The organism is Saccharopolyspora shandongensis (assembly GCF_900106995.1).
GTDB lineage: Bacteria > Actinomycetota > Actinomycetes > Mycobacteriales > Pseudonocardiaceae > Saccharopolyspora > Saccharopolyspora shandongensis.
This window is the reverse complement of sequence record NZ_FNOK01000008.1, coordinates 1-113,350: the sequence shown is the minus strand read 5'-3', so window position 1 is coordinate 113,350 and position 113,350 is coordinate 1. Positions and strand designations below refer to the sequence as shown.

Below are 113,350 nucleotides of genomic sequence, written 5' to 3'. Positions count from 1 at the left end.
TTTCCTCGCACGTGGTGCGGGTCGTGCCCGCGGTGCGCGGCACCATCGAGCCGCTCGCGCAGGTCGGCCAGTTCCGGGACTGGGCGGGCAGCATTGGCGCGCCGCAGCTGGACAGCCTGAACAAGCCGGTGCTGACGCTGGGCAGCGGGCAGTCCCGCTCGGTGCGGGTCGACCTCGTCAACCGCGGCGAGAACCCGGAAAGCGGCTCGGTACGGCTGAACCTGCCCGACGGCTTCCGCGCGGACGCCGCGGCGAAGGAGTACTCGGCCCTCGCACCAGGAGCCACCGGTTCGGTGACCTTCGAGGTGACCAACACCGACCCGGGCCTGCCCACGTCCAACCGGGCGCCCAACGACGGCGACTACCCGATCACCATCGACACCACGTCGACGCGCGGGACCGGAACCGAGGCCGCGGCGCTGGAACTGGTCCCGGTGACCACGATCCCGAAGGCGCAGTCCGCCCCGGCCGTCGACGGCGTCGAGGGCGACGGCGAGTACACCGGTCCGGAGCTGGACCTGTCCTCGCTGTGGGAAGGAACCCCGGCCCCGGCGGAGGACATCTCCGGGACCGCGAAGGTGACCTTCACCGACGACGCGCTGTACGTGCTGGTGCACGTGACCGACGACGTCCTCGGCACCGTCATCGAGCCGAACGACTGCAAGCGGCACCGCCGCACGGATTCGGTCGAGATCACCATCGACCCGGCGGGCAAGTCGGAGAACACGGCCACCGCGTTCAAGTCCGGGATCTTCCCGATCACCGCCGATCCCGAGCACGGCAACCCGCCGTGCTTCGAGCGGGACGCGGACAACCACCAGGGTCCGGGGCAGGAGACCGCGCCCGGCATGCAGGTGGCGTCGAAGGTCACCGAGCCCTATGGCGGCTACTCGGTGGAGGCGAAAATCCCGTTCTCGGTGCTGCCGGACGCCGTCGACCCGGCGCGCATGGGCCTGAACGTGCTGATCTACGACTCGGACACCCAGGACAAGACCACGCAGACCCGGGTCGGCTGGTCGACCTGGAAGGGCGTGCGCGGCGACCCGTACCGCTGGGGCCTGGCCGAGCTGCCCGGCTACCAGCCGCCGGCCGCCCGGCCGAAGGAGCCGGTGCTGCCGGACACCGCGGCGCGGAGCGTGGATTCGCCGCCGAGCATCCTGCAGTCCAGTGTGGACGGAGTGCCGCTGTCCGGGGCGCCGGGCCTGGCCGCGGACGCGGTGCAGATCCGCTCGGTGCGCCGGGTGGACGCGACGACCGTGGACGTCGAGCTCGCCGCGAACGTCGCGGGCGTGGTCCGGCTGTTCGGCTGGGACGGTGAGCAGGCCACCGGGCAGGTGAGCCGCGAGCTGCCGAAGGGCGCGACCACCGTGCGGCTGCCCGTCGGCTCGGCTGATCGCGTGCTGCTGTCCTACGAGTCGGGTGGCGCCACGCTCGCCCGCACCGCGCCCGTCGAGGGCTGACGCGGAGGCCCTGCCGGTTCAGGCCGGCAGGGCCGTGCGGCTCGCCAGGGTCGTGCGCGCTTTGTGCTGCCATGGCAACAGAAAGTGCGCACGGGCTCTGGCCTGTCGAAACGCCGGACCGGGCAGCGTTGCGATGACAAGAACCTGGTGGTGGTGCGGGCGTGTTGCTAGACTTTCATTTCGACAGAAAGAAAGTCGAGGCGGCCCGTGACCAGAACGCTCGCCGAGGATCGGCGGACCTCACCAGGCAAGACCCCGCGCGGGCGGCGGGACGGCCGCGCGGCGGTGCTCCGGCAGCTGCGCGAGCGCCCGCTGTCCCGCACCGACCTGGCCGAGCTGACCGGGATCAGCCAGCCGGTGATCACCAGGCTGGTCCGGGACCTGCTGGCGGACGAAGCGGTGCACGAGATCGGCGCGGCCGGCTCCACCGGCGGCCGCCGCCCGGTGCTGCTGGCGATCCGGCCGCGAAGCCGCTGGGTGCTGCTGGCCCGGCTCGCCCGTGGGCGAGCCGAACTGGCGCTGGCCGACCTCACCGGCACCGTGGTGGCGCACCGGCACGCTGCCTACGAAGGCGACCGGATGGAGCCGGAATGGCTGGTCGGCGAGCTGGTGGCGCTGTGCCGCGCGAACGGTCTGGCCGCCGCCGACGTGTGCGGCGTGGCGGTCGCGGTGCCGGGCGTGGTGGCGCCGGGCACCGGGGTCGTCGGCACCGCGCCGGACCTGGGCTGGACCGGCCCGGAGGCGCTGGGCGAGGTGCTCGCGGGCAGGTTCGGCGACTGCGTGCTGGTGGACAACGACGTCAACCTGATGCTCACCGGCGAACGGGTGCACGGCGCGGCCCGCGGCGCCGACGACGTGGTGCTGCTCTACATCGGACGGTTCATCGGGGCGGGCATCATGCTCGGCGGGCGGGTGCTGCCGGGCGCGCACGGCGCCAGCGGCGAGATCGGCCTCCTGCCGCTGCGCGAGCAGGCCGGGGATTCCACAGTGGAGCAGCGCTACGGGCTGGGCGGGCTGGCCGACGAGATCGGCACCGGAGAGCCGGTGCGGGCGCTCGCCGACCGGGGCAGGCTGGCCGAGGTGGTCGCGGCCTGGACCCACCTGGCGGTGGTGCTGTCCCTGGCCGTGGACCCGGCGTTGGTGCTGGTCGGCGGCGCGGCCACCGAGCTCGGCGAGCCCGGCCTGGTCGGCATCCGGTCCGAACTGGCCCGGCGCGTGCCGGTCTGCCCGGACGTCCGCTTCGCGGAACTCGGCGACCGCGCGGTCACCCAGGGAGCGCTGGAGCGAATCCGCGACCTGGTGATCGACACCGGCGCCCTCCGCGACTGACTCGCCGCGCACCGAAACCACCTGCGCACCATCGGAACGAACGGCCTGTTCGCCTCGTCCATCGAGGTGAACAGGCCGTTCGCACCAAGCCTCGGGGGTGGTGTCAGGACTTCGCGGCACCGTAGGTCAGGTGGACCACGCCGTTCTCGAACACTTCCTGGCCGGTCAGGCTCAGCGGGAGGCGCGGGGTGCCTTCCGGGAACAGCCGGTCCCCGGTGCCGAGGACGAGCGGGTAGACCAGCAGGTGCAGGCCGTCGACCAGGCCGTCGGCCAGCAGGGCGCGCACCAGCGTGCCGCTCCCGCTGATGTAGATGTTGCCGTCGACGTCGTCCTTCAGCTTCCGGATCGCCTGCGCGTCGTAGGCCCCGAACACCGTCGAGTTGTTCCAGATGTCGGCCGTGGTCAGGGTCGACGACACCACGTGCTTCGGGGTGTCGTTGAAGAACGGCGCGCCCGGGTCGTCCTCGACGGTGCGCCCGGACCAGGCCGGGGCGAACATCTCAAAGGTCTTGCGGCCCAACAGGATCGCGCTGCTGGCCTCGGTCAGGCCGCCGATCGCGCGGGCCATGCCCTCGGTGAAGCCGTACTCCGCGGTCCAGATCGGGCTCTCGAACACGCCGTCCAGGCTGACGAACTCGTGCACGTGGATCTCGCCCATGTCGGTCTCTTCCCGTCTCGGTGGTGGCATGCGGTCCGCGCCCGCGGACGTGCCGGTGGCCCAACCGTACAGACTCCACCCGCCAGAGAAACTCATCTCCGGACCGACACGTCAGGTATTCGCCGAGCACCTATTCGCTGGTCGGGCTCTGGCGGCGCCAGTCGAGCGGTTCGTCGGTCACCTGGTCGGTTGTCCCGTGGGCCGGGGTGATCTGGTGGATGTGCACGACGGCGTCGAAGGCTTGTTTGGGGTCGACGTCGATCAGCTGGGTCTGTCCGGACATCGCTGTCGCACTGGCAAGGAGTTCCGGTGGCGCGTGACGCAGATCCACGAGGTGGTGTGGGAGGCCGATGGCGTCCAGCAGTGCATCGAGGGAGTGGGAGGGTGCGCTGAATTCACCAGCCGGGGTGGCGTAGCGCCGGGCGGGGGTGGCGTCGAGATCGACGCCGGGCACGATCCCGGCGCCGCGGGTGGTGCCGACAACGACGAGTTCTTGGCCCAGGACGGGGGCTAACAGGCTTCCGATGGGTTCGGTGCCGTCGAAGGAGGGGGTGCGTTGCAGGTGGACGTTGTGGGCGCCGACGATCACCCGCTCCTCGCGGCCGAGGATCCAGTGGAGATTGTCGGCCATGACCTCGTTGCGCAGGTTGCGCCCCGGTTCCGGGTAGAGCCCGTGCTGGAGGAACTCGACCACGCGCTGGGCTCCGTAGGCGCACCGGAGTGCGATCTCGTCGTCTGCTGCGGCCGCTCGCGCCACGAGCTCGGTGATGCCACGAGAGAGCTCTGCCGGGACGTCGGGCGTGTCCGACCCGTCCGCGGAGGCCGCGCGCGTGGGGTCGCCGAGACCGGCGGCGGCCAGCAGCTCCCGGTCCCCGGGCTGTGGGGACAGCCGGTTCAGGCAGGCGGCCACCCCGGCTGCTGGATTGGCGCACCAGCCGGGCACGTCCATGCCGTAGAACCCCACTTGATGGCTGTGGGTGGCGTTCCAGCCGCGCATCCACTGCAGCTGGGCATGCATTTCCTCGCACCGGCCGAAGGCATAGGTGATCCCGCGGCGGGCGATCGTCGCGAGACTGCCTGGCCCGCCGCGCACCCACTCGTCAACGGCCAGGCCTTCCGGCAAGCCGGACTCCAGCACGAACGCGGAGAACCCGAGTTCGCGAACCAGGTACCGCACGATTCGGTCGCGTAGGAGGACGAATTCGGAGGCGAAGTGCGCACTCTCCCCGAGGCAGACCACACGGGCCTCACCGACGAGATCGCGCAAGATCTCGAGGTCGGAGTTGTCTCTCGTGTCCGGATCGAGGGTGAGCAGCGGGTTCACGATGTCGCGGATGGACTGTGCGGGCACGGTCGGTGACCTCCGGATGATCCGTGAGTTCTTCGACAACGATCGGAGCAGTGACCTCAGAGAGGATGACAGGGAATGCGGCGCCGGCAATCCCGTTTTGATGTGGTCGCCGGGTGCAGCGCCTCCATGCCACTCCGGCGGTCGGGCGGTCCGGATCGGACGGTCGCTCGAGCGATGAGTTCCGGTGGCCTCGGTCGTCTACCTGGTGGACCTCAACGCGGAAGGCGGATCATGACCGGCCTGCACGACATCTTGCGGAAGCACGTCGACGATGGATCGGTGCCGGGGGCGGTGGGCCTGGTGGCTCGCGGCGACCGGGTCGAGGTGGCCGCCGTCGGCTCCCTCGCCGTCGGGGGCGCACCGATGGCCCGGAACTCGATCTTCCGCATCGCCTCGGTCACCAAGACCGTCGTCGCCGCGGCGGTGCTGATGCTGGTCGAGGAGGGCCGGATCGCGCTGGACGACCCGGTCCGGGAGTGGCTGCCGGAACTGGCGGAGCCGTCCGTCGTCCGCACGCCCGGCAGCGAGGTGGACGACGTGGTGCCTGCGGCGCGGCCGATCACGGTGTTCGACCTGCTCAGCTCCACGGCGGGCTACGGCTTCGCATCCGACTTCGAGCTGCCTGCGGTCCAGCGCCTGTTCTCGGTGCAGCGGGATGGTCGCGAGCCGCAGAGCTTCCCGGCGACGGACGAGTGGATGGCCGAGCTGTCCCGGGTTCCGCTGCTGCACCAGCCGGGCGAGGCGTGGCTGTACGACACGTGCTCGGCCCTGCAGGGCGTGCTGATCGCTCGCGTCTCCGGCCGTTCACTGCCGGACTTCCTGGCGGAGCGGGTGTTCGCGCCGCTGGGCATGATCGACTCCGGGTTCGTGGTGCCCGCCGCGAAGCGGGCGCGGTTCACCAGCTACTACCGGAGCGGCGCCGCCGGGCTGGAGCTCGCCGACGGCCCCGACGGGCAGTGGAGCACCCCGCCCGCTTTCCCGCTGGGTTCCGGCGGGCTGGTCGGGACCGTCGACGACTGGCTCGCCTTCGGCCGGATGCTGCTGGCCGGCGGCACCACCGCCGACGGCCGTCGGCTGCTGTCGGCCGATTCGGTGCGCATGATGACCACCGACCACACCACGGCGGCACAGCGCGAGACCGGCGAGGCGTTCCTGGAGGGCCAGGGCTGGGGCTTCGGCGGCTCGGTCGACGTCGCCGCCATCGACCCGTGGAACGTGCCGGGGCGCTACGGCTGGGTCGGCGGGACCGGGACCTCGGCGCACATCATCCCGTCCACCGGCGCGGTGGCCGTCCTGTACGCCCAGGTCGGGATGGACGGCCCGGTCCCGCCCGAGTGGATGCGGGACTTCTGGCGGTACGCGTGCTGACGCCGCCGGACGGTCAGGGCTTCCGGCCGATGCCGCCGAGCGTGGACAGGTCGGCCGGGGAATCGACCGGTGGCTCGTCGGGCCGCCAGCGGGTGCAGGGCACCAGCCCCGGTTCGAGGAACTCCAGGCCGCTGAAGTACGCGGCGATCTGCTCGGGCCTCCGGCTGTGGTAGGGGATCGCTCCCGTGGCGGCCTGCTTGCGGCGGGCGGCCAGCAGCGCCGGATCGGTGTCCGGGCTGTCGAACAGCGCGAGGTAGCTGCCCGGCGGCAGCGCCTCCATCAGCCGGCGGACCAGGGACCACGGATCGTCCTCGTCCGGGACCAGGCCCAGGATGCCGAACAACACCAGCGCGACCGGTCGGTCCAGATCCAGCGTGTCGGTGGCGCGCGCCAGGATGGTCTCCGGGTCGCGGATGTCGGCGTGGATGTAGTCGGTGGCGCCTTCGCGGGTGCCGGTCAGCAGCGCCCGGGCGTGGGCCAGCACCAGCGGATCGTTGTCGACGTAGACGATCCGGCACTCGGGGGCGTGCCGCTGCGCGATCTCGTGGGTGTTGTCGGCGGTGGGCAGGCCGGTGCCGATGTCCAGGAACTGGCGCACCCCGGCCTCGACGACCAGGTGCCGCACGGCGCGCGCCAAGAACGCCCGCCCGGCGCGCGCCGCGAAGTCGATTCCGGGGAACAGGGCCCGGAAGTCGTCGCCGGCCGCGCGGTCGACGGCGTAGTTGTCCTTGCCGCCGAGCCAGTAGTTCCACATCCGCGCCGAGTGCGGCACGGACGTGTCGATCTCGACGAACTCGTGTGCCATTCCGCAGAACCCCCTGTTGCAGATCGCGGGGAAAATATCACGATCCCCTCGCGGGGAGGGCCCGTTCGGGCAGGCCGCCGCCTGGGAAACCGCAAGGAGCAGACATGACTGAGCAAACGACGATGCGAGTAGTGGCGGTCAACCGAGGCGCGGAGCACGCCGGCGGGCCGGGGCGGACGCGCGGCCCGCAGCACGACGCGCTCGGCGCCTGGGTGGGCAGGTGGATCAACGAAGGCCACGTGATCAACGATGACGGCACCGCCGGGCCGGCGATCACGACCTCCGACGTGTACGAGTGGGCTCCCGGCAGGTTCTCCCTCCTCCACACGGCATACGGGCGCATCGGCGAGACCGGCGTCGGCGGCACCGAGATCATCGGCTACGACGAGGCGAACGGGAACTACACGTCGCACTTCTTCGACAGCACGGGAAATGTGGTCGTAAGCAGTCTGGTCGCGCGCGGCGACACGTGGACCTACCAGGGCGAAACCACCCGTGCCACGGTGGAGTTCGGCGCCGACCACCGCGTCCAGACCGTCCTGCACGAGCGCACCGACGACGGAACGACCTACAAGCCCTCCATGCGGGTCACCCTCACCAAGATCGGATGAGGGCCGGGGTTCAGCCGACCGCGTCGCGGATCGTGTTGTAGAGGTCCAGGACCGCCGCCGCCGTGGGGATCAGCGCGATCAGCACCACGTATTCGAGGATGTCCAGCCAGCGGGCGCGGAGCGGGGACGGCAGGCTCGCCGGGTTCCGCGCGGCGTAGTGCAGGCAGCCCGCTCCCGCCACGACGGCGAACGCGGCGACCGCGAGCGTCCAGTAGTGGTCCAGTGTGGACAGCAGTCTCGCGCTCAGGCCGATCAGCAGGAGCAGGCCGATGACGATCACCGCCACTCGCTGAGCGGTGCCCGCGTAGGAGCGCGAGCGCAGCAGCCACGCGGTGGCCGCGAGCGCCACCAGCACCGCCGCCCACGGTGACGGGTCGCCGAGCAGCACGAGGCAGCCGCCGGCCGTCACCAGCCCGAGCGCCGTGACCAGGCCGGTGAGGATGTCGGTCGCGGTCGTCGTCGGGCCGAGCACCGACGAGTCGAGCGTGGGCTGTTCGTCGGCCCGGAACGAGTCCATGTCCGCGGGCACCCGGGGCATCGGCAGCCTGGCCAGGCGCAGCGCGATCATCGGTGCGGCGGCGGTGATCGCGGCCGTCAGCGCCACCGAGACCGCCGCGACCGAGGTGCCCGGCAGGTCGAACAGCGGCACGCTCGCGGTGATCAGCGCGCCGAGCGCCGAAGCCGCGACGATCGGCGCGAACACGGTGAACCGGTGCACCAGCATCGCCGCCGCCGTCGCGTACAGCGTCACCGCGCCCAGGCCCGCGGCGAACGATCCCACCTCGATAGGCCAGGGCTGGTGCGGCGGCAGGGCCGTGATCCCCGCCAGCAGCGCCGCGACCACGCCCGCGCCCGCGGTCGCGCTCCCGGAATCCAGGTCGCCCCGGGCCCGGGACAGGGCGCCGCCCACAACCGCCAGCGCCACGGCGATCACCGCGCAGCCGATCGGTGCCGCCAGGCCGCCGGCGAGCGCCGAGACCGCGAAAACGGTGGCACCGACGAACAACGCCACGGCGGCGAAGAGGCTCAGGTTCCGCCCGGCCCTCGGCCGCCACGGCCCGGAGCGGGTCTGCGCGGCACCGGCGATCGCGTCGACGGTGTCGTCGAAGACGAGCGGGATCTCCTGCCTGGGACGGGGGTTCAGGCAGAGGATCTCGCCGTCCTGCACCAAGGTCGCCGACACCGTGAGGCCGGGCGCCAGCGCCACGCCGCCGATGCGGGCGAGCACCCAGCCGGGGTGCTGCTCCGGGCGGCTCGGCACCCCGGTGAGCCTGACGAGCTGCGGGATCAGCTCCGCCACCGTGCACTCCAACGGCAGCGCGACATCGATCCTGGAGCCCGGGGCCACCACGGTCACCCGGCGCGGAGTGGACATCACGGCCACTCGCCGGCGGCGTCGAGCGCCGGCGCGAGCCGCTGCGCCGCGTGCTGCGCCAGCCGGTCCAGCGCGTCGTTGGCGGCTTCCACCACGATCGCGCCGATGTCGCGGGCGTCGTACCGGCGCAGCGCCTCGGGGTCGATCGAGACCTCGGTGAACCTGCCGGTTCCCCGCACGGTGACGGTCACCTCGTTGTCCCGGGAGCAGCCGGAGACGAGGGTGGCGTCGACGTCCTGCCGGACCCGGTCGATCTCCGCCTGCTGGTCCTGCAGCCGCCGCATCAGCTCGGCGAGCTCCGGCGGGCCGTCCTGGCCCTGGTGGGCGTGCAGCGCGTTCATCGGTGATGTCCCGTTCGAATCAGGCGGCCACCGCGGCGGGGGCGCCGCTGTCGGCGAACAAGGTGGACAGTGTCTGGCTGAGCTCGTTCCTGGTCTGCTCGGCGTCCGACTCGGCCTTGGACTTCGCCTGGAATGCCTGCACGACCGCGTTCATGATGGCCAGCGCGATGGCCGCCTCGCGCCACGGCGAGGACATCGAGTGCGCCGCCCTGATGGCGTCCATCATCCGCTGGACGATGTCCATCGCCGTCTCGAAGAAGCTCTTCTTCTGCTCCTGCGCGGTATTGCGCGCCTTCACCAGCGCGTCCGAGGCGGCGGTGAGCCGCTGGCTCTCCTTCTCCAGCGCCACCTTCAGGGCGTTGTTGAGCTGGTCGACGAAGTTGTCGGAAGTCTGCCGGCAGGCGTCGTAGCCCCGGCCGTTCCAGGTCTCGCCCAGCTGGGTCACGATCTGCCCGGTCGCGGACGCGGCGGCCCCGACCTGCTCGGCGCACTGCGCGCAGTCCCGCGCCTTGGACCGCAGCTCTCCCGGGTCGCCGGTGACGTCGCTGATCGTCTGGGCCAGCAACGACAGCCCCGCCCTGATGATCGCGGTGACCTGACTGGTGTCCATCCCGCACCTCCATTCTCCGCGAGCGTAGGTCCGCCGTGATCTGAGGTGGACGGCAAAAGTACCCACCTGCGCAGCGGCGGAGATGACCACACTCGGGACCGGCACGCGTTCCGAGCCCGGGGAGTAGATCGATGCGGACCCAACCAGCGCTGCGCCCGGGGCGCGCGCCGGAGCAGCACGTCGGCGAGATCGTGCTGCAGGCGCCGCCCAGCCTGGTCAAGGGCGGCCAGTCCTGGATGCAGCTGCTGTTCATGGTGCCGATGATGCTGGGCATGGGCGCCATGTCGTTCGTCTACATCGGACGTTCCGGCGGCCCGATGACCTACCTCTTCGGCGGGCTGTTCCTGGTCGTGATGATCGGCATGATCACGATGTCGCTGGCCGGCGGGCGGCAGTCCACCAAGGCGAAGATCAACGAGGAGCGCCGCGACTACCAGCGCTACCTCGCCGGGCTGCGCAAGCAGGTGCGCGAGACCGCCGAGGCGCAGCGCGCCGCGCTGATGTTCGCCCAGCCCGAACCGGAGGACCTGTGGACCCTCGTGCCGACCCCGCGGCGCTGGGAGCGGCGCAGGCGCGACCCGCACTTCGGGCAGGTGCGCATCGGCCGCGGACCCCAGCAGCTGGCCACCCCGCTGCGCGCCCCGCAGACCGCGCCGCTGGAGGACCTGGACCCGGTTTCCTCCACCGCGCTGCGGCATTTCATCCGCACCTACTCGACGGTGGCCGACCTGCCGGTGGCCATCGCGCTGCGCGGCTACGCCCGGATCGTCGTCAGCGGGCAGCGCGACGAGGCCATCGAGCTGGTGCGCGCGGTGCTCGCCCAGGCCGTCACCTTCCAGTCCCCGAACGACCTGCGGATCGGGCTGTGCCTGGGGCCGCGGCGGTGGGCCGACTGGGACTGGGTGAAGTGGCTGCCGCACGCCCAGGACGACGCCGATCCCGACGCGGCGGGGCCGGCCCGGCTGGCGGCCGGTGACATGGGCGCGCTCGCGGAGCTGCTCGGCGACGACTTCGGCGAGCGCGCGGCCTTCGGCAGGCAGGCCGACGCCGACCGGCCGCACGTCGTGGTGATCGCCGACGGCGGCCGGGTGCCGCCGGACGCCGAGCGGCAGGGCCTCACCGTGATCGAGCTGTCCGAGCTGCCGCCCGCCGAACCGCGGGCGAACGCCCTGTTCCTGCACGTCTCCGACGGTTTCATGGGCATGCTGGTCGGCCGCGACGACGAGGTCGGCTTCCGCTACATCGGCGAGCCGGACCGGTTGAGCACCACCGCCGCCGAGACGCTGGCCAGGTCGATGGCCCCGTGGCACTCCCCGGGCACCACCGGCGGCGAGACGCCGATGTCCACCACCTTCGGGCTCGCCGACCTGCTCGGCATCGGCGATCCGCGCGACACCGACCCGGCGGTGACCTGGCGCCCCCGCACCGCCCGCGAGCGGCTGCGCGTCCCGCTCGGGCTCGATCCCGACGGCCTGCCGGTCGAACTGGACCTCAAGGAGTCCGCCGAGAGCGGGATGGGCCCGCACGGGCTGGTGATCGGCGCGACCGGCTCCGGCAAGAGCGAGCTGCTGCGCACCCTGGTCACCGGGCTCGCCGTGACGCACTCGTCGGAGGCGGTGAACCTGGCGCTCATCGACTTCAAGGGCGGGGCGACGTTCGCCGGGATGAGCGAGCTGCCGCACACCTGCGCGGTGATCACCAACCTCTCCGACGACCTGGCCCTGGTCGACCGGATGGCCGACGCGATCAACGGGGAACTGGTGCGCCGCCAGGAGTTGCTGCGCGCCGCGGGCAACTACGCATCGGTGCGGGACTACGAGCAGGCCCGCGAATCGGGCGCCGACCTCGCGCCGCTGCCCGCGCTGCTGGTGATCATCGACGAGTTCAGCGAGCTGCTGTCCAGCAGGCCGGAGTTCATCGACCTGTTCGTGATGATCGGCAGGCTCGGCCGGAGCCTGTCGGTGCACCTGCTGCTGGCGTCGCAGCGGCTTGAAGAGGGCCGCTTGCGCGGGCTGGACGCGCACCTGTCCTACCGGATCGGGCTGCGCACCTTCTCGGCATCGGAGAGCCGGACCGTGCTCGGCGTGCCCGACGCCTACCACCTGCCGGCCGTGCCGGGCTCGGCCTACCTGAAGAGCGACACCGACACGCTGCGGCGGCTCAAGGCCGCCTACGTCTCCGGAGAACTCGCGCCCCGCGCCGCCGGTGCCGCACCGACGTTGGCTCCGGGGCGGCGGGTGATCCCTTTCGGGCTGAACAAGATCGTGGATCCGGAGCCGGTGCCCGAGCCGCCCGCGGCGCCGGAACAGGGGGAGAGCACCGGCGAGACGATCATGGGTGCGATGGTGTCCAGGCTCATAGGCAAGGGCCCGGCCGCGCACCCGATCTGGCTCCCGCCGCTGGACGAGCCGCCGACCCTCGACCAGCTCCTGCCGCCGCTGGAGCTCGACCCGGAGCGCGGCCTGCGCCCGCGGGGCTGGACCGCCGACCTGGCCGTCCCGGTGGCCACCGTGGACAAGCCCTTCGAGCAGCGCCGCGACGAGCTGTGGGTGGACTTCTCCGGCGCGGCGGGCAACCTCCTGCTCATCGGCGCGCCGCAGAGCGGCAAGAGCACCTTCCTGCGCGGCATGATCGCCTCGCTCGCGCTCACCCACACGCCGGCGCAGGTGCAGTTCTTCCTGCTGGACATGGGCGGCGGCGCGCTCGGCTCGATCGCCGGGCTGCCGCACGTCAGCGGCCACGCGCTGCGGCGGGACGAGGAGCGCTGCCGGCGCATCGTCGCGGAGGCCACGACCCTGCTGGACCAGCGGGAGGCGTTCTTCGCCGAGAACGGCATCGATTCCATCCAGACCTTCCGGCAGCGCCGCGCGGAGTTCACCGAAAGCACCGGCGGACAACGCGAGTTCGGCGACGTCTTCGTCGTCGTCGACGACTGGGCGACGGTGCGCCAGGAGTTCTCCTCCCTGGAGGACCCGCTGGTCAAGCTCGCCACCCGGGGGCTCGGCTTCGGCATCCACGTGATCATCTCCGCCACCTGGTGGCTGGGCATGCCGACGCCGCTGCGCGACAGCATGGGCACCCGCGTCGAACTGCGGCTCGGCGACCCGAGCGACTCGATGATCGATCGCCGCGCCGCGCAGAACGTGCCCGCCGGAGCGCCCGGCCGGGGCATCACGCCGGAACGGCTCCACATGCTGGGCGCACTGCCCAGAGTGGACGGTGATCAGCGCACCGAAACGCTGGGCACGGGCACCGCCGAGCTCGTCGCCCGGGTTTCCCGGGCCTGGCCGGGCCCGCCCGCACCGCGCGTGCGGCTGCTGCCGCGCGAGATCACCGTCGACCGGCTCGGCGCGCCGCCCGGCCGCGCGATCCCGCTGGGCGTGGCGGAATCCGACCTCCGGCCGGTGTTCCTCGACTTCGACAAGGAACCGCACTTCATCGCGTTCGCGGACGTGGAGAGCGGGAAAACCGCGCTGCTGCGCACCATCGCGCGCGGCATCGCCGGCCGTTACACGCCCGCCGAGGCGCGGATCATCGCGGTGGACTACCGGCGCGGGCTCCTCGGCGCGGTCGCCGAGGAGCACCTGCTCAGCTACGCCGGTTCCGAGCCGGTGCTCGACGACGTCGTCGCCCAGGTCGCCCAGGCCATGCGAGAACGCCTGCCGGGACCGGACATCACGCCCGAACAGCTCCGCCGCCGCGACTGGTGGCAGGGCCGCGAGCTGTTCCTGCTCATCGACGACTACGAGCTGGTCGCCTCGCCCGGCAAGGTCTCGCACCCGCTGCTACCGCTGCTGGACCTCCTGCCGCACGCCCGCGACATCGGCCTGCACCTGGTGCTCGCGCGCGGCAGCGGCGGCGCGGCGCGTGCCATGTTCGACCCGGTGATCCAGCGCATCAGGGAGCTCGGCTCGCCGGGCCTGGTGATGTCGGGCAGCCGGGACGAAGGCGCACTGCTCGGCGACGTCCGGCCGCGCAAGCAGCCGCCCGGGCGCGGGGTCCTGGTGCGCCGCCGCGCCGGGCACGAACTGGTCCAGGTGGCCTGGACTCCGTTCGATGCGGGCAAAAGTGCCGTCGGCGAAGACGTGAGTTCTGCCGTGGGCGACCGCGCTGAACGTCGTTAATGTCTGCAGACGAAAGGAGGTGGGATCTAGTGCATGTCTCTCGTTCACCCTTGACCGTGATTGGCCATAATGGTCAGTATGCCCGGCATTGGCGACTTCGCGCAGAAGGTAGCCCGTTCGGTCAGCACTGCGCGGCGATCGGAACGAGAGAGGCCCGCCACTGTCCAGTGTGGTCGACCCGGGCAGCGATACTTCACCTGGACGGCCTTGTGAAGGTGACCAGGATTGCGTACTCGCAGGGCCTCAATGCCGGAAAGTTCGAGCTGCTTGCGGAGCAGGCTCGCAGGTTGGGGCGCGTCCGTGGTGAGGTGTGGCAGCGCTACGGCTCGGTCAACGGCGCAGGACTGTCCGATCGACAGATTCGCGACACCTGGATGGCGGATGGTACGGCCGAGTTGTTCGGTGTGTTGGCGAATGCGTGGAAAGAGACGGTTCGGGACGCGGTTGCGGACATCGCCGCGAACCGGGCCTCCGCGAAAGCAGTCGTACGCAAGGCCATCCACCAGCGGACCTTGGATCAGGCAGAGCGGAAGCGGATGTACACCGCGCTCAAACGCGACGCGTGGACCGAGGATCCGTTTCTGTCGCGGCAGATGCGTAAGCAGTGGAAGCGTGGCCGCAACCGCACCCACAACCAGATCGTAGTTCGATCGGACCAGTACCGCACGTTCACTCTGGCCGAAAAAGGCGATGTCTGGCTTGCGGTGCCTGGTTTGCAGCGTCGCCAGCTGGTGCGGATTCCGCTGAACACGACGGTGGCACCGTCCGGGACGCTGCGGCTGATCCTGCGTGCTGGCCGGGTTGAGGTGCATTACCAGATCGATGCCTCTGTTATGAAGTCGTCGGCGCATCCGGCCGGTGATCGCGAGATCGGTGTGGACAAGGGCTACACCGAAGTCCTCACCGACTCCGACGGACAGCACCACGGCACCGGACTCGGTGTACTGCTGACCTGCGAGTCGGACTACCGGAAGACGAAGAACGCGAGGCGGGCGAAGATCCGGTCGGTAGCGGAGAAAGCACGCGAAGCCGGTGATCACGCCAAAGCCGACCGGATCGTCCGCAACAACCTCGGCACCATCAAGCGGGACCGGCGTTCGTCCCGCTGGCAGCAGACGGTGCGTGCCACCACGTTTCGTGCAGTGCATGCTGTCGTCGACAAAGCCGCGTTGATCGCGGCTGAGGACCTCACCAGAACGTTCACCGCGCGGAACAAGCGCGGTCGGAATGTCAACCGGCGCTTGGCGGCGTGGACCAAGGGAGTCACCGCCGAGGCGCTCGCGAGTGTGTCGGAGCGCAGAGGTTCTGCGCTCACGCTGGTCAACGCGGCCTACACCTCACAAGTCGCCCCCTGCTGCGGCGTCTTCGGGCGCCGTAGTGGGGAGCGGCTTCACTGCACACGGTGCGGGGTGGTGTGGCAGGCAGACCACGCGGCAGCGATCAACGTCCTGCACAGAGTGGGTGACCCCGACATCACCCCGCACACCCCGTACCAGCGGGTGAAAAGCATCGTGCAGCAACGGACCGATCGCCGACCGGATCAGACTGCCGATCCCGGACTCCAGCCAATAGACGGAGAGCGAAACATCCAACTAAAGATCAACTTAGATCAATGAGAAAGGAAGCAGGCGAGACACATGAGCACACCCCAGGGTGTCGTCGTCGACCGGGCGATCATGACCAAGGCGGCCGGCGACTTCGACGACACGGCTACGCGGATCCGCGAGATGATGGCCAAGCTCAACGCGGAGGTGGAGGGTCTGGTCGGCGCGACGCAGAACTTCAACGGCGCGGCCCGGCTGGCCTTCGACCAGAACAAGATGCTGCTCAACGACAAGATCCAGCGCGCGCAGCAGGCGTTGACGGTCATCGCGACGAAGTTCAACGAGGTCATGAACCAGCACGCGGGCTTCTCCGAGCAGCAGAGCACGCAGATCAACCAGACGACCGCGGCCGTGCACTCGGGCGGCATCATCGCCGGCCTCAACGGCTGACGCGCACGGACCAGTCCGGGAGGGAATAGACATGATCTACGCGGGTGGACCGTCGAGTGACACCGTCGCGATGAACTTCGGCGCGGTGGACAACGCGGGCGGCGCGCTGGTCCGGTACTCCGGCGCGATCGGCAACGCGCTCGGGGAGCTGGACACGGCGCTGGGCCCGGTGCGGGAGACGTGGTACCAGTCCGGCAGCCAGTCGGGTTCCGACGCGCGCATCGCCGAGGCCAACCTCCGCGGTGCGCTGGGCGAGATGACGCAGATCATCAACAACCTCGGCTCGCTGCTGAGTCGTTCGGCGATGGACGGCGCGGCCCTAGACTCGGCCCTGGCCGGCAAGTTCCAGCAGGGCGCATAGCGGGACGCTTCGAATGTGGTTTGCGTAGCGGTGCGAGTAGCGGAACCTCAGATGCCTTCTCGACTCCGGGATCCCCTCCAATACGCCACGCTGGGGCTGTCCTCGCGAGAAGGCATCTGAGAACCCGCGGCGGTGCGAGCTGAGTCCCGCACCGCAAGCGGCTACGCCGCTTGTAGAACAGCTTTCGGGCGGGCAGGGCCCCGCTCCGGGGTCGTGGGACAGGGGAGTGCGCGATCCCGGAGCGGGGCGACGTCGGCAGTGCGCGGTCGCATCGATGTGCGGAAAGGGATGTCCATGTCCAGCAACGAGTCGTTCGCGGTCCACCTGCAGTCGCTGGTGGAGTTCGCCGGTGAACTCGCCACCCAGCTGTCCGGGATGGACCGGCCGGCCGGGCAGCTCGACTCGCTCACCGAGCGCGAGCTGCGGCTCGGCGAGTTCGGCGAGGCGCATTCGCTGTGGGAGAACCACTTCCTGGCGATGGCGGAGATGCGCAGCCTGGTGAGCCGTGCCCGGGAGGCGATCGACTTCGCCGAGAAGATAACCGGAACCGTGCTCTCCGCGTACGAGCAGCACGACGACCAGGTCACCGCGTCGCTGTCCGCGCTCGGCGCGGCCGTGCAGTCGGTCGGCCTGCCCGGCGTGGGGAAGGCGTGAGCGAGATGCGGGAACCGACGAACTTCTCCGCCTACAGCCACGGGCAGCTCTACGCGATGCTGCAACGCGGCGACGACTCATCGGTGCGTCCGGCCGCGGATTCCTGGGACAGCGTCGGAGCCGCGCTGCACGAGCAGGCCGGAAACCTGGAGGCCAAGCTCGCGAAGTTCCAGGACCAGTGGCGGGGCGGCGCCTCCGAGCAGTACCGGGTGATGATCAACGACCTCTCCGGCGGGCTCCGCCGGATCGGCGACGCGGCGTTCGCCATCCGCGACCGGGTGCACGACTCGGCCGACGCGCTGGCCAAGGCCCGCGCCGAGATGCCGCCCGCGGTCGAGGTCGCGGACCTGCCCGCGGAGACCGCGCGGCTGGCCACCACTCCGCTGGAGGTCGATCAGTCGGCCTCGCCGGCGGCCGTGGCCCAGCTGCGCCAGCGGCAGGCCGATGCGGCGAAGGCGGTGCAGGAACACCAACAGGCGACGGCGGCCGCGGATGCCGCGCACGCCAAGGCGATCACCGTGATGACCGAGCTCGGCGGCAAGTACCGCGCGGCGGACCAGGGGATGCCGCTGGCGGATCAGACCGAGGTGCCGGACGCGCCGGTGCCCGGTGACGGCGCCGGGGAGGGCGGCGGCACCGGTAGCCACGACGGATCCGGCGGTGGGACAGGGGAACCCGAGCCGGGGCAGGAGCAGCCCGAGCCGGAGCCCGGCGCGGAGCCGCGCACGCCGCTGTTCGGCAACATGTTCACCGCCGGGCTGGCCGCGGCGTCGGCTGCCGGGATGGGACGGCTCGGCGGCTTCCGGCCGCCGAAGGTCCCGGAGTGGGGGAAGCCGAAAGACCCCGCGGACAAGGAGAAGGACGAAGCCAAGCCGGTCGGCATGCCGCGCGGCGGGATGCCCGGACTCGGCGGCGGGGCATCGCTCGGCGGCGGAGCGGCCGTGCCCGCCCCGACGGCGGCGGCCGGGCTGAGCGGCCTCGCTGCGGCGCCGAACGCGATGGGAGCCGCGGGGGTGCTGGGTGCCGCGGCGGGAGCGGTCAACGCGGCGGGTAGCGGCGCCGGCGGCATGCCGATGATGCCGATGATGCCGTTCGCGCCAGGAGGACAGGACATGTCCGGAGCGCGCCGCATCCCGCCGTGGCTGGTGGAGACCGAGGAGGTCTGGGGCGAGTCCTCGGTCATCACCCCCTCCGTTCTCGGCGCCGAACCACCCGACCAGCGCTCGTTCTGACGGAGGTTCTTCAAAAGGCTTGCGGCTGGCGGAATCTCAGACGCCGTCCGGACTGCGGGATTCCTGGTCGGTACGCGGCTTCGGGTTCTCAGCGGCCCCTGCGAACCCGAAGCCGAGCCCTCAGCGCATGCGGCTGCCGCCGCATCCCGGAAGGACCCGCAAGAGGAGAGGAATATGCCAACGCTCACCGACCAGCAGATCGCGGAGCACGCCGCGAACGCCGGCTTCACCGGCGAGGACCTGCGGATCGCGGTCGCCGTCGCGCTCGCGGAGTCGCGCGGGAACCCCGGGGCGATCGGCGACGTGTCCCTGCAGAACGAGGTGTACGGCCCGTCGGTCGGGCTCTGGCAGATCCGGTCGGTGAATCCCGGTCATGGCAACGCCTTCGACCAGCGGCACCGGAATGAGGCGGCGAACGCCGACCCGGCGACGAACGCGCGCAACGCCTACGCGATCCAGCAGGCGCACGGGTGGGACCAGTGGTCGACCTACACCGGCGGCCAGTACCGGGAGTTCCTCGGCCGGGCGCGGGACGCGGTCCGGCAGGGCCGCGCGCAGAACTCGGCGAGCAGCGGCGCGTCCGCCAGCAACCCGGGCGGTTTCCGCGCCGAGGTCCCGAAGTTCTTCGACGCGGTGGCGAAACTGGTCGAGGGGACCAGGAATCCGCTGCTGAACACCTCGCAGGCGCTGAGGCACGGCGCCGCGTCGCAGAACGCCTTCGGCCGGGTGCAGGCATCGGCCGCGGCGGCGGGCGCGCACCGGTCGAACATCACCAGCAGCTGCGAGGCCACCAGCAAGGCCCTGGACCGCGACCAGAAGTTCCGCGACGACCTCGATTGGGCGGCGCGGATGATCCGGCAGCACGACGAGCGCGCCACCCGCGCGCAGCAGGCGCAGCGCGCCCTGCTCGACGACATCACCCCGCCGACCCTCGCGACCTGAGCGGTCGTCCGGATTTCCCGTGAGGAGCCAGCAGAATGGACCGTTCCGAGCAGACCTCGGCGGCGCGGTTCGCGGTGAACCACGCCGCGCTCGACACCGCTGCGCAGGCGTTGCCCGACCAAGTGGCGGTGCTCGGTGAAGCCCGCCGCAACCTCACCGCGCGCACGCTGGTGACGTCCGCGTTCGCGAACGTGTCCGGCTCGCAGGCGGCCCAGACCGGCCATTCCGGCAACATCCAGCTGAACGAGCGCAGCCTGCAAGCGGCGTCCAGCAGGCTGACCGGGATCATCGACGGGATCGCGGCGTCGAACGTCGCGGTGCGCCGCTGGGACGCCGAGCAGGCCGCCAAGATCCGGCGGCTAAACCCGGACCTGGTCGTCCCGGTACTGGCCGACGGCCCGTCCGGTGGCTCGGTCGCCGACCTGAACGCCGCCAACCGGGCCCAGATCGAGGCCGCGCGGGCGGTGGCCGGCGCGGAGCTGAAGGAGCTGGAGGCCCAGCCGGGCCCGGGGGACCGAGAGCCGGAGCTCCGGCACCTCCGGGAGAAGATCGCGGCGTACGACGAGATCCTCAACAGCAACACGCAGATCATCCAGTTCGACCCGGCGGGTGACGGGCGGATCGTGGGGCTGATCGGCCGGCTCGACTCCGACACCCGGTCGGTGGCCGTCCTGGTGCCCGGCATGAACACCGGGCTGGAGGACTTCCCGCGCTACGCGGACCGGGTGGGCAGCTACGCCGGCGCCGACCCGACCGGCCGGACGGCGTCGGTGCTGTGGATGAACGGAGACTTCCCGCAGGGCCTGCCCGAGGCGAGCTCCGCGGGCCCGTCGCGGGAGATGGCGCCGCGGCTGGCGGAGTTCGTCAACGACGAACTGCGCCCCAGGCTGGGGGAGGGCGCCCAGGTCACCGTGATCGGGCACAGCTACGGCGGGGCGATCGTCGGCCTGGCCGACGCGGCGGGCATGCGCGCGGACAACGTGGTCCACGTGGCCTCGGCGGGGATGGGCGAGGGCGTGACGGAGCTGACCAACCCGTACCCGACGGCCCGGTACTCGGTCACGCTGGAGCACGATCCGATCCAGTGGGCGCAGGGCCACGTCCACGGGCCCGACCCGGACGACTTCCCCGGTGTGACGCCGCTGCCGTCCAGCCACGACTCGGACGGCTGGTTCGTCCCGGACGTGTCCTCGCACAGCAGCGTCCTGGACCCGGGCTCCCCGTCCTGGCGCGACATCAACGACGTCGTCCACGGCACCATCAGGGAACGGCAGTCCGCGCTGTGACCAACTGACCACTGTGGACGAACCCTGGATCCCGGCCGCTGAGCGTAAAACCCCCGTCGCTCAGCGGCCGTTCCACGTCCCGTCGCGCCCCGGTCGTGAGCGGCGGTGGTCGTTCGAGCGGCCACCGCCGCGCACGACCCCGCTACGCCTCCGCCCAGACGCCGAGTTCGTTCCCGCTCGGGTCGGTGAAGTGGAACCGGCGCCCGCCGGGGAACTCGTACGGCCCGTTCACCACCCGGCCGCCGGCCTCCTGCACGGCCGCCGCGGACCGGTCCAGGTCGGCCGAGTAGAGCAGCACCAGCGGCCCGCCCGTCCGGACCTCCTGGTCGGTGCGCAGGCCGCCGACCTCGGGTGCGGATTCGTCCTGCGAGGCCCGGATGCCGGCGTAAGCCGGGCCGTAGTCGTTGAACCGCCAGCCGAACGCTTCGGCGTAGAAGCGCTTGGCGGCTTCGAGATCGGTGACCGCGAGCTCCACGTAGTCGATGGCGTGGTGCCGGTGCGGGGATGACTGGGACATGCCCCGCATTGTGCCCCCGGGCAACGACATCGCCCCTCAAGCCCAGCCGTGGGTGAGTGAGAGGGCGGCGTGGGGAGCTCCTCGGCGGGTGGCTGCCTGCAGGGGCAGCGGCTCCGGGCCTGCCAGGCGAAGGACCCTACCGCGCGACCGTCGCAACGCATAACGTGAAGCCCGTACGAGCAGGGGAGCGGCGCGCTGTGAACGGGACAGTCATCCGCTGGAGGACTGGGCACGAACTTCTGATGCGGATCGAGCGGACGCCCAAGGACACCTGGCGGGTCACTTTCCGCGTGCAGGGGCGATCCGAGGTGACTGTTGCGTACGACTCGGAGAGGGAGCTGCGCCGCGACCTCGCAGCCTTGCTCGACGGGACCCTGGAACCGCCGTTTCACGGGTGGCCCATACCTCGCGAAGAGTCAGACCAAGACCAAGACCAAGACCAAGACCAAGACCAAGACCGGTGAGCAGGTGCTCGGTCGACGGCCGGCTCGATCGCGAACCCCTGGAGCGCTTGCGACCCTCGGAGCCGTAGGGCGACGAATGGCTCTTCGCCCACGCAACCCGGCCCTGTGAACAGCGAAAACACTGATCCGGTCGGTTCCAGGAGGTTCAGCTCAGGAGCTGCGGTCGCGGGATCGGGAGCCCGGGCGCCAGCCTCGGGCCTTGCCGAGCCGGACAGTCGTTCGAGCGACGACGGCGAGCGCGGCGGCCGCGACGCCCAGCAGCGCGAGCCAGCCCGGTAGCGGTGCGTGGTCGGGCAGCGGTGCCGGGCCCGCGGCCGGACGCACGGTCGCCACCGGAGGCGCCGGGGCGTCCGGGAGCCGAAGCGCGGAAGGATCGTCGGGCAGCTCCGCGGCCACGGCGGCCCCGACGTTCAGCACGCCCCACCCCAGCCGGGGGTCGTGCCCGTTCGGCGGGTGGCTGGCAGTGCGGGCGAGCCGCTCGGCGACCTGCTCGGCGCTCAGCTCCGGCCGGTAGGAGCGCACCAGCACCGCCGCGCCCGCGACGTACGCCGCCGAGAACGCCGGGCCATCCACGCCCCAGCGGTGCCCGAGGCCGCCGCGAGCACCGGCCGAGAGGCCGGTCAGGTCCGCGCCTGGGGCGGCGATCGAGAGGTGCGGACCCGATTCGTCCTGCACCGCCGCGCCGGACGGGTCGAGCGCGCCGACCGCCACGACGCCGGGCAGGCCGGTCGGGTAGGACCGCGTTCCGGGCTTGTCGCCCACCGCCGGCGACACGACCAGCGCGTTGCCGGTCAAGGCATCCCGCACCGCGTCCTCCAGCGCCGGGCTCGTGCGCGGCGCTGGCACGGCGACCAGGATCACCGTGGCGCCCGCGTCGGTGGCCCGCCGGATCGCGCCGGCCAGCGCGTCCGGATCGGGATCGCCGCCGCCGGAGCGGGTTTCGGTGTACCGGATCCCGAGCAGGCGGGCGCCCGGCGCCATGCCCGCGAAAGCCGTCGCCGGGTCGGGCCGCGCCCCGACGATGCCCGCGGCGAAGGTGCCGCGCCCGTCGCAGTCCCCGAGGTCGGAGCCCGGCACCACCTGCCCCGGCCCGAACTGGTCGTTGGCCGCGTCGATCCCGGTGCCGACGACCGCGAGCAGCTGCCCGGTTCCGTCGGCGACCGGCCAGGTCCCCGATGCGTCGGTGAGCCGCTGCGCCCACCCCATCGCCTCCCGGTACACGCCGGCGGGAGCGGCGCACTGCGCGGAGGCGGGAGGCACGCCGATGAGCAGGCCGGCCCCGAGCGCCGCGCAGGCCGCCGCGGCCAGCGGTGCCCGGCGCGTCATGACTGCGGAACCCACAGCGTGACCCGGGTTCCCCAGCCGGGGCGGGATTCGACGCGGGCGGAGCCGCCGACCTCCGCCATCCTGGCCGAAATCGACTCCCTGATGCCGAATCCGGCGTCCCTGCCCGCCATGTCGAAGCCGCTCCCGTGATCGCGGACGACCACCGCGATCCCGCGGTCGCGCTCCTCGACGCGCACGACGGCGCGATCGGTTCCGCTGTGCTTCTGCGTGTTCCGCAGCGCTTCCCGGACGGCGTCGCGCATCGCGGTGCGCCGATGGGCCGGGAGCGTGTCGTCCACGTCCTCCCGGATCAGTTCGGCGTGCAGCCGGTGGCGCGCCAGATCCGCCGCCAGCGCAACCAGATCGGGTTCGAGCCGCGCGCGCCCCGCCTCGGTGCGGGCCATCATGTCCCGCCGCACCAACGCCGCCTGCTCCTTGGCGGCCTGACGAAGCTCGGCGAGCCTGGCCGGCGCGGCGGCCGCATCCGACGGGGCGGCCAGCGCGATCGCTTCCAGCGTCGGCAGGACGGTGTCGTGCAGGTACCGGTTCACGACGACCCGCTCGCGCCTTCGCCCGCGCCGGTACCCGGCGTGGTGCGCGAGCCGGACGCTGACGGCCAGCATCGCCATCAAGCAGATCGTGGACGCGAGGATCATCACGCGCTTCTCCCGACGTCAGGCCTGTTTCCAGGCTCACCTTGCGTGGCGGCGCGGCCGCGCCGCTTCGAAGTTGCCGCGCCACCACGTTCCGAACGAGTTCTCAGGCCGGCATCCGGTCGGGCGCCGGGCAGGTGACGAAGCCGTTCTCGATCGCGTAGGCGGTGAGCGCGGGACGCCGCCGCAGTCCCGTCTTGTCCCTGATCCGGTCCAAGTAGGACCGGACCGTGCGGATGCTGATGCGCAGGCCCATCGCGATGTCCTGGTCCCGTTCGCCGGCGGCGAGCCTGCTCAGCACCTCGGCCTCGCGGTGCGAGAGCTCGATGCGCGCGCCGGCGTTGTGCTCCCGCGAGGTGTCCAGCACGACCGCCGCCAGCTTCGGGGCGACGTGGTTGCGCCCGGCCGCGATCTCCCGGATCGCCGCCAGGATCTCCTCGCCCTCGGCGTCCTTGCAGAGGAAGCCCCGGGCCCCGGCCAGCATCGCACCGACCACCTCGGTGCGGTCGGCCATCGCCGAGACGACCAGCACCGGGTGGCCGCGGCGCACGAGCTCCATCACGGCCGCCGCGCCCCGCACCCCGGGCAGCCCGAGGTCGAGCACGACGATGCTCCCGGCGCACCGGCTGCGGGCCGCGAACTGCGCGACCGATTCGGCGACCGCGTCCACTTCGACGTCCGGTGCGTCGGCGAGCATCCGGGCCACCGCCGCGCGGTACAGCGGGTGGTCCTCCACCACCCCGACTCGAATCCGCTTGGTCTCCACCGATTCCTCCCGATTCGATCTCCGCGGAGGACGTTAGCGAGGTCCGCTCGCGCGCGGTGGGGGCCGTTCGTACCCCATTTCCGGGCAGCCCGTCCGTCAGCGGTTCCTGGCTGCCGGGCGTCTGCGTGTCGGTCGCCCCGGATGGTCGTCGCGGTCGGCTCGTGCTCGTGGCAGGTCGTAGACGGTGACGGGGATGCCGTGGCCGGTGAGCTCGCCCGTGATGAGCGGTTCGATGCGGTCCCAGCGGGCTCCGGCCAGGCCGGTGCCGATGCGGGGCAGGTGGACGCTCGCGGCGAGGCGCGCGGCGTGCGCGGCGAGGTGTCGCAGGCATTGGCGCACCGCGTCGTAGCGGATGGGAGGGCCGGAGCTGCGGCTGGTGCTGATGCCGTGCTGGCCGACCATGTTGGCGATCCAGGTGTCGGGTGCGACCTGGACGAGTTGGGTCGCCCCGAGCTCGAAGTCGTTGGAAGCCCGGTCGTGGTGCCAGCGGCGGTAGGCGGCTTCGGGCTCCGGCCAGCGCCGGGAGATCGCCAGGACGAATCCCCTGCCCCATCCGCCGCGGTCGTTGCAGATGTGGGCGATGACCTTGGGGCCCTCGGCGCGGGGGTTGGTCGTGTCGCCGGTCAGGTAGTGGATGTCCGTCACGATCGGGGAAGGTATCCGGGCATGCCGACAGGAACGGCCCGCTGACGAGCGCCACGAGCGATCAGAGTTCGTCGGCGCGCACCAGGCCGTCCTGGATCGCGCGGGCGACCAGCGCGGCCTTGGTCGGGGCCTCCCGGCCGACGTTGGCGTACTTGATGCGCACCCGCTCCAGGCAGGAGTTGACCCGGTGCACCGTCAGGTTGAGCCGCCGCGCCACCATTTCCTTCGACTCGCAGTGGAACCACTCCAGCAGCACCTCGGTCTCCCGGGGCGACAGCCGGGGCCGGTTCGGCCGGTCGTCGGTGCCGAACGCGCCGGACAGCGACGGCGGCAGGTACGGCGTGTTGGTCGCCGCGGCCTGCACTGCGGCGACCAGGTGGTCCTCGCCCTCCGCCTTCGTCAGGTACGTGAAGGCGCCGATGTCCAGGCAGGTCAACACGGTTTCCCGGTCGGCCCGCATGCTGTAGATCACCACCGGGCGGCCGGCGTCCACCAGCCGCTTGAGGTCGCCGTAGGCGGGGCCGGTGATGTCCAGCTGCAGGTCGAAGATCACCACGTCGGCGGTGGCACCGGGATCCAGCCACGCGACCGACACCGCCGGGCCCGAATCGAGCACCTTGATCGGCGGGTCGGCCAACGAGCACCAGGCCCGCACACCGGCGACCACCGCAGGATGATCGTCTACCACCACGACCGTGATCAACTTCGACCTCCGCTGCGCAATGTCGTGTCGTTCTTGGGAATCCCGCCCCGGCGGGCGGGGGAGGACGTCATGTCGGGCGGCTCCACTTCGCCTCGACCCAGATCCGGCCGCCGTCCACCACGGTCGAGGTGACCACGTCGCCGTCGGACCGGGGTTCGGCGAGCACTGGCTCGACGGCGGCGGCCACCAGGCTGACCGTGACGGTGTCGCCGGAGCCGGCCACCGTCACCCGCACCGTGCCGGTGGCGGTGGCCAGTGCGGTGACCGCGGGCTCGGTGAGCCTGCGCCGCACCTCCCGGGGAATCGCCGGGCGCTTGCCGTACTCGGCGAAGCGCACCGAAACCCCTTGCCGCTCGGCCAGTTCTATGCAGGCCCGGAGCTCGTGCAGCAGCGGGTCCGGGGTGGAGGCGTCCTCGGCGAACAGGCGGCGCATCTTCGCCGCCTCCACCGAGCACCTCCGGCGGACCGACACGTCGCCGGGGTCGAGGGCGCCCGAGCCCAGGCCGTCGAGCAGCGGGACGGTCGTGCCTTCCAGGTCGGCGTAGCGGTTCTTGCGGTCCTGGTGCAGCTGCCGCGCCACTTCCTCGGCGGTCCGCAGCTGCTCCTCCTCCCTGGCAGCCCGGGCCGAGGACACCGCGAGCCCGCGCAGCACCGCGGCGATCAAACCGACCGCGGTCTGGTAGCTGAGGATCAGCACGGTCGCGTTCACCGCGTCGGAGAACGAGATCGCGGCGTTCCCGGCGAACCCGACCTGCGCGAAGGTCATCACGTAGTGGGCGATGAGCGTCAGGGCGAAGGTCGGGACGCGGCAGTCGAGCAGGAGCAGCGCCACCGTCCAACCGGCGTCCCCTTCGGACCAGTGCGCGAAGCCGAGCAGGTGCTCGGGCTGCACCGACGCGGTCCCGGCGGCGGACAACGCGAACACCAGCGCCAGCAACGGCCAGCGCCACCGGCCGATCGGCCGCTGCCGACGCAGGCTGACCAGCACGATCAGGGTCACCGCGAGGAACCCGGCGAAGGCGAGGAACTGGGTGGGCGTGGAGCGGTAGCCGTCCAGGTTCGCCAGCAGCTTCGGCAGGTCGAGCAGGCACAGGATGACGAGGTTCATCACCACCACGGCCCACTGCATGCCCTGCAGGAACTTCGTGGCGATGATCTCGGCGTCGCCCCCGGCGTCCTCCGCCGCCCCGAGCGGGCACGTCATCCGCACCCGGGTTCCGCCGCCGGGGCTGCTGATCACCTCCGCGCTCCCGCCCGTCCGCCGCATCCGCTCCACGAGCGAGCCGGTCACGCCGTAGCGGTGGCCGGAGATCCGGTCCGGGTCGAAGCCGCGCCCGGCGTCCACGACCTCCACGACGACGCTGTCGCCGTGCGGCGCGACGGCCACGTCGGCGCGGTCGACCCCGGCGTGCCGGACGACGTTGGTCAGCGCTTCCCGCGTGCCGTGGCAGAGGGCGACCGCTTCCACCGAGGGCACCACCAGCTCGTCGGGCGCGGTCAGCCGGACCCGCAGCGGCGTCCTGGTGATGGTTTCCCGCAGCATGCCGACGAGATCGGCCTCGCCGCCGGACACCTCGGACCGGCCGCGGATCACCTCCAGGTCCCGCTTCGCCTGCTCCGCGAGCCAGGTCTGTCGCTCGGCCACCACCCCGGCGCCGACCATCAGCAGCGTGGCCGACGCGGTGTCGTGCAGGGCCGCGAGGTGTTCGCGCTCGTCGGTGCGCCGCGCCTCGGCGACCGCCGCCCGCCGGCGCAGCCGCTCGCCGCGGGCGACGATCTGGTCGGCGGTCCGGGCGCCGCGGCGGACCAGCAGGTAGAGGCCCCAGGACAGGCCGGCTTCCATGAACATCCACAGGTGGATCGGCGCGGCCGTCATCCAGTGCTCGGGCAGCGAGAGCGCCGTCCCGGCCAGGTGCGCGGCGGTGATCGCGGCGGTCGCCGCGCCCAGCGCGCCCGCGCCGAGCTGCCAGGGATAGGCGACCACGGTGATCGCCGCGGCGACCCGGACCCAGCTGGTGCCCTCGGGGCTGGGCGCGGTGGGCGTCGTCCAGACCTGGGTGAGGCAGATCGCGCACATCACCAGCACGTCGACGGCGACCGGCCAGCGCGCGGCAGAGCGGGACATCCGGGCGGCGTACCACGCGTTCCACGCGTTGAGCGCCAGGACGATGAAGATGGCCCAGCCGGGTTTCCGCTCGTTCTCCAGCACCAGCGAGGCCCCGCTCGCCACGGCGATCACGACGAAGCGCAGCCACACGGCGTAGCGGAGTCCCAGCCGGACGAGCCCGCGTTCCGCCGATCCCATCAGCCCGGGAACACCTGCCCGGCCAATGCCGGATCGAGCACGGCGCCGGTCGGGAACAGCGCGAGCACCGACGCGGGCACGCCGCGCGTCGGCCGGCTTCCGTAACCGAGCGCGGAAATCGCCTCGTCGCCCGGGATCGGGTACTTCATGCCCGCATCGGTGATCAGGTACACCGCCCCGGCGGGCACGCCCGGGGCCGGTTCCTCGGCGACGACCGCGCCGGACCCGCCGGGCACGTACACCTCCGCGGCGGTGTCCGCGGTGGGCGCTGTCACCGGCACGACTTTTTCCCCGCCCCGCAAGGGAAGCGCCTGGCCGACCGTGACCCGCTCGCCGGTGGCGCACACCGTCGGCGCCCGGCCGGGCTTGACGGGCTCCGGCCGCCGGTCGGGGTAGCCGTCCTGGCGTTCCGGCGATCGCGGCACGCCGCCGATGTCGGCGGTGGCGACCTCCACCCGGTGCGGGCGCTCGCCGGGGTAGGCGGCGGTGTTCTCCGGCGCGCCGAGCAGCAGGTCCGCCTCGGTCTCGGTGATGACGGCCAGGCCGTCGCGCCGCACCAGGTAGTACTCGCCGACCTCGGACACCAGCACCTGCCCGACCGGGCGGGTCTCGGCGCCGACCCGGATGCCGGGCTTGCCCGCGTCCGGCACGGCGATGGTGGCCAGATCCCGGCCAGCCGGAAGGGTGTTCAGCCACGCGGGCGCCACCGGGACCTCCTCGGCCGCCGCGTAGCCGAGCGCGACGACGGCGCGCTCACCGCCCAGCCGGTACCGGTGCCCGCCGGTCACCAGGAAGCGCTCGCCGGAGGGCAGGCTGGCCAGCAACGCCTGCCCATCGCGGAGTTCCGCGCCCGCGCCGCTCGGTCCTAACAGGACGGTGGTGATCGGGGCCTCGCCGCTGGGCCGGTCGGGCGCGACGCGGGTGCACGCGGTCCAGGAGCCGGTCAGCAGGCGATCGCCGCCCGGCAACGAATCAGGCGCGCCCGCGATGCCGACCGCGCCGCCGCGGGGCGCGCCGGTCAGCGCTTTCGCGGACACCGTCACGGTTTTGCCGCCGTCGCCGCCCGCGAGCAGCCGCGCCGAGGCGTAGTTGAGCGCCGGGTGCAGCAGGCCGTCCTGCCCGAGGACGAACCGTGTTCCGGTCTCCTTCTCGATGATCACCTGGCCGCCCTGGCGCCACGCCTCCGCGCGCGTCGGGGCGAGCAGGCCGATGACGCCGAACACGGCACCCACCAGGAGCGCGACCGCCAGGCCGAGCGCCGTGCCGAGGACGACCCGCTTGGCGGGCGCGACCGGATGGTTGGCGTCGGCGGAGACGAGCGCGGATACCAGCCGTCGGCGGAGAAACCGGTATGCCTGGATCTGATCCCGCTGCGTCCACACCGTGCGACCCCCGCATGGAATTCCCGACGAGCCCAATTGGTCGAGGCGGATCTTACTCAGCGGTACGATCTTCTGTATACGAAATGGGTAACACTCGCCAAGTTCTGAGCGACATACCGAAAAGGCTTCTTCCCGGGAATGGCGGAGATCAGGCTCCGCGCGCCGCCGCGACCTGTTCGAAGATCCGGTCGAAGACCCGGCGCAGCAGGTCCGGGTCGGGGTGCGGCAGGCCGGACAGCGCGCTCAGGTAGAGGCCGTCGCCGACCAGGCGGACGGTCTCGGCCAGCACCGGGTCGCCGATGTAGTCGGTGAGCAGTTCGGACCAGCGGTTGAAGACCCTGGCCAGCACCTCGGTGCCGTCGTCGGTGAGACCTTCGCCGCTGCGCAGGGCCGCGATCACCGACCAGTAGAGCGCCGCCTCCTCGTCCGACGCGGGCAGCGAGGTCTGCAGGAAGTACCGGACGACGTCCACGCCTTCCCGGGTGGCCTGGACGAATTCGGCCTCGGCGTCCTCGTCGATCCGCCGCGTCAGCCCCTGGAACATCGCCTGCTTGGAGCGGAAGTGGTAGAGCAGGCCGCCCTTGGACACGCCCGCCTCGGCGGCGACCGATTCGAGGGTCACCGCCGCGGTGCCCTGGCGGATCAGGATCCGCTGGAGCGCGTCGAGGATGCGGTCTCGGGTGCTGGTGGCTGCCATGGGTGGCACTGTACCGTCCGGACGGTTACTATACCGTCCAGACGGTACAGTCGAAACGAGTAGAGAATGTTAAAGCTGAATTCGCCCCAGATTTCCCGCAAGCAGTGGACGGCGCTGGGCGCCCTCCTGCTCCCGGTGTTGTTGATCTCGGTCGACAACACGGTGCTGAGCTTCGCCCTCCCGCACATCAGCGAGGAGCTGCGGCCCACCGGCGGGCAATTGCTGTGGATCGTCGACATCTACTCGCTGATGCTGGCCGGCCTGCTGGTGACGATGGGTACGCTCGGCGACCGGATCGGCCGCCGCAGGCTGCTGCTGATCGGCGCGACCGGCTTCGGCCTGGCCTCCGCGCTGGCGGCCTTCGCACCCACCGCCGAGCTGCTCATCGCGGCCCGCGCGCTGCTGGGCATCGCCGGCGCGACGCTGATGCCCTCGACGCTGTCGCTGATCCGCAACATCTTCACCGACCCGCGCGCCAGGACCACCGCGATCGCGGCCTGGACCGCGACCTTCGCCGGCGGCTCCGCCTTCGGCCCGCTGCTCGGCGGGCTGCTGCTGGAGCACTTCTGGTGGGGCTCGGTGTTCCTGATCAACCTGCCGGTGATGGTCCTGCTGCTGATCGTCGGCCCGCTGGTGATCCCGGAGTCGCGCAACCCGGTGCCCGGCCGCTACGACCTGGCCAGCGCGGGCCTGTCGCTGCTGGCGATGCTGGCGCTGGTCCTGGGCATCAAGGAGTTCGCCGGCGGCGGCGCCCTGGCGCTGCCCGCGGTGGCGATCGCGGCGATCGCCGGCTACGCGTTCGTGCGCAGGCAGCGCAGGCTGGACGCCCCGATGCTGGACCTGGAGCTGTTCCGCAACCCGCGCTTCAGCGTCGCGGTCACCAGCAACCTGCTGGCGGTGTTCGTGATGGTCGGCGGGCTGTTCTTCATGACCCAGTACCTGCAACTCGTGCTGGGCATGAGCCCGCTGCGCGCGGGTCTCGCGCTGCTGCCGGGCATCGCGCTGTCGGTGCTCGGGTCGCTGGTGGCGGTCCGGCTGATCCGCAAGATCCGGCTGGCCGAGCTGCTGGGCGCGGCGATACTGGCGACCGCGTTCGGCTACCTGCTGATGGTGCTGCTGCCCGCGGAGGGCGGCACCTGGCTGGTGGTCGTGGCGTTCATGGTGGTCGGCCTCGGCGCGGGTATCACCGAGACGGCGACCAACGACACCATCATGAACAGCGTCGCCCCGGAGAACGCGGGCGCGGCCTCGGCGATCTCGGAGACCGGCTACGAGCTGGGCGCCGCGATGGGCACGGCGATCCTCGGCAGCGTGCTGACCGCGGCCTACCGCGGCCGCGTCGACGTCACCGACGTCCCAGCATCCATAGTGGACACCGTGCGGGACACGCTGGGCGGCGCGCTGTCGGCGGCGGCCGAGCTGCCGGTGGAGCAGGGCATCGCGCTGCGCGAGTCGGCGGCGCAGGCCTTCACCTTCGGCGTGCACATCACCAGCGCGGTCGGCGCGGTGATCCTCGCCTACGCGGCGGTGCAAGCGTGGTGGGTCCTGACCCGCCGCTGACGAGCCGGCCGCGCGCGGTCAACGGACCGTTCGCCTCGCCAAGCGAGGTGAACGGTCCGTTCGCGCCGGTGGCCCTGGAAGAGTTCGAAAGGTGAGCAGGCGATGGCCTGGGCCTGGACGTCCTCCGGGAGTTCCTCCGCCGCCAGCAGCCGCGGCAGCAGCCCGGGTTGCGTGGTCAAGGCCCGGAGGTCTTCACCCAGCCGTTGCGGCCCAGCCACACGGCGAACGTCCGGCACGGGATGCGCGGCACGGTCACCTGGAGCACGACATCGCGGCCGATCCGCCACCGCTGCCCGATCAAGGCGCCGGTGACGTCCAGTCTGTCCGTGGTGAGGTTCTCGTCGAAGCTCCCGGACCGGAGCGTGCGGCCGAGTTCGCGTTCCCAGGTGTCGAAATCCTCGCGCGCGTAGGTGTAAACGGCTTGATCGGGAGCATTTCGCTCGCCGCGTCTCGCCCGTTCTCAATCCTTTCGCGCCACCGCGCTGATCCGGAGCGGGCGGCCGTCAGGCGGCCAGGCCGTTGATCGTCACCGGCAAGTGGCGGGGGCCGCGCAGGATCGGGCTCGGCCGGTACGGCGGCGGGTCTTCGACCAGTTGCGGGTCGCGCAGCCTGCGGGCTAGTTCCGTCAGCGCGATCTGGGTTTCCAGCCGGGCGAGCGGCGCGCCGAAGCAGGCGTGCACGCCGAAGCCGAAGCCGAGGTGCTGGTTGTCCACGCGCGCCGGGTCGAAGCGGTCCGGATCGGGGAAGCGCGCCGGATCCCGGTTTCCGGAGGCGAGCAGGAGCCACACCGGCGCCCCCTTGGGGATGACGCTGCCCGCGACCTCGATGTCGGTCAACGTGGTGCGCTGGGGCAGTATCTGCACCGGAGGCTCGTAGCGCAGCAGTTCCTCCACGGCGCGGGCCGCCGCCATCGGCTCGGTCCGCAGCAGTTCCAGCACGGCCGGTTGCCGCAGCATCGTGAGCATCCCGTTGGTGATCAGGTTGACGGTGGTCTCGTGGCCGGCGATCAGCAGCAGGACCGCGTTGGTGATCACCTCCAGCAGGGACATCCGCCCCTCCGGCCCTTCGTCGGTGATCCACGCGGACAGCATGTCGTCGCCCGGGTGGCGGCGGTGCCCCTCGATCAGCGCCGCCAGGTACTGCCCGAGTTCGAGGCGGCCCTGGCGCACCGCGTGCCGCTGCGCCTCCGGGTCCTCGGCCGGGCTGAGCCCGGCGACCACCACGTCGACCAGCCGCCGGAAGTGCGGCTCGTCCTCCCGCGGCACGCCCAGGAGCTGGCAGATCACCGCGACGGGGAACGGATAGGCGAAGTCGTCGACGACGTCGAAGCGGTCCCGGCCGTCGAGCCCGTCGATCAGCCCGGTCACGGTCCCCGCGAGGTCGCCGCGCATGTCGTGGATGCACCGCGGGCTGTGCGGGGGACCGAACGGGCGCATCGCCAGGCGGCGCAACCGGTCGTGCTCGGGCGGGTCCAGCCGGATGAAGCTGGGCGGCAGCATCCCCTCGTCGTCCGGTGTCGTGCCGACCAGCGGATCGGCACCGGGGGCGAGGTTGCGGGCGTCCGAGCTGATCCTGGGGTCCTGCAACAGGTTCCGGATCTCCCAGTAGGTGGTGATGAGGTGGATGCCGCTGTCGTCGCGCACCACCGGCGTGCCGCGGAGCTCGGCGTAGACCGGGTACGGGTCGGCGCGGACGGCTTGGTCGGTGATCCGCCGCACCGGGCTGGTCGTGTGCATGGACGCGCTCCTCGGAGTCAGGCGCGGGCCGGTGTGAAGACGACCCGCCGTTCGCTGGGCGAGTGACCGGTCAGGGTGACGGTGGGGCTGTGGGTGGGCAGCGTCGGATCCGGGAACCTGGCCGGCACCGGCCGCAGCGCGGCCGAGCGCTGGTCCACGCCGGGGAAGTCCGGCGGGAACGGCGCGGCCTGCTCGATCAGCCGCTTGTAGAAGCCCATCCACTTCGCGTGGTCGAAGCCGACCGCGGCGATGACGCGCCCCTGGTAGCCGTACGCGGCGGCGAAGCAGTGCGACTCCAGCGTGCCCTGCTGCACGATCAGCTCGTCCGCCATCGACGGCACTCCGACGGACTTGATGTTCACCCCGAACTGGGCCGACCAGAACGACGGCATCCAGAGGTGCGGGCGCCGCTGCGAACCGGCGCTGATCATGTTGTGCGCGGCGATCTCGGCCTGCGCCACGGCGTTGCCCCAGTGCTCCAGAGCGAGGAACTGGTATCCGAACAGCGGATGCGGGGTGCGCGCCACGTCGCCCGCGGCGAACACGTCGTCGGTGACGATGCCGTGGACGTCGAAGGCCCGGCAGCCGGCATCGCAGGCGATGCCGCGGGGACCGGCGGCCAGGCCCGAACCCGCCAGCCACGCGGTGTTGCGCACCGCGCCCAGCGCGACCACGGCCACTTCCGCATCCACCGCGGTGCCGTCGGACAGGTGAGCGCGTTTGAGGCGGCCGCCGGCGTCGCCCTCCAACGCGGTCACCATGACCCCGCAGCGGAGGTCGACGCCGTGCTCGCGCTGCAACTGCGCGGCCACGTCGCCGACCACGCCGCCGAGCGCGCCCACCAGAGGAGCTTCGCCGCGCTCGGCGACGGTGACCTGCAGGCCCCGCTCCCGGCACGCCGAGGCGACTTCCGAGCCGGTGAAACCGGCGCCGATGACCAGCACCCGGTTCGGCCGCCTCGCCAGCCGCCGCGCGAGCCCGGCGGTGTCCTCCTTGGTGCGCACCACGCACACGCCGTCGAGCGCGGCCTCGGTCTCGTGCGGCCACGGACGGGAGCGCCCGCCGGTGGCGATCAGCAGGCGGTCGAATCCGACCTCGCCGCCGTCGGCCAGCAGCACCCGTCGGCCGTCCCGGTCGAGCCCGGTGGCGGCGACGCCGAGCCGCCACTGCGCATCGATCGCGCGCCGGCGGGGGAGACCGGTGTCCTCCGGCAGCGACCGGCCTAGCAGCACCTGCTTGGAAAGCGGCGGCCGGTCGTATGGCTCGTGGGGCTCGTCCCCGATCAAGGTGAGCGAACCCGCGAAGCCTTCTTCGCGCAGCTGCTCCGCCGCCCGGAGACCGGCGAGCGAAGCGCCGACGATCACGATGCGGCCGTCCGCGCGCAGCGCCGCCAACTGGCTGTCAGCGGACATCGCCGCCAGCTCCCCGGCATTCGACCAGGATCGCCTGGACCGGGCAGGCCGCGGCGGCGCGCAGCACGTCGTCGCGGTGCGCCTCGTCGACGCGCGGTTGGTAGAGCAGGGCCTCTTCGCCGTGCAGCGAGAAAACTCCCGGCGCCAGGAACACGCATTGCGCGAATGCCTGGCAGCGGTTCAGGTCGACGACAATCCTCATCCCGACTCGCCCCCTCGACGTCGCAAGGCGCGTCGGCCGCATCGAGACACCCGCGCCCCGTCTCATGCTGGCAGCGGCCCGACCACCCCGCATGACCACGTTCCCCGCGGGTTCGAGCGCGGTCGACCTGCTTCGATGCTGGCCCGGGGTGGATTCAGCGATATGATCGATGGATGGAATTCCGGCAGGTCGAGCACTTCCTCGCCGTGGTGCGCAGCGGCAGCTTCACCGCCGCCGCGCGGGAGATCCACATCGTCCAGTCGGCGCTGAGCGCCTCGGTCCGCAAGCTCGAAACCGAGCTGGGCGCACCGCTTTTCGAGCGGACCACCCGCCGCGTGGCGCTGACCGAGGCGGGCCGCGCCCTGCTGCCGGTCGCTCACCGGCTCGTCTCCGACGTGGTCGCGGCGCGCGGTGAGGTGTCCGCGGTCGTCGGCCTTTCCCAGGGCCGGGTTTCCATCGGCATGATCCAGACGCTGACCGTCGTCGACCTGCCGCGCGAGCTCGGCGTGTTCCAGTCGCGGTATCCCGGGATCCGGATCCACGTCCGCGACGGCACCGTGCCCGACCTCTCGGCGGCCGTCGCCGACGGCGAGCTCGACCTGGCCTACCTCGCTGCGGACGGGCCGCTGTCCGGCGAGCTGACCAGCTTCGCGCAGTGGACGCAGCGCATCGTCCTGGTCACCTACCCGGGACATCGGCTCGCGCACCGGCGGCGGGTCCGGCTGGCCGAGATCGACGACGAACCGTTCGCGGACTTCAGCGGGAGCTTCATGCAGGCGATGGTGCGTCGCCGGTTCGCCGAGGCCGGGCTCCGGCACAACCCGGTTTGCGAGGCCACCCACGTTCCGCTGCTGATGGAGTTGGTGGCGGCGGGGCTGGGCGTCACGATCGTCCCGCAGTCCGTCGCCGAGCGAACCGGGTTGCCCTTCGCCCGGATCGAGGGCACCGACTTCTCCAGGAGGATCTACCTGGCCGGGCGGCTGCCGGAACCGACGAACCCGGCGGCGTGGGCGCTGCTGGACCACCTCACCGGCTGACGTCCTTCCGGCGGGCGGCCTCCACCGGGGCCAGGAGGAGACCTACCCCGGCGAGCCCGAGGACCATCGCCAGCGTCGTCGCGCCCGTGATGCCGGTGATGAACGCGAGAACCAGCGCACGCGCGGCGAAGATCCGCAGCAGCCGGGCCACGTCGGAGGACGACGTGTCCATTTTCCCTCCCGGAAAGCGAAATCCACCGAATCCGAGTCCAGTGTTCCTGCCAGGAACCCATCGCGTCCAACACTTCTATTCGCTGCGATTCAGCTGTGAAATCGATCGATGACCGGGCTGCAGACGCGATGCGGCCGCTTGGTCCTCGTTCGGGTGGAGATGGCGTTTTCGCGCGAAACCGTCATTCCGCACGCCTGGCTACGCCGTTTTCGCGCGAAAACGCCGCACTGCCGCCACCCAGGGCGAAACGAGGCCTAGAGCCAGCCGCGTTCGCGGGCGGTGTTGGCCGCCTCGATGCGGTTGCGGGCGCCGAGCTTGGCCATCGCCGTCGACAGGTAGTTGCGGACCGTGCCCTCGGCGAGGTTCAGGCGGCGCGCCAGCTCGGCGTTGCTCGCGCCGGTGGTGGCTTCGCGCAGGAGTTCCCGTTCCCGCTCGGTGAGCGGATCCGCGTGATCCCACGCCGCGATCGCCAATTCCGGCGCCACGACGCGCTCTCCGGCGTGCACGCGGCGCAACGCCGCCACCAGTTCCGCGATCGGTGCGTCCTTGAGCACGTAACCCGCGACGCCGCTGTCCATCGCGCGCCGCAGGTAGCCGCTGCGGGCGAAGGTCGTGACGATGAGGACCCGCACCGGATCGCCGGCCCGCTGGAGCTCCGCGGCCACCTCGAGTCCCGTCCGCCCCGGCATTTCGATGTCGGTGAGCAGGATGTCGGGCCGGTGCCGCTCGACGGCCGCGAGCGCTTCGTCGCCGTTGCCCGCCGTCGCCACCACGCTGACGTCCGGCTGCAGGTCCAGCAGCGCGGCGAACGCGTCGAGGACCATGCCCTGGTCCTCCGCCAGCACGACCCGGATCTCCTCGCGCATCTAGGTCGCCACCCGCAACGGCACCGCGACGGTGAGCGTGGTCCCCGCCGAGCCGGTGCGCTGCACCCGGCCGCCCAGCGCGGCGATCCGCTCGCGCATGCCGGAAAGTCCGTTGCCCTCCGGGGCGTCGCCGCCGACGCCGTCGTCGGCGATCACCAGCTGGAGCTCGTCGTCCTGGGCTTTCAGCCCGATGTGGCAGGTCGTCGCGGCGGCGTGCCGGACGACGTTGGTCACCGCCTCGCGCAGCGCCAACGCCAGTTCGTGCTCGGTGGAACCCACGATCGCCAGTTTCTCATCACGCCGCACGACGACGTCGACGCCGAGGCTCGACAGCGCGTGGCGCGCCGCCTCCAGCTCGGAGTCGAGGCTGGCCTGCCGCCAGCCCGTGACGGCGTCGCGGATCTCGGTGAGCGCCGCCCGGGCGGTGCTTTCGATCTCGGCGGCTTCGCCGCGCGCCCGTTCGGGATCGCGGCCGATGAGCTCGTTGGTGAGCGCCGCCCGCACCACGATCGCCGTCAGCGAATGGCCGAGGAGGTCGTGCAGGTCGCGCGCGATGCGTTCGCGCTCCGCCAGGGTGGCCAGGTGCTCGATGCGCGCGTTCTGGCTGCGCAATTCCGCCGCGGCGCGGTCCCGCTCGACCCAGTTGATCTGCATCGTCCCGATGGCCCACAGGAGCACCAGCGACGGGATGAGGCCGTAGAGCCGCCAGGGCATCGGCACGATGGAGACCACGGAGAACAGGCTGACGAGCACCGAGAGGCCGACGAACCAGCGCAGCGCGGTCCGCCGCGATTCGGAGACGCCGGCGAACGCCGCGGCGTAGACGAACAGCACCGCGGCGCCGGAGTTGACCGGCGTCATGGCCGCGCCGAGCACCGCGGTCGGCACGGTGCACCACCAGCGCGCGCGAGCCGGATGGTGCCACGCCAGCAGGTACATCGGCACGGCCGCGCCCATCACGGCGAACGCCAGCGCCCAGTCCACCCAGGTCGATCTCGGGTCGAAGGCCGGGCCCCAGAGCAGGTTCGCCAGGTAGACGAGGTGGATCCAGCGGGCGAGGCGTGCGCAGCTTCTCATGATCGGGCATGACGGTACGACATCGCGGCGAGCACGGCGGTCGCCGCGGTCGAGCAGAGCACGACGAGCGCATGCACCGCGGCCCCCTCGCCGGCCAACTGGGCGATCGCCAACTGCGCCAGGTGGTAGGTCGGCAGGAATTGCGCGATGTGACCGAAGAACGCGGGCAGGATCTCCAGCGGCATCCACAGGCCGGAGAGCACCGCCGACGGGAACAGGATCGCGTTGAGGATCGCCGCGGTGGCGTTCGGCCCGGCCTGGAAACCCACCGCGAGGCCCAGCAGCGCGAACGGCAGCGCGCCGAGGATCAGCACGGCGAAGACGCGCAGCAGCTCGACGACCGAGACGTTCAGCGAGCCGGTGAGGGCGGCGGTGGCGGCCATGGCCAGCAGGACCCCGGCCGAGTAGGGCAGCACCGCGACCAGCTTCGCGGCCAGCGTCACGCCGATCGGGACGGCGGACACCCGCTTCGCCCGCAGCCACCCGCGCTCGCGGTCTCCCGCGACGGTGATCCCGGGGTTGGTCAACGACACCGACAGCACGGCGAAGGCCCCGAAGGTCGCCAGCATGCCGGTCCCGACCGGGACCGGACCGGCCGGGATCCTCCCGTACAGCGAGACGAACAGGGCGAAGAACCCGACCGGCATCACGATGGAGAAGAACAACGCGGTGGGCTCCCGGAAGATGGCCCGCAGCTCGTCCGCGACCTCGACGCCGAAGATCCTGGCGTTCATACGACGCTCCGTTCAGTCAGGCCGACCACGGCTTCCTCCAGGCCCGCGCCCTCGACGCGGAGATCGGTCAGTTGCGGATCTTCGGCGAGGAGCACGCGCAGCAGCGCCTCCGGGCTGCGGGTGCCCAGGCGGACGTGGTCGCCGTCGCGGCTGATCGACACGACCTCGGGCAGTTCGCGCAGCCAGGCCTGGTCGAGCGCGGTCCTCGCGGTGACCGTGCGGTCGGGCAGCCGGGACATCAGCTCCTCGGGCCGCCCGGCGGCCACGATGCGGCCGCGGTCCAGCACCACTACGCGGTCGGCGACGGCGCCGGACTCCTCGATCAGGTGCGTGGTCACCAGCACGCCGGTGCCGCGCGCGCGGCGCTCCGCCAGCACCTGCCAGAACCGCCGCCGCGCCGGCACGTCGAGGCCGGTGGTCGGCTCGTCGAGCACGAGCAGCGCCGGCTCGGTCACCAGCGCCATGGCCAGCTGCAGCCGCTGCCGCTGGCCGCCTGAGAGCTTGGTCGCCCGGCGCCCGGCCAGCTCGGTCAGGTCCAGCTCGGCCATCACCGGGCCCGCCGCGGCGCGGGGGAAGCCGCCGCGCACGGCGGCGCCGGTGACCAGCTCGCCGACCTTCAGCGTGTTCGGGAATCCGAGCGACTGCTGCACGACGCCCAGGCGCCGCCTGGTCGCGGCGATCCGCGGATCGCCGCCGCCGATCCGGATCCGCCCGCCGTCCTGCGGGTGGAGCAGGCCGGTCACCAGGTTCACCAGGGTCGTCTTCCCAGCACCGTTCGGCCCGAGCAGCGCCACGCACTCCCCGGCACCGACGTCCAGGTCGACCCCGTCCAGGGCCCGGGTGCCGCCGTACCGGTGGCGCACGGCGCGGACCTCCAACACGTTCTCCATGGCTGATCATGTTCGGCTCGCCGCGGTGTTCCGGGTAGTGAGCGGGCGTCACCGGCCAGGGATGACAAAAGTCAGGTGTGCCGGTTCCGGCGTGGAGCGAATCGCTCGGTACTCGGCCGATTACTCAATGCTGTCACGGAGAGTGAGCGTTTCCACATATAACAGTTTGATCTCATCCAAATGGGGTAGCTTGCGTCGGCATGAAACCCCCGAATCTGCGACGCTCCGTAATCACGCTGGTTGCCCTCATGATCGGCACCGGTACCGCCGCCGCCCTCGCCCCCGTCGCGGGAGCGGCCACCTCGGTCGAGGACCAGGTCGTCGCCCTGGTCAACAAGGAACGGGCCGGTGCCGGCTGCCGCGCCGTCAAGGTGGACTCCCGGCTCACCAAGGCGGCCTCGGAGCACAGCGCCGACATGGCCAAGCGCGCCTACCTCGATCACACCACCCCCGACGGTGTGACCTTCACGCAGCGCATCTCGAAGGCCGGCCACCCGTCGCCGGGCGCCGAGAACATCGCCCAGGGCTACCAGAGCGCCGACGAGGTCATGGCCGGCTGGATGAAGTCCGACGGGCACAAGGCGAACATCCTGAACTGCTCCATCAAGACCATCGGTGTCGGCTTCGACGCCAACGGCGACTACTGGACCCAGGACTTCGGAAGCTGAGCACCAAGATCGGTTCGGCCGGTACGCTCGGCCGGTGATGTTGCCGCCACCGGACGGATCGGCCACGCCCTCGTTCGACGAAGTGCTCCGGCGGCGCCGGAGCACCCGGGAGTACTCCGGCGCGCCCCTGTCCCCGCTGGCGGTGAGCCGGTTGCTCTGGGCCGGGCAAGGCATCAGCGGCCCGGGGCTGCGGACGGCCCCGTCCGCGGGCGGATCGTTCTTCCTGGGATTGACGCTCGTGGCCGGTGACGTCGCGGACGTGCCGGCCGGGAGCTACCGGTACGAACCGGACGCGCACCGGCTGGTCCCGTTGGCGCGGGGAGATTTGCGCGCCCAGATCGGCGACGCGGGCATCGGCGGCCAGCCTTGGCTGTCGTCCTGCGCCGCGCTCATCCTGATCAGCGGCGACGTGGCGGCGGCCCGGGTCAAGTTCGCCGACCAGCCGCCGGGCACGCGCGGTGTCGGCTACGTGCACCTCGAAGCCGGTGCCGCAGCGCAGAACATCGCTCTGCAGGCCGCTGCGGACGGAATCGGCGCGGTGCTGGTGGCCGGCTTCGACAACGACGCGCTGCGACAGCACTGCCCGGAAGGCCACGAACCGCTGGCCCTGCTGGCGTTGGGCCACCCGCGCGACCGGTGATCCCACCCGGACGCCTCGAGGCGGTCCGCGCGGAGGGCCGCAATTTCAATGGAAATTGCGGCAGACCCAACCCGGAGGAGTCGCTCGCATCAGGCAGTCGTGCTCTTCTTCGCGGTGTGGCCGAGCAGTGCCGTCAGTGACTGCGAAGCGCTGGCGCTGCCGGGAGTGCAGGACCAGCGCCTGATCATCTACACGGCACCGGCGGGCGCGCTGGCTGTCCACACAGGACTTGTGGGCTAGCGGGTCGCGGCGATCGGCTCGTACTGGTGCTCGGGTCGGCCGCTGGCGCCGTACCGCAACGTCATGACGGCCCTGCCGTCCTGGGCCAGTGCCGCCAGGTAGCGCTGCGCGGTGGCGCGGGCGATGCCCAGTTCCTCGGCGATCTCCGCCGCGGAGCGGGCGCCACCGCCGTTGCGCAGCGCGTCGAGCACCAGCTGCGACGTCAGGGTGGACTGGCCCTTCGGCGCCGCGGGCCGGTCGCCCTCGTGCAGCAGCCGAACCGCCCGGTCGATCTCCTCCTGATCGACCGCGCCGCCGGTCACCGGCAGCCGCGAGTGATAGCGGGCGTAGGCCGTGAGCCGGTCGGCGAGCTGTTCCGCGGTGAACGGCTTGACGAGGTAGTTCAGCGCGCCTGCCGCGAACGCGGCGCGGACGGTGGCGGGATCGGTGGCCGCGGTGAGCATGATCGCGTCGACGTCGAGCTCGGCCAGCAGCGCGACCCCGGCGCAGTCGGGCAGGTAGTTGTCCAGCAGCACGAGATCCGGGCTGTGCGCGTCGATCAGCTCCCGCGCCTGCGCCGCGGTGCGCGCGGTGCCCAGGACGCGGAATCCGGGCACCCGCTCGGTGAACTCGGCGTGCACCTGCGCGACCCGGAAGTCGTCCTCCACCACGACAACTCCGATCACAGCGCCACCTCCTGGTTGGTTTCGAGAACGCCCGGCAGCACCGCGACGAACACCGTCCCGCGGGCCTCGCCGGCATCGGCCAGCCGCACGTCGCCACCGAGGCTGCGCGCCGCCTGCCGGCACAGCGCGAGCCCCAGCCCGTTGCCGTCGGCGCCCTTCGTCGACACGCCCTCGGTGAAGATCTTCTCCCGCAACGGTTCCGGCACGCCGTCGCCGGTGTCCACAACGGACACGTGCAGCGTCGTGCCGTCGGCGAGCAGGTCCACTTCGACGCGGGCCGGGCGGGCCGATCCCAGCCGCGCCGCGTCGATCGCGTTGTCGACCAGGTTCCCGACGACGGTCATGACCTCGACCGGGGCGATCGCCGCCGACGGCACCCAGCTCGTCTCGCCGAGCTCCAGCTCGACGCCGCGTTCCGCCGCGACCGCCTTCTTGGCGGACAGGAACGCGACCAGGTAGGGATCGCGCACCGCCTCGGTCGCCGGGCCGAGCCGGGCGACCGACCCGGAGGAAAGCGCCTGCACGTACTCGACCGCTTCCTGGTGCCGCCCGGTCTGGAGCAGCCCGGAGAGGGTGTGCAGCCGGTTGGTGAACTCGTGCCGCTGGGCGCGCAGCGTGTCGGTCATGCTGCGCACCGATTCCAGTTCCCGGCTGAGCGCCGCGAGATCGGTCTGGTCGCGGAGGGTCAGCACGCTGCCGAGCTCGGTGCCGCCGCGGACGACGGGGCGGTGGTTGACCACCAGCATCCGGTCGCCGGTCACGGTGATCAGGTCGTCGGCGGGCCGGCGTTCGGCGAGCACGTCCCGGAGCCGCTGGGGGATGGCCAGCTCGGCGGCCGGGGTGCCGACCTCGATCGGCGTGTCCAGCAGCCGCTCGGCCTCGCGGTTGCGCACCGAGACGCGGCCGTCGGCGTCGACGGCGAGGACGCCCTCGCGGATGCCGAAGAGCACCGCCTCGCGCTGGCGCACCAACTCCGCCAGTTCCTGCGGCTCCAGCCCCAGGGTGCGCCGCTTGAGCATGCGGGTGAGCCACGCCGCCCCGGCCACGCCGACCAGCAGCGCCCCGCCGGTGAACGCCGCGGTGTTCCCGATCAGGCGCAGGAACGCGTCGCTGATGTCCTCGGCGTCGAAACCGACGCTCACCTGCCCGACGATCGCGCCGTCCGGGGTGCGCAGCGGGACCTTGCCCCGCGCGGAGACGCCCAGCGTGCCGCGCTGCACGTCGACGACCTCGTGGCCGGTGAGCACCCAGCTCGGGTCGGTGCTGACCGGCTCGCCGATCTTGGCGGCGTCCGGGTGGGCCAGCCGGATGCCGTTGCGGTCGGTGACGACGACGAACAGCGCGCCGGTGGCGGCGCGGGCCCGCTCGGCCTGATCGCGCACCTGCGGCAGGTCGCGTCGCGCGACCGCGCCGCCCAGGTCGCTGTCGGCGGCCACCGAGCGGGCGACGGCGAGGGCGCGCTGGCCGTACTGGTCGACGAGGTTGCGGTCGAGCAGGGACGCGACGAGGACGAAACCGATCGCGGTGACCAGGGCGATCAAGCAGATCTGGAGGACCAGGGCCTGCCGCGCGAACCGCATCGGGCGGCGTGACATCCCTCGACTCTACTCGGCGAGCAAAACGCGCAAAACGCGGCGAACGCGGGATAGGCGGACAACGTCGACAACCCTCCCCAAGGTGAACGGGGTCACCTACGGTTCCGCAGAACGAAACGCCGTTGTAACGAGGACCACCGTCGGTCCGCGGGGAGGAGGAGCGTTGATCGCGCTGCTCGGTTTGTGCATGGTTACCGTTTTCCTCTACCTGGTGATGAGCAAACGGCTCTCCCCGATGGTGTCGCTGATCGTGGTCCCAGTGGCGTTCGCGGTGCTCGGCGGCTTCGCGCCGGACCTCGGCGACATGATCACCGACGGCATCAAGTCCGTCGCCCCGACGGCCGCCATGCTGCTGTTCGCGATCCTCTACTTCGGCATCATGATCGACGCCGGGCTGTTCGACCCGATCGCCCGCGCGGTGGTCCGGCTGACCCACAACGACCCGCTGCGGCTGATCATGGGCACGGTCGCCCTGGTGGCGGTGGTGTCGCTGGACGGCGATGGCACGACCACGTTCATGATCACGGTCTCGGCGCTGCTGCCGATCTACCGCAAGCTGGGCGTCAGCCCGGTGCTGATGACCGGCCTGGCCTGCATGACCAACGCGGTCCTCAACGTCGTGCCCTGGGGCGGCCCGGCGGCGCGGGCCGCCAGCGCGCTGAAGCTGGACCCGCAGGAGCTGTTCGTCCCGATGATCCCCGCGCTGGTCGCCGGGCTGGCCACCGTGTTCGTCATCGCCTACGCCATCGGCCTGCGCGAGCGCGCCCGGCTGCGCACCGCCGCGCCCGTGCTCGTCGGGGCGGGCGGGCCCGACACCTACCACGGGGGCTCGGCGGACTTCGACGTCCTCGCCCCCGACCGCGAGTCGCTGCGCCCGAAGCTGTTCTGGTTCAACGCCGCGCTGACGATCACGCTGCTCACCGCGCTCATCATCGGCGTCCTGCCGATCGCGGTGCTGTTCATGATCGGCTGCGGGATCGCGCTGATCGTCAACTACCCGCGGCTGGAGCAGCAGCGCGCCCGCATCGCCTCGCACGCCGACAGCGTGGTCGCGGTGGTCGCGATGGTGTTCGCGGCGGCGGTGTTCACCGGCGTGCTCTCGGGCACCGGGATGATCGAGCAGATGGCGCACTACCTGCTGACCGCGATGCCGGACGCGCTGTTCCCGTTCTTCAGCATCATCGTCGCGGTGCTGAGCGTGCCGTTCACGTTCTTCATGAGCAACGACGCCTTCTACTTCGGCGTCATGCCGATCCTGGCCGAGGCGGGCGCCCAGCACGGCATCGGCGCGATGGAGATCGCCCGCGCCTCCCTGCTCGGCCAGCCGATCCACATGCTCAGCCCGCTGGTGCCCGCGATGTACGTCCTCATCGGACTGGCGAAGGTCGACCTGGGCGACCACCACCGCTTCGCGATCAAGTGGGCGCTCGTGGTCTGCGCCGTCGTCATCACCGCCGGCTTCGGCCTCGGGCTGATCGCCATCCACTGACCCCGCAGGGGAAATCCACCGGCCGCGGTCCTCACCGGGGAGGGCCGCGGCCGGTGCTGTGCTCGAAATCGGCGTGCGCTCCGGACCGCGCGTGTGGTGGGATCGGGCCTCGTGCGACCGACGACGAAACCGGTTTCCGCGGGCGACCTGCCGGCGCGGATGGAACAGAACCTGGCCGAGCACGCGTGCCACCTGCACCGGAGCTTGAGCGGCGCGACCGCGGTGGAGACCGGCGACCTCGTCGTCGCCGACAGCGGGCTCGACGACGACACCTTCAACATCGTCGCGGCTGCCCGCTTCGCCCCGGAAGCCGCGCCTGCCCGGATCGCCGAGACGATCCGGGCGCTGGCCGCCACCGGCCGTCCGTTCTCCTGGTGGGTGGGCCCGGCCTCCGAGCCGGCGGATCTGAGCGCCCTCCTGACGGATGCAGGTCTCCCGGCCGCCGAGCGCGAGACGGCGATGTGGGCGGAGCTGGACGATTCCGTGCCGCAGCCGCGTGCGGAGGGGCTGAAGATCCGACCGGTGACCACGCCCGAGCAGCTCGCCGACTACGCGACGGTGCTCGCCGCGAACTGGGATCCGCCCGCCGAAACGGTGCGCCGCTTCTTCGCCCTGGCGGCCCCGCAGGCGCTGGCCGCCGACTGCCCGGCTAGCTACCTGGTCGGCTACGCGGCGGGCCGACCGGTCTGCTCGGCCGAGGTGTTCTGCCACGCGGGAGTCGCCGGGATCTACAACATCTGCACGCTCGCCGACCACCGCCGGCGCGGCTACGGCGGCGCCATGACGCTGGCGGCGCTCCACACGGCCCGCGCCGCAGGCCACCGCATCGCGGTCCTGCAGGCGTCAGCGGACGGCGAGCCCGTCTACCGCCGCCTCGGATTCCGCTCCTGCGGGCAGTACGCCGAGCACGCCATCACCGGCTGATCACTTCCGCGACGTGCGCCGGCAGGCCGCCAGCGCGGTGGCGGTGACCTCGACGGCCACTTCGCCGAACGCTCCGCGCCGCCGGAGCCCGGCCCTGGCGGCGGGCACGAGCCGGTGGCAGCAGAGGTGCACGGCGGCAGCCAGGTTCCCGTGCACCTGCCCGCGCTGGAACGTCCGTTGTAGACGGATGAGCGTGCGCATCGATCGTCCTTCCTGGGATGAGAACCGGAGCATCGGGCAGTCGCGGATCGGGGTCCGCGATCGTCTACGTGCGATAGGGGAGTTCCCGCCACGTGAAGTGAACGGACCGTTCGTCTCGATGGGCGAGGTGAACAGGCCGTTCGCTTCGCCTGCCCGGCTTGTGGGGCCGGGATGCGGATGAGCGGTTCCGGCAGGGTTGCCGGAACCGCTCATCGGGGTGTCCCGCTTGCGGTCAGCCGCGGAGGGCGGCCGCCGGAACCGCTTCGCGCTCGGTCGCGCCGGGCAGCGGTTCTTCGGTGATGGTGCTGCGGAAGCGGCGCAGCCGCAGGCTGTTGCCGACCACGAACACCGAGCTGAACGCCATCGCCGCCCCGGCGATCATCGGGTTGAGCAGCCCGGTCGCGGCCAGCGGCAGGGCCGCGACGTTGTAGGCGAAGGCCCAGAACAGGTTGCCCTGGATCGTGCCGAGCGTGCGGCGGGACAGCCGGATGGCGTCCACCGCGGCGCGGAGATCGCCGCGCACCAGGGTCAGGTCGCTGGCCTCGATGGCGACGTCGGTGCCGGTGCCCATGGCCAGGCCGAGGTCGGCCTGGGCGAGCGCGGCGGCGTCGTTGACGCCGTCACCGGCCATGGCCACCACGCGGCCCTCGGACTGCAGCTGCTTGATCACGTCGACCTTGTCCTGCGGCAGGACCTCGGCGATCACCTCGTCGATGCCCACCTCGGCCGCGACGGTGCGCGCCACGGTCTCGTTGTCGCCGGTGAGCAGCACCGGCTTCAGCCCGAGCTTGCGCAGTCCGGCGATGGCCTCGGCGGACGTCGGCTTGACGGTGTCGGCGACCTCCAGCACCGCCCGGGCGGCGCCGTCCCACGCCACGGCGACGGCCGTGCGGCCCTGCCGTTCGGCGTCGGCCTGCGCCGCGGCCAGCTCCTCGGTCAGCGGCTGGCTCCACTGCTCCAGCAGCGCCGGCCGCCCGACGAGCACGGCTCGACCGTCGATGACCGCCTGCACGCCCAGACCCTCGACGTTGGTGAACTCCTCGACGGCGGGCAGCTCGCCCACGCGCTCGATCGCACCCCGGGCGATCGCCTTGGCGATCGGGTGCTCCGACGCGTTCTCCGCCGCACCAGCCAGCCGCAGCGCCACGTCCTCGTCGACTCCGTCGGCGGCGTGCACCGCGACGAGCGACATCTGCCCACTGGTGACGGTGCCGGTCTTGTCCAGCACGATGGTGTCGATGCGTCGGGTCGATTCCAGCACTTCCGGGCCCTTGATGAGGATGCCCATCTGCGCGCCGCGCCCGGTGCCGACCAGCAGCGCGGTCGGCGTGGCCAGGCCCAGGGCGCACGGACAGGCGATGATCAGCACCGCCACCGCGGCCGTGAACGCCGCCGCGGCACCGGCACCGGAGCCGAGCCAGAACCCGAGGGTCCCGATCGCCAGCGCGATGACGATGGGCACGAACACCGCGGAGATCCGGTCCGCCAGCCGCTGCACGGCGGCCTTGCCGTTCTGCGCGTCCTCGACGAGCTTGGCCATCTGGGCCAGCTGGGTGTCGGAGCCGACGCGGGTGGCGCGGACGACCAGCCGGCCACCGGCGTTGACGGTGGCGCCCACGACGCTGTCGCCGGCACCGACCTCCACGGGCACGGACTCGCCGGTGAGCATGCTCGCGTCGACGGCCGAGCTGCCCTCCTCGATGACGCCGTCCGTGGCGATCTTCTCGCCGGGCCGGACGACGAACCGGTCGCCGACGGCGAGCTGATCGGTCGGGATGCGGACCTCGCGGTCGCCGCGCAGTACCGCGACGTCCTTGGCGCCGAGTTCCAGCAGCGCCCGCAGCGCGGCACCGGCCCGGCGCTTGGAGCGGGCCTCGAAGTAGCGGCCGGCGAGGATGAACGTCGTGACCCCGGCGGCGACTTCGAGGTAGATGTTGCCGTCGCCGCTCATGCGCTGGATGGTCAGCTCGAACGGGTGGGTCATGCCGGGGACGCCGGCGGTGCCGAACAGCAGTGCGTAGAGCGACCACAGGAACGCGGCGAGCGTGCCCATGGAGATCAGCGTGTCCATGGTGGCCGCGCCGTGGCGCAGGTTCGTCCACGCGGCCTTGTGGAACGGCCACGCGCCCCACACCACGACGGGCGCGGCGAGGGTGAGCGAGATCCACTGCCAGTAGGTGAACTGCAGGGCCGGCGCCATCGCCAGCGCGATCACCGGAACGGACAGCACGGCCGAGACGATCAGCCGGTCCCGCAGGGGCTTCGTCGGGTCCTCGGGCGCCGTTTCGTCCACTTCGGACTCGCGGGGCGGGAGGGGCAGCTCGGCGGTGTAGCCGGCGGCCTCGACCTGCTCGACCAGTTCCTTCGGGTCTAGTCCAGCGGGGTAGCTGATCTTGGCCTTCTCGGTGGCGTAGTTGACCGTTGCGGTGACGCCGTCGAGCTTGCCGAGCCGCCGTTCGACCCGGGCGGCGCAGGAGGCGCAGGTCATGCCGCCGATGGCCAGTTCGATCTCCGCGGTGGGACTTGTCTCAGTGCTCATCGGAGTTCTCCTGTTCACCCGTGACCGCCGTGGCCGTCCACCGGCTCCTGCGCGTTGCCTGCGAATTCCGCGGTGCGGACCGTACCGCCGTGCTGGAAGCCCAAGCGCAGCCGGGCGGGTGCCTCGGCTCGGGTGCGTCCGTCGGCCTCGACGAGCCGGTGGTGATGGGGGAGGAGTCGAGCGCGGCCACCGCACCGTGGGCGGCGGGCTTCGCTGCTGCGTTCATCACGACCCTTTCGTGCCGGCTCCGCGCGGATCCGTTCGGCGCCTCAGCCGGCGGCCAGTTCGTATCCGGCTTCCTCGATCGCTTCGCGCACGTCCGCGGCGCTCACCGGTTCCGCGCTGCGGACGGTCACGGCGCCGGTCGGCAGGTCGACCCGGACGTCCGCGACCGAGCCGATCTTGGTGATCTCCTCGGTCACCGACCGCACGCAGTGGTCGCAGGTCATGCCGGTCACGGTGTAGTTGGCCTCGATCACGTCGACGTTCCCTTCCGCTGGATCTGCGCCGGCTCGTCGCCGACGCCCAATTTATACCCTAGGGGGGTACTGTAGTCAAACGGAGCGCACCACGAGCCACTTCCGTTTCTCCCGTGCGCACAGCGATTCGCGAGCGGGCGGCGTCGGGCCGACACTGCAAACCTGATGCGCGGACAGCTTGCGCCGGTTCGGGAAATTCACGGTGACGCGGGATGGAATGCGGTTGTCGGCACGGAGGAATCAGCCTGGCGAAGGTCGCTCGGGACCTTCCCGATGCCGAGCTGCGCGGCGATACCGACGTCCTGGACGTCACCGAGGACAGCAGGTGGGTGAGGCGGGGCGCGCTGTTCTGCGCCGTGCCCGGAGCGCACGTGGACGGGCACGACTTCGCGGACGAGGCGGTGGCGGCGGGGGCCAGCGCGCTGCTGGTGCGGCGGTTCGTCGACGTGCCGGTGCCGCAGGTGCGGGTTCCGGCCGTGCGCCCGGCGGTGGGCCCGGTGGCCGCCGCGGTGCACGGGCATCCGGCCGATGCGCTGGCGGTCGCCGCCGTGACCGGCACGAACGGCAAGACCACCACGGTGCACCTGATCGAGGCGGCGCTCGCCGCCGCCGGATACCGCACGGGCCTCGTATCCACGGTGGAGGCCAGGGGCCCCGGGGTGCGCAACCCGGCGGCACTGACCACCCCGGACGCCGCCGAGCTCCAGCGGACCCTGTGCCGGATGCGCGCGGCGGGAGTCCAGGCGGCGGCCATGGAGGTGTCCTCGCACGCCGTCGACCAGCACCGCATCGACCCGGTCACGGCCGAGGTCGCGGTGTTCACGAACCTCAGCCCGGAGCACCTCGACTACCACGGCACCACGGAGCAGTACTACGCGGCGAAGGCGGCGTTGTTCACCCCGGACGCCTGCCGCCGGGCCGTGATCAACATCGATGACTCGTGGGGGCGGCGGCTGGCGGCCCAGGCACGGGTGCCGACGGTGACCGTGGGCCGCGCCCGCCTGGCGGACGTGCGGGTCGACGCGGCGACCGCGACGCCCGGCGGGATGCGGGTTCTCGTGCGGGACGGGTGCGACGAGGTCGAGCTGACCACGCCCGCCCGCGGCGGACAGGCCGCGAACCTGGCCGCCGCCTACGCCGCGGCCCGCCTGATGGGGGTGTCGCGGCGGGACGCGGCGGCCGGCCTGGGCGCGGCCCCGCCGCCCGGCCGGTACCAGCGGGTGGACGCCGGCCAGCCGTTCCAGGTGGTGGTCGACTTCGCCCACACGCCGCCGGCGCTGGCCCAGCTGATCGCCACCGCGCGCCGGGCGAACCCGGCCGGGCGCGTCCACCTGGTGGTGGGCAGCGCGGGCAACCGGGACCGGTTCAACCGCCCGGACATGGGGCGCGTCGCGCTGGCCGCCGACACCGCGATCTTCACCGCCGACGACCCCTACGACGAGCGGCCCGGGGAGATCATCGACCAGATGCTCACCGGCACGATCGGCTGCGGCGGCGCGGAGGTGCTGGTGCAGGAGGATCGCAGGCGGGCGATCATCGCGGCCGTCGAGCGGGCGGAGCCCGGTGATGTCGTGCTCATCGCGGGCCGGGGCCACGAGCGCTACCAGACGGTCGGCGGAATCCGCTTTCCCTTCAACGACGTCGCCGTCGCCGAAGCCGCGCTCGCCGGCCGGGTTCCGCGCGTGAGCCGCCACGGCGCCTGGTAGCGCTGATCGCGTGGTCATCGCGCCGACGGTGCCGGTGAAACCGGGTGCTGATCGCCCGCGAGGCGTGCACGAGTACCACCGCTGATCGCGAGCGTCAGGGCAGCTGCGCCGGCCGGGTGCCGAGGATGAAGAAGTCTGCGCTCACCGGCCGCGCGTATCTGGGGAGGAGCCGGTCGTGGCGCGTGCCGCACTGGAATCCGCCCGCGGCGAGCAGGGCTCGCGCGCGGTTCGCCGTCAGGCCAGCCCAGTGCGGCGTCGCGTGGCCGATCTGCGCGTAGTCGCGCAGGAGCAGCCAGGGGAAGCGGCGGTCGCCGCCGGGCCGCAGCGATGCGCCGAGTCGGCGGAGGTCGTGGCGCCAGGTGTGCCAGACCCCGTCGGCGAGCAGCAGGCCGCCGCCGGGTTTGACGATCCCGCGCCAGGCCCGCAGCGCGGCGACCGGATCGGGCAGCGTCCACAGGACGTAGCGCGAGGTCACGAGGTCGAACTCGGCGCCCAGCGCCGCGACGTCGTGGGCGCCGCAGGCGACGGTCCGCATCGCGACGTCCCGGCGCCGCGCTTCGGCGCGGGCGTAGCCGAGCATCGTGCTGGAGGCGTCGATCGCGGTGACGTTGTGCCCGAGTTCGGCCAGCAGCGTGGAGAGGAACCCGGTGCCCGTGCCGACGTCGAGCACGTCGAGCGGCCCGTCGCGCCTGCCGAGCAGCTCGACCAGGGCCTTCTCGCAGGTCGCGCGCCACGCAACGCGCTTGTCCTGCGCGTAGTCCTGGTAGAAGCGGTCGTACGCCGGGGCCCGGCGGTCCCAGTTGTCGCGGACCGCATCGATCGCCGCGCGCAGGTCGTTGCTCACCGGTACCGCCTTCCTGGTCAGTCGCGAGTGTAGTTGCAAAATGCTTGCAACAGTGGTCGTCAGGTTTCCCCGCGCGTCGGCGCCGCGCCGCAGTCCGCACCGGCCAGGAGATCGCGCGCGATCGCGGTTCGCGGCCGGATGAGCAGCTCGTGGGTGGCGGCGTGCTCGACGCAGCGGCCCGCTTCGAGCACGTGGATCTCGTCGGCGATGCCCCAGCTCAGCGCGCCAAACGCCCGAGCAGGGCGGCCGCGATGCCGATCATGACGCCGGCGGCGACGACCAGGACGCCGAAGTCCAGTGCCAGGTGCGCGGGCGTGCCGATCAGCAGGCCGCGCAGCGCGTCGACCTCGTAGCCGAGCGGGTTCGCGTAGTCGACCGCCTTCAGCCATCCCGGCATCAGGTCGACCGGGTACAGGGCGTTGGAGGCGAAGAACAGCGGCATGGTGATCGCCTGCCCGATGCCCATCAGCCGGTCCCGGGACAGCACCAGCCCGGCGATCGTGATGGACAGGCAGCAGAAGAACGCGGAACCAAGGACAACCACGGCGCCCATCGCGAGCATGTTCACCGGGTTCGTGGTGAGGCCGACGCCGAGCAGCGCCGCCAGCACCAGCACCACGAGCGCCTGCACCAGCGCGCGCACTCCGGCGGCGAACGCCTTACCGGTCACGAGGGCGACCCGCGGCGTGGGCGTGACCAGCAGCTTCGCCAGCACTCCCGCGTCCCGCTCCCAGATGATCTGGATGCCGTAGAAGATCGCGATGAACAGCGCCGACTGCGCGAGGATGCCCGGCGCGAGGAAGTCGAGGTAGGGGACGTTCCCGGTGGGGATCGCGCGCAGCCCGGTGAACACCTGGCCGAAGATCAGCAGCCACAGCGCGGGCTGCACGGCCCTGGTGAGCAGCTCGGCCCGGTCGTGGCGCAGCTTCTGCAGCTCCACCAGGCACATCGCCGCCACCCGCGCCGCCACCAGGCCAGGCGGGCTGCGCCGCACCGGTTCAACCGAGGCGGCCGGAGGTGCGTCGAGTCGCGCGGACATCTCGCATCCCTTCTCCCGTTTTCTCGAAGGTGTCGTCGGTGATCGTCCGGAAGACGTCGTCGAGCGTGGCGTCCGGCCCCACGGCCGCCTTGAGCTCGGCGGGGGTTCCCCGCGCCCGGATCCGCCCGCGGTGCATCAGGGCGAGCCGCTCGCAGTGCTGGTCGGCCTCGTCCATGTAGTGCGTCGTGACCAGCACGGTCATCCCGGTCTCGGCGCGGATCTCGGCGATCCGGTCCCACACGTCCTCCCGGCCGATGGGGTCCAGGCCGATCGTCGGCTCGTCCAGCACCAGCAGCCTCGGTCCGCTGACCAGCGCCTGCGCGAGTTCTAGGCGGCGCACCATGCCGCCGGAGTAGGTGGCGGCCAAGCGTTCGGCGACGGTGGCGAGCCCGACGGCGCCCAGCGCCGCGCGCACCGCGGAGCGCCGCTGCGCGCGCGGAACGTCGAAGAGGCGGGCGAACAGCGCGACGTTCTCCCACCCGGTCAGCGACCCGTCGGCCGAAAGCTGTTGCGGCACATAGCCGATCAGCCGACGCGCCGCCAGTTTGCGGCGTGTCGCGTCGACCCCGAAGATCTCGACCGAGCCCGCCGCGGTGGGCAGCAGCGTGGTGATCGCCCGGATCGTGGTGGTCTTGCCCGCGCCGTTGGGACCGAGCAGCCCGAACACCTCGCCGGCCCGGACGTCCAGGTCAATCCCGTCGACCGCGACCTGCTCGCCGAACGACTGCCGCAGGCCCCGGCACCGCACCGCCATCTCGGCCATCGGTTCCACCCCCTTCCAGCGCGAGGGCCAATGCGCGCAACCCGCGCAGGGCGTCGGCGACCGCATTCCGGTCCGCCGCGGACAGCTCGGCGAGGGCGTCGCCGACCAGGCGGGTCCGCGCCTGCCGCCAGGCGGCGACCCGGTGCGCGGCGGCGTCGGTCAGGTGCAGCCGGACCGCGCGCCGATCGGCCGGATCGGTCTCGCGGCGCAGCAGGCCGGCCCGGGCGAGCTGGTTGACCAGGGTGCTCGCGGAGTTCGCCGCCATGCGCAGCTGGCGCGCGGCACCGGCCACGCCGACACCGGGCTGCTGTTCGACGACCTGGAGCAGTTCGACCTGCGCGCCGCGCAGGTCCGGCATCGGCAATTCGGCGCGAAGGCTGCGCCGCACGACCCGCCGCAGGGTCGAGATCACGGTCGTCAGCTCGTCGGCGACGGCCCGGGAGTCCGCATCGCCCACCTGGCAAAGCTACCTCTCATTGCGAGGTATCGGCGGATCACCGCGAGACGCGAGGTGCGGGAGCGAAACACCGTGCCGCAGGGGAATTCCGCGCGGTCGTCACGACGCGGCATCACGCCCAGATCGGCGGGAGCGCGCCAAGGCCAGTCCACCGAGGACCGTGCCGAGCACGCCGACCAGCACTGCCACGATCGCCCCGGCCAGCCCGTTGCCGGTGCCGAGACCGCCGGCGGAGTTGGCACCGTGCAGCCCGCCGACGATCGCGCTGATCGGTCCCAGCAGCACGGCTGCGACGGCCCAGGCTCGCCGGTTGCCTGCGCCGGTGCGCTTCAGGGCCAGCCCGCCGAGGACCGCGCTCACCAGCCCGATCACGGCGGCAGTGGTGGGCACGGCTCGCCCCGCGCCGAGGTCGTAACCGCCGATGGCGGCGGCGATGTGCGCGGCCGCAGGTGCGGCGGGCAGGAGGAGGACGGACATCGGGGTTCCCTTCGGTCGGGCGCCGGCAGCAGGTGCACTCGCTGTAACCGGCCGACGACGCGTTGCTCGTGGAGGCTTTCGTCGATTGGCTGCGAATGATCGTTGCGCCTCGACGTCCGGGCGTCCTCTGCCGGAAGGCGGCGACAGATACGCAGTTCGGCGTAGATGGCTCGCGCGGGACCGCGCTCCTCGACGTAGTCGGCCGCGCAGCCGGGCGGAGTGGTTTCCCGGCCTAGAACCTTATGATCGCGACATGCCGGACCGCGTCGCGTTATTCCGCCTGCCCGCCTGGGCGCAGGACTTGTTGCTGGCGCTGTTCATCACCGCGATGCAGGTCCAGGGCACGGTCTCCCGCACCGCGGGCGATCCCGAATCGGTGCTGCGCCCCCTCACCGACCTCGGGTACCTGGGATACGTCCTGCTGATCGTCGGTGGTGTGGTGGTGGCCGTGCGCCGCCGTTGGCCCGTCGCGGTGTTCGGCGCGACCGCGCTCGCCAGCGCGACCTACTACGCCCTCGATTTCCCGGACGGGCCGGGATGGCTCGGGCTCTTCGTCGCCACCTACACGCTCACCGCCCTCGGCGACGGACGCCGCTCGCTGATGATCACCGGCGCCGGGATCGCTGTCCTGGCGGCGTGCTGGCTGATCGCTGCCGCCGACATCGAGCCACGGGCGGCCATCGGCTGGGTGTTCTTCCGCATCGGTGCGTCGGTCATGAGCGCCGCCCTCGGCGAGAGCGTCCGCTCGCGGAGGTTCATCGCGGCCGAGGCGCTGGCGCGCGCCGAGTTGGCAGAACGAACTCGCGAGGAGGAAGCGCGGGCCCGGGTCGACGAGGAGCGGCTCAGGATCGCGCGGGAGGTCCACGACACGGTCGCGCACGCGATCGCGATCATCAACGTCCAATCCGGGGTCACCGCGCACGTGCTCGACAAACGGCCGGATCGCGCCCGCGAGACCCTGGAGGCCATCGAGCGGACCAGCGCCCGGGCGCTGCGGGAGATGCGGGCCATCCTCGGGGTCCTCCGCGACGACGGCGACGGCCGCGTCCCGCACCCCGGCCTCGGGCAGATCGATGAGCTCACCGCCAAGGCGCGCGAAGCCGGGCTCGAAGTGGAACTCGCGGTGAGTTCGCCGCCGCCGGTACCCAGCGCGGTGGGCAGCGCCGTGTACCGGATCGTGCAGGAATCGATCACCAACGTGATTCGTCACGTCGGCCCGACCCGGGTCACGATCGCGCTGGACCACGACGCCGACACCTTGGAGGTCCGCGTGGCGGACGAGGGCAGACGAGCACGAGCGGGCACGACCGCACCGAATCCGGGCAATGGCCGGGACGAGTCCGGCCGGGGGATCGTCGGGATGCGCGAGCGCTGTCAGCTGCTGGGCGGCGAACTCGAGGCCGGCCCGCTCCCGGGTGGCGGTTTCGCGGTCACCGCGAGACTGCCGTTGGCCCCGACCGCGGTGGTGGGCGCATGAACACCGCGACAGCCGCGTCGAAACGCGATGCGCCGATCAAGGTGCTGCTCGCCGACGACGAGCAGCTGGTGCGCTCCGGCTTCAAGCTCCTGCTCGACCTCGAGGACGACATCGTGGTGGTCGGGGAGGCCACCACCGGCGCCGAAGCCGTGGAGCAGGCCCGCATCGCGCGCCCGGACGTCGTGCTCATGGACATCCGCATGCCGGGGATGGACGGCATCCAGGCCACCAAGGAGATCGCCACCGCGAACGGGCTGCAGCACGTCCGCGTCCTCATCCTGACCACTTACGACACCGATGACCACGTCTTCGAGGGCCTGCAGGCCGGCGCCAGCGGGTTCCTGCTCAAGGACGCGGGCCCGGCGGAGCTCCTGCACGGCGTCCGAGTGGTCGCCGCCGGCGAAGCCCTGCTCGCGCCGCGCATCACGCGCCGCCTCATCGCCCACTTCACCGCGCGGCGGACCGCCGGCGAGGCCGCCGAACACCGGCTTTCGGTCCTCACCGAACGGGAACGCGAGGTCCTGGCGCTCGTGGGCCGGGGCATGAGCAACGACGAGATCGGTGCGGAGCTCTTCCTCAGCCCGGCCACGGCCCGCACCCACGTCAGCCGCGCCATGGCGAAGCTCGGTGCCCGCGACCGCGCCCAACTGGTCGTCGTCGCCTACCAGACCGGACTCGTCACCCCGTAGCCGTCGCGACGGGCGGAGCCGCGGGTCTTCGGGGCTGTGGCACCCGAAGACCCACGGCCCTCGGGTCAGCTCGCGGTCAGGCCCCACTGCTGCGCCGGGTTCTCCGGCTCGCAGGGGAACAGTTGCACTTCCGATCCGCCCAGGTGGCCCAGGCAGCTGTCGGTGTCCATGTGGTGCAGCAGGTTGCCCTCGTCGGCGGCTTCAACTCGCCACTGCTGGGTCGCGTCGTTGGAGTCGCACGGCATCAGGCGCACGTTCGAGCCGCCCGCGTGCCCCATACAGCTGTTCGTGCGGTTGACCCGGATCAGCTCCGAGTCGCCGAGGTACTCGCGCGACCAGTTCTGCTTGGTGTCGCCCGGGTTGCAGTCGGTCAACGTGATCGCGGAGCCGTCCGGGCTCTGCAGGCACGCGCCTGCCGCCGCGTTGCTGAACTCCAGGGGAGCGGGCGCGGCTGCCGCGATCGGCAGTGCGGCCGATCCGCTCAGGCACAGTGCTCCCAAGGCCGCCAGGGTCCAGTGGCTAGCTTTCCGCAATGAACTCACCTCGTAGAATCGCGTAGTAGATTCACATCGCACGCACCTATCCGGGCACGTGCGTCACCGAGTTCACTGCGATCTCGCCGAAAATCCCTCAATTCACCCCACTGTGGGCGAGCGGTGGCTTGCGGGCCGGGAACCGGGTACGACGCCGGATCCCGGCCGTCGCGGTCAGCCGAGGGCGTCGAGGACCTTGGCGACGATGGTGCCGGTCGCGAGGCCGTAGCGTTCGTGCAGCGTCGGCAGGGCGCCGGCGTCCAGGAAGGCGTCGGGCAGCGCGATCGGCACGATCCGCTTGCCGAGCCCGCGGCTCACCACGGCCGAGGCGACGGTCTCGAACAGCCCGCCCACCACGGTGTGGTTCTCCAGCGTCACCACCAATCGATCAGAGTCTACTTCGGACAGAACGGTGCCGGCGTCGAACGGCTTGATGGTCGGCGCGTGCACCACGGCGACGTCGACGCGGTGCTTCGCGAGCTCCTCCGCCGCCTGCAGCGCCCGCATCGTCATCAGTCCACTTGAGACGAACACGACGTCCGAACCACCGCGCAGCACCGCTGCTTCGCCGAGGCGGAACGAGTAGTCGTACTCGTCCAGCACGGTCGGCACCTTGCCGCGCAGCAGCCGCAGGTACGTCGGTCCTTCGGCGGCGGCCAGCTGCGGCACCGCCTGCTCGATGTCCACCGCGTCGCACGGGTCGACGATGGTGAGGTTCGGCATGCCGCGGAAGATCGCCACGTCCTCGGTCGCCTGGTGGCTGGGCCCGTACCCGGTCGTCAGGCCCGGGAGCCCGCCGACGACGTTGACGTTGAGGTTCGGTTCGGCGATGTCCAGGCAGAGGAAGTCGTAGGCGCGCCGGGCGGCGAAGACGCTGTAGGTCGACGCGAACGGCACGAGCCCCACCTCGGCCATCCCGGCGGCCGCACCGAGGAGCAGCTGCTCGGCCATGCCCATCTGGAAGAACCGGTCGGGGTGGGCCTCGGCGAACACGTGCATGTCGGTGTACTTGCCGAGGTCGGCGGTCAGCCCGACGATCCGGTCGTCCGACTCGGCGAGCGCGGCCAGCGCGTGGCCGAACGGGGCGCTGGCGGTCCGCTGCCCGGGGTCGGCGAAGGAGGCGATCATCGCGGAGGTGGTCAGCCGCTTCGGCGTCGTGGCGGTCATCGTGCCTGCTCTCCCGGGTGGTTGTCGGTCAGCTGCTCGCGGCACAACTGCCACTCGTGCTCCTCGATCCGCATGAAGTGCGCCTTCTCCCTGGCCTCCAGCAGCGGGACGCCGTGCCCGATCCTGGTGTCGCAGAGGATCACCGCCGGCTCGCCGACGGACGCCGATCGCCGCGCGGCGGCGTCGAAAGCGCGCAGCAGCGCCGGCACGTCGTTGCCGTCGACGCGCTGGGTGAACCAGCCCGCCGCAGCCCACTTCTCCTCGGCGGGCTCGGTGCCCAGCACGCCCTTCGTGGGCCCGTCCGCCTGCAGCGCGTTCATGTCCACGACGGCCAGGAGCCGGCCGAGCCGGTGGTGGGCGGCGCCCATCGCGGCCTCCCAGGTGGAGCCCTCGTCCAGTTCGCCGTCGGACAGGAAGTTGACGATGCGGGGCTGCTCGCCCCGCAACCGGGTGCCGAGCGCCATGCCGACCGCGACGGTGAGGCCGTGCCCGAGCGATCCGCCGGAGATCTCCATGCCGGGTGTGTAGGAGGCCATGCCCGACATGGGCAGCCGGGAGCCGTCGGCGCCGTAGGTCTCCAGCTCGCCGACCGGGATGGTGCCGGCCTCGGCGAGCGCGGCGTAGAGGGCGATGGCGTAGTGGCCGGTGGACAGCAGGAACCGGTCCCGCTCCGGCCAGTGCGGGTCGTCGGCGCGGAAGCGCAGCTGGTCGACGTAGAGCGCGGCGAGGACGTCGGCGACGCCCAGCGCCTGCCCGACGTACCCCTGGCCCTGCACCTCGCCCATGTCCAGCACGTGGTGCCGCATGCGGAAGGCCGCCGCACGCACCCGGTCGGCGCGTGCCGCCAGGTCGCTGCCGGTGGCGATCGTCATCGTGTTCCTCTCAAGCGGTGGAAGCGGTCTAGGAGACTGTTGGTGAAGTCGGTTCTGTCTTTGAAGCGGCGCAGCCGCTTAGCCCACCTACGCAACCGGCACCGCCGCGGGTTCTCAGGTGTCTTCTCGCGAGGACAGCCCCGCCGTGGTGAATTGGCATTCATGAGTCGGGGATCCCACAGTGAGAAGGCGACCGTAATTCCCGCAGGGGGGCCGCCACCCGCACCGCCACGCAAAACGAGCCTGGAAACAGGCTTCTCAGTGCGCTGCGGCAGGCCGGGGATCGTCGTTCTCCGCGCTGCGGCGAAGCGCTTCCCGCCGCTCCCGCTTGCCGAAGGTCTCGCGGGTCAGCAGGGCGGCGATCAGGCCGAGCACCGAGTAGGCCAGGAACAGCAGCGCGGGCCCCATCCAGCCGAGCGCGAGGAACAGCAGGGTGGTGACGAACGGCGTGAAGCCGGAGATCATCGCCGAGATCTGGTAGGCCAGCGAGGCGCCCGACGAGCGCGTCTTCGCCTGGAACAGCTCCGGGAACCAGGCTCCCTGCGAGCCGGCCAGCGCGTTCTGGCTGATGCCGTAGGAGATGACCACGGTGGCGATGATCGCCAGCACCGAGCCGGTGTTGACCAGCAGGAACATCGGGATCGCCCAGGTCGCGCTGAAGAGGCAGACCCAGATGTACACCGGGCGCCGTCCGACCAGGTCGGTCAGCCGGCCCCAGCCGATCGTGGCGAAGATGCCGATCGCCGAGGCGATGCACAGCGACAGGATCGTCTCGCCGCTGGTGGCCAGCTTCTCCGACTTCAGGTAGGAGATCATGTACGTGATGGCCACGGCGTAGCCCGCGGTCTCGGCGATGCGCAGGCCGATGCCGCGCAGCAGGTTCCGCCAGTCGTCCCTGATCACCTCGACGATCGGCGACTTGACGATCTCGCCGCTGTCCCGGACGTCCTCGAACACCGGCGACTCGGGCACCTTCGACCGCACGATCAGCCCGATGATCACCAGCAGCAGGCTGGCCAGGAAGGGCACGCGCCAGGCCCAGTCGCCGGGCAGCGCGACCGAGCCGAGGAAGACGAGGTTGGCCAGCAGCAGCCCGATCGGGAAGCCGGCCTGCACGATGCCGGTGTACGCGCCCTTGCGCAGCCACGGGGCGTGCTCGTAGGTCATGAGGATCGCCCCGCCCCATTCGGCGCCGTAGGCGATGCCCTGGATGATCCGCACGGTGACCAGCAGTGCCGGGGCGAGCACGCCGACCTGCGCGTAGGTGGGCAGCAGGCCGATGGCGAACGTGGCCAGACCCATCACGATCAGCGAGGCGACCAGCACGGGCTTGCGGCCGATCCGGTCGCCCAGGTGGCCGCCGATGACGCCGCCGAGCGGCCGGGCGATGAACCCGACCCCGAGCGTGGCGAAGGCCGACAGCGTCCCGACGATCGGTGAGGCGTTCGGGAAGAACGCGGGGCCGAAGTAGAGGGCCGCGGCAGTGCCGAAACCGATGAAGTCGTAGCTCTCGATCACGGCGCCCGCGGTCGATCCCCACGCCACCCGGCGCACGTCCGGTGTGCCGTGCACCGGCCCGCTAATGCGCAGCGGTTCCGCGCTCATCACTCACCTCTTCATTGGGGTAGTTCGACGTTGTCGACACCGGCAAGGCAGTGTCAACACTGCGGGAGATATTCAGCTCTGTTCGCTGGTTTGTCAACAGTGATATTTCGAGTAAAACTGCTGTCACGAGCGGTAATGCCTGTACTTGGCGGGATGCTCTTGTCTGTCGACAGAACGCTGTTAACATCTCCGCATTCGCCGTTTGAGGAGGAATCTTGTCGGACCGCTGGCCCGGGTGCTCGACCATCAGCTTCCGCCACCTCGGATTGTCCGAGGCGCTCGGCGTGATCGCGGGGTGCGGCTTCGCGGAGATCGATCTGGGCGCGCTGCCCGGCGTGTGCGACCACGTGCCCTACGAGCTGACCGAGGCCGCCGTGACCGAGGTGGTGTCGACAGTGCGGGCAGGCGGCCTCGCCGTCCGGTCGGTCAACGGCGACATCGGCGACCTCAACCGCGTGCTCGACGCGGACGCCGCCCGGGAGCGGGAGACGCACCTGCGCCGCCTGCTCGGCCTGGCCGCGGGCTGCGGCGCGGATGCCCTGGTGCTGCCGTGCGGCGCCCAGTCGCGCGAGCCGGTGAGCGGCCTGGACGCCGACCTGGATCGCGTCGCGGACCAGCTCGCGCTGGCCGCCGAGCTCGCGACCGCCCACGACGTGGCGATCTGGGTCGAAGCACCGCACTTCTTCCGCCTGTGCGCCGACGTCGACCTGGCCGCGAAGCTGATCGAACGGCTGGATCCCGCGGTGGGCGTCGTGCTGGACACCAGCCACATCGTGGCCTCCGGCGGCGATCCGGCCGCCTTCGCGCTGCGGTTCGGGCCGCGGCTCGCCCACGTGCACCTCAGGGACGCCGTACCCGGCGAGATCAACCACAGCATCGGCAACGGAGTGGTCGATTTCCCCGCCGCGTTCGAGGCGCTGCGCTCCGCCGGCTACGGCGGATCGTTCGCCCTCGAACTCGAAACCCGCGATGTCACCGACGACGAACGGCCCGCCGCGGCGGTGCGCGCCGCCGAGTACATCGCGACCCTGCTCTGATTCGTCGACCGAAGGAGGACCAGCAGTGACCAGCATCCAGCGCACGGCGGTGGTGACGGGCGCGGCCGCGCCGCGAGGCATCGGGAAGGCCGCGGCACTGCGGTACGCCCGCGAAGGGTGGGCCGTCGTCGTGCTCGACCTCGACGAACCGGCCGCGAAGGCGGCCGCCGAGGACATCGCCGCGCAGACCGGCGCGACGGTGTTCGCGCACGGCATCGACGTCGCCGACGAGCCGTCGGTGCAGGCCGCCTACGACGCGGTGCGCGCCGAGGTGGCCGCGGGCCGGCTGCCCGCGGTCGGCGCGCTGGCCAACATCGCGGGCATCACCTCGCCGGTGCCGTTCCTGGAGACCACCCTCGACCTGTGGAACAAGGTGCTGGCGGTCAACGCGACCGGCACCTACCTGGTCACCAAGGCGTTCCTGCCGGACCTGATCGAGGCGGGCTGGGGCCGCATCGTCACCATGTCGTCGGTGTCGGCCCAGCAGGGCGGGGGAGTGTTCGGCAAGACCCCGTACTGCGCCGCGAAGGCCGCCATCCTCGGGTTCACCAAGTCGCTGGCCAAGGAGCTCGGCGCGGCCGGGATCACCGTCAACGCCGTCGCGCCGGGCGCGGTGGACACCGACATCCGCGCGGGCGCGACCACCCCGGAGCTGGAGGACGCCATCACCAGCGGCATCCCGATCGGCCGCCAGGCCACAGTGGACGACGTGGCCGCGGTGATCACCTGGCTGTCCACCGACGACGCCGGTTACCTGCAGGGCACCACGATCGACATCAACGGCGGGGCGTTCCTCCACTGAGGACGGATGGGTGACATGACTTATCTGTGGGACGATCCGGCCGCGTTCGCCGACGACGCGCTGGCCGGGTTCTGCGAGCTGCACGCCGACGTGGTGCGGCAGGTGCCGGGCGGCGCGGTGCGGCGGGCCCGCCCGCAGCGCCCGAAGGTCGCGGTGCTGCCCGGCGGCGGCTCCGGCCACTACCCGGCCTTCTACGGGATCATCGGCCCCGGCCTGGCGGACGGGGCGGTCAGCGGCAACCTGTTCACGTCGCCGTCCGCGCAGGACGCCTACTCGGTGGCGAAGGCCGCGCACTCCGGTGCCGGGGTGGTGTTCGGCTACGGCAACTACGCCGGCGACGTGATGAACTTCGGCCTGGCCACCGACCGGCTGCGGGCCGAGGGGATCGCCGTTGACAACGTGGTGGTCACCGACGACATCGCCAGCGCCCCGGAGTCGGAAGCGCAGCGGCGGCGCGGGATCGCGGGCGACTTCGCGGTCTTCAAGATCATGGGCGCGGCCGCCGAAGAGGGCATGGACCTCGCCGGGGTCGTGCGGGTGGGCCGGAAGGCCAACGAGCGCACGCGCACGATCGGCACCGCCTTCGCCGGGTGCACCTTCCCCGGCGCGCCCGAGCCGCTGTTCAGCGTGCCGGACGCGCAGATGGGCCTGGGGCTGGGCATCCACGGCGAGCCCGGCCTGCGGGACGTTCCCCTGCCCTCGGCCGGGGAACTCGCGGCCGACTTCGTCAGCAGGGTCCTGGCCGAGAAGCCAGCGGACGCGGGAGAGCGGGTGGCGGTGCTGCTCAACGGCCTCGGCGCGGTCAAGCAGGAGGAACTGCTCGTGCTGTGGCGGCCGGTGGCCGCGCTGCTGCGCGAGTCGGGGCACGTCCCGGTGCTGCCCGAGGTGGGCGAGTTCGTGACGAGCCTCGACATGGCCGGAGTGTCGCTCACCGTCACGTGGCTGGACGACGAACTCGAACGCCTGTGGACGGCCCCGGCGTGGACCCCGGCGTTCCGGCGCGGCCGGACGGCCGACGAGCCGCAGGCGGTCCGGCCGGAGGCGGGAGAGCCGCGGGCGGACGAGCCGGTGGTGGAGTATTCGCCCGCTTCGGACGAGTCCCGCCGGCTCGCCGAGCACGTGCTCGTGGCGCTGCGCCAGGTGGCTTCGGCGTTGGGGGGAGCGGAAAGCGAGCTGGGCGCCATCGATGCGGTGGCCGGCGACGGCGACCACGGCCGCGGCATGGTCCGCGGCATCGGTGCCGCGCTGGTCGCGGCCGAGGAAGCCCAGCGGGCCGGGGCGGGAGCGGGGGACTGCCTCGTCGCCGCCGGGGACGGCTGGGCGGCGCGCGCGGGCGGCACGTCCGGCGTCTTGTGGGGCGCCGGGCTCCGGGCGGCCGGCGAAGCCCTCGGCGACCGCGGCGGCAGCGCGGAGGTCGCGGCCGCAGCGGTGAACGCGCTGACCACGCGCATCACGACGCTCGGCGGCGCGGCGGTCGGGGACAAGACGCTGGTGGACGCGCTGGAACCGTTCCGGGCCGAACTGCTGTCCGCCGTCGCTGCCGGTGCTCCGGCGGCCGCCGCGTGGTCGCGCGCCGCCGAGGCCGCCGACGAGGCGGCCCGGAACACCGCGGAACTGGTGCCGCGCAAGGGACGGGCCCGGCCGCTGGCCGAGCGCAGCATCGGCACGCCCGATCCCGGCGCGGTGTCCACGGCCCTGATCGCCCGGACGATCGCCGACCACCTGACGGGAGAACTCCGATGACCTACCGGATCGCGATCGGCTGCGACGACGCCGGACTGGACTACAAGGAACGCCTCGCCGCCGACCTGCGCGCAGATCCGCGGGTGAGCGAGGTGATCGACCTCGGCGTGCACCGCGACGCCGCGGACGTGCACCGCCCGTACCCGGAGATCGGGCTGGCCGCGGGCGAGGCCGTGCGCGCGGGCACCGCCGACCGGGCCGTGCTCGTCTGCGGCACCGGCATCGGGATGGCGCTGTCGGCGAACAAGGTGCCCGGCGTGCGGGCCACCACCGCCCACGACTCGTACTCGGTGGAGCGGTCCGTGCTGTCCAACAACTGCCAGGTGCTGACCGTCGGGCAGCGGGTGGTGGGGCTCGAACTGGCCCGCCGGCTCGTGCGCGAATGGCTCGGTTACGAGTTCGACCACCGATCGCCTAGCGCGGCGAAGGTAGAGTTGATTGCCGAGTACGAACGGTGCTGAGCGCCGTCGGTGGCGCGGAACCGAGGAGGCTGCGAGTGGTGAGCCGTCAGGCGCAGGCAGGCCGGAACCTCCGGCAGATGGCCGTCGACGCTCTGCGGAAGGCGATCACCACCGGCACGTTCCCGCCGGGCACCCACCTCGGCGAGGTGCAGGTGTCCGACCAGCTCGGCATCAGCCGCGGCACGTTGCGCGAGGCGCTGCGCGAACTGCAGCAGGAGGGCCTGGTCTCCTACGGCGATCGCGGCCGGGTCGCGGTCCGGCAGATCGACGAGAAGGACATCATCAACACCTTCACGGTCCGGGCCGCGCTGGAGGCGGTGGCCGGTGAGACGCTGGCCGCCAGCTACTACCGGGAACAGCACTGCCGGAGCCTGCGCGCCGCCGTCGACGACATGGCGGCCGCCGCGCAGGTCTCGCTGGAGGCGCAGATCGAGGCGGACCTGGCCTTCCACGAGCTGCTGTGCGAGCTCACCGGCAACGACGCGCTGCTGCGGTCGTGGAAGCTGCTGGAAGGCTCGATCCGCATGTGCATCATGTACCGCGGTCTGGAGCGGGCCCTGAGCAACATGAGCGCCGATCGCCACCTGGAGATCGTCACGGCGATCGAATCGGGCGACCCGGTCAAGACGCAGACGGTGATCCAGGACCACATGGTGGCAACGGCGCAGGAACTGCTGTTCGGAACCGTCCGTAGCCGCAGGCCGATCGACATCCTGGGCGGCGCCCGGCCCGCGGAGCGGGGGGAACGGCCCGAGAAGCCCGCCTGACGACCGGCCGGGCGTTCCCGCGCGGGTCTCCCATGTGGACGAGCACCGCCCGCCGGCACAGGTATTGCGGGCTGGTGTGTGGGGTACCAGGGGTGTGACGGGCGCGTCGAGGGGGCGGCGCGATCGGAGCTCGCCTGCCCATGGCCCTCCCCGGTGCCCGTCGCCGCGTGGAGGTGGTCGATGGCAGCGCCGGCTTCGAAGTCCCGGGTCACCCGGCGCGTTTACGCGCTGGGGTCGCTGGCGGCGATCCTCTTCGGCTACGACAACGGGATCATCTCGGCCGCCATCCTGTTCATCCCGCACGAGCTGCCGCTCACCCCGCTGCTCAAGGGCGCCGTCGTCAGCTCGACCGTCGTCGGGGCGATGGTGGGGGCCTTGGTCAGCGGGCCGGCGGCCGACCGGTTCGGGCGGCAGCGCGCCCTGCTCGCCGCCGGGGTCGTGTTCGCCATCGGCGCGCTCGGTGCCGGGGTGGCGCCGACGGTCGCCGTGCTGGTGCTGTTCCGGTTCGTCATCGGGCTCGGCATCGGCATCGCCTCGGTGGTGGTCCCGCTCTACCTGGCCGAGATGGCGCCCGCCGGGGAGCGCGGCTCGGTCACCTCGCTGAACCAGTACATGATCATCGTGGGCACGGCGCTGGCCGCCGCCACCGGCTACGGGCTGGCCTTCGTCGCCTCGTGGCGGTGGATGATCCTCATCGGCGCGTTCCCCGCCGTGGTGCTGGTCCTGGGGCTGCTGGCCGCGCCGGACACGCCCCGGTCGCTGGTGCGGCGGGGACACCCGGAGCAGGGGCGCGCGCTGCTGGCCGGCCTGCGCGGCAACCCGGCCGCCGCCGACCGGGAGCTCGCCGAGATCACCGAGCTCGAACGCCAGCAGCGGGACGCCCGGCTCGGTGCCCGCATGTCCGCGCCGTGGGTGCGGCGATTGCTGCTGCTGGGCGCGATGCTCGCCGTGTTCCAGCAGATCACCGGCATCAACACGATCGTCTACTACGCGCCCGGCGTGCTCACCACCTTCGGGGTCTCCGAGGTCACCGCGCTGCTGTTCACGTTCCTCAACGGGCTGCTGAACATCCTGACGATCGCGGTCGTCGTGCGGGCCGGGGTCGTGGACCGCTGGGGCCGCAAACCCGTCCTGCTCGCCGGGCTGGTGGGCATGTCGGCGAGCCTGTTCGCGGTCGGCGCGGCGGCGCTGGTGCTGCCCGCCGAATCCCCTGTGCTGTTCGGGATCGCCGTCGCCGCCTTCGTCGTGTTCACCAACACCTTCTCGGCCACCTGGGGGCCGGTGCTGTGGGTGGTGCTGGCGGAGATCTTCCCGCTGGCGATCCGCGGCGCGGCGATGGCCGTCGCGACGCTGTTCAACTGGCTCACCGACTTCTTCGTCTCGCTGACCTTCCCCACGTTCACCGCGCTGGTGGGCGCCGGGGTCGTGTTCATCGCCTACGCCGCCGCGGGCGTGATCGTCTTCCCGATCGTCTGGTGGTGCGTGCCGGAGACCAAGCAGCGGAGCCTGGAATCGCTGGAGCGGGCCTTCCGGAAGGGCACCCGCTTCCGGCCGGAGGGATGACGTGGACCGGCGCACGTTCGTCAAGCTCTCGCTCGCAGGCGCGGGCGCGGTGCTCTTCAGCGGGCTGCCGCGCGCGGGCGAGGCGCAAGGCCTGACTGTCGCCGATCCGGCCAGCGCGTTCTTCGCGACCGCGTTCACCGAGTACGCCGCCACCCTCGCCACCGCCAGCACCGGCGACCTGTGGCCGACCTGCTGGGCGGACGACGACTACGTCTACACGGCCAACGGCGACGGCCAGGGCTTCGGCGACGAGCCGATGGCGGCCATCGTGGTGAACCGGATCGCCGGAACGCCCGAGACCGGCCTGCGCGGCGAACGGCTGGCCGCCGGGGACGCGGTCGCCAAGTCCCACGCCGATCCCAAGCTGTACAACGCGAAGCCCACCGGCATCGTCGCCGTCGACGGCAACGGCGACGGCCGGGACGAGCTGTACCTGGCGGTGCAGGACCTGCGCTTCGCGCCCGCGTCCACGGCGTTCGACGACGCCGTGAACGCCACCGTCGTCAAGTCGGAGGACTACGGGCGCACCTGGCAGCAGCCGTCCGAGCCGATGTTCACCAGCCATGTCTTCACCACCGTGATGTTCCTCGACTTCGGCCGCAGCCAGGAGCACGCCCGGTCGCTCGGCCCGGCGAACGCCGGGTACGTGTACGCCTACGGCCTGGACGGCAACTGGCGGGACTCCTACAGCAACGAGGTGCCGTCGCCGACGAGCCTCTACCTGGCCCGGGTTCCCCGGAACTCGATCCAGCAGCGGGACACCTGGCGGTTCTACGCCGGGGCCGGGGGCGACGGAGGTCCACAGTGGAGCGCCAGCATCGGGGAAAAGGCGCCGGTGCTCACCGACGAACGGCGGCTCTACACCGACCTGTTCGGCGAGGGCCGCCGCGATCTGAGCGTGATCTCCCAGGGCGGCGTCCTCTACAACGCCCCGCTGGGCCGGTTCATCTACACCTCGTGGAGCGAGTACACCTTCGAATTCTACGAGGCACCGGCGCCATGGGGCCCCTGGCAGCTGTTCATGTCGAAGGACTTCGGCGCCCAGCCCTGGTTCGGCCGCCCCGGCCGCGTCCGGCTGCTTCCCGTGCCGGGCGGCCACGAAGTGCCGACACCGGAGACCGGCGAGCCGGAACCGGCCTGCGCCGGGCCGAAGAACGGCGGCTACGCCCCCACCATCCCGGCCAAGTTCGTCTCGGCAGACGGGACGCGGATGTGGTTGCAGTCCAACTGGTTCCTGAACGTGGCGTGCGGGCTGCCCAACTACGAGTTCTCGTTGCGCCGGTTCAATGCGTCCCCGCGCAGGCCCGGCGATCCGGGGCAGAACCCGCCCGATCCGGCGGACAACCTGGCCGCCCCCGGGAGGGGGCCGTTCCCCATCGAGAAGTCGGCCCACCACGGCCACGGCGACTACCTCAACAACGGCGTCCGGGAGGAGAGCGAGGACAGCTTCGACGGCGCCCGCAAGCAGGTCGACTTCTGGGGGTACGTCTGGCAGGGCGAGTACTGGATCGACCGCGTCGTCTACACGACCGGCGACATGTTCTCGGATGGCGGCTGGTTCGCCCGCGACCTGACCGTGCAGGTCCGCCAGGGCGCGAGCTGGGTGGGCGTCACCGGCCTGACGACCGCTCCCGCGTACCCCTACGACAGCACCGCGGGCCCGAACAAGACCTACGTGCTCGCGTTCGACGCGATCACCGGGGACGGCGTCCGGATCATCGGAATCCCCGGCGGCACGGCAACGTTCACGTCGATCGCCGAGCTGGAGGTGTACTTCGACGGCCGGTGACCTAGCGCTGCGGGGCGAACTGGGCGAGCAGGCCCCCGACCGGATCGGCGCCGAACAGCATGTCGAGGCTTTCGGAGGTGCCCGCCGCCGACGCTTCGCCGCGTGGGAAGAGGTTCCGCGCGTAGGCGTCGAGAGCCGCCTCGGTGTCGGCTCAGCAGCGTGACGCCTGGGCTGCGGTCCCAGCAGTGGCCGACCGGCAGCGCGTAGATCGGCCGCGGGACCAGCTCGCCGTCCGCATCGGCGATCAGCGCCCGCAGGCCCGCGTCCCAGTCGGCGAAGTCCGCTGGCACGGCCGCCTTGGCGCCCTCGGCGTCGGTGAAGTCGATGCCCGCGGTCCAGCCCTCGGCGGCCTCGCGCATGTTGTAGACGTGCAGGCTGCCGTCGATCTCGCGGTGAGCGAGGAAACCCTTGCCCCCGCCGAGCGCGAACAGCATGCCGTCGCCGACCACGGCCGCGCTGCCGGGCGTCCTAGCGAACATCGCGCGCCGCCGGGTCCGGCAACCCGGACACCGGGGGTGGGTACGCTTCGTGGTGACGCACTTTTCGGGCGAGAGGGGAGCCTCGTGGGAACGGAGCAGGCGGCCGAGGACGCCGATGCGATGCGCGCCGACTCCCTCGCCCGCGAGATCTTCACGGGCGTGGCCGACAAGTGGTCGCTCCTGATCATCGAGGTCCTGCGGGACCGCACCCTCCGCTTCACCGAGCTGCGTGCCGAGGTGGCGGGCATCAGCCACAAGATGCTCACCCAGACCCTGCGGAGGCTCGAACGCGACGGCGTGGTGCACCGCACGGTGCACCCCACCGTGCCGCCGCGAGTCGAGTACCGCCTCACCGATGCGGGCCGGTCGCTCCGCGACACCGTCAACGGCATGTGCGCGTGGAGCCGCACGCACCTCGACGAGATCGAAGCGTCCCGCCACCGCTTCGACGAGCAGCAGCACGCCTGATCCGCCTGAATGAGTTCGTCGTCACCGGGTGAGGAGTTCGCGCAGGGCCTTGGTGACCTCCGCCGGGGCCTCTTCGGCCATGAAGTGGCCGCAGGAGACCGGGATGTGGTTGAGGTCGGGCGCCCATTCGCGCCAGAGCGCGGCGGCGTCGAAGCCGAGCACGGCGCCCCAGTCCTGCTGCAGGACGGTCACCGGCATCCGCAGCCGGTTCCCGGACTTCCGGTCGGCCTCGTCGTGCTCGACGTCGACGTGCGCCGATGCGCGGTAGTCGGCGACGATCGAAGTGACCGCTTCGCGGGAGGCCGCCAGGTAGGCGGCGCGGACGTCGGCGGGGATGGCGCCAGGATCCTGGGTCCAGATGTCGAGGAAGTGGCCGAAGAACGCGTCGGCGCTGGCGCTGATCATCTGTTCGGGCAGGCCGGGCGGCTGGGCCATCAGGTAGAGGTGGAAGCCCACCGCGGCCGAGGTGCCGCGCATGACGTTCCACATGTCCAGCGTCGGCAGCACGTCGAGCGAGGCGAGATGGGTGATCGCGTCGGGGTGGTCGAGGCCGGCGCGGATGGCGACCAGGGCGCCGCGGTCGTGCCCGGCCAGGGCGAAGCGCTCGTGGCCGAAGGCGCGGGCGAGGGCGACGACGTCGGCGGCCATGGTGCGCTTGGCGTAGGTCTGGCCGTCGGCGTCGGCGGGCTTGTCACTGTCGCCGTATCCGCGCAGGTCGGGGCAGATGACGGTGTGGTCGGCGGCGAGGTCGGCGGCAACGTGCCGCCACATCAGGTGGGTCTGCGGGAAGCCGTGCAGCAGCACGACCGGGCTGCCGGTGCCGCCCACGGCCGCGTTGAGCGTCACGCCGTCGGCGACGGTGACGCGCTGGTAGTCGAATCCGGTGATCGTCGGTGCCATGGTGGGCCTTCCTCGTTTCGCGTTGACGCGTCGAGCCTGCGCGCGGCGGATCAACAACCGGTCAACGGCGGCTCAGCGCCCGGGGTCGCGCGGCGGCTTATACAGTGCGTGGCGTGTCTGTGCAGGTGAGCGCGTCGAGGGTGGCCTTCGGCGTGCTCGGTCCGCTGGAAGCGGTCGGCGCGAGCGGCCCGGTCGACCTCAAGGGACCGTTGCACCGCGCCGTGCTGGCCCGGTTGCTGATCGCCAGGGGCCGGGTCGTGCCCCTCAACCGGCTCATCGACGACCTGTGGGACGACCCGCCGGAGAGCGCGGTCGGCACCGTCCGGACCGTCGTTTCCGCCTTGCGCCGGGCGCTCGAACCGGACCGGCCGCCTCGCTCGCCCGCCCGGCTGCTGGTGACCGCGGCGCCGGGCTACGCGCTGCGCGCGGCATCCGGATCGGTGGACGCCCAGCGGTTCGAGGCGGCGGTGGGCGACTCCGCGTCCATGCTCGCGGCGGGACGGGCCGATGCGGCGTCGTCCACTTTGGACCAGGCCCTGGCGCTGTGGCGGGGGCCCGCACTCGCGGAGTTCGGCGACCGGGCCTGGGCGCGTCACGAGATCTCGCGGCTCGACGAGCTGCGACTGCTGGCCGTGGAGCGGCGGGCGCAGGCGGCGCTGGCGCTGGGACGGGCCGCCGAGGCGGTGCCCGATCTGGAGGGCCAGGTCGCCGAACAGCCCTGGCGCGAGACGGCCTGGCAGCTGCTGGCGCTCGCGCTCTACCGCAGCGGGCGGCAAGGCGACGCCCTGGGCGTGCTCCGCGAGGCGCGCAAGGTCCTGGCGACCGAGCTGGGTGTGGATCCCGGCCGGGACCTGCAGCGGCTGGAGGCGGACATCCTCACCCAGGCGCCGCACCTGTCCGCGGCGCCGACCGCGGCCACCCGCGCCGACCAGCCGGTCGAGCCGCCGATCGTCGGCCGCGCGGCCGAGCTCGCGCAGCTCGCGGCCGCCGGCGCGCGCGACCGCCTGGGCCTGGCGCTGATCTCCGGCGAAGCCGGGGCGGGCAAGACCGCACTCGCGGAAGCCTTGACCGACGAGCTCGCGGCCGCCGGCTGGATCGCCGCCTGGGGACGCAGCCCGGAGCAGGACGGCGCGCCCGCCGGGTGGCCCTGGACGGAGATCACCACCGCCCTCGCGGCTGCGGGACACCCGCCTCCGCCGCCTGTGCCAGCAGGCGAAGATCCCGCCACGGCGCGGTTCCGGATGTACCGGGAGGCCGCCTCGTACCTGTCCGCCGTCGCCGAGCGCGCACCCGTGCTGCTGGTCTTCGACGACCTGCACCGGGCCGGCGAGGAAACCCTTTCCCTGCTGGCATTCCTGGCGGTGACGCCCATCGACCGGCGGGTGCTGGTCGTGGCGACCTACCGCAGCACCGAGATCTCCGCAGAGCTCACCGACGCGCTCGGCCGCTTCGCCCCGGTCGAACCCACCCGGGTCTACCTGGGCGGCCTGGCAGAGTCCGAAGTGGACGAACTCGCCCGCTCGGTCATCGGCCGGGAACTGGACGCCGCGACCATCCGCGCGATCCACCGTCGCAGCGGCGGCAACCCGTTCTTCGTCCGCGAGCTCACGCGGCTGTTCGACGCGGAGGGGAGCAAAGCGCTCTCCGGGATTCCGGCGGGCGTGCGCGACGTCATCCGCCGTCGCCTGGCCGGGCTGCCGCAGCCCGCGCGCACGGTCCTGCGCCAGGCCGCGGTCGTCGGCCGCGACGTCGACCTCGACCTGCTCGTCCCGCTGACCGGGGACGAGGAACTGGTGCTCGACGTGGTCGAATCGGCGCTGCTCATGGGATTCGTGACCGAGCCGGGCCCGAACCGGTTGCGGTTCACCCACGAGCTGATCCGCGACACGCTCTACGAGGAAGCGCCGCGCCTGCGCCGGGCCCGCTGGCACGCCGCCATCGCGGAGACGATCGAGCAGTCGCGGCCCGGCGAGGTGGAATCCCTGGCGCACCACTACTTCCACGCCGACGACCGCCGGACGGCGGGCCGGGCCGCCCGCTACGCCAAGGCGGCGGCCGAGGCGGCCGAGCGGCGGTTCGCCCCGCACGAGGCGGCGCGGCTGTGGCGGCAAGCGGTCGCGGCCCACGACCGGTCCGGGAGCGGCGATGCGCGCGCCCGGCTCGACCTGATCACGGGCCTGGTGCGGGCACTCGCCGTCGCAGGTGGGCTCGACGAGGCCCGGCGGCACCGCGCCGAAGCGATCGCCACGGCCGACGAACTCGGCGATCCCGAGCTGACGGCGCGGGTGATCGGCGCGTTCGACGTGCCCGCGATCTGGACCCGCAACGATGACGAAGACGTTGCGCGGCAAGTCGTCGAGGCCACCGAGCGCACTCTGGCGGCCTTGCCGGACGACCGCGCCGAAGCACGCAGCCGGCTGCTCAGCACGCTCGCGCTGGAACTGCGCGGCACGCGTACGCAACGCGGGCACCAAGCCGCCGTCGAGGCCGAGGCGATCGCCCGCGAGCTGGCCGATCCGGCGCTGCTCGCGTTCGCCCTCAACGGCCGGTTCATGCAGTGCTTCCAGCGCGCCGGGCTCGCACCGCAGCGCGCCCGCATCGGGGCGGAGCTGGTCGATCTGGCCGAACGCCACGGCCTGGTGACCTTCGAGGTGCTCGGCCGCCTGATCCTCATCCAGGCCCACTGCGCGCTGGCCGAGTTCTCCGCCGCCGACGCGCACGCCGCTGCCGCCGCCCGGCTCGGCCAGCGCCATGAGATTCCCCTGGTGGGCGTGTTCACCGAGTGGTACGCCGCACTGCGGCTGGCGGTTTCCGGCGATTCGGGGGCGGCTGCCGCTTACCGCGCGGCCGTGATCCGGCTGCGGGGCACCGGGATGACGGGCGTGGAGCACGGCGTTCTCCCGCTCGCCCTGCTGGGCCTTCGCCTGCCAGATCTGTCCGAAGTGGACTGGAATGCGGACTGGGGCCCGTACGAGGACTGGGCGCGCCCGCTGGGACTGCTCGCCGCCGGTCACCGCGAGCAGGCAGTGGAAGCGGCGCGGGCAATGCCCGATTCGCCCCGCGATCTGCTCTACGAGGCACGCCTGTGCCTGGAAGCCGTGCTGGCCATCGGCCTCGCGGACCGGCCGATGATGGCGCGGGTCTACGAGCTGCTCCAACCCGCCGAGGGCGAACTCGCCGGTGCTGGCAGCGGCCTGCTCGTGCTCGGCCCCGTCGCGCAGTACCTGGGCGACCTCGCCGCCGCGCTGGACCGGCGCGAAGCGGCCGGGAACCACTACCGGCAAGCGGAGGCCGTCGCGCGGCAGGCCGGGGCGCCACACTGGATCGCCGCCGCTCGCGCCCACCTGGCCTGAGAGGCCGTTTCAGAGTGACGTGCGGGACGTGGCCGCCGGAGTCAGGCACCGGGCGACTCGGGATGCACCGGGCGTAGCTTTCTGAAACGGCCTTCGAGTCAGGCGAGTGCGGCCGGTGGTGTGTTGGCGCGTCGTCCGGCTTGCACGGCCGCGAAAGCCTCGGCGATGCCGTCGATTCCCGCCGTCATCGCCGCGGCGTCCAGCGAGTAGGGCAGCCGCACGAAGCGCTCGAACGCGCCGCCGATCCCGAACCGCGGCCCGGCCGCCAGGCGCACGCCGAACTCCGGGGCCACGGCGGCCAGCGCCGAGCTCACCGGCTGGGGGAGCCGCGCCCACACCGACAACCCGCCCGCGGACGGGCCGGCCGTCCAGTCGCGCAGGCGCGCGGCCAGCAGGCCCAGCAGCAGGCCGCGGCGCTGTCGGAGGTCGGCCAGCCGGTCCGGCAGGAGCCGGTCGATCTCGCCCAGCAGCTCGGCGCACGCGAGCTGTTCCACCACCGGCGTGCCGAGATCGATCCCGGCCCGCGCCTGCCCGAGCCGCTGGACGAGATCGACGTCGGCCCGGATCCACCCGACCCGCAGACCGCCCCAGAAGGTCTTGGCCGCCGAGCCGATCGAGACGACGCCGGTGTGGTGCGCGGCCAGCGGAACCGGCGGATCGACGTCGAGGGCGAGCTCCGCCATCGTCTCGTCGACCACCACCGGGCAGCCCGGCCGCAGCTCCGCCCGGTCCCGCTCGGGCAGGCAGAGGCCGGTCGGGTTGTGGAAGTCCGGCAGGAGGTAGGCCATCGCGGCGCCGCGGGTGGCCGCCGACAGGCTCTCGACGTCCCACCCGGTGTCGGTGACCGCGACCGGGACGATCCGGCAGCCGGCGGTGCGGAGGACCTGCAGCGCGTGTGGATAGGTGGGGTGGTCGACGACGACCCGGTCGCGGGGCCGCAGCAGCGTGCGCGCGATCAGCCCGAGGGCGTGCTGGGCGCCGCTGGTGATCAGGATCTGGTCCGGGGTCGTCGCCAGCCCGCGGTCGGCGTACCGCCGGGCGACGGCGGTGCGCAGCTCGGTCAGCCCGAGCTGCGAGTAGCCGTGGCGCGGCAGGTGGCGGGGGAGCTGGTCCAGCGCCCGGAGGTACGCCCGGTGCAGGGCCTCGCCGGGAGCGGGCGGTGCCGCGTGGGAGAGGTCGATCAGGTCCCGGCCGGTGGTGTCCGGCTCCGGTCGGCTCCCGCCCGGCGGAACGCGGGTCCGGCTGCGCGAGCGGGCGCGGGCGCTGAGATATCCCTGCTCGCGCAGGGCGGCGTAGGCCGTCGACACCGTGGTGCGGCTGATCCCGAGCACCGCGGCCAGATCCCGCTCGCCGGGCATCGTGGTGGCCAGCGGCAGCCGGCCGTCGAGGATCAGCAGGCGGATCAGGTCGGCGAGCCGTCGATGCGCGGGTCCCGGGCCGGCGGACCAGTCGCCCAGCAGCCGGGCGAGCGCGTGGCTGCTCGTGTGCATGAGGCCAGAGTCTACGATCTGGCCCTTTCATCCAATGCCAGACGGCGAGCACGATCGTCGGTGTTGATCCCGAACCGACGTTGAGGACACCCGTGGCTTCGATCTCGCAACAGAACAGCCGCCGCCATTCGGTGACGCGCCGGATGACGGCCGCCGAGCAGCTCCGCGCCGAGAAGAAAGCCTGGCGGTTCCCGCAACTGATCGTGGGACTGGTCGGGTACGGCACGTCCCTCACGTTCCTGGTCCAGTCGTCGCTGGGGGCGTCGAGCTGGAGCGTGCTGGCGGAGGGCATCTCGCTGCGCTCGGGGATGACGTTCGGCTGGGCGACGAACCTGACGGCCGTCGCCGTGCTGCTCTGCTGGATCCCGCTCCGGGAACTGCCGGGGGTCGGCACCTTCCTGAACGTCGTCCTGGTCGGAACGTCCGCGGACGTCGCGGCGTCCTTCGTGCCGATGCCCGCCTCGCTGCCGCAGCAGCTCGGCTACTTCGTCCTCGGACTGCTGATGCTGACCTTCTTCGACGCCGTCTACCTGGGTGCCAGGTTCGGCTCGGGGCCGCGGGACGGGCTGATGACCGGCGCGGTGCGCATCACCGGCAGGCCGATCTGGATGGTCCGCACCGGGATCGAGGTGGTCGTCCTGGCCGCCGGGTGGATCCTGGGCGGCACGGTCGGCTTCGGCACGCTGCTGATCGCGTTCTGCATGGGCCCGATGGTGCAGAGCTTCCTGCGCTTCACGACCGTTCGCCTCGCCGGCGACCACGATTGACCACAGTGGACAAGCAGACGGACCCGGGAGCAACCGGGTCCGTCTGCTGTGGATGTTCCTACTGTTGTGCGAGCGCGTCCGCCGGGGCGTCGATCCGGCGGAGCGAGCGCTCCTTCGTTTCCGGCAGCAGCAGGCCGCAGGCGATGCTCAGCACGCCGTAGACCCCGAGCATCACGCCGATGGCGTTGCTGCCGTACGCCGCGACCAGGCCCGCGGCGAGGACGGGTGGCACACCGCCGCCGATGATGGTCGCGACGTTGTAGCTCATGCCCGCCGCGGTGTAGCGGTGTCCGGTGGCGAACAGCTCCGCCAGGTAGGCGGCCGCTGGGCCGAGGACGATCCCGCCCCCGATCATCAGCAGGCACAGGCCGATCCCGACGAGCGCGGTGTTCGCGGTGTCGATGACCGGGAAGACGATCAGCCCGCAGACGAGGGTGACCACGTTCCCGACGAGGACCACCCGGCGCCTGCCGAACCGGTCCGACGCGGCCGCCCCGGCCGCCGTGGCGGCGGCCAGCACGATCCCGCCCACGACACCGAGCGCAAGCATGGTCGGGCGCGGGATCGCCAGGACCGTGCTGCCGTAGGTGGTGAGGTAGACGGTGCCCATGTAGTTCAGCGCGAACGCCGCGGCCACGGTGCCCCCGGCGAGCAGGATCAGCCGGGTGTCGCGGCCGAACGCGGCGCGCAGCGGCGCGGCGTCCTGGATCCGGCGTTCCCGTTCGGCGTGCAGCTCGCGGAAGACCGGGGTCTCCTCGATCCGCAGCCGCACGTAGAGGCCGATGCCGACGAGCAGGGCGCTGAGCAGGAACGGGAGTCGCCAGCCCCAGGCCAGGAACGCGTCCGGGCTCAGCGCCAGCTCGACCGCCAGGAAGGTCGCGCTGCTCAGGCCGAAGGCCGTGCCGGGGCCGAGCTGCGGGAACATCCCGAAGCGGCCGTGCTTGCCGGGCGGGGCGTACTCCACCGCCAGCAGGGCCGCGCCGCCCCATTCGCCGCCCACGGCGACGCCTTGCAGGAACCGCAGGACCATGAGGATGATCGGCGCGGCGATCCCGAGCGTCGCCGAGCCCGGCAGCACGCCGATGGCCACGGTCGAAAGCCCCATCAGTAACAGTGTGTAGACCAGGGTCCGCTTGCGCCCCAACCGGTCTCCGAGGTGGCCGAACAGGGCGGAGCCTAGCGGCCGGGCGACGAAGGCCACCGCGACCGAGGCGAGCGAGGCGATCGTGCCCGCCGCGGTGCCCAGCGCGGGGAAGAAGACCTTGGGGAACACCAGCGCGGCGGCGGTGCCGTAGATGAAGAAGTCGTAGAACTCGATCGTGGTGCCGGCGAAGGAAGCGAGCGCGATCCGGCGCGTCGGTAACGCGGCTTCGCCGTCGTGGGGTGTCATCGGCAGTCCTCACGTGTCGGGATGGCAACGGGGCCGGAACAAGATCATCGCCGGTCGCCCCGGAGGAGCTCAAGCCGGAGTGCGTCGGCGCACCCGCTCGAGACCCTGCCGGGCCATCCTGCACCAGAGGTGCGACAGGCCACGCCGCGACCGCGCACTCAGGTCGTCGAAAAGCCGCCTCCGGTGACTGAACGCGCCTGGACCTTCCCAATTTCGCCTGAAATTGGAGGATTTCCGGTCGGTGGAAGTCACGGGTCGATCACGAGAACTTCGGCTGGGCTAGGGAGTTCCGGTGTCACCGGGGCTTGTTCGGCGTGGTGCCGTCAGGACGGCGTCCAGGGAGAACGCTCCCGCGCCGACGATCAGCAGGAACACCGAGCCGAACAGCTGAGCCCACTCCACCCGCGACTCGTGCATGTAGCTCCAGAATCCCTGGTGGGTGAGGATGGTGACCTTCGTCAGGATCTGCGCGCCCAGCATGTCGACGATCATCGGGATGGCCGCCAGGCGGGTCAGCAGGCCGACGATGAGCAGCGCGCCGCACGCGATCTCGAACACGCCGTCGAGGTAGGCGAAGAACTCCGGTGCCGGTAGCGGAGTCTTGGCGAAACGACCGGGCCCCAGCTCGCCGGGGAACAGGAACTTCTGCACCCCTTCGGTCAGGAAGATCCAGCCCACCACGAACCGGATCAGCACGACGGACTTCGGTGCGGTGGTGCCCAGCAATCGCATCCGCAACGTCGCGGTCGCCGGTGGCGTCGACGTCATGCGAACAGTGTCGCGCGGTCGGACTTCGCCTGCGAGATCGAACAAATCCCCCCTTTTCAGTCAGGGGTGATTCGCATCCTCGGCTTTCGCAGTCAGGCTGCGGCGTCTGCTTTCGGGTCGGGGGGACTATGTGGACACGGTCACTGGTGCGTGGTGCGCGATGGGGAGGTCAGGTAGGCCACGGCCATCTCGGTGGTCTCGTCGGCCCAGTCGGTCCAGGTCAACCCATCCGGCCAGGACTGGCAGGTGGCGGCCCGGTGCACGCACGAGCTGGTGATGGTGCGGGCGGCCACCCGCAGGGCCAGCCCGCGGTCCGCCCTGCGGATGTCGTCCCCGTACGGCTTGGCGGCCTCGACGAGGGCGTCCTGGATGACCGCGAGTGCCTGCAGGCCGCGCTCGACCCCTTCCGCGCGTTGGCCGCTGAGCAGGTCGGGGAAGATCCGGTCGTGGTGGGAGAACGTGCGCGCCATCGCGTGGGTGAACGCGGCGATCACGCCGTCCAGTCTGGACTCTGCTGACCGGAGTGCCTCCGCGACACCGGTTTCCAGCTGGCCGAGCAGCCGGTCCTTGACCGCGTGGAGCAGTTGCTCCTTGCCGGTGAACCGCCGGTAGATCGCGCCAACGGACACGCCGGCCCGCTCGGCGACCGCTGCGACCGTGAACTCTTCGATGCCGCCGGTGGCCAGCACGTGCTCGGCGGCGGCCAGCACCTTCTGCAGGGACATCCGGCTGCGGGCTTGCTGCGGAGGGCGGAAGGCGGGGTCGGCGTGCTGCTGGCTCACCGGTCTGACGTTACTGCCCGCCGAGGGGTGGGTGGCCGACGCCCAGATGTGAACGATAATTTGCGTTCACATATTGCGGGAGGCGCCGTCGCCCGGCGGCGGCGCACAACAAGAGGGGGATACCCATGCGAATCGACCGCGACGTGACTGTCCCGACCAGAGACGACACATCGATCGTCATCGACGTGTTCCGGCCCGACAGCGAGCAACCGGTGCCCGTGATCGCTTCGATGAGCCCCTATGGCAAGGACGTGCACTGGCCGGAGCGCTACCCGATGTACGAGCTCGTCGACCAGGGCGACCACATGGTGTGGGAGACGCCGAACCCGGAGTGGTGGACCGAACGCGGGTACGCCGTCGTCCGCGCCGACGCGCGCGGCACCGGCAAGTCCGCCGGTCGCCTCGACGTCTTCAGCTGCAAGGACGCCGAAGACTTCTACGACGTCATCGAATGGTGCGGCGTGCAGCCGTGGTCGACCGGCAAGGTCGCCAGCAGCGGCATCTCCTGGTACGCGATGATGGGTTGGCACGTCGCCGCGCTCCAGCCGCCGCACCTGGCCGCGGTCGTCGCCTGGGAAGGCTGCACCGACTTCTACCGCGACTGGGGCCGCCAGGGCGGCATCTACACCAACGCCACCGAGAGTTGGTGGCAGCGGCAGATTCTCCCGCAGCTGGGCGGCGACGATCACGCCAGCATGCCCAACGACCTCAGATCGCACGAGCTGCTCGACGACTGGTACCGCGAGCGAACCGTCGACCTCGCCCAAGTGCGGGTGCCTGTGCTGTCGGCGGGGAACTGGGGCTCGATCCACCTGCACCTGCGCGGCAACGTCGAAGGGTGGCTCGACGCCGCCTCCGAGCATAAGTGGCTCGTGGTCCACGTCGGCTCCCACATCGACCCCTACTACGCGGACTGGGCCAAGGACCTCCAGTTGCGGTTCCTGCAACGCTTCCTCGGCGGCGACGAGACCGCGATGGACGGCGTCCCACCCGTCCGGCTCGCGATCCGCCGCGGCCACGATGTCGAATGGCGCGACGAACAGAACTGGCCGCTTCCCCGCACCCGATGGCGCCGGCTCTACCTGGGGCAGAAGGAACTCGGCTGGCACCAGCCCGCCGAGGACCGGACGCCGTACCCGGCCACCTTCGACTTCACCGCCACCGAACGGCTGGAACTCACCGGCCCGCTCGCCCTGCGGCTGTGGGTCTCGTGCACCGCCGACGACCTGGACGTCTTCGTCCAGCTCGAACAGTACGACGTCGACGGCCGGCGCATCCCCGCGATCGGTCCCGGCGGGGCGGCCACACCGGTGCCGATGGGCATCGGCTGGCTGCGCGCCTCCCACCGCAAACTTGACCCCGAGCGCACCCTTCCGCACCGCCCGTGGCACAGCCACGACGAGATCCAGCCCCTCGAACCCGGCGTGCCGACCCTGCTCGAAGTGGAGATCTGGCCCACCTCCATCACACTCGAACCCGGGCAACGCCTTCAACTGCGCGTCCAAGCCGACGACGACAACATGGGACTGCTCGCCCACGACGACCCGGACGACCGCAAGGGCGGACACGGTGCCACCATCCACCTCGGCGGCGACCACGCCTCGCACCTGTACGTTCCGGTCATCCCCGACTGACACGGCAAACCGTGGTGTGCCAACGCCGAACGGCCACGACCTCGGACGATGCCGTAGCCGCAGAACGTGGCCAGTAGCGCGGCAGAGCATCATCGTCCAGCGCACGCTCATGCCGCCGAGAGCGCCTCTCCGGGCATCGTGAAGACCTCGGAACATCGAACACGTGGCGACCAGAGTGCGAAAGTCGAGTTCACGTCGACCTGCGGCTATCCACTGTGGTCAGCGGGGGACCACCGCGACCGGGCACGGCGCGTGGTGGAGGACGCCCCTGGCCACCGAACCCAGCCGCAGCGCGGTGAAACCTCCGCGCCCGCGCTGGCCGACCACCAGCAGCTGCGCGTGCTGGGCGGCTTCGCACAGGGCCGTCACCGGCGGGACGTTCGACACGATCCGCCGCACCGCGACCTCCGGGTAGGCGTCGCTCCAGGCCGACACCTGCTCGGCGAGGCGCAGTTCGGCCTGGGTGAACAGCGTGTCGCGGTCCGCGCCGTCGTGGGGGCCGGGGGTGAAGTAGGTGTTCGGCAGCGCCTGCACGGCGACCAGTTCGCTGCTCCGCCGGTTGGCGGCGTCGAAGGCGTAGTGCAGGGCCGTCCGGCTGCCCGGTGAGTCGTCGACCCCGACGACGACCGGGCCGGACTTCGCCGGGCCCACACCGCGCACCACGACGACCGGCGACGTGGCGTGCGCGGCCACGGCAGCGCTGATCGAACCGAGCAGCGCGCCACGGAGGGCGCCGTGCCCGTGGGAACCCACCACCAGCAGCCGGGCGGATTCCGACCGGTGCACCAGCTCCGCGGCGGGATGGCCGTAGGCGACCTCGTCGACGATGTCCAGCTCGCCGGTGGCGTGCCGGCAGCGGGCATCGATGTCGTGGACCAGCTCCTTGGCGTAGGGCTCCCGCGTGGGATCGTCGCTGACCAGCACGAGCCGCAGCGGAACCGACAGCCGAACGGCTTCCGCGGCCGCCCAGAGCGCCGCCCGCGCCGATGCGCCGGAGCCGTCCACTCCGACTACGACGGACTGTTCTTCTCGCGCCATGCTCCGCGCTCCCACGAGGTTCCTGCGCGACCGTGCCAACCGGGACGGGTGTGCCGCTAGGGCCGATCGGCCTTACCGGCGCGTACGGGAGCGGTGACCATCTCCTCTGGCCGGGCGGCGCGGTGAGCGCGATCGTCGGGCCGGGGAGGCGACCGCGGCGATGACGGGTCTGTGCACCGATCTCTACGAGATCAGGATGGCGGCCGGCTATCTGCGCCGGGGCATGACGTTGCCCGCGACGTTCAGCCTGTTCGTGCGGGAACTGCCACGCGAGCGCGGATTCCTGGTCGCTGCGGGGCTCGCCGATTGCCTGGACTTCCTGGAACGGCTGCACTTCGCCGCCGAAGACCTCGACTACCTCGGCGACGTCGTGCACCTGCCGGAAGGCGATCTGGCCGCACTGGCGGAACTGCGCTTCACCGGCGACGTGCTGGCCGTTCCCGAAGGCCGGGTGGTCTTCGCCGGTGAACCCCTCCTGGAGGTCACGGCACCACTGCCGCAGGCGCAGCTGGCGGAGACGGCTCTGCTGAACTTCGCTACGTTCCAGACGGCGGTGGCGGCCAAGGCGGCCCGCTGCCGGATCGCCGCTCCGCACGCGGACCTGGTCGACTTCGCCGCCCGCCGCACCCATGGACTGGAGGCGGCCCGGGCCGTCGCTCGTGCCTCGGCCATCACCGGGTTCGCGGGCACCAGCTACGTCGCCGCCGCACGCGAATTCGGGCTGTTGGCCGCCGGGACGATGGCGCACTCCTACGTCGAAGCGTTCCCCGACGAGCGCACCGCGTTCCGCGCGTTCGCCGCCGATTTCCCTGATGCGGCAGTGTTCCTGGTCGACACCTACGACACCCTGCGCGGCGTCCGCGCGGCGATCGACGTAGCCCGGGAGTTGCCCGCCGGCAGCAGCATCGGGATCCGCCTGGATTCCGGCGACCTAGGCGAGCTGGCGCTGCAGGCGCGACGGCTGCTGGACGACGCGGGCTTCCCCGATGCCCGGATCATGGCCAGCGGCGGGCTTGATGAACACGCGCTCGCCGAGCTCGCCGCCGCACCGATCGACATGTTCGGCGTGGGCACCAGGATGGGCGTTTCCGCCGACGCTCCGTCCCTGGACAGCGCGTACAAGCTGGTCGAATGCGGCGGGACGCCGGTGATGAAGTTGTCCACGGGCAAGCTGACCGCGCCCGGGGCGAAACAGGTCTACCGCGGCGAGCCCGGACAGCCCGACCTGCTCGCACTGCGCACCGAGGAACCGCCCGCGGGCCGTGAACCGCTGCTGGAGCCCGCCATGCGCGGCGGCGCGCGGGTGGAACTGCCGGAGCCGGTCCAGGCGGCGCAGCGTCGGTTCGAGCACGACCTGCGGTGGCTGCCCGAACCGGCCCGCCGGCTCATCGGCCCGGAGCCGGTCGAGGTGCACGCGACGCCGATGCTGCTGCGGTGCGCCGAATCCGTCCGGCAGCGCCTGGAACAGGCGTTGTGAGCGTCAGCGCGGCCGGCCGGGATACCACCAGTTCGGCGGCGGGGCCTGCCGGTTCGCTTCGCGCTCCACCAGCGCGGGCAGGATGACGTGGACGCCGCGCGCCGCGACGGCGCGGTCGATGTCCGACGGCGCGACGATGCCCACCAGCCGGCCGTCGTCGAAGACCAGGACGTGCCCGTCGGTGGATTCCGACAGCCGGGGCAGGACCGCCGCCAGCGGTTCGTCCGGTGCCGCGGTGGGCACGCGGTCCATCGGGCAGGCGGCGTCGCGCAGCGTGGCAGGCGGCTGACCGCGGGCGGTCAGCGAGTAGATGCGGCGGAGGAAGACCAGCCCGTCGACCCCGCCGTCCGCGCGCACCACGGGGAAGCTGGCGTGCGCGGGGCGGCGGCCCAGGAACTCGCCGGTCGTCGAACGGCCGTCGACGGTCTCGACCGGATGCGACATCACATCCCGCATCCGCACCCCGGACAGCGCCATCCCCGCGCGGGCCTGGCGCTCCTCGGCGAGGGCGATGCTCGCGATGAAGAGCCCCAGCAGGATCCACCACATGCCCTCGGGACCCTGCAGGATCGACTGCGCGAATCCGGCGGCGACCAGCAGGCCGCCGAGCCCGAGCCCGGCGCGGGCCGACCACGCGGCCGCCTCGAACCGATCGCCGCGCCACCGCCACAGCGCGGCGCGCAGCACGCGGCCGCCGTCCAGCGGAGCGGCCGGAACGAGGTTGAACACCGCCAGCACGAGGTTCAGCACCGCCAGGTAGGTCAGCACGCCCACGACGAGGCCGCTCGCGCCCACCCGGGCCGCGCCCCAGGCCAGCACCCCGAAGGCCGCGCCCGCCACGGCGCTGATGGCGGGCCCGACGATCGATATGCGCAGGTCGGCGCCCGGACTGCGCGCCTCGTCCCGCAGCCGGGCGATCCCGCCCAGCAGCCACAGCGTGATGCCCTCGACCACGACACCGTTGCGGCGGGCCACGATCGCGTGCGCGAGCTCGTGCACCAGCACCGAACCGACCAGGAGGACCGCGGCGACCAGCCCGGCCAGCGCGTAGCCGAGGGCGGAGTGCCCGGGGAACGCCAGCGGCAGCTGGTAGCCCGCGAGCCCGGCGGCGACCAGCACGACGATGCCGAGCACGCTCCAGTGCAGCCCGATGCGCACCCCAGCCACTCGTCCCATCGGGACCGTTCCGCGCATGATCGCACCCCTGCCGGATCGCGTCTCATCCCCAGTGTGCGCCCGCTGAGGTCGCGCGGTGGGAGGCGGATTTCCGCGCCGCGGGGCCGGGTGCGACGAGCTAGGGGCGGCGGCCCCAGGCGGAGATCAACGGCGAGGTCGCCAGGTCGGGCCGCCGGCCGGCCGCCAGGTTGGCGAGGTGCTCGTCGATCTCCTCGCGGGTGGCCAGCCCGGCGGCGATCAACCGGTCGGCCACCTGCTCGACGGTCGCGCGCTCCAGCACCGTGCAGGCCGGGCCGGTGATCGGGAAGAACCCGTCCGCGCCCACCTCGGCCAGGCCTTCGGCGCGGAGGAGCCGGGGAAGCGGCGCCCGTAACCGAGGTCGGCCTGCCGGTGCGCCATCAGCGAGCGGAACCCCTCGCCATCCCGCCCTCACGCGGAGCGGCGGTTTCGCGCGAAATCGCCATCGTGTCCCCACCGGAGCGCTGGTTTCGCGCGAAAACGGCGGCCGCGTTCCGGGCGGTCGCGTCTCGTGCGCCCCTGAGGGCATCGTCGGGGACGGTGCGCCGATGTCGCGATCAGCGCGGTTCTGCGCGTGCCGATGTAGGCGATCGACGGGCACTGCCGGGCTTTTGCGGATGTGACCGGGGCCCGACGCAGCGAGGCCCCGGTCGCCGTGGGCGGCCGGGGCCTGCGGCTCTTGCGCGGGGCCGTCAGGTCTTCGGGTCGTCGCGCTGCTTGTCTTCGACCTGTTGCGGGCCGCGCTTGCCGGCGGCCGGCTTGTCCTGGTCGCGCTCGGCGGCGGCCTTCTCGTCGTCCTTCAGGCCGCGCGCTTCGGCTTTGAGCACGCGGGCGGACTGGCCGAGCGAACGGGCCATCTGCGGCAGCTTCGCCGATCCGAACAGCAGCAGGACCGCGGCGAGCACGATCAGCCAGTGCCAGGCACTGAGCGTACCCATGAGCATGTTTCCATTCGTCGTCGTGGTCACCCGGGCCCCACGACATCGACGTCGTCCGGTGCGGGAGTCCGTGGTGTGCTGTCTCCTGCGGGACCAGGAGACCCGTCGTTTCCCAACGCGTCGGAGTATACGCCGTCCCGGCGCCTCCCCGGTCGCCCGCCCGATTCCTGACCAGGACGAATCAACTTCGGTGCGAACCGGTCGAACACGTGGTGGCGGCCTGGAATCCAGGTGAACACCCGGCATCGAAATGTCTACTGTGGATGATCATCCTGCGGGTTCGCGCGGGCGCCGGTGAACGTCGACTTCGGACCGGAACCGCCGCGGCGCCGGGTAGTCTGGCCGGGGCGGCAGGAGTGGAGGAGGTCCAGGTGGCGTTCGGTGGCGGTCCCGCATCTCGTCGAGACCCGGAGCCATCGGCCCGGCGAACACCGCACCCGGCGGATCCCACGATGCCGATCCCGGCCGTGCCGTCCGCAGTGCCTGGGCGAGGACGCGGCCGGTGGCGAGCGGGAGCCCGCACCGCGATTGCGTTCGTCTCCGCCGTGGCGTTCATCGCCACCGGCTTTGCCTGGGTCACCTTCGGCCGGTTGCAGGAGGGCCTGTCGACCAGCGACGTCACCTCCGGCGCCGGGCCGGACGGGGCGATCGACGTCCTCCTGGTGGGGCTGGACGGCCGCACCGATGCGCAGGGCAACCCGCTGCCGGAGGAGGTCCTGCGCGAACTGCGGACCGGAGACAGCGGCTCCAGCCTGACCGACACCCTGATCCTGCTGCACATCCCGGAGGACCGGTCCCGCGCGGTGGCCTACTCGCTGCCCCGCGACTCGTACGTGTCGATCCCGGACGGCTTCGGCCGGCACAAGATCAATTCGGCGTACGGCAGGGGCAAGGCCGAGGCGCGGAAGGAGCTGCAGGCCCAGGGCGTGACCGATCCGGCGGAGTTGGAGCGCCGGTCCAACGACGCGGGCCGCAAGCTGCTGGTGCGCACGGTCGAGCAGCTCACCGGGATGAGCATCGACCACTACGCCGAGGTCAACCTGCTCGGCTTCTACCAGCTCACGGAGGCGATCGGCGGGGTGGAGGTGTGCCTGAACGCGGCCGTCGACGACCCGTACTCCGGCGCGCGCTTCCCGGCCGGGCGGCAGACCATCTCCGGCGGGGACGCGCTGGCCTTCGTCCGGCAGCGGCACGGCCTGCCGCGCAGCGACTTCGACCGGGTCCAGCGGCAGCAGGCATTCATGGCCAGCCTCGCCCGGCAGGTGCTGTCCGCCGGGACGCTGGCCAACCCGGCCAAGCTGGCCGACATGTTCGACTCGGTCCAGCAGTCCGTGGTCATCGACCAGGGCTGGGACCTGCTGGCCTTCGCGCAGCAGATGCAGGGCCTGGCCGGGGGAAACATCACCTTCGACACCATCCCGGTCGAGGATCCCGAGTACGACACCCCGAGCGACGGGCAGGCCGTCAAGGTCGACCCGCGCAAGGTGCAGCTGACCATCCAGCGGCTCAACGCGGGCCTGCCCGCCGAGCCGCCCCGCCCGAAGAGCCTGGACACCAGCATCGTCGACGTGCTCAACGGCTCGGGCGTCAGCGGGCTGGCGTCCCGCGTCCAGGATGAGCTGGACTCCGAGGAGATCCCGGTCGGCGACATCGGCAACATCGCCGCGGCGGCGGCCTCCCGCGTGCTCTACACCCCGGGCAACGACGAAGCCGCCCGGTTCGTGGCCGAGCACCTGGGCGGGCTTCCCGTGCAAGCCGATCCGAAGCTGCACAGCGGGCGGATCCAGGTGCTGCTGGGCGCCGACTACGAGGGGCCGGGGGCGCAGAATCTCGGCCCGGCCCCGGCCCTGCGGCTGGACGGCACCGCGCGCCAGGCCCCCGCGACGCCGGGTGGCGACGCCATCACCGCAGGTGGCGTACCTTGCGTGAACTGATCCGACGCGGGTGTACGGTGGCCGGGATGACGCTCTCGCGGAGAAGCCCGGCATGAGCCTGGAACACCTCGCCGTCCTGCTCGTCGTCGGCCTGTTCATCCTGGGGCCGGAGAGATTGCCCCAGGCCGTCGAGTGGTGGGCGCGAACCATGCGGCAGGTCCGCGGATACGCCGCGGACGCGCAGACGCAGCTCCGCTCGGAACTCGGCGACGACTACCGCGGCATCCAGGAACCGCTGGAGCAGCTGCGCGAACCCCTGCGGCAGCTCAACGACCTGCGTAACCTCGACCCGCGGCGCGCGGTCGCGAACTACCTGCTCGACGACCCGCGTCCGAAGACCGCACCCGCCGCGATTTCCGCGCCGCAGCAACGATTCCCGCGCCCCGGCGAGACGCCGCCCTTCGACGTCGAGGCCACCTGAGAACCGTCACCTGCGGGAACGGTGACAGAACTTCCACAACTTCCGATAGGTGCTAAAGAGAGACACCGCGCGGCTCCGTGCGGCACCATCACCCACCACCCGGTCCGGGAGACCGGTGTCACAGTGAGGTGATGATGCGGAAGTTGAAAGTGGTCCTGGCGGTGCTGGGCGCGGCACTGCTGGTGTTGCTGGTGCCACCACTGGTCAGCTCGGGCGGCGATGCCCCGGGTTCGCAGATCCGCGGCCTGCGGGTCATGGTGCCCAACACGCCGGGTGGTGGTTACGACATCACGGCGCGCACCGCGGTCAAGGCGATCGAGGACACCGGGCTGAACGGGCCTACCGAGGTGTTCAACCTGCCCGGCGCGGGCGGCACGGTCGGGCTGGGCAGGCTGGTCAACGAGTCGGGCAACGGCGCGATGGTGATGTCGATGGGCCTGGGCGTGGTGGGCTCGGTCTACACCAACCACTCGCCGGTGTCGCTGCAGAACACCACGCCGATCGCGAAGCTGACCGAGGAATCCGACGTCATCGTCGTGGCCAAGGACTCCCCGTACCAGAACATCGCGCAGCTGATCGCGGCGTGGAAGGCCAACCCCGGCGCGGTTCCGGTCGGTGGCGGCTCGTCGCCCGGCGGCCCGGACCACCTGGCGCCGATGCTGACCGCGAAGGCCATCGGCCTGTCCGCGAAGCAGGTCAACTACGTGCCGTTCGACGGCGGCGGCGAGCTGATGGCCTCCGTGCTCGGCAGCAAGGTCGCCTTCGGCGTCTCCGGCATCGGCGAGACTCGCGACCAGATCGCGGCCGGCGAGCTGCGGGCGCTGGCGGTTACCAGCCCGGAGCGGGTGCCGGGCATCGACGCACCGACCCTGCGGGAGTCCGGTGTGGACGTCAGCTTCACCAACTGGCGGGGCGTCGTCGCGCCCCCGGACATCACCGACCAGGAGCGGGAGAAGCTGATCTCGCTGTTCACCAAGCTGCACGCCAGCGAGCAGTGGCAGCAGGCGATGAAGCTCAACGGGTGGTCCGACGCCTTCCAGACCGGCGATGCCTTCGGCGCGTTCCTGGCGTCCGAGAACGACCGCGTCGCGTCGGTGCTGAAGGAGTTGGGGGCGGCATGAGTTCCACTGTGGACAAGAAGGAGTCGCCGGCGGAGCCGGTGCGCGAGGGCTGGTGGCGCTCGCACTCCGAGCTCGGCATCTGCGTGCTGCTGCTCGCGGTGGGCGCGCTCGTGCTCGTCGACGCGGCCCTGATCCCGACCGATTTCGCGCAGCGCGGCCCGGTCGGGCCGAAGGCGGTGCCGATCGTGGTCGGTTCGCTGCTGGTGCTGGTGTCGTTGCTGCTGGCGCGGGACGTCCTGCGCGGCGGCCGCGGCGAGGCCGAGGCCGGCGAGGACGTCGACCTCGACGCGCCGACCGACTGGCGCACGCTGCTGTTGCTGTCCGGATTCTTCCTGCTCAACGCGGCGCTGATCAACATCATCGGGTTCCCGGCCTCGGCCGCGATCATGTTCTGGGGTGCGGCCTACGCGCTGGGTAGCCGCAACCTGGTGCGGGACCCGCTCATCGCGGCCGCCATCTCGGTGCTGACGTGGCTGGCGTTCAACGAACTGCTCGGCGTTCCGCTGCCCGGTGGCCCGCTGATGGGGGTGCTGTAACCGATGGACCTGACGAACCTCCTGGGCGGTTTCGCCACCGCCCTGACCCCGCAGCACCTGCTGTTCGCCGCGATCGGCGTGGTGCTGGGCACCGCCGTCGGCGTGCTGCCGGGCATCGGCCCGGCGATGGCGGTGGCCCTGCTGCTGCCGGTGACCTACACGTTGGATCCCACCGGCGCGTTCATCATGTTCGCCGGCATCTACTTCGGCGGCATGTTCGGCGGATCTACCACATCGATCCTGCTCAACACCCCCGGCGAGAGCGCCGCGGTGGTGGTGGCCATCGAAGGCAACAAGATGGCCAAGAACGGCCGGGGCGCGCAGGCGCTGGCCGCGGCGGCCGTCGGCCACTTCGTCGGCGGCCTGGTCGGCCTCATCCTGCTGGTGCTGCTGGCACCGGTCATCGCGGGCTACGCGGTCGACATCGGCGCGCCGGACTACTTCGCGTTCATGGTGCTGGCGTTCGTGGCGACCTCGACGGTGCTGGGCAGCTCGCGGATCCGCGGCTTCGCCTCGCTGCTGATCGGGTTGACCATCGGGCTGGTCGGGCTCGACCAGATGAGCGGGCAGGCCCGGCTGACGTTCGGCTCGCTGCAGCTGGTCGACGGCATCGACGTGGTGCTCGTCGCGGTCGGCCTCTTCGCGGTCGGCGAGTCGCTGTGGGTCGCCGCGCACCTGCGCCACGCCCAGGAGAAGCCGATCCCGGTCGGCCGGCCGTGGATGTCCCGGCAGGACCTCGGGCGGGCGTGGAAGCCCTGGCTGCGCGGCCCGCTGATCGGTTTCCCGTTCGGCGCGATCCCGGTCGGCGGCGCCGAGGTGCCGACCTTCCTGTCCTACACCGTCGAGCGACAGCTGGGCCGGCGCAAGGGCACGTGGGGCACCAAGGGCGCGATCGAGGGCGTCGCCGGCCCGGAGGCCACCTCGACGTCCAGCGCGGCGGGCACCATGGTCACGATGCTCACCCTCGGCCTGCCGACCACCTCGGTGGCCGCGGTGATGCTGGCGGCGTTCCAGCAGTACGGCATCCAGCCCGGTCCGCTGCTGTTCCAGCGCGAATCGGAGCTGGTGTGGGCGCTGATCGCGAGCATGTTCGTCGGCCTGGCGCTGCTACTGGTGGTCAACCTGCCGCTGGCGCCGGTGTGGGCGAAGCTGCTGCAGATCCCGCGGCCGTACCTGTACGCGGGCATCCTGTTCTTCGCCAGCGTCGGTGCGTACGCGATCGGCGGCGAGGCGATGGATCTGGTGCTGCTGTTCATCATCGGGGCGATCGGCTTCGCGATGCGCCGCTTCGGCCTGCCGGTGCTGCCGGCGATCATCGGCGTCATCCTGGGCCCGACCGCGGAGCTGCAGATGCGCCGAGCGCTGCAGATCAGCGACGGTGACCTGACGGGCCTGGTGAACTCGCCGCTGGCGATCGTGGTCTACGTGATCATCGCGATCCTGCTCACGTACCCGCTGTGGAGCCGCCTCGTCCGTCGCACGCCGAAACCGGCGGAGCCGGCGGACCGGGTCGACGCCTGACCCATCCGGATGAAGGGCACCTGTGGGCGGAACACCCGCCCGCAGGTGCCCTTTCGCGTCGCGGCCCGTCGCCGTCAGTAGTGCGCGGTTGGCGCGGATTGTCCGCTCTGGGGGGATTTTCCCGTCGTGGTGCGCGTTTTCGGCTGCCAGGGCGGGCCGGATATCTTGGTCCGTGGCCGCTTCGCGGCCGTTGGTGCGGAGGTCCCGGGAGGGCGTAGTGCAGTTCAACGACGACGCGGAGCTGGATGCCTCGCAGGTCGAGGACGTCGGTGGTTCCGGCGGCGGGATCGGCGGTGGCACCATCGCCGTCGGCGGCGGGGGACTGGCGCTCGTGGGGATCGTGCTCTACTTCCTGCTCGGCAACTTCACCGGCGGTGGTGGCCAGGTGCAGTTGCCGCTGAGCCTCGACCAGCTGCCCGTCGGCCAGCAGGCGGACGACCAGCGCCTGGCGCAGGAATGCCGGACCGGCGCGGACGCCAACAGGCGCGACGAGTGCGCGCTGGTCGCGTCGATCAACTCCATCCAGGGCTACTGGGGCGACCAGTTCCAGCGCTCGGGTCAGAAGTACCAGGCCGCGCCGACGAAGTTCTTCCGCGGCGCGGTGAACACCGCCTGCGGCGGCGCCACCTCCGACGTCGGCCCGTTCTACTGCCCGGCCGACGCGGACGTCTACATCGACCTGGACTTCTTCAAGGAGCTCCAGACCCGGTTCGGCGCCCAGGGCGGGCGTTTCGTGGAGGCCTACGTGCTGGCCCACGAGTACGGCCACCACGTGCAGAACCTGCTCGGCACGAACTCGAAGGTGGATCCCCGGCAGACCGGCCCGACCTCGGGCGCCGTGCGCCTGGAGCTGCAGGCCGATTGCTACGCCGGGGTGTGGGCCAACCACGCCACGACGGTGCCCACGCGCTCCGGGAAACCGCTGATCCAGGAGATCTCCGCGGACGACGTCCGCCGCGCCCTGGACGCCGCCGGGCGGATCGGCGACGACTACATCCAGGCGCGCCTCGGCGGCGGCCGGGTCGACGAGAGCAAGTTCACCCACGGCAGCTCGGCGCAGCGGGAGAAGTGGTTCACCACGGGCCTGCGGACCGGGAACCCGAACGCCTGCAACACCTTCGACCCGAAGGTGAACCTGGGCTGATCGACGCCGGACCCTGAGCTGCGGCGCGGTGGCGACCCCTGCGGGCGCCGCCGCGCCGCAGCGTTGTCAGCTCCGGGCCTTGCCGAAGATCAGGCGGTAGCCGACGAGCAGGATGAGCGCTCCCAGCACCGCCAGGCCCCAGGTGCGCAGGTCGAAGAACGTGCCGAGCTCGACGTGGAAGAGGGTCTTGCCGACCCAGCCGCCCACGAAGGCGCCCGCGACGCCGAGCAGGATCGTGACGATGCAGCCGCCCGGGTCCCGGCCTGGCATGAGCGCCTTGGCGATACCGCCCGCGATCAGTCCCAGCACGATCCAGCTGATGATGCCCATCGGCGTCCTCCCTGACGTTTCGTTCTACGGCGGCCGCAGCATTACAGATCGCCGGATCGGGGTCCGCCCCCCGATCGGTCCGTCGTGATGTTGATCTCAGGAATCCACGCGATCCACTGTGGACGCGATGCGGCGTCCGGCCGAATGTCGCGTCGTCGCGGTGGCCGATCGGCTACGGTGCGTGTGGATCACTTGGTTCGACAGCGATGGAGAGCACGCCGTGCCGGGCAGACCGTGGGACAACGGTGGACCGCAGACCGCCGCCGAGCGGCGCTTCGACGAGCTGCTCAGGCCCAGCAGGGCGCCGGCGCAGCCCGCCGACCAGCCCGCGCCGGGCGAGGGCAACGGCCAGTTCGCGCCCGCGGAGCGGGTGATCCGCGGCGAGTACTTCACCCGGCGGCTGATCGACTCGCTGGAGGAGGGTGGCTGGCGGCTGTTCAACCGGCGCGGCGCCCAGCCGCTGGTGATCGCGGTCGAGAACGCGCTGATCACCGGCCGGGTCGAGCTGCGCAACGCCGACCTGCCCTATCTGCTGGAATTCGTCGGCTGCCGGTTCGAGACGGCCCCTGACCTGCGGCAGGCCCGGCTGGCCGGGCTGGTGATGTGGAACTGCCGGTTCCCGGGGCTCAACGCGCGCAACCTCTCCGTCAGCAACGACACCGCGCTCCGCCGGTGCCGGAGCATCGGCGGCGTCGTGGACCTGGCCGACGCCGATCTCGGCGGATCGCTGCTGCTCAACGACAGCGAACTGCGCAATCCCGGGCGGCGCGCGATCTACGGCGACCGGCTCAAGGTCTCCGGCGCGCTGCTGGGCATCCGCCTGCAGGTCGCGGGCGAGATCCGCATCCCGGGGGCGCAGGTGGGCGGGAACCTGACGCTCTCCGGCGGGACCCTGCGCAACCGCGGGCGCAACGCCCTCAACGCCACCGGCATCCAGATCGGCGGCTCGCTGCGGTTCGACGTCGACCGCAACACCGGCCGGGCGTTCACCGCGGCCGGCCGGCTGCTGCTGCCGAGCGCGCGCATCGCAGGCGACCTGCGGCTGCGGGACGCGTTGCTCGAACCGGGCGTTCAGCCGCCGCACCGCGGCGACTCCCAGCACGACGACCCGGCCGCCACCCTGGTCGCCGACCGCGCCGACATCCGCGGCGACATCCAGCTCGACCAGGGCTTCCGCAGCGGCGGAACCCTCCGGCTGGTCAGCACCACCGTCGGCGGCAACCTGCGGATGGCGGGCGCGCAGATCGATCTGCGCTGGCTGCGCTCGCCCGCCGCTTCGGTGGAGCAGCCGCTGCGCGCGGCGCACCTCGACGGCACGCAGATCTTCGGCAACCTCGACGCCCGCAACATCGTCGTGCGAGGCCAGTTCCGGATGACCGACGTCACGGTCAACGGCAGCATCCAGTTCAACAACGCGAAGCTGGTGGGACCGCGCACCGACGTCCTGCGGGCCAGCCGGGTGGTGGTGGGCAGCAACCTGGAATGCCGCGAGGCCGAGGTCGTCGGATCGTTGCAGTTGCAGGGCGTGCGGGTCGGCGCGAACGTCGACCTTCGGTCGGCGCAGCTGACCAAACCCGCCTGGCACCAGCACCGCAAGGGCTACAAGGCGTCGCTGGACCTGCGCGCGGCCCGGATCGAACGCGACCTGGTGTGCGCGGAGGGCTCGCGGACGTTCCACGCCGAGGGTGCGGTGGAGCTGCGCTGGGCCACGATCGGCCGGCACCTCAACTTCTGGGGCTGCGAGCTCGGTGACGGGTTCTCCCCGGCGGCGTTCAACGCCTTCGGCGTGGTGGCGCAGGAGCTGACGCTGCTCCCGCGCAGCGCGCCGCAGGGACGGATCACGTTGCGGCAGGCGCAGTGCGAGCTGCTCGCCGACAACGCCGTGCTCTGGTCGGCCAGGGGTGGGCTCGACTTCGAGGACTTCGGTTACGAGAACTTCTCCGAGTCCTTCGAGCTCACCGACCAGGACCGGGTGCAGGAGCGGCTCGGCTGGCTGCGGGCCACCGCCGGCGGCGCCTACCAGCCGGGCCCGTACGACCAGATCGCCAGGGTGTTCCGGGCCAACGGCCTGGAAGAGCACGCCGTCACGGCGCTCATCGAGAAGCAGCGCCACCGCTACGCGGCGACCAGCGCCACCACCCGGCCCGGGCTGCGGTGGACGGTTCGGCTGTGGAGCTTGCTGCAGCGGATCACCGTCGGCTACGGCTACCGCCCGCTGCGGGCGCTGGCCTGGATGCTGCTGTTCGCGACCGCCGGCACGGCCTGGTTCGCCTTCCACCCGCTGATCCCGATCAACGAGCAGGATCACCCGGTGTGGAACCCGCTGCTGTACACATTGGACCAAATGGTGCCGGTGGTGACCCTCGGCCAGGACGACATGTGGCAGGCCCGCGGCGTTTCGCAGTGGGTGACGGTCGTCCTCGTGGCCGTCGGCTGGACGCTGGCGACGACCGTCGCGGCGGGCATCAGCAGGGGCCTGCACCGGGAACGCTGACCGGCGGACCGGACGACGGCCGCCGGAGGAGCAGGAAACCGGAGGAAAGTCCAGTGAAACGATATCGGGTTGGCCGCCGCATCGCGGCGATCGGGACGGCGGCGCTGGTCGCTGCGGCGTTGCCGGTGTCGGCGAGCGCCCAGCCGGGGCCCACCACCGAGGTCCGGCTGATCGCGTTCAACGACCTGCACGGCAACCTGGAGCCGCCGGCCGGTTCGTCCGGGAAGGTGACGTTGCCCGACGGCGGCACGGTCGACGCCGGTGGCGCCGCGTTCCTGGCCACCCACGTCGCCCGGCTGCGCGCCGAGAAGAGCGACTCGCTGGTGCTCTCGGCGGGCGACAACATCGGCGCGTCGCCGGTGAACTCGGCGCTGTTCCACGACGAGCCGACCGTCGAGTTCCTCAACGAGATCGGGGTCGCCGCGGCGGTCGTCGGCAACCACGAGTTCGACGAGGGCTACACCGAGCTCCAGCGCATCCAGTCCGGCGGCTGCCACCCGGCCGACGGGTGCCGGTTCCGCGATTCCTTTGACGGGGCGGACTTCCCGTATCTCGGCGCGAACGTCGCCTTCGACGACGGCCGGCCCGCGCTGGCGCCGTTCAGCGTCGAAAGCGTCGGCGGGGTGCGGATCGGCATCATCGGCGTGACGCTGGAGGACCTGCCGGCGATGGTCACGCCCGAGGCCATCAAGGGCCTGGAGTTCGGCGACGAGGTCGAGGCCATCAACCGCACGGCGGACCTGCTGGAAAGCGCCGGGGTGAAGGCCCAGGTGGTGCTGCTGCACCAGGGCGACAACACCGAGGGCGGCGGCCCGGACGACTGCCGGGTGACGCCGGGGCCGGCGACGGAGATCGCCACCAACGCCTCGCCGAAGGTCGACCTGGTCTTCACCGGGCACAGCCACCAGCAGTACAACTGCGTGATCGACGACCCGGCTGGCAACCCGCGCACCGTGCTGCAGGGCGGCTCGTACGGCCGGCTGCTGTCGGTGGCGGACCTGACCATCGACCGGTGGACCAAGGACGTCGTGCGACCGGCGACGAAGGCGCACAACGAGATCGTCACCCGCGACGTGCCGCCGGACCCCGCCGCGCAGAAGCTGATCGACGAGGCGGCCGGGAAGGCCAGGCCCATCGCGAACCGCCAGGTCGGCACGATCACCGCGGATCTGCTGCGGGAGCCCGTGCCTTCCGGCGAGTCCGCGCTCGGCGACGTGCTCGCCGACGCGCAGTTGGAGGCCACCGCCGGCAACGGCGCGCAGGTGGCGATCACCAACCCGGGCGGTATCCGGACGGACCTGGTGCACGCCTCCTCGCCGGAGGACGAGGGCGACGGGGTGGTCACCTACGGCGAGGCCTACGCGGTGCAGCCCTTCGGCAACGTCATGCAGACGATGACGCTGACCGGGGCGCAGCTGAAGAACGTCCTCGAACAGCAGTGGCAGCCGAACGCGACGCGGATCCTGCAGGTCTCCTCGACGCTGCGCTACACCTACTCCGCGTCCGCACCCGTCGGTTCGAAGGTCTCCGACATCACCATCGCGGGCCGGCCGGTCGACCCGAACGCGCCCTACCGGGTGTCGGTGAACAACTTCCTCGCCTCCGGCGGTGACGGGTTCACCGAGTTCGCCGCGGGCACGGAAATCGCCGGTGGGCCGGTGGACCTCGACGCGCTCGTCGGCTACCTGGGCGCGCACGCCGGGCTGGCGCCGCCGCCGGCGGATCGCATCGCGGTCGCCCCGTAACGCCGCTCGCGGGGCCCGCGCACCGCGGGCCCCGCGGGAGTCGTTCGGGGGCAACGCGTTTCGGCCCCAGATGCCCGAAATTTCCGGCTGCTTGGCCGGATCGTGATCTCAGCCGACCCGTCGCCGCGCGAACCGGCGCGATAATGGGTGTTTGATGATCATGTGCCGACCACTGGGGGTGGGCCTGCCGTGGGAACCCGATCGGACGCGCCGGGCGAAGAACTCCGCGCCGGGACGCCGTGCTGGATCGAGCTGATCACCACCAACGTCGACAAGGCCTGCGAGTTCTACTCCGGGCTGTTCGGCTGGGAGTACGAGACGCACCGCGATCCGCGGGCCGGGCTGCACGTGATCGCCCTGCAGGAGGGCTTCCCGGTGGCCAGCATCCGCGAATCCGCCGACGGCCGCTCGCAGTGGCGGTTGTTCCTCGCCACCGAGAACAGCTCGGCCACCGCCGCCGCTGCCGGGCGGCTGGGCGCGCAGATCATCGTGCCGCGCAGCCGGGTGCCGGAGCTGGGCGTGAAGCTGGTGCTCTCCAGCCCCGCGGACGACGAGTTCGGGCTGCTGGAGCCCGACGAGTCCTGGCAGTTCGACGTCGGCCTGCCGGGCACCCTGGTGTGGGCGGAGCTGGTGACCATCAAGGCCCAGACCGCGGACCACTTCTACGGCGAGCTGTTCGGCTACACCGCGGAGCAGTTCGGCACGGAACACCGCACCGGGTATGCGGTCTGGTACCTCGACGACGAGTCGATGCTCGCCCGCGTCAGCATGATCCGCGAGCACATGAGCGCCGAAGCCCGGCCGCACTGGCTGCTGTACCTCGGCGTCGACGAAGCCGTCGGAACCGACGAGGTGGTGCACCGGGCGGTCGCGCTGGACGGGCGGATCCGGGTCGATCCCTACGATTCGAGCCTCGGCCGCGTTGCCGTGCTGCGGGATCCGACCGGCGCGCGCTTCGCGCTGGTCGATCCCAGCCAGGCCAGCGAGTACGGCTCCGCGGGCAACGACGACCCCTACGACGACTGAGACCGGGTCAGCGGTTGAGGCGCTTGCGCCCGGTGACCTTGTTGTAGACGACCAGGACGATGACGGCGCCGATGATCGAGCCGATCCACCCGGCGGGCTGGAAGCCGCGGAAACCGACGGTGAGCAGGCCGAACAGGAAGCCGCCGACGACCGATCCGGCGACGCCGATCACGATCGTCATCAGCAGGCCGATGTCGTCCTTGCCCGGCACCACGGCGCGGGCGATGAAGCCCGCGATGAGCCCGAACACGATCCACCCGATGATCGTCCAAAACATCGCACTCACCCCAACGTCGGTGGTCCATCTCTGCGGGATCAACGCTACCGGATGGCGCAACCACGAGGCGCCGCCGCGGCCGCCGACTGTCCTGTTGCGACAGTGGTGATCCCGCGCGCGTCCGGCGATTTCCCACGTCAAACGGGCATTTGCGGCCGAACGCGGGGGAGGTGACAGCCCCTGTCCAGCTGTTCATCTCATCGTCCCCGCGGCGTTGGGCTGCCGTCGCCTCGCGCAAATGCGGCCGGGTGTGAATAGGCCGGTCCACCTTCCCGATCTCGCACTGGGAGAAGTCCGATGACCCGGTTGTTGACCCGCGGACGCCTGCTCGGCGCCGGCGCGCTGAGCGCCGCGGTGCTCGTCGCGGCTCCGTTCGCGTTCGCCCAAGGCCCGCAGTTCTTCGCAGGCGACCGCACCCCGGCCGTCCGGCAGGCCGTCAAGGACGGCCCCGCGCGCAACGTGATCCTGTTCATCGGCGACGGCATGGGTGACTCGGAGATCACCGCCGCCCGGAACTACGAGCACGGCGCCGCGGGCCGACTGGCCCTGGACGAGCTGCCGCTGACCGGCTCGTACACCACCTACTCGGTGCAGAAGGGCGACCCGGGGACGCCGAACTACGTGCCGGATTCCGCGGCCACCGGGTCGGCCTGGGCGACTGGGTCGAAGACCTACAACGGCGCGATCTCGGTCGACGCGCACGGCAACCCGCTGCCCACGCTGCTGGAGAACGCCAAGCGCGCCGGACTGCGCACCGGCAACGTGACCACCGCCGAGCTGCAGGACGCCACCCCGGCCGTGCTCGGCTCGCACGTGGTCGACCGGGACTGCAAGGGCCCGCAGTCGATGCAGAAGTGCCCCGCCAACGCCAAGGAGAACGGCGGCGCCGGTTCGATCGCCGAACAGCTCGTGCAGACGGCGCCCGACGTGCTGCTCGGCGGCGGCAAGAAGTACTTCGACCAGACCGTGCAGGCAGGCGAGTTCAAGGGCCGGACGGTGCTGGACCAGGCCAAGCAGGCCGGTTACGACCTCGTCACCGACCGCGCCGGGCTGCAGGCCGCCCGCGCGGACCGGCCGCTGCTGGGGCTGTTCGCGGGTGGCAACATGGAGGTGCAGTGGACCGGCCCCGGTGCCAAGGTCGGCGGCACCGACCCGACCCGCTGCGAGGCGAACCCGAAGCTGCCGGCCGCCGCGCCGAAGCTCGCCGAGATGACCGGCAAGGCCATCGAGCTGCTCGACCAGCCGCAGGGCCGGGGCAAGGGGTTCTTCCTGCAGGTCGAGGGCGCGAGCATCGACAAGCAGGACCACGCCGCCAACCCGTGCGGCCAGATCGGTGAGACCGTCGGGCTCGACGCGGCGGTCAAGGTGGCCACGGACTACGCCAAGAGCCACCCCGAAACGCTCGTGCTGATCAGCGCCGACCACGGCCACACCAGCCAGATCATCCCCAACGACGCCAAGAGCCCCGGCCAGACCGCCACGCTGATCACCAACGAGGGCGTGCCGATGACGATGAACTACGCCACGAACACCCCGGGCGAGTCCCAGGAGCACACCGGCACCCAGGTCCGCGTCGCGGGCATGGGCCCGGGCGCGGCGAACATCGTCGGCCTGACCGACCAGACCGACATCTTCCGCACTATCGGCCGGGCGCTCGGCCTCCGCTGACCACAGCTCGGAGAGTGGGCCCCGCTGCCGCGCGCAGCGGGGCCCACTTCTGCTTGGCGGAGGGGAACCAGATCTGTCCAAATAGGTCTGATTCAGGCGTTGCAGCGCAGTAGTGCCAGGATTGCGGGATCGGTCATGGTGGCGACCAGGAAGTCCGGTGGACTCGCCGCCCTGCGCTGATCAGCGGAGCACCGCTGCACCTGCGCAACCCCATGTGCTCGGACCGAGCATCGTTCCCCTTTCGCCAGGCAGCCCAGCTGCGAGCTGATCGATTTCCCGCTTTCGCCGGTCTCCGGGGCGGTGGACCTGGCACGATGGCTGATCGACTTCGAAGGAGGAGAAGCATGGACCTGCCGTCGGTTCCCGCCAGCGTCACCGCCCTGATCGGCTCCGGGAAGCTGCCGCCGGAGATCGCCGCGTTCTTCACCGCTTCCGGCGGGCTGGCCGAGGAAGCGGGCTGGGGGCATGTCGCGTCGGCCGTGGAGGAGCGGCTGGCGGCCGGGGACGTGCCCGAGGACGTTCGAGGCGTCCTGGCGCTCGCCGGGGCGTACGGGCACCTGGACGAGCTGGAAGACTGCGTGGACCCGGACGAGATGGACGAGGACAACGACCGGGCCGTCGAGCTGTTGCAGGCAGCCGAAGCCGGCGGCGTCGACCAGGACGAGACCGCCGAGCTGTGGTGGTACTCCGACCACCTGCGGGCGTCCGCGGACGGCATGCGCGAATACATCGAGGAGATGGAAGCCTACGTCGCCAAGCACGGGGCGACGCCGCGCGGGCGGCTGGAAGCGAAGCTGGGCCCGGCCAACGACCTCTACGCCGCCGGTGATCGCGCCGCGGCGGTCGCGTTGTTCCGCGAGGTCGCGGAAACCTCCCCCTGGGGCTCCGATTTCAGCGGCTGCTCCGACCTCATCGGCGTCGGTTGGTGCCGCCTGTTGCACGACGCGGCCCACGCCGACGGCCCGGAGGCGGCGCGGAAGACGTGGCAGGAAGCCAGAACCCACTTCTGCGCGGCGCGGTTTCCCCAGGAGATGCACGCCTGGCCGTTGATCGAGATGCTGTTGGGCACCGGGGTGCCGGACATCATCGAGGTGATCATCCGCGAGTGGATCGAGGCGGCCGAGGAGGCAGGCGAGGGGGACGTGCCGGTGACGGAGGAGCAGCAACGCATCTTCGAGCTCGCCCTGGCCGAGATGGAGGCTGCTGCCGGGACGGCCTAGCGGATCCCGTTGCCGGTCAACGGGATTGCCGCCCGGCCTGCGCGATGGCTTCGGCGGTGGTCGTGACGGCGGGGGAGGCCCACCTGCGCTGGTTCGTCACCAGGTGCAGCGGGGTTTCGGCCAGCTCCGGGCCGTTCACGCGGCACAGCGATCCGTTCGCGAGCTGGTCGACGACGGCGAGGCGGGGCAGCACGGACAGGCCGAGTCCGGCGGCCACGCAGGAGCGGGCCGCTTCGATGCTGCCGAAGCGGGTGATCCGCGGCCGCGTCGCCGACGCCGCCGTGAGATCGCGCAGGAAACGGTCCGTGTAGGAACAGCCTTCCTCCAGCAGGAAGTACTGGTGCGCCGCGAGATCCTGCCAGTCGTGGTGCCCACCGGCGGCCGGGTGCCCCGGGGCGGCGACGAGCTCGATGGCCTGCCCGCCGATCGTCCGCGCCGCGTACTCGGTGGCGACGACGTCGTCGAGCAGCAGCGCGATGTCCAGGCCGCCTTCCGGGCGCCCCAGGCCCTGCAACGCGTTCGCGGTGCCCAGCGGCTTCAGGTGCACCTGGATGTCGGGGTGCGTGGTGGCCAATGCCGAGATCACCTGCGGGAGCAGGTACGCGCACAGCGATTCGGTGGCCCCGATGACGACCTCGCCGGCGATGGTGCCGCGGCTGCCCGCCGAGTCGTGCAGCCGCCGCTCGACGTCCAGCAGATCGCGGGCGTGCGCCGCGACGCGCCGACCCGCGTCGGTCAGGCGCGCCCCTTGCGGGAGGCGGTCGAACAGCCGCACGTCAAGTTCGCCTTCCAGCGCTTTGATGTGGCTGGTGACGGTGGATTGGACGACGTGCAGCTCTGCTGCGGCGGCGGTGAAGCTTCCGGTGCGGGCCAAGACCATGAAAGTCTGCAGGAGGCGGGTGTCCACGGTGGAAGTGTATCGAATTTTGAAATAGGAACCATCGAGATTCATCGTTGGACGCGATGGGGCCTCGGTGGCAGAGTTCTCGGCATGACCGATGTGCAGCGTTACTCCGCATTCACCACCGACCCCAGTGGCGGCAACCCGGCCGGTGTCGTGCTCGACGCCCGCGAGCTCGACGACAGCGCCATGCAGCGGATCGCCGCCGACGTCGGTTACTCCGAAACCGCTTTCCTCGCCCCGATCGAGGCCGCCGAGCGCCACTACCGGCTCCGCTTCTTCAGCCCGCTGGCCGAGGTCGCCTTCTGCGGTCACGCCACGGTCGCGACCGCCGTCGCGCTGGCCGAGCGCGATGGGACCGGCGACATCACCTTCGAAACGCCCGCGGGCACCATCGAGGTGAGCACCAGCAAGCGGGATTCGGTCGTCGCCAGCCTCACCAGCGTGCCCGCCCGCTCGCGGCCGGCGACCGCCGACGAGCTCGGCCGCGCCCTGGCGGCCCTGCGCTGGTCGGCCGACGACCTCGACCCGGCCTGGCCGTCGCACGTCGCGTTCGGCGGGAACAACCACCTCGTGCTGGCCGCGCGGTCGCGCGAGCGCCTGGCGGATCTCGACTACGACTTCGACGCGCTCGCCGACCTGATGCGCGAGTACGACTGGACCACGGTGCACCTGTTCTGGCAGGACGAGGCGGGAGTCGTGCACGCCCGCGACCCGTTCGCGATCGGCGGCGTGGTCGAGGACGCGGCGACCGGTGCGGCGGCGGCCGCTTTCGGCGGCTACCTCCGGGCCCTGGGAAAGGTGTCCGAGCCGAAGCGGATCACCATCGTGCAGGGGCAGGACATGGGGCGGCGCAGCGAGCTCATCGTCGACGTCGACCCCGAGGACCCGCGGGTGACCGTCACCGGCGCGGCCGTGCCGATCGTGCAGTAGCCGCATCAGCCGCCGAGGTTGTCCGCACACCTGGCGAGCAGGGCCGACAGCGATCCTGCTCGCCGGCCGAGAGCCCGGCGAGCATCCGCGTCTCGGTCTCGGTGACCACGCTTTCGGCCGCGCGCAAGCGCTTTCGGCCTTCAGCGGTGAGCGCGACCGGCCGGGCGCGGCCGGTCGCGAGCGTCGACGGCACGCGCGTGGCGAACTACGCGCAGTGGGAGAGCGTGCAGGCGTTCCAGGAGATGCTGGCCGACCCGGCGTGCCAGGAGCACATGTCGGCGGCGCGTGAGATCGCCGACGCGGAGCCGTTCCTCTACGACGTGGCGTCGGTGCACCACAGCTAAAGCCTGTTTCCAGGCTCGTTTTGCATGACGGTGCGGGTGGCGGCCCCACTGCGGGAGTTACTGCGGCCTTCTCGCTGTGGGATCCCCGACATCATGAATGCCAATTCACCACGTCGGGGCTGTCCTCGCTGGGAGAACCCCGGAGGGGTGGGCACCGTGAACCCGCGGCGGTGCCGGTTGCGAAGGTGGGCTAAGCGCCTTCGGCGCTTCAAAGACAAAGACCTGCGCTTCCACAGCGCATACTCGGCACATCCAGACAGCCTCCGCGGGCACCCGTGCGTCACGGGTGCCCGTCGCCTTTGATCAGATGCGTTCGAAGACGGCGGCGAGGCCCTGGCCGCCACCGATGCACATCGTTTCCAGGCCGTAGCGGGCCTCGCGGCGGTGCATCTCGCGCGAGAGCGTCGCGAGGATGCGGCCGCCGGTGGCGCCCAGCGGGTGGCCCAGCGAGATCCCCGAGCCGTTGACGTTGAGCCGCTCGAAGTCGGCGGGCTTGAACTCCCACTCGCGGGTGCAGGCCAGCACCTGCGCGGCGAACGCCTCGTTGAGCTCGATCAGGTCGATGTCGGCCAAGCCGATTCCGGCGCGCTGCAAGGCCTTCGCGGTCGCCGGCACCGGTCCGCTGCCCATCGTCCGCGGCGGCACCCCGGCCCGAGCCCAGGACACCAGCCGCACCAGCGGCCGCAGCCCGAGCTCGGCCGCGCGCTCCGGCGTCGTCACCACGCACACCGCGGCCGCGTCGTTCTGCCCGCTGGCGTTGCCCGCGGTGACCGTCGCCTCCGGATCGGCCTTGCCCAGCACCGGCTTCAGCGCCGACAGGCTGTCCATTGTGGTCTCCGGGCGCGGGTGCTCGTCGACGTCGACCACGGTGTCGCCCTTGCGGGAGCGCACCGTCACCGGCACGATCTCGTCGGCGAAGCGCCCGGCCTGCTGCGCGGCACCGGCGCGCTGCTGCGAGCGGACCGACAGCTCGTCCTGCTCGGTGCGCGAGATTCCGTATTCGCGGCGCAGGTTCTCGGCCGTTTCGAGCATGCCGCCCGGCACCGGGAAGTTCTTGCCGCCCGCGGTCACCCGGCCGCGAGCCAGCGCGTCGTGCAGCTCCAGCCCGCTGCCGCGGATTCCCCACCGGGCCTCGGTGGTGTAGAACGGCGCGCTGCTCATGCTCTCCGCGCCGCCGGCCAGCACCACGTCGCTGACGCCGGTCTGCACCTGCATCGCGGCGTCCAGCACGGCCTGCAGGCCGGAGCCGCAGCGGCGGTCCACCTGGGTGCCGCCGACCTCGACGGGCAGGCCCGCGTCCAGCGCGGCGACGCGCCCGATCGCCGGGGCGTCGGAGTTCGGGTAGCACTGGCCGAGGATCACCTCGTCGACCGCCTCGCCGGGCAGCCCGGTGCGCGCCAGCAGCGCCTCGATCACCGTCGCCGCCAGTTCGACGGCCGGCACGGTCTTGAACACCCCGCCGAACCGGCCGATCGGGGTCCGCAGCGGTTCGCAGATCACCGCTTCGCGCATCGCTTGCTCCTTCGAGTCCCGGTGGCGGCCGTGTCCGCCGCCGTTTCGTTCGTAGCACAGCGCCCCGGTGTGCCGAAACGCTCGGCGATTATGTTCGATCACGTCTTACTGAGAGGTCAATTCAGTATTGGACGGTATTGGCAAGCCGTGCGATGGTGCGTCGGAGGAAACCTTGGGAGGTCGGCCATGCAGTGGGCGCAGCGGGTCAACACCGTGCGGGTGATCGGCACCGGCGTGATGGGGCGGGGCATCGCGCAGCTGGCCGCGGCCGCCGGGCTGACCGTGGAGCTCGCCGACGCCCGCCCCGAGGCCGTGTCCGCCGCGGTCGACCAGATCGGGCAGATGTTCGACAAGCTCGCCGGCAAGGGCCGGATGACCGGTGCCGACGCCGCCGCGGCGCGGGCCCGGCTGCGGCCGGTCGACGGCCCGCTGGCGCCTACCGGCTGCGACCTGGTGATCGAGGCGGTCCGCGAGGACCTGCCGACCAAGCGCGAGCTGTTCGCCGAGCTGGAGAAGATCTGCCCGGCGCATACCGTGTTCGCCACCAACACCAGCTCGCTGTCGGTGACCTCGATCGCCACCGCGCTCGCCGACCCCGGCCGGCTGGCCGGCCTGCACTTCTTCAACCCCGTCCCGCTGATGCGCCTGGTCGAGGTGATCCCCGGCGCCCGGACCGCCGAGTGGATCCCGGGCGCGCTCGTCGACCTGGTGCGGCGGCTGGGCCACGAGCCGGTGCGGGCCACCGACACGCCGGGCTTCCTGGTCAACCACGCCGGCCGCGGGCTGATCACCGAGGCGCTGCAGATCCTGGGCGAGGGCCTGGCCGCGCCTGCCGACGTCGACCGGATCGGCCGCGACGTGCTGGGCCTGCGGATGGGCCCGTTCGAGCTGATGGACCTCACCGCGCTGGACGTCACGCATCCGGCGACGGAGAGCATCTGGACTGGCTACTACGGCGATCCGCGGCTGCGGCCATCGCCGATCACCCGCTCTCGGCTGGAAGCGGGGCTGCTCGGCCGGAAGGTCGGCGAGGGCTTCTACGCCTACGTCGACGGCGCGAAGCAGGAGCCGCCCGAGCCGCAGGCGCCGCAGGCGGAGACGCGCCCGATCTGGTCGGACAACGCGGAGCTGCTCGACGTGCTGGGCGAGGCGGGCGTGCCGGTGGAGCGCGGCGACGAGCCCTCTGAAGCGGCCGCCATCCTCCTCGCTCCGTACGGCCACAGCGCCGCGACCGCCGCGCTTTCGGCCGGTCTGCCTCCGACGCGGGTGTGCGGCGTCGATCCGCTCAGCACCGAGAAGCGGTTCACGCTGACCGTGCACCCGGCGAGCGAGCCGGGGCTTGCGCGCTCGGCCTGGGCGGCGCTGGCCGCGACCGGCCGGTCGGTGACCGTCGTCCGCGACGGCGCGGGCATGATCGCGCAGCGGCTGCTCGCGTCGATCGTGAACACCAGCTGCTTCATCGCCGAACAACGCCTCGCCACGCCCGCCGACATCGACACGGCGGTGCGCCTCGCGCTCGGCTACCCGCGCGGCCCCCTGGAATGGGGCCAGCACGTCGGCCCGCGCCGCGTGCTAGCGGTGCTGCGCGCCCTGCAATCGGCCACCGGCGACCCGCGCTACCGGCCCAGCCGCTGGCTGGTCGAACGAGCCGAACTCGGCCTCGACCTCACCGAAACCGGCACCACGCCGCAAGGCCTGCTCGCCCGACCGGCGGCCCCCGCGAGCAACTGACGCGAACGGCCTGTTCGTCTCGTAGATCGGGACGAACGGTCCGTTCGCCTCGGCGCGGTGGACGGGCGCGTGGCCGAACAACATGAAGCGCGAGATGCAAGGGGACCACTGTGGACTTTGAACTCACCGACACCCAGGTCGCCTTCCGGGAGATGGCGGCCCAGTTCGTCGACGCCGAGATCGTGCCGCACGTGCGCGACTGGGACCGCCGCGAGGAGGTCGACCTCGGCATCGTGCGCAAGCTCGGCGAACTCGGGTTCCTCGGGCTCACGCTGCCGGAGGAGTACGGGGGAGTCGAGGCCGACATGGTCAGCTACGCGCTGGTCATCGAGGAGCTCGGCCGCGGTGATTCCTCGGTGCGCGGCATCGTCTCGGTATCGCTGGGGCTGGTGAGCAAGTCCATCGCCGCCTACGGCACCGAGGAGCAGAAGCGGCGCTGGCTGCCGATGCTGACCAGCGGCGAGGGCCTGGGCTGCTTCGCGCTGACCGAGCCGGACGCCGGTTCCGACCCCGGCTCGCTGACCACCCGCGCCCGCCGCGACGGCGAAGACTGGGTGATCACCGGTCAGAAGATGTTCATCACCAACGGGACCTGGGCCAAGGTAGCGCTGCTGTTCGCCCGCACCAGCGACGACGGCGGCCGCGGCATCACCGCGTTCCTGGTGCCCACCGACTCGCCCGGCTTCACCGCGAACACCGTGCACGGCAAGCTCGGCCTGCGCGGGCAGGCCACCGCGGAGCTGGTGCTCGACGAGGTGCGGGTGCCGGATTCGGCGCGGCTCGGCGAGGTCGGCAAGGGCCTGGGCATCGCGCTGGGCGCGCTGACGAAGGGCCGGATCTCGGTCGCGGCCGGCGCGGTCGGCGTGGCGCAGGCCGCGCTGTCCGTCGCGACCCGGTACGCGGGGGAGCGCGTGCAGTTCGGCAAGCCCATCGCGGCGCGACAGCTGGTGCAGGAACTGCTCGCCGATTCCGCCGTCGAGGTCGAGGCCGCCCGGTTGCTGACGCTGCGAGCGGCGTCGCTGGCCGAACGCGGGGTGTCCCGCCAGGAGCTGGCCACCGCGTCGTCGATGGCGAAGCTGCATGCCAGCGAAACGGCCGTGCGGGTGTCCAACAACGCGTTGCAGGTCTTCGGCGGGTACGGCTTCATCGACGAGTACCCGGTGGGCAAGTACGTCCGCGACGCGCGCGTGCTGACCCTCTACGAGGGCACCAGCCAGGTCCAGAAGCTGATCATCGGGCGCGCCCTCACCGGCGTCGACGCCCTCATCTGATCCGCGTTCACAAGCCTGAACAAAAGGCACCCCCGATCGGCCGAGCCGACCAGGGGTGCCCTTTTCGCATGCGCGGCAAGTCCCTGTTCCGGGGTATTGACGGTGTTTTGCCGGTATCGCTATCGTGGCGCGAACTGGAAACTAAGTTTCCTGTTTCCGCCGCCAGGATCGGGAGCCGCCACCGCGGCTCTGCTCTTCGACCGAGGAGATAACGATGAGGTGGCAGAATTCCGCGCGCGCGGTCACGATCGCCGCGGCCCTGCTGTTGACCAGTACCGCGGCCCAGGCCACAACCCAAGAGCCGGAACTGGATCCCGTTGTCGCCAACGGGATTTTGTCTGTCTGCGGCAAGACGCTGTGCAACAGCAGCGGAGCCCCGGTTCAGCTGCGCGGCATGAGCACCCACGGCCTGCAGTGGTACAGCCAGTGCGTCAACGACGCCTCGCTGGACGCGCTGGCCGACGACTGGCAGGCCGATGTCCTGCGCATCTCCATGTACATCCAGGAAGGCGGCTACGAGGACGACCCGGCCAAGTTCACCGAACTGGTCGACAAGTACGTCGAGGCCGCCAGCCAGCGCGGGATGTACGCGATCATCGACTGGCACATGCTCGATCCCGGTGACCCGAACTACAACCTCGACCGCGCCAAGACGTTCTTCACCGAGATGGCCAAGCGGCACAAGGACAAGACCAACGTCCTCTACGAGATCGCCAACGAGCCCAGCGGCGTCGAGTGGTCGCAGATCAAGAGCTACGCCGAGGAGCTCATCCCGGTGATCCGTGAGCAGGATCCGGACTCGGTGGTGCTGGTCGGCACCCGCGCCTGGTCGTCGCTGGGGGTGTCGGAGGACTCCGACGAGCAGGAGATCGTCGACAACCCCGTCAACGCCGACAACATTATGTACACCTTCCACTTCTACGCGGCGTCGCACGGCCAGGAGTACCTGGACACGCTGTCGCGCGCGGCCGACAAGCTGCCGATGTTCGTCACCGAGTTCGGCACGCAGGAGGCCACGGGCGACGGCGGGAACGACTTCGACATGGCCCAGCAGTACATCGACCTGATGGCGTCGAAGAACATCAGCTGGACCAACTGGAACTACTCCGACGACTCCCGCTCCGGCGCGGTGTTCAAGGAGGGCACCTGCGAGAACGGGCCGTACCCTGGCACCGGCCAGCTCAAGCCCGCGGGCGAGTGGGTCCGCGAGCGGGTCAAGTGAGTGATCCCGGTGCGGAAACTGCTCCGCGCGGGCGCGGTGCTTGCCGCAGTTCTGGGGCTGGCGGTCACCGCGGCGGATGAGCTGCGGGTTGCGGAACCGTCGCCGCCAGTGGCGGCGGACCAGCAGGCCCAGGCGCCCGTCTGGACGGCCGCAACCAACCGCGGCACCTCGGTTTTCGAGGGGATCGAGACCAAGCCCGGCAGCGTCGACGTGGTGGCCGATCCGCAGGGCGAGCACGGCGACGTGTACCGGCTGCACACCGCCGGAGTGCCCGAGGGCTCGGAGCGGGTGCGGGTGGAGTCGCGCGGCCACAAGACGCCGGACGGCGGCCGGCTGCGGTTCACCGAGGGCGACACCTACTACATCGGGTGGCGTTCGATGTGGGGCCCGCTGCCGACGAAGTCCGGGGAATGGGTGGCGTTGTGGCAGCTCAAGGACTACGGATCGGGCGCTGCCACGCCGCCGCTGTCGCTGCGGGCCCGCGGCGACGTGCTCGACCTGGAGTACTGCGACCCGGACATGAAGACGACGCAGCTGTGGAAGATCCCGCTGCCCAGGGACAGCTGGAACAGCTTCGTCGTCGGGGTGCACGTCTCCAGCGATCCGGGCGAGGGCTGGGTCGAGTTCTGGCACAACGGCGAAGAACAGGTCCTCGATGGACAGAAGCGGTTCCCGGCGGCGACGCTGCGCGCCGACTTCGTGACCGACAAGTGGGGCGTGTACCGCTCCGACGGCATTACCGGGGAGGCCACGGCCTACCTCGCCGACGCCAAGGTCGGGAGGTCGTACGCGGACGTGGCCGGGTGACGGCCGGGCAATAGGGGGCGTGGGTGGTTCGCGCTGCTGCGGCGGCACGAACCACCCACGGCCCGTTCGGCCGCCCGTTCCAGGCGGGCCGCTCGAAGGGCGGTGACAAGGTCGGCTTGATGAGCTGAAGGTGGAAACGCCTGTCCGGAAAGGGTTTCCGGGCAGTGTCGTCTCGATGTGAGTCCACGCCGGCGGCGGATTCCGGCCGCGCTGGTGGGTGAAAGTGGCGGTGCGAAGGGGAATTCTCCCGCCGGTGGCGGAATCTTCACGCCGGATCCGATGCGGGAGGCGGCCGGGTGGGGGTTCGCTCCCGCCGCCAGACATGAACGAACCCCCGGCTGGTGGACGCGGTTTCCGCGTCCCGTCCCGACCTTGGTGTCAAAACTAAGGCAGACGATCAGGTCCCGTCAAGTATGTGACTCACATTCAAGAATGTGAATTCTGTGAAATTCTTGGGAAATCCGGTTAGAAACACGTCCACTGTGGACAATGAACTTGGGTCTGATGCGGAAACGCCGACCTTCGCCGCATGGGTAGCCGGGAGCGGTTGCCTGGCGTGGGAGGCGAGACCGGGCCGTCTGCGAACTCGTGCCGCGAGGCTCGTCGTCGCTGGGGCTCAGGTGGGCTTGAAAGCGCTCGGTTCGGCCGCGTGGAGGAGAAGCTGCCGCTACCCGTCATGCCGTAGCCGCGGCGGCCTGAGCGCCCGATGGGCTTGGAACCTGTTGCCGCGTGCCAGTGGGGAGTGCTCTGTTCCAGGCGTCGTTCCTGGACGGGGCGTGGGCACGTGTGAGGCGTGATCGCCCGGAACGCAGTGCGGCGTTTTCGCGCGAAAACGGCTTCCGCGTGAGGGCGGGATGGCGGTTTCGCGCGAAACCGCCACCCCGCTCAGGCGCCGGGCGCATTCGGCGAGGAGCTCGAAGCGACGCTCGGGTGGGATCGGGCGCGGCGATCCCGGTCGGGTTCAGTCCGGCGTGTTGGCGGCGCGGAGGGTGCGCATGGCCTCGGCGAGGGCCGCGGAGTCGGCCTTGCCGAGCGGGGCCAGGACGCGCTTGCGGAGGATCTCCGCACACGCCGCGCGGGAGCGCTCGGCGATGTCGCGGCCGTGGTCCGTGAGGACCGCGTAGGTGACCCGGCGGTCGGTCTCGCACGGCTCGCGGCGGATCAGATCGGCCTTGGCGAGGCGGTCGGCGACCTTGGTGAAGCCGCCGCTGCTCAGCGCCGCCTCGCGGGCGAGCTTGGTCATGGGCATCCGGTGATCGGGCGTGCGGACCAGGCGGAGCAGGATGTCGAAGGAGGCCGGGGGGAGCCCGAAGCGCTCGCTGATCTCGGCCTCGACGTGCCCCTGCGTGACGTGGTAGCCCTCGATCACCAGTCCCCACCAGGTGATGATCTCGTCGTCATCGGTGCACGGATCCGGGCCGGTCTTGCTGTTCACCGGGATGCTCCCTTCTGCGATTGCGGTACCGCCCAGTCTACCCGAAAAAGCTCGCCAGGAAATCTCTTGCGAAGAAGATGAGCCCTGGGTATTGTCTTCCATGGAAGAGATGAGCGACTGGTTCCGACGCAGCCGCCCAGCCCCTTGAACAGGAGTCCGACAGTGAGCACCCCCGTGAAGGTCAGCGTCATCTACTACTCGGCCACCGGAACCGGCACCGAGATCGCCAACACCCTGGCGGCCGAGGCCGAGGCGGCCGGCGCCGAGGTGCGGGTGCGGCGCGCCCCTGAGCTGGCCCCCGACGCGGCGATCGACAGCAACCCGGCGTGGCGTGCCAACGTCGAGGCCACCAAGTCCATCCCCGAGGCCACCGCGGACGACGTGGTGTGGGCCGACGCGGTGCTGTTCGGCTCGCCGACCCGCTTCGGCAACATCGCCTCGCAGCTCAAGCAGTTCATCGACACCCTCGGCGGCCAGTGGGCGCAGGGGCAGCTGGTGGACAAGGTCTACAGCGGCTTCACCTCCAGCTCCACCGCGCACGGCGGCCAGGAGTCGACGCTGCTGGCGCTGTACAACACGTTCCACCACTTCGGCGGCATCGTGGTCGCCCCGGGCTACACCGATGGCGCGAAGTTCGCCGACGGCAACCCGTACGGCACCAGCCACGTCGACGCCCAGGGCGCGAACAAGGTCGACGACGTCACCCGCGCGGCGGCTGCCGTCCAGGCCAAGCGTGTCGTGGCGGTCGCCAAGGCCCTCAAGGCCGGCGCCGGCGCCTGATCCAACTCGGGCCCAAGCGGTGCAGGGCGCCTCCCGGGGACCAGTTCAGGTTCGCGGGAGGCGCCCTTCATGTGTTCGAGCGGGTCGCGGCGATGGCGGAGACGACGAGGCCGTCGCGGACCAGCCAGCGGCCGGTGAACGCCGTCAGCGGGCGGCCCGCCAGTTCCGCGCCCTCCTTGCGCAGGTGCGCGGTGAACGTTCCGGTACCGAGTTCGAGCCGGGCGTCTTCGAAGCCGAGCCACCGGCCGGTGATCGGGTACCACGCCTTGTAGACAGTTTCCTTGCAGCTGAACAGGATCCGGTCCCAATGCGTGTCGGGCCGCGCCGCGGACAGCCGGGCCAGGTCGGCGCGTTCCACTTCCAGCGACACGACGTTCAGCACGCCGTCGGGCAGCGGGGCGTGCGGCTCGGCATCGATGCCGACGGTGTGCACCTCCTCGGTCCGCGCCGCGACGGCGGCCCGGTAGCCCGTGCAGTGCGTGATGCTGCCGAGGATCCCGGCCGGCCACTGCGGCGCTCCGCGCTCGCCGCGCAGCAGGGGAGCGGGTGGCACGCCGAGCCGGCTCAGCGCCTGGCGCGCGCACCACCGCCCGGTCGTGAACTCCCGGCGGCGCTTGTCCCGGGCGCGCGCGATCAGCGCTTCCTCTTCGGGGAACAGGACCACGTCCGGTGGATCGTCGAAGGCTTCGGCGGAGCTGACCTCGGCGGGCAGCAATTCCTCGATCACGAACGGCCCCCAGGGCGCCCGCCCGCTCGCATCGCGGTGCCGGGTCGGCCCGACCCGCTCGAAAATTCTGGCTGCACCGGTCCACGGTAGCGCCGGGCGGGCGCGGCGAACCGCCGGAGGCGGTCATGCGGGGTGGAGCCGGTCACAATCCCAATCCGTGGAGTTGGGTTTACATGATCCGGGGCGCCCGGTTACGGTCTTGGGCATGATCCGGACAGCGGCCCTGACGACACGAGGTTACGTCGACTTCGTGCGCGTGTCCTCCGCACTCTGTTGCCGGTAACGGTTTTCTCCGCTTCTTCGCGCGCGTCGTAGCGCGTCCTCCTACAGCTCCGCCGGAGCTCCCCGTTACCTTTTTCGTAGCTCCTGATCTAGGAGTTGTGGTCGCCAGGTCCGGCATGACTGACGCCCCCAGTCGTAGGCATGATCCGGGGGGTGGTGTCACCGGGCCTGGTGGCATCGACCGACCGCTGATAGGGACACGGCCGCCTGCTGGGCAGGTCTCGTCGTAACGTGGGTGCCGGCGCTCGATGCTCGACCGGCGACCACCCGAGACAAACGAACGGCACGGTGGATGAGCAGCGATTTCGGTGTGTTCCTCGGCCTGGACGTAGGGAAAGGCGAGCATCACGCAGTGGGCGTGGCTCCGGACGGCAGGCGGCTGCATGACGGCCCATTGCCCAACAGCGAACCTAA

105 protein-coding genes and 1 pseudogene (1 of these 106 cut by a window edge) are annotated in these 113,350 nt (G+C 71.6%); 51 read left to right on the top strand and 55 right to left on the bottom strand.

What is annotated here, in order from left to right; translation table 11 throughout:
* Both BLW84_RS11140 and BLW84_RS11135 read left to right on the top strand, forming a co-directional pair.
* A protein-coding gene (locus BLW84_RS11140; protein WP_093264612.1) for a sugar-binding protein crosses the window boundary here: on the top strand, positions 1 to 1,460 show its 3' portion. The gene continues 1,225 nt to the left of window position 1, outside the view; only the last 1,460 of its 2,685 coding nucleotides appear in the window; its start codon lies beyond the left edge, outside the window; the stop codon is at positions 1,458 to 1,460.
* A 207-nt stretch (positions 1,461 to 1,667) separates the two neighbouring features.
* Positions 1,668 to 2,789 (top strand): ROK family protein, encoded by a 1,122-nt coding sequence (locus tag BLW84_RS11135; protein ID WP_177226403.1) that lies wholly within the window; start codon positions 1,668 to 1,670, stop codon positions 2,787 to 2,789.
* Between the two features lie 103 nt (positions 2,790 to 2,892).
* Here BLW84_RS11135 and BLW84_RS11130 read toward each other — a convergent pair whose 3' ends face one another.
* The gene (locus tag BLW84_RS11130) at positions 2,893 to 3,447 is read right to left on the bottom strand and encodes a dihydrofolate reductase family protein (RefSeq protein ID WP_093264607.1); all 555 of its coding nucleotides are present in this window, start codon (positions 3,445 to 3,447) and stop codon (positions 2,893 to 2,895) included.
* 130 nt (positions 3,448 to 3,577) lie between these two features.
* Positions 3,578 to 4,798, bottom strand: coding sequence for an erythromycin esterase family protein (locus tag BLW84_RS11125; RefSeq protein WP_093264604.1), 1,221 nt, complete (start codon positions 4,796 to 4,798; stop codon positions 3,578 to 3,580).
* 231 nt (positions 4,799 to 5,029) lie between these two features.
* On the opposite strand from BLW84_RS11125, the gene BLW84_RS11120 reads away from it, so the two are divergent.
* A complete protein-coding gene (locus BLW84_RS11120; RefSeq protein ID WP_093264601.1) occupies positions 5,030 to 6,166 on the top strand; it encodes a serine hydrolase domain-containing protein in 1,137 nt (378 codons plus the stop codon).
* Between the two features lie 13 nt (positions 6,167 to 6,179).
* Here BLW84_RS11120 and BLW84_RS11115 read toward each other — a convergent pair whose 3' ends face one another.
* Positions 6,180 to 6,971: an SAM-dependent methyltransferase gene (locus BLW84_RS11115; RefSeq protein WP_093264599.1), complete on the bottom strand. Its 792-nt coding sequence runs from the start codon at positions 6,969 to 6,971 to the stop codon at positions 6,180 to 6,182.
* 104 nt (positions 6,972 to 7,075) lie between these two features.
* On the opposite strand from BLW84_RS11115, the gene BLW84_RS11110 reads away from it, so the two are divergent.
* Complete coding sequence (locus BLW84_RS11110) at positions 7,076 to 7,582, top strand: DUF1579 family protein (RefSeq protein ID WP_093264596.1); 507 nt, start codon at positions 7,076 to 7,078, stop codon at positions 7,580 to 7,582.
* A 10-nt stretch (positions 7,583 to 7,592) separates the two neighbouring features.
* Here the strand turns inward: BLW84_RS11110 and eccD are convergent, their stop codons facing one another.
* Genes eccD through BLW84_RS11095 form a run of 3 tightly spaced genes read right to left on the bottom strand, consistent with a single transcriptional unit; the run spans position 7,593 to position 9,908 of the window.
* The gene (gene eccD / locus BLW84_RS11105; RefSeq protein WP_143060919.1) at positions 7,593 to 8,957 is read right to left on the bottom strand and encodes a type VII secretion integral membrane protein EccD; all 1,365 of its coding nucleotides are present in this window, start codon (positions 8,955 to 8,957) and stop codon (positions 7,593 to 7,595) included.
* Complete coding sequence (locus BLW84_RS11100; protein ID WP_093264591.1) at positions 8,957 to 9,298, bottom strand: YbaB/EbfC family nucleoid-associated protein; 342 nt, start codon at positions 9,296 to 9,298, stop codon at positions 8,957 to 8,959. Before BLW84_RS11100 ends, eccD begins: the two co-directional genes overlap by 1 nt.
* A gap of 19 nt (positions 9,299 to 9,317) precedes the next feature.
* The gene (locus tag BLW84_RS11095; protein ID WP_093264589.1) at positions 9,318 to 9,908 is read right to left on the bottom strand and encodes a WXG100 family type VII secretion target; all 591 of its coding nucleotides are present in this window, start codon (positions 9,906 to 9,908) and stop codon (positions 9,318 to 9,320) included.
* 131 nt (positions 9,909 to 10,039) lie between these two features.
* Here BLW84_RS11095 and eccCa point away from each other — a divergent pair, with 131 nt between their 5' ends.
* From eccCa to BLW84_RS11055, 8 genes are all read left to right on the top strand, one after another.
* Positions 10,040 to 14,032 (top strand): type VII secretion protein EccCa, encoded by a 3,993-nt coding sequence (eccCa, locus tag BLW84_RS11090; RefSeq protein WP_093264586.1) that lies wholly within the window; start codon positions 10,040 to 10,042, stop codon positions 14,030 to 14,032.
* A 215-nt stretch (positions 14,033 to 14,247) separates the two neighbouring features.
* Positions 14,248 to 15,648, top strand: coding sequence for an RNA-guided endonuclease TnpB family protein (locus BLW84_RS11085; RefSeq protein ID WP_218157277.1), 1,401 nt, complete (start codon positions 14,248 to 14,250; stop codon positions 15,646 to 15,648).
* A 21-nt stretch (positions 15,649 to 15,669) separates the two neighbouring features.
* Complete coding sequence (locus tag BLW84_RS11080; protein WP_093264584.1) at positions 15,670 to 16,026, top strand: WXG100 family type VII secretion target; 357 nt, start codon at positions 15,670 to 15,672, stop codon at positions 16,024 to 16,026.
* Between the two features lie 31 nt (positions 16,027 to 16,057).
* A complete protein-coding gene (locus BLW84_RS11075; protein WP_093264581.1) occupies positions 16,058 to 16,387 on the top strand; it encodes a hypothetical protein in 330 nt (109 codons plus the stop codon).
* A gap of 294 nt (positions 16,388 to 16,681) precedes the next feature.
* Positions 16,682 to 17,041 (top strand): hypothetical protein, encoded by a 360-nt coding sequence (locus BLW84_RS11070; protein ID WP_143060918.1) that lies wholly within the window; start codon positions 16,682 to 16,684, stop codon positions 17,039 to 17,041.
* Between the two features lie 5 nt (positions 17,042 to 17,046).
* Positions 17,047 to 18,273 (top strand): WXG100 family type VII secretion target, encoded by a 1,227-nt coding sequence (locus tag BLW84_RS11065; RefSeq protein WP_093264871.1) that lies wholly within the window; start codon positions 17,047 to 17,049, stop codon positions 18,271 to 18,273.
* 174 nt (positions 18,274 to 18,447) lie between these two features.
* Positions 18,448 to 19,215 (top strand): transglycosylase SLT domain-containing protein, encoded by a 768-nt coding sequence (locus tag BLW84_RS11060; protein ID WP_093264575.1) that lies wholly within the window; start codon positions 18,448 to 18,450, stop codon positions 19,213 to 19,215.
* 35 nt (positions 19,216 to 19,250) lie between these two features.
* Positions 19,251 to 20,501 (top strand): alpha/beta hydrolase, encoded by a 1,251-nt coding sequence (locus tag BLW84_RS11055; protein WP_093264572.1) that lies wholly within the window; start codon positions 19,251 to 19,253, stop codon positions 20,499 to 20,501.
* A 142-nt stretch (positions 20,502 to 20,643) separates the two neighbouring features.
* Here the strand turns inward: BLW84_RS11055 and BLW84_RS11050 are convergent, their stop codons facing one another.
* From BLW84_RS11050 to BLW84_RS11005, 9 genes are all read right to left on the bottom strand, one after another.
* The gene (locus BLW84_RS11050; RefSeq protein WP_093264570.1) at positions 20,644 to 21,018 is read right to left on the bottom strand and encodes a VOC family protein; all 375 of its coding nucleotides are present in this window, start codon (positions 21,016 to 21,018) and stop codon (positions 20,644 to 20,646) included.
* Between the two features lie 614 nt (positions 21,019 to 21,632).
* Positions 21,633 to 22,808, bottom strand: a complete 1,176-nt coding sequence (locus BLW84_RS11040; protein WP_093264565.1) for a S8 family serine peptidase — start codon at positions 22,806 to 22,808, stop codon at positions 21,633 to 21,635.
* Positions 22,805 to 23,464, bottom strand: coding sequence for a sensor histidine kinase (locus tag BLW84_RS11035; RefSeq protein WP_093264562.1), 660 nt, complete (start codon positions 23,462 to 23,464; stop codon positions 22,805 to 22,807). The genes BLW84_RS11040 and BLW84_RS11035 overlap by 4 nt, the downstream gene beginning before the upstream one ends.
* Before the next feature lie 103 nt (positions 23,465 to 23,567).
* The gene (locus tag BLW84_RS11030) at positions 23,568 to 24,227 is read right to left on the bottom strand and encodes a response regulator transcription factor (RefSeq protein WP_245761070.1); all 660 of its coding nucleotides are present in this window, start codon (positions 24,225 to 24,227) and stop codon (positions 23,568 to 23,570) included.
* Between the two features lie 96 nt (positions 24,228 to 24,323).
* Complete coding sequence (locus tag BLW84_RS11025) at positions 24,324 to 24,872, bottom strand: macro domain-containing protein (protein WP_093264561.1); 549 nt, start codon at positions 24,870 to 24,872, stop codon at positions 24,324 to 24,326.
* Positions 24,873 to 24,933: 61 nt separating this feature from the next.
* Complete coding sequence (locus BLW84_RS11020) at positions 24,934 to 25,572, bottom strand: DNA-binding response regulator (RefSeq protein ID WP_093264868.1); 639 nt, start codon at positions 25,570 to 25,572, stop codon at positions 24,934 to 24,936.
* 70 nt (positions 25,573 to 25,642) lie between these two features.
* A complete protein-coding gene (locus tag BLW84_RS11015; protein WP_093264559.1) occupies positions 25,643 to 27,880 on the bottom strand; it encodes a sensor histidine kinase in 2,238 nt (745 codons plus the stop codon).
* A complete protein-coding gene (gene eccB, locus BLW84_RS11010) occupies positions 27,880 to 29,262 on the bottom strand; it encodes a type VII secretion protein EccB (protein ID WP_093264557.1) in 1,383 nt (460 codons plus the stop codon). Before eccB ends, BLW84_RS11015 begins: the two co-directional genes overlap by 1 nt.
* 148 nt (positions 29,263 to 29,410) lie before the next feature.
* Positions 29,411 to 29,959: a TetR/AcrR family transcriptional regulator gene (locus BLW84_RS11005; RefSeq protein ID WP_093264555.1), complete on the bottom strand. Its 549-nt coding sequence runs from the start codon at positions 29,957 to 29,959 to the stop codon at positions 29,411 to 29,413.
* Positions 29,960 to 30,025: 66 nt separating this feature from the next.
* Here BLW84_RS11005 and BLW84_RS11000 point away from each other — a divergent pair, with 66 nt between their 5' ends.
* Entirely contained in the window at positions 30,026 to 31,519 is a 1,494-nt protein-coding gene (locus BLW84_RS11000) for an MFS transporter (RefSeq protein ID WP_093264551.1), read from the top strand.
* 175 nt (positions 31,520 to 31,694) lie between these two features.
* Here BLW84_RS11000 and BLW84_RS48985 read toward each other — a convergent pair.
* From BLW84_RS48985 to BLW84_RS10980, 4 genes and pseudogenes are all read right to left on the bottom strand, one after another.
* Positions 31,695 to 31,940, bottom strand: a pseudogene (locus tag BLW84_RS48985) (MOSC domain-containing protein); the annotation flags it as partial.
* Between the two features lie 82 nt (positions 31,941 to 32,022).
* Entirely contained in the window at positions 32,023 to 33,255 is a 1,233-nt protein-coding gene (locus tag BLW84_RS10990) for a cytochrome P450 (RefSeq protein ID WP_093264548.1), read from the bottom strand.
* 17 nt (positions 33,256 to 33,272) lie between these two features.
* Entirely contained in the window at positions 33,273 to 34,667 is a 1,395-nt protein-coding gene (locus tag BLW84_RS10985; protein ID WP_093264546.1) for an NAD(P)/FAD-dependent oxidoreductase, read from the bottom strand.
* Entirely contained in the window at positions 34,657 to 34,869 is a 213-nt protein-coding gene (locus BLW84_RS10980; protein WP_093264545.1) for a ferredoxin, read from the bottom strand. The genes BLW84_RS10985 and BLW84_RS10980 overlap by 11 nt, the downstream gene beginning before the upstream one ends.
* A gap of 173 nt (positions 34,870 to 35,042) precedes the next feature.
* Here BLW84_RS10980 and BLW84_RS10975 point away from each other — a divergent pair, with 173 nt between their 5' ends.
* Positions 35,043 to 35,906: a LysR family transcriptional regulator gene (locus tag BLW84_RS10975; protein ID WP_093264542.1), complete on the top strand. Its 864-nt coding sequence runs from the start codon at positions 35,043 to 35,045 to the stop codon at positions 35,904 to 35,906.
* Here the strand turns inward: BLW84_RS10975 and BLW84_RS10970 are convergent.
* The 5 genes from BLW84_RS10970 to BLW84_RS10950 form a co-directional block, all read right to left on the bottom strand.
* A complete protein-coding gene (locus BLW84_RS10970; RefSeq protein ID WP_093264540.1) occupies positions 35,896 to 36,078 on the bottom strand; it encodes a hypothetical protein in 183 nt (60 codons plus the stop codon). The genes BLW84_RS10975 and BLW84_RS10970 overlap by 11 nt on opposite strands.
* Before the next feature lie 254 nt (positions 36,079 to 36,332).
* Positions 36,333 to 36,944, bottom strand: a complete 612-nt coding sequence (locus BLW84_RS10965) for a response regulator transcription factor (protein WP_093264538.1) — start codon at positions 36,942 to 36,944, stop codon at positions 36,333 to 36,335.
* Positions 36,945 to 38,021 carry a sensor histidine kinase gene (locus BLW84_RS10960; RefSeq protein WP_093264536.1) on the bottom strand — a complete coding sequence of 359 codons (1,077 nt, stop codon included), beginning with the start codon at positions 38,019 to 38,021 and terminating at the stop codon, positions 36,945 to 36,947.
* Complete coding sequence (locus tag BLW84_RS10955) at positions 38,018 to 38,755, bottom strand: ABC transporter permease (protein WP_093264533.1); 738 nt, start codon at positions 38,753 to 38,755, stop codon at positions 38,018 to 38,020. The genes BLW84_RS10960 and BLW84_RS10955 overlap by 4 nt, the downstream gene beginning before the upstream one ends.
* Positions 38,752 to 39,645 carry an ABC transporter ATP-binding protein gene (locus tag BLW84_RS10950; RefSeq protein WP_093264531.1) on the bottom strand — a complete coding sequence of 298 codons (894 nt, stop codon included), beginning with the start codon at positions 39,643 to 39,645 and terminating at the stop codon, positions 38,752 to 38,754. The genes BLW84_RS10955 and BLW84_RS10950 overlap by 4 nt, the downstream gene beginning before the upstream one ends.
* 248 nt (positions 39,646 to 39,893) lie before the next feature.
* Here BLW84_RS10950 and BLW84_RS10945 point away from each other — a divergent pair, with 248 nt between their 5' ends.
* On the top strand, positions 39,894 to 40,313 hold the full coding sequence (locus BLW84_RS10945) for a CAP domain-containing protein (RefSeq protein WP_093264529.1): 420 nt from the start codon (positions 39,894 to 39,896) through the stop codon (positions 40,311 to 40,313).
* A 37-nt stretch (positions 40,314 to 40,350) separates the two neighbouring features.
* A complete protein-coding gene (locus tag BLW84_RS10940; protein ID WP_245761085.1) occupies positions 40,351 to 40,953 on the top strand; it encodes a SagB/ThcOx family dehydrogenase in 603 nt (200 codons plus the stop codon).
* A 236-nt stretch (positions 40,954 to 41,189) separates the two neighbouring features.
* On the opposite strand, the gene BLW84_RS10935 is transcribed toward BLW84_RS10940, so the two are convergent.
* Together BLW84_RS10935 and BLW84_RS10930 are read right to left on the bottom strand one after the other, a co-directional pair.
* A complete protein-coding gene (locus BLW84_RS10935; protein ID WP_093264524.1) occupies positions 41,190 to 41,858 on the bottom strand; it encodes a response regulator in 669 nt (222 codons plus the stop codon).
* A complete protein-coding gene (locus BLW84_RS10930; RefSeq protein ID WP_245761069.1) occupies positions 41,855 to 43,453 on the bottom strand; it encodes an ATP-binding protein in 1,599 nt (532 codons plus the stop codon). The genes BLW84_RS10935 and BLW84_RS10930 overlap by 4 nt, the downstream gene beginning before the upstream one ends.
* Positions 43,454 to 43,616: 163 nt before the next feature.
* Between BLW84_RS10930 and BLW84_RS10925 the strand changes: the two genes are divergently transcribed.
* Entirely contained in the window at positions 43,617 to 44,942 is a 1,326-nt protein-coding gene (locus tag BLW84_RS10925) for a CitMHS family transporter (protein WP_093264520.1), read from the top strand.
* A gap of 111 nt (positions 44,943 to 45,053) precedes the next feature.
* The gene (locus BLW84_RS10920) at positions 45,054 to 45,866 is read left to right on the top strand and encodes a GNAT family N-acetyltransferase (RefSeq protein ID WP_245761068.1); all 813 of its coding nucleotides are present in this window, start codon (positions 45,054 to 45,056) and stop codon (positions 45,864 to 45,866) included.
* Here the strand turns inward: BLW84_RS10920 and BLW84_RS10915 are convergent, their stop codons facing one another.
* The 3 genes from BLW84_RS10915 to BLW84_RS10905 all read right to left on the bottom strand — a co-directional run bounded on the left by BLW84_RS10915 (position 45,867) and on the right by BLW84_RS10905 (position 49,085).
* Entirely contained in the window at positions 45,867 to 46,067 is a 201-nt protein-coding gene (locus BLW84_RS10915) for a hypothetical protein (protein ID WP_093264518.1), read from the bottom strand.
* 232 nt (positions 46,068 to 46,299) lie between these two features.
* Positions 46,300 to 48,606, bottom strand: a complete 2,307-nt coding sequence (locus BLW84_RS10910; protein WP_093264515.1) for a heavy metal translocating P-type ATPase — start codon at positions 48,604 to 48,606, stop codon at positions 46,300 to 46,302.
* Between the two features lie 269 nt (positions 48,607 to 48,875).
* Positions 48,876 to 49,085 carry a heavy-metal-associated domain-containing protein gene (locus BLW84_RS10905; protein ID WP_093264513.1) on the bottom strand — a complete coding sequence of 70 codons (210 nt, stop codon included), beginning with the start codon at positions 49,083 to 49,085 and terminating at the stop codon, positions 48,876 to 48,878.
* 212 nt (positions 49,086 to 49,297) lie between these two features.
* Between BLW84_RS10905 and BLW84_RS10900 the strand changes: the two genes are divergently transcribed.
* On the top strand, positions 49,298 to 50,791 hold the full coding sequence (locus BLW84_RS10900; RefSeq protein ID WP_093264510.1) for a UDP-N-acetylmuramoyl-L-alanyl-D-glutamate--2,6-diaminopimelate ligase: 1,494 nt from the start codon (positions 49,298 to 49,300) through the stop codon (positions 50,789 to 50,791).
* Positions 50,792 to 50,885: 94 nt separating this feature from the next.
* Here the strand turns inward: BLW84_RS10900 and BLW84_RS10895 are convergent, their stop codons facing one another.
* The 6 genes from BLW84_RS10895 to BLW84_RS10875 all read right to left on the bottom strand — a co-directional run bounded on the left by BLW84_RS10895 (position 50,886) and on the right by BLW84_RS10875 (position 54,371).
* A complete protein-coding gene (locus BLW84_RS10895; protein WP_093264507.1) occupies positions 50,886 to 51,635 on the bottom strand; it encodes a class I SAM-dependent methyltransferase in 750 nt (249 codons plus the stop codon).
* Between the two features lie 59 nt (positions 51,636 to 51,694).
* Positions 51,695 to 51,826: a hypothetical protein gene (locus BLW84_RS49860; protein ID WP_281247382.1), complete on the bottom strand. Its 132-nt coding sequence runs from the start codon at positions 51,824 to 51,826 to the stop codon at positions 51,695 to 51,697.
* A 26-nt stretch (positions 51,827 to 51,852) separates the two neighbouring features.
* Entirely contained in the window at positions 51,853 to 52,674 is an 822-nt protein-coding gene (locus BLW84_RS10890) for an ABC transporter permease (protein WP_093264504.1), read from the bottom strand.
* The gene (locus tag BLW84_RS10885; protein WP_093264501.1) at positions 52,634 to 53,437 is read right to left on the bottom strand and encodes an ABC transporter ATP-binding protein; all 804 of its coding nucleotides are present in this window, start codon (positions 53,435 to 53,437) and stop codon (positions 52,634 to 52,636) included. The genes BLW84_RS10890 and BLW84_RS10885 overlap by 41 nt, the downstream gene beginning before the upstream one ends.
* A complete protein-coding gene (locus BLW84_RS10880; protein ID WP_245761067.1) occupies positions 53,364 to 53,894 on the bottom strand; it encodes a MarR family winged helix-turn-helix transcriptional regulator in 531 nt (176 codons plus the stop codon). Before BLW84_RS10880 ends, BLW84_RS10885 begins: the two co-directional genes overlap by 74 nt.
* 99 nt (positions 53,895 to 53,993) lie before the next feature.
* A complete protein-coding gene (locus BLW84_RS10875) occupies positions 53,994 to 54,371 on the bottom strand; it encodes a DUF6223 family protein (RefSeq protein WP_093264498.1) in 378 nt (125 codons plus the stop codon).
* 253 nt (positions 54,372 to 54,624) lie between these two features.
* On the opposite strand from BLW84_RS10875, the gene BLW84_RS10870 reads away from it, so the two are divergent.
* Both BLW84_RS10870 and BLW84_RS10865 read left to right on the top strand, forming a co-directional pair.
* Positions 54,625 to 55,848, top strand: coding sequence for a sensor histidine kinase (locus BLW84_RS10870; protein ID WP_093264494.1), 1,224 nt, complete (start codon positions 54,625 to 54,627; stop codon positions 55,846 to 55,848).
* Positions 55,845 to 56,537: a response regulator transcription factor gene (locus BLW84_RS10865; protein ID WP_093264492.1), complete on the top strand. Its 693-nt coding sequence runs from the start codon at positions 55,845 to 55,847 to the stop codon at positions 56,535 to 56,537. Before BLW84_RS10870 ends, BLW84_RS10865 begins: the two co-directional genes overlap by 4 nt.
* A gap of 65 nt (positions 56,538 to 56,602) precedes the next feature.
* On the opposite strand, the gene BLW84_RS10860 is transcribed toward BLW84_RS10865, so the two are convergent.
* From BLW84_RS10860 to BLW84_RS10845, 4 genes are all read right to left on the bottom strand, one after another.
* Complete coding sequence (locus BLW84_RS10860; protein ID WP_177226402.1) at positions 56,603 to 57,070, bottom strand: RICIN domain-containing protein; 468 nt, start codon at positions 57,068 to 57,070, stop codon at positions 56,603 to 56,605.
* A 174-nt stretch (positions 57,071 to 57,244) separates the two neighbouring features.
* The gene (locus BLW84_RS10855) at positions 57,245 to 58,237 is read right to left on the bottom strand and encodes a transketolase family protein (RefSeq protein ID WP_093264487.1); all 993 of its coding nucleotides are present in this window, start codon (positions 58,235 to 58,237) and stop codon (positions 57,245 to 57,247) included.
* Entirely contained in the window at positions 58,234 to 59,109 is an 876-nt protein-coding gene (locus BLW84_RS10850; protein WP_093264483.1) for a transketolase, read from the bottom strand. The genes BLW84_RS10855 and BLW84_RS10850 overlap by 4 nt, the downstream gene beginning before the upstream one ends.
* Before the next feature lie 258 nt (positions 59,110 to 59,367).
* A complete protein-coding gene (locus BLW84_RS10845) occupies positions 59,368 to 60,714 on the bottom strand; it encodes an MFS transporter (RefSeq protein ID WP_093264481.1) in 1,347 nt (448 codons plus the stop codon).
* Positions 60,715 to 60,929: 215 nt separating this feature from the next.
* Between BLW84_RS10845 and BLW84_RS10840 the strand changes: the two genes are divergently transcribed.
* From BLW84_RS10840 to BLW84_RS10810, 7 genes are all read left to right on the top strand, one after another.
* Complete coding sequence (locus BLW84_RS10840; protein ID WP_245761066.1) at positions 60,930 to 61,751, top strand: sugar phosphate isomerase/epimerase family protein; 822 nt, start codon at positions 60,930 to 60,932, stop codon at positions 61,749 to 61,751.
* A 25-nt stretch (positions 61,752 to 61,776) separates the two neighbouring features.
* Positions 61,777 to 62,553: an SDR family NAD(P)-dependent oxidoreductase gene (locus BLW84_RS10835; RefSeq protein ID WP_093264475.1), complete on the top strand. Its 777-nt coding sequence runs from the start codon at positions 61,777 to 61,779 to the stop codon at positions 62,551 to 62,553.
* A gap of 15 nt (positions 62,554 to 62,568) precedes the next feature.
* Complete coding sequence (locus BLW84_RS10830) at positions 62,569 to 64,296, top strand: dihydroxyacetone kinase family protein (protein ID WP_093264473.1); 1,728 nt, start codon at positions 62,569 to 62,571, stop codon at positions 64,294 to 64,296.
* On the top strand, positions 64,293 to 64,757 hold the full coding sequence (locus BLW84_RS10825; protein WP_093264470.1) for a ribose-5-phosphate isomerase: 465 nt from the start codon (positions 64,293 to 64,295) through the stop codon (positions 64,755 to 64,757). Before BLW84_RS10830 ends, BLW84_RS10825 begins: the two co-directional genes overlap by 4 nt.
* Before the next feature lie 35 nt (positions 64,758 to 64,792).
* Positions 64,793 to 65,524: a GntR family transcriptional regulator gene (locus BLW84_RS10820; RefSeq protein ID WP_245761065.1), complete on the top strand. Its 732-nt coding sequence runs from the start codon at positions 64,793 to 64,795 to the stop codon at positions 65,522 to 65,524.
* Between the two features lie 180 nt (positions 65,525 to 65,704).
* Complete coding sequence (locus BLW84_RS10815) at positions 65,705 to 67,087, top strand: sugar porter family MFS transporter (protein WP_093264468.1); 1,383 nt, start codon at positions 65,705 to 65,707, stop codon at positions 67,085 to 67,087.
* A gap of 1 nt (position 67,088) precedes the next feature.
* The gene (locus BLW84_RS10810) at positions 67,089 to 68,876 is read left to right on the top strand and encodes a glycoside hydrolase family 183 protein (RefSeq protein ID WP_093264465.1); all 1,788 of its coding nucleotides are present in this window, start codon (positions 67,089 to 67,091) and stop codon (positions 68,874 to 68,876) included.
* Here the strand turns inward: BLW84_RS10810 and BLW84_RS10805 are convergent.
* Entirely contained in the window at positions 68,759 to 69,355 is a 597-nt protein-coding gene (locus BLW84_RS10805; protein ID WP_177226401.1) for a hypothetical protein, read from the bottom strand. The two genes, BLW84_RS10810 and BLW84_RS10805, sit on opposite strands and share 118 nt — an antisense overlap.
* 120 nt (positions 69,356 to 69,475) lie before the next feature.
* Here BLW84_RS10805 and BLW84_RS10800 point away from each other — a divergent pair, with 120 nt between their 5' ends.
* A complete protein-coding gene (locus BLW84_RS10800; RefSeq protein ID WP_093264862.1) occupies positions 69,476 to 69,823 on the top strand; it encodes a winged helix-turn-helix transcriptional regulator in 348 nt (115 codons plus the stop codon).
* Positions 69,824 to 69,844: 21 nt separating this feature from the next.
* On the opposite strand, the gene BLW84_RS10795 is transcribed toward BLW84_RS10800, so the two are convergent.
* Complete coding sequence (locus BLW84_RS10795) at positions 69,845 to 70,723, bottom strand: alpha/beta fold hydrolase (protein WP_093264463.1); 879 nt, start codon at positions 70,721 to 70,723, stop codon at positions 69,845 to 69,847.
* Between the two features lie 113 nt (positions 70,724 to 70,836).
* On the opposite strand from BLW84_RS10795, the gene BLW84_RS10790 reads away from it, so the two are divergent.
* Entirely contained in the window at positions 70,837 to 74,076 is a 3,240-nt protein-coding gene (locus BLW84_RS10790) for an ATP-binding protein (protein WP_245761063.1), read from the top strand.
* Between the two features lie 98 nt (positions 74,077 to 74,174).
* Here the strand turns inward: BLW84_RS10790 and yczR are convergent, their stop codons facing one another.
* Positions 74,175 to 75,566: a MocR-like transcription factor YczR gene (yczR, locus tag BLW84_RS10785; RefSeq protein ID WP_177226400.1), complete on the bottom strand. Its 1,392-nt coding sequence runs from the start codon at positions 75,564 to 75,566 to the stop codon at positions 74,175 to 74,177.
* 92 nt (positions 75,567 to 75,658) lie between these two features.
* On the opposite strand from yczR, the gene yczE reads away from it, so the two are divergent.
* Positions 75,659 to 76,333 (top strand): membrane protein YczE, encoded by a 675-nt coding sequence (yczE, locus tag BLW84_RS10780; RefSeq protein ID WP_245761062.1) that lies wholly within the window; start codon positions 75,659 to 75,661, stop codon positions 76,331 to 76,333.
* A 58-nt stretch (positions 76,334 to 76,391) separates the two neighbouring features.
* Here the strand turns inward: yczE and BLW84_RS10775 are convergent, their stop codons facing one another.
* The 3 genes from BLW84_RS10775 to BLW84_RS10765 form a co-directional block, all read right to left on the bottom strand.
* Positions 76,392 to 77,723: an MFS transporter gene (locus tag BLW84_RS10775; RefSeq protein ID WP_093264454.1), complete on the bottom strand. Its 1,332-nt coding sequence runs from the start codon at positions 77,721 to 77,723 to the stop codon at positions 76,392 to 76,394.
* Between the two features lie 279 nt (positions 77,724 to 78,002).
* Entirely contained in the window at positions 78,003 to 78,491 is a 489-nt protein-coding gene (locus tag BLW84_RS10770) for a DoxX family protein (RefSeq protein WP_093264859.1), read from the bottom strand.
* A 140-nt stretch (positions 78,492 to 78,631) separates the two neighbouring features.
* The gene (locus tag BLW84_RS10765) at positions 78,632 to 79,273 is read right to left on the bottom strand and encodes a TetR/AcrR family transcriptional regulator (protein WP_245761061.1); all 642 of its coding nucleotides are present in this window, start codon (positions 79,271 to 79,273) and stop codon (positions 78,632 to 78,634) included.
* A 125-nt stretch (positions 79,274 to 79,398) separates the two neighbouring features.
* Here BLW84_RS10765 and BLW84_RS10760 point away from each other — a divergent pair, with 125 nt between their 5' ends.
* Complete coding sequence (locus tag BLW84_RS10760; RefSeq protein WP_093264452.1) at positions 79,399 to 80,907, top strand: CocE/NonD family hydrolase; 1,509 nt, start codon at positions 79,399 to 79,401, stop codon at positions 80,905 to 80,907.
* Positions 80,908 to 81,126: 219 nt separating this feature from the next.
* Here BLW84_RS10760 and BLW84_RS10755 read toward each other — a convergent pair whose 3' ends face one another.
* Entirely contained in the window at positions 81,127 to 81,945 is an 819-nt protein-coding gene (locus tag BLW84_RS10755) for a universal stress protein (protein ID WP_093264449.1), read from the bottom strand.
* Between the two features lie 160 nt (positions 81,946 to 82,105).
* Here BLW84_RS10755 and BLW84_RS10750 point away from each other — a divergent pair, with 160 nt between their 5' ends.
* A complete protein-coding gene (locus BLW84_RS10750) occupies positions 82,106 to 83,422 on the top strand; it encodes a nicotinate phosphoribosyltransferase (protein ID WP_093264446.1) in 1,317 nt (438 codons plus the stop codon).
* A gap of 3 nt (positions 83,423 to 83,425) precedes the next feature.
* On the opposite strand, the gene BLW84_RS10745 is transcribed toward BLW84_RS10750, so the two are convergent.
* The 3 genes from BLW84_RS10745 to tatA form a co-directional block, all read right to left on the bottom strand.
* Positions 83,426 to 84,598: a site-2 protease family protein gene (locus BLW84_RS10745; RefSeq protein WP_342743137.1), complete on the bottom strand. Its 1,173-nt coding sequence runs from the start codon at positions 84,596 to 84,598 to the stop codon at positions 83,426 to 83,428.
* A gap of 118 nt (positions 84,599 to 84,716) precedes the next feature.
* Positions 84,717 to 84,923, bottom strand: a complete 207-nt coding sequence (locus BLW84_RS10740) for a hypothetical protein (RefSeq protein WP_218157276.1) — start codon at positions 84,921 to 84,923, stop codon at positions 84,717 to 84,719.
* A 385-nt stretch (positions 84,924 to 85,308) separates the two neighbouring features.
* Positions 85,309 to 85,554 carry a Sec-independent protein translocase subunit TatA gene (tatA, locus tag BLW84_RS10735; protein WP_093264442.1) on the bottom strand — a complete coding sequence of 82 codons (246 nt, stop codon included), beginning with the start codon at positions 85,552 to 85,554 and terminating at the stop codon, positions 85,309 to 85,311.
* Positions 85,555 to 86,006: 452 nt separating this feature from the next.
* Here tatA and BLW84_RS10730 point away from each other — a divergent pair, with 452 nt between their 5' ends.
* The 6 genes from BLW84_RS10730 to ypfJ all read left to right on the top strand — a co-directional run bounded on the left by BLW84_RS10730 (position 86,007) and on the right by ypfJ (position 92,231).
* Positions 86,007 to 87,488 carry an LCP family protein gene (locus tag BLW84_RS10730; RefSeq protein ID WP_093264440.1) on the top strand — a complete coding sequence of 494 codons (1,482 nt, stop codon included), beginning with the start codon at positions 86,007 to 86,009 and terminating at the stop codon, positions 87,486 to 87,488.
* Between the two features lie 52 nt (positions 87,489 to 87,540).
* The gene (locus tag BLW84_RS10725) at positions 87,541 to 87,909 is read left to right on the top strand and encodes a twin-arginine translocase TatA/TatE family subunit (RefSeq protein ID WP_093264437.1); all 369 of its coding nucleotides are present in this window, start codon (positions 87,541 to 87,543) and stop codon (positions 87,907 to 87,909) included.
* Positions 87,910 to 88,043: 134 nt separating this feature from the next.
* Entirely contained in the window at positions 88,044 to 89,030 is a 987-nt protein-coding gene (locus tag BLW84_RS10720) for a Bug family tripartite tricarboxylate transporter substrate binding protein (RefSeq protein WP_093264855.1), read from the top strand.
* A complete protein-coding gene (locus tag BLW84_RS10715; RefSeq protein ID WP_093264435.1) occupies positions 89,027 to 89,566 on the top strand; it encodes a tripartite tricarboxylate transporter TctB family protein in 540 nt (179 codons plus the stop codon). Before BLW84_RS10720 ends, BLW84_RS10715 begins: the two co-directional genes overlap by 4 nt.
* A 3-nt stretch (positions 89,567 to 89,569) precedes the next feature.
* A complete protein-coding gene (locus BLW84_RS10710) occupies positions 89,570 to 91,087 on the top strand; it encodes a tripartite tricarboxylate transporter permease (RefSeq protein ID WP_093264432.1) in 1,518 nt (505 codons plus the stop codon).
* Positions 91,088 to 91,304: 217 nt separating this feature from the next.
* The gene (gene ypfJ / locus BLW84_RS10705; protein WP_093264430.1) at positions 91,305 to 92,231 is read left to right on the top strand and encodes a KPN_02809 family neutral zinc metallopeptidase; all 927 of its coding nucleotides are present in this window, start codon (positions 91,305 to 91,307) and stop codon (positions 92,229 to 92,231) included.
* 66 nt (positions 92,232 to 92,297) lie between these two features.
* Here ypfJ and BLW84_RS10700 read toward each other — a convergent pair whose 3' ends face one another.
* Positions 92,298 to 92,561, bottom strand: coding sequence for a GlsB/YeaQ/YmgE family stress response membrane protein (locus BLW84_RS10700; RefSeq protein ID WP_093264426.1), 264 nt, complete (start codon positions 92,559 to 92,561; stop codon positions 92,298 to 92,300).
* Positions 92,562 to 92,781: 220 nt separating this feature from the next.
* On the opposite strand from BLW84_RS10700, the gene BLW84_RS10695 reads away from it, so the two are divergent.
* From BLW84_RS10695 to BLW84_RS10685, 3 genes are all read left to right on the top strand, one after another.
* On the top strand, positions 92,782 to 95,055 hold the full coding sequence (locus BLW84_RS10695) for a translocation/assembly module TamB domain-containing protein (protein WP_093264854.1): 2,274 nt from the start codon (positions 92,782 to 92,784) through the stop codon (positions 95,053 to 95,055).
* Between the two features lie 80 nt (positions 95,056 to 95,135).
* Complete coding sequence (locus tag BLW84_RS10690; protein ID WP_245761084.1) at positions 95,136 to 96,800, top strand: bifunctional metallophosphatase/5'-nucleotidase; 1,665 nt, start codon at positions 95,136 to 95,138, stop codon at positions 96,798 to 96,800.
* 189 nt (positions 96,801 to 96,989) lie between these two features.
* Positions 96,990 to 97,826: a VOC family protein gene (locus BLW84_RS10685; protein WP_093264420.1), complete on the top strand. Its 837-nt coding sequence runs from the start codon at positions 96,990 to 96,992 to the stop codon at positions 97,824 to 97,826.
* A gap of 7 nt (positions 97,827 to 97,833) precedes the next feature.
* Here BLW84_RS10685 and BLW84_RS10680 read toward each other — a convergent pair whose 3' ends face one another.
* Complete coding sequence (locus tag BLW84_RS10680; protein ID WP_093264418.1) at positions 97,834 to 98,103, bottom strand: GlsB/YeaQ/YmgE family stress response membrane protein; 270 nt, start codon at positions 98,101 to 98,103, stop codon at positions 97,834 to 97,836.
* Between the two features lie 297 nt (positions 98,104 to 98,400).
* On the opposite strand from BLW84_RS10680, the gene phoA reads away from it, so the two are divergent.
* Positions 98,401 to 99,771: an alkaline phosphatase gene (phoA, locus tag BLW84_RS10675; protein WP_093264415.1), complete on the top strand. Its 1,371-nt coding sequence runs from the start codon at positions 98,401 to 98,403 to the stop codon at positions 99,769 to 99,771.
* A 344-nt stretch (positions 99,772 to 100,115) separates the two neighbouring features.
* On the top strand, positions 100,116 to 100,991 hold the full coding sequence (locus BLW84_RS10670; protein WP_093264413.1) for a hypothetical protein: 876 nt from the start codon (positions 100,116 to 100,118) through the stop codon (positions 100,989 to 100,991).
* A 16-nt stretch (positions 100,992 to 101,007) separates the two neighbouring features.
* Here the strand turns inward: BLW84_RS10670 and BLW84_RS10665 are convergent, their stop codons facing one another.
* Positions 101,008 to 101,898, bottom strand: coding sequence for a LysR family transcriptional regulator (locus tag BLW84_RS10665; protein WP_093264410.1), 891 nt, complete (start codon positions 101,896 to 101,898; stop codon positions 101,008 to 101,010).
* A gap of 84 nt (positions 101,899 to 101,982) precedes the next feature.
* Here BLW84_RS10665 and BLW84_RS10660 point away from each other — a divergent pair, with 84 nt between their 5' ends.
* Both BLW84_RS10660 and BLW84_RS10655 read left to right on the top strand, forming a co-directional pair.
* Positions 101,983 to 102,825, top strand: a complete 843-nt coding sequence (locus BLW84_RS10660; protein WP_093264407.1) for a PhzF family phenazine biosynthesis isomerase — start codon at positions 101,983 to 101,985, stop codon at positions 102,823 to 102,825.
* Positions 102,826 to 102,971: 146 nt separating this feature from the next.
* On the top strand, positions 102,972 to 103,169 hold the full coding sequence (locus tag BLW84_RS10655; protein ID WP_177226399.1) for a hypothetical protein: 198 nt from the start codon (positions 102,972 to 102,974) through the stop codon (positions 103,167 to 103,169).
* A 303-nt stretch (positions 103,170 to 103,472) separates the two neighbouring features.
* Here BLW84_RS10655 and BLW84_RS10650 read toward each other — a convergent pair whose 3' ends face one another.
* Positions 103,473 to 104,681: an acetyl-CoA C-acetyltransferase gene (locus tag BLW84_RS10650; protein WP_093264404.1), complete on the bottom strand. Its 1,209-nt coding sequence runs from the start codon at positions 104,679 to 104,681 to the stop codon at positions 103,473 to 103,475.
* 186 nt (positions 104,682 to 104,867) lie between these two features.
* Here BLW84_RS10650 and BLW84_RS10645 point away from each other — a divergent pair, with 186 nt between their 5' ends.
* From BLW84_RS10645 to BLW84_RS10630, 4 genes are all read left to right on the top strand, one after another.
* On the top strand, positions 104,868 to 106,412 hold the full coding sequence (locus tag BLW84_RS10645) for a 3-hydroxyacyl-CoA dehydrogenase (protein WP_093264401.1): 1,545 nt from the start codon (positions 104,868 to 104,870) through the stop codon (positions 106,410 to 106,412).
* 110 nt (positions 106,413 to 106,522) lie between these two features.
* The gene (locus tag BLW84_RS10640; RefSeq protein ID WP_093264399.1) at positions 106,523 to 107,683 is read left to right on the top strand and encodes an acyl-CoA dehydrogenase family protein; all 1,161 of its coding nucleotides are present in this window, start codon (positions 106,523 to 106,525) and stop codon (positions 107,681 to 107,683) included.
* A gap of 214 nt (positions 107,684 to 107,897) precedes the next feature.
* The gene (locus BLW84_RS10635) at positions 107,898 to 108,905 is read left to right on the top strand and encodes a glycoside hydrolase family 5 protein (protein WP_093264395.1); all 1,008 of its coding nucleotides are present in this window, start codon (positions 107,898 to 107,900) and stop codon (positions 108,903 to 108,905) included.
* 9 nt (positions 108,906 to 108,914) lie between these two features.
* Entirely contained in the window at positions 108,915 to 109,712 is a 798-nt protein-coding gene (locus BLW84_RS10630; RefSeq protein WP_177226398.1) for a heparin lyase I family protein, read from the top strand.
* 961 nt (positions 109,713 to 110,673) lie between these two features.
* On the opposite strand, the gene BLW84_RS10625 is transcribed toward BLW84_RS10630, so the two are convergent.
* Complete coding sequence (locus tag BLW84_RS10625) at positions 110,674 to 111,147, bottom strand: MarR family winged helix-turn-helix transcriptional regulator (protein WP_093264388.1); 474 nt, start codon at positions 111,145 to 111,147, stop codon at positions 110,674 to 110,676.
* A gap of 162 nt (positions 111,148 to 111,309) precedes the next feature.
* Here BLW84_RS10625 and wrbA point away from each other — a divergent pair, with 162 nt between their 5' ends.
* Complete coding sequence (wrbA, locus tag BLW84_RS10620) at positions 111,310 to 111,927, top strand: NAD(P)H:quinone oxidoreductase (RefSeq protein WP_093264386.1); 618 nt, start codon at positions 111,310 to 111,312, stop codon at positions 111,925 to 111,927.
* A gap of 67 nt (positions 111,928 to 111,994) precedes the next feature.
* Here the strand turns inward: wrbA and BLW84_RS10615 are convergent, their stop codons facing one another.
* Positions 111,995 to 112,654 (bottom strand): 4'-phosphopantetheinyl transferase family protein, encoded by a 660-nt coding sequence (locus BLW84_RS10615; protein WP_093264383.1) that lies wholly within the window; start codon positions 112,652 to 112,654, stop codon positions 111,995 to 111,997.
* Positions 112,655 to 113,350: the final 696 nt, after the last annotated feature.

Coding starts and splice junctions, on each gene's coding strand:
- BLW84_RS11130 (WP_093264607.1), bottom strand. CDS start 3,447: ATGGGCGAGATCCACGTGCACGAGTTCGTCAGCCTGGACGGCGTGTTC.
- BLW84_RS11120 (WP_093264601.1), top strand. CDS start 5,030: ATGACCGGCCTGCACGACATCTTGCGGAAGCACGTCGACGATGGATCG.
- BLW84_RS11115 (WP_093264599.1), bottom strand. CDS start 6,971: ATGGCACACGAGTTCGTCGAGATCGACACGTCCGTGCCGCACTCGGCG.
- BLW84_RS11110 (WP_093264596.1), top strand. CDS start 7,076: ATGACTGAGCAAACGACGATGCGAGTAGTGGCGGTCAACCGAGGCGCG.
- eccD (WP_143060919.1), bottom strand. CDS start 8,957: ATGTCCACTCCGCGCCGGGTGACCGTGGTGGCCCCGGGCTCCAGGATC.
- BLW84_RS11100 (WP_093264591.1), bottom strand. CDS start 9,298: ATGAACGCGCTGCACGCCCACCAGGGCCAGGACGGCCCGCCGGAGCTC.
- BLW84_RS11095 (WP_093264589.1), bottom strand. CDS start 9,908: ATGGACACCAGTCAGGTCACCGCGATCATCAGGGCGGGGCTGTCGTTG.
- eccCa (WP_093264586.1), top strand. CDS start 10,040: ATGCGGACCCAACCAGCGCTGCGCCCGGGGCGCGCGCCGGAGCAGCAC.
- BLW84_RS11080 (WP_093264584.1), top strand. CDS start 15,670: ATGAGCACACCCCAGGGTGTCGTCGTCGACCGGGCGATCATGACCAAG.
- BLW84_RS11075 (WP_093264581.1), top strand. CDS start 16,058: ATGATCTACGCGGGTGGACCGTCGAGTGACACCGTCGCGATGAACTTC.
- BLW84_RS11070 (WP_143060918.1), top strand. CDS start 16,682: ATGTCCAGCAACGAGTCGTTCGCGGTCCACCTGCAGTCGCTGGTGGAG.
- BLW84_RS11065 (WP_093264871.1), top strand. CDS start 17,047: ATGCGGGAACCGACGAACTTCTCCGCCTACAGCCACGGGCAGCTCTAC.
- BLW84_RS11060 (WP_093264575.1), top strand. CDS start 18,448: ATGCCAACGCTCACCGACCAGCAGATCGCGGAGCACGCCGCGAACGCC.
- BLW84_RS11055 (WP_093264572.1), top strand. CDS start 19,251: ATGGACCGTTCCGAGCAGACCTCGGCGGCGCGGTTCGCGGTGAACCAC.
- BLW84_RS11050 (WP_093264570.1), bottom strand. CDS start 21,018: ATGTCCCAGTCATCCCCGCACCGGCACCACGCCATCGACTACGTGGAG.
- BLW84_RS11040 (WP_093264565.1), bottom strand. CDS start 22,808: ATGACGCGCCGGGCACCGCTGGCCGCGGCGGCCTGCGCGGCGCTCGGG.
- BLW84_RS11035 (WP_093264562.1), bottom strand. CDS start 23,464: ATGATCCTCGCGTCCACGATCTGCTTGATGGCGATGCTGGCCGTCAGC.
- BLW84_RS11015 (WP_093264559.1), bottom strand. CDS start 27,880: ATGGGATCGGCGGAACGCGGGCTCGTCCGGCTGGGACTCCGCTACGCC.
- BLW84_RS11005 (WP_093264555.1), bottom strand. CDS start 29,959: ATGGCAGCCACCAGCACCCGAGACCGCATCCTCGACGCGCTCCAGCGG.
- BLW84_RS11000 (WP_093264551.1), top strand. CDS start 30,026: ATGTTAAAGCTGAATTCGCCCCAGATTTCCCGCAAGCAGTGGACGGCG.
- BLW84_RS10990 (WP_093264548.1), bottom strand. CDS start 33,255: ATGCACACGACCAGCCCGGTGCGGCGGATCACCGACCAAGCCGTCCGC.
- BLW84_RS10985 (WP_093264546.1), bottom strand. CDS start 34,667: ATGTCCGCTGACAGCCAGTTGGCGGCGCTGCGCGCGGACGGCCGCATC.
- BLW84_RS10980 (WP_093264545.1), bottom strand. CDS start 34,869: ATGAGGATTGTCGTCGACCTGAACCGCTGCCAGGCATTCGCGCAATGC.
- BLW84_RS10975 (WP_093264542.1), top strand. CDS start 35,043: ATGGAATTCCGGCAGGTCGAGCACTTCCTCGCCGTGGTGCGCAGCGGC.
- BLW84_RS10970 (WP_093264540.1), bottom strand. CDS start 36,078: ATGGACACGTCGTCCTCCGACGTGGCCCGGCTGCTGCGGATCTTCGCC.
- BLW84_RS10965 (WP_093264538.1), bottom strand. CDS start 36,944: ATGCGCGAGGAGATCCGGGTCGTGCTGGCGGAGGACCAGGGCATGGTC.
- BLW84_RS10960 (WP_093264536.1), bottom strand. CDS start 38,021: ATGAGAAGCTGCGCACGCCTCGCCCGCTGGATCCACCTCGTCTACCTG.
- BLW84_RS10955 (WP_093264533.1), bottom strand. CDS start 38,755: ATGAACGCCAGGATCTTCGGCGTCGAGGTCGCGGACGAGCTGCGGGCC.
- BLW84_RS10950 (WP_093264531.1), bottom strand. CDS start 39,645: ATGGAGAACGTGTTGGAGGTCCGCGCCGTGCGCCACCGGTACGGCGGC.
- BLW84_RS10945 (WP_093264529.1), top strand. CDS start 39,894: ATGATCGGCACCGGTACCGCCGCCGCCCTCGCCCCCGTCGCGGGAGCG.
- BLW84_RS10940 (WP_245761085.1), top strand. CDS start 40,351: ATGTTGCCGCCACCGGACGGATCGGCCACGCCCTCGTTCGACGAAGTG.
- BLW84_RS10930 (WP_245761069.1), bottom strand. CDS start 43,453: ATGTCACGCCGCCCGATGCGGTTCGCGCGGCAGGCCCTGGTCCTCCAG.
- BLW84_RS10915 (WP_093264518.1), bottom strand. CDS start 46,067: ATGCGCACGCTCATCCGTCTACAACGGACGTTCCAGCGCGGGCAGGTG.
- BLW84_RS10910 (WP_093264515.1), bottom strand. CDS start 48,606: ATGAGCACTGAGACAAGTCCCACCGCGGAGATCGAACTGGCCATCGGC.
- BLW84_RS10900 (WP_093264510.1), top strand. CDS start 49,298: ATGGAATGCGGTTGTCGGCACGGAGGAATCAGCCTGGCGAAGGTCGCT.
- BLW84_RS10890 (WP_093264504.1), bottom strand. CDS start 52,674: ATGTCCGCGCGACTCGACGCACCTCCGGCCGCCTCGGTTGAACCGGTG.
- BLW84_RS10885 (WP_093264501.1), bottom strand. CDS start 53,437: ATGGCCGAGATGGCGGTGCGGTGCCGGGGCCTGCGGCAGTCGTTCGGC.
- BLW84_RS10875 (WP_093264498.1), bottom strand. CDS start 54,371: ATGTCCGTCCTCCTCCTGCCCGCCGCACCTGCGGCCGCGCACATCGCC.
- BLW84_RS10870 (WP_093264494.1), top strand. CDS start 54,625: ATGCCGGACCGCGTCGCGTTATTCCGCCTGCCCGCCTGGGCGCAGGAC.
- BLW84_RS10865 (WP_093264492.1), top strand. CDS start 55,845: ATGAACACCGCGACAGCCGCGTCGAAACGCGATGCGCCGATCAAGGTG.
- BLW84_RS10855 (WP_093264487.1), bottom strand. CDS start 58,237: ATGACCGCCACGACGCCGAAGCGGCTGACCACCTCCGCGATGATCGCC.
- BLW84_RS10850 (WP_093264483.1), bottom strand. CDS start 59,109: ATGACGATCGCCACCGGCAGCGACCTGGCGGCACGCGCCGACCGGGTG.
- BLW84_RS10845 (WP_093264481.1), bottom strand. CDS start 60,714: ATGAGCGCGGAACCGCTGCGCATTAGCGGGCCGGTGCACGGCACACCG.
- BLW84_RS10830 (WP_093264473.1), top strand. CDS start 62,569: ATGACTTATCTGTGGGACGATCCGGCCGCGTTCGCCGACGACGCGCTG.
- BLW84_RS10825 (WP_093264470.1), top strand. CDS start 64,293: ATGACCTACCGGATCGCGATCGGCTGCGACGACGCCGGACTGGACTAC.
- BLW84_RS10815 (WP_093264468.1), top strand. CDS start 65,705: ATGGCAGCGCCGGCTTCGAAGTCCCGGGTCACCCGGCGCGTTTACGCG.
- BLW84_RS10805 (WP_177226401.1), bottom strand. CDS start 69,355: ATGTTCGCTAGGACGCCCGGCAGCGCGGCCGTGGTCGGCGACGGCATG.
- BLW84_RS10800 (WP_093264862.1), top strand. CDS start 69,476: ATGCGCGCCGACTCCCTCGCCCGCGAGATCTTCACGGGCGTGGCCGAC.
- BLW84_RS10795 (WP_093264463.1), bottom strand. CDS start 70,723: ATGGCACCGACGATCACCGGATTCGACTACCAGCGCGTCACCGTCGCC.
- yczR (WP_177226400.1), bottom strand. CDS start 75,566: ATGCACACGAGCAGCCACGCGCTCGCCCGGCTGCTGGGCGACTGGTCC.
- BLW84_RS10775 (WP_093264454.1), bottom strand. CDS start 77,723: ATGACACCCCACGACGGCGAAGCCGCGTTACCGACGCGCCGGATCGCG.
- BLW84_RS10770 (WP_093264859.1), bottom strand. CDS start 78,491: ATGACGTCGACGCCACCGGCGACCGCGACGTTGCGGATGCGATTGCTG.
- BLW84_RS10760 (WP_093264452.1), top strand. CDS start 79,399: ATGCGAATCGACCGCGACGTGACTGTCCCGACCAGAGACGACACATCG.
- BLW84_RS10755 (WP_093264449.1), bottom strand. CDS start 81,945: ATGGCGCGAGAAGAACAGTCCGTCGTAGTCGGAGTGGACGGCTCCGGC.
- BLW84_RS10750 (WP_093264446.1), top strand. CDS start 82,106: ATGACGGGTCTGTGCACCGATCTCTACGAGATCAGGATGGCGGCCGGC.
- BLW84_RS10745 (WP_342743137.1), bottom strand. CDS start 84,598: ATGGGACGAGTGGCTGGGGTGCGCATCGGGCTGCACTGGAGCGTGCTC.
- tatA (WP_093264442.1), bottom strand. CDS start 85,554: ATGGGTACGCTCAGTGCCTGGCACTGGCTGATCGTGCTCGCCGCGGTC.
- BLW84_RS10730 (WP_093264440.1), top strand. CDS start 86,007: ATGCCGATCCCGGCCGTGCCGTCCGCAGTGCCTGGGCGAGGACGCGGC.
- BLW84_RS10725 (WP_093264437.1), top strand. CDS start 87,541: ATGAGCCTGGAACACCTCGCCGTCCTGCTCGTCGTCGGCCTGTTCATC.
- BLW84_RS10720 (WP_093264855.1), top strand. CDS start 88,044: ATGCGGAAGTTGAAAGTGGTCCTGGCGGTGCTGGGCGCGGCACTGCTG.
- BLW84_RS10715 (WP_093264435.1), top strand. CDS start 89,027: ATGAGTTCCACTGTGGACAAGAAGGAGTCGCCGGCGGAGCCGGTGCGC.
- BLW84_RS10710 (WP_093264432.1), top strand. CDS start 89,570: ATGGACCTGACGAACCTCCTGGGCGGTTTCGCCACCGCCCTGACCCCG.
- BLW84_RS10700 (WP_093264426.1), bottom strand. CDS start 92,561: ATGGGCATCATCAGCTGGATCGTGCTGGGACTGATCGCGGGCGGTATC.
- BLW84_RS10680 (WP_093264418.1), bottom strand. CDS start 98,103: ATGTTTTGGACGATCATCGGGTGGATCGTGTTCGGGCTCATCGCGGGC.
- phoA (WP_093264415.1), top strand. CDS start 98,401: ATGACCCGGTTGTTGACCCGCGGACGCCTGCTCGGCGCCGGCGCGCTG.
- BLW84_RS10670 (WP_093264413.1), top strand. CDS start 100,116: ATGGACCTGCCGTCGGTTCCCGCCAGCGTCACCGCCCTGATCGGCTCC.
- BLW84_RS10660 (WP_093264407.1), top strand. CDS start 101,983: ATGACCGATGTGCAGCGTTACTCCGCATTCACCACCGACCCCAGTGGC.
- BLW84_RS10650 (WP_093264404.1), bottom strand. CDS start 104,681: ATGCGCGAAGCGGTGATCTGCGAACCGCTGCGGACCCCGATCGGCCGG.
- BLW84_RS10645 (WP_093264401.1), top strand. CDS start 104,868: ATGCAGTGGGCGCAGCGGGTCAACACCGTGCGGGTGATCGGCACCGGC.
- BLW84_RS10635 (WP_093264395.1), top strand. CDS start 107,898: ATGAGGTGGCAGAATTCCGCGCGCGCGGTCACGATCGCCGCGGCCCTG.